The organism is Paraburkholderia sp. (assembly GCF_050742655.1).
Taxonomy (GTDB): Bacteria; Pseudomonadota; Gammaproteobacteria; order Burkholderiales; family Burkholderiaceae; genus Paraburkholderia.
Genome location: NZ_JBOIGG010000002.1, coordinates 113,103 through 228,445 on the forward strand (window position 1 = coordinate 113,103; position 115,343 = coordinate 228,445).

General features: G+C 64.3%; 96 protein-coding genes (1 of these 96 only partly in view). 35 read left to right on the forward strand and 61 right to left on the reverse strand.

The window, feature by feature from the left end; genetic code table 11:
• Nucleotides 1-104 precede the first annotated feature (104 nt).
• The 8 genes from kdgR to ACREXZ_RS03220 all read left to right on the forward strand — a co-directional run bounded on the left by kdgR (nucleotide 105) and on the right by ACREXZ_RS03220 (nucleotide 6,929).
• Entirely contained in the window at nucleotides 105-1,004 is a 900-nt protein-coding gene (kdgR, locus tag ACREXZ_RS03185; protein ID WP_431762581.1) for a DNA-binding transcriptional regulator KdgR, read from the forward strand.
• 149 nt (nucleotides 1,005-1,153) lie between these two features.
• The gene (locus tag ACREXZ_RS03190; protein WP_431762582.1) at nucleotides 1,154-2,029 is read left to right on the forward strand and encodes a helix-turn-helix domain-containing protein; all 876 of its coding nucleotides are present in this window, start codon (nucleotides 1,154-1,156) and stop codon (nucleotides 2,027-2,029) included.
• A gap of 87 nt (nucleotides 2,030-2,116) precedes the next feature.
• Entirely contained in the window at nucleotides 2,117-3,016 is a 900-nt protein-coding gene (locus ACREXZ_RS03195) for a PhzF family phenazine biosynthesis protein (protein WP_431762583.1), read from the forward strand.
• The gene (locus ACREXZ_RS03200; protein WP_431762584.1) at nucleotides 3,013-3,501 is read left to right on the forward strand and encodes a RidA family protein; all 489 of its coding nucleotides are present in this window, start codon (nucleotides 3,013-3,015) and stop codon (nucleotides 3,499-3,501) included. Before ACREXZ_RS03195 ends, ACREXZ_RS03200 begins: the two co-directional genes overlap by 4 nt.
• Before the next feature lie 61 nt (nucleotides 3,502-3,562).
• A complete protein-coding gene (locus ACREXZ_RS03205) occupies nucleotides 3,563-4,315 on the forward strand; it encodes a transporter substrate-binding domain-containing protein (RefSeq protein ID WP_431762585.1) in 753 nt (250 codons plus the stop codon).
• The gene (locus ACREXZ_RS03210) at nucleotides 4,312-4,968 is read left to right on the forward strand and encodes an ABC transporter permease subunit (protein WP_431762586.1); all 657 of its coding nucleotides are present in this window, start codon (nucleotides 4,312-4,314) and stop codon (nucleotides 4,966-4,968) included. The genes ACREXZ_RS03205 and ACREXZ_RS03210 overlap by 4 nt, the downstream gene beginning before the upstream one ends.
• Entirely contained in the window at nucleotides 4,965-5,693 is a 729-nt protein-coding gene (glnQ, locus tag ACREXZ_RS03215; protein ID WP_431762587.1) for a glutamine ABC transporter ATP-binding protein GlnQ, read from the forward strand. The genes ACREXZ_RS03210 and glnQ overlap by 4 nt, the downstream gene beginning before the upstream one ends.
• A gap of 51 nt (nucleotides 5,694-5,744) precedes the next feature.
• Entirely contained in the window at nucleotides 5,745-6,929 is a 1,185-nt protein-coding gene (locus ACREXZ_RS03220) for a serine hydrolase domain-containing protein (protein WP_431762588.1), read from the forward strand.
• A 19-nt stretch (nucleotides 6,930-6,948) separates the two neighbouring features.
• Here the strand turns inward: ACREXZ_RS03220 and ACREXZ_RS03225 are convergent, their stop codons facing one another.
• From ACREXZ_RS03225 to ACREXZ_RS03235, 3 genes are all read right to left on the reverse strand, one after another.
• Entirely contained in the window at nucleotides 6,949-7,287 is a 339-nt protein-coding gene (locus tag ACREXZ_RS03225) for a DMT family transporter (protein ID WP_431762589.1), read from the reverse strand.
• Nucleotides 7,288-7,381: 94 nt separating this feature from the next.
• Nucleotides 7,382-8,737: a reverse transcriptase family protein gene (locus ACREXZ_RS03230; protein WP_431762590.1), complete on the reverse strand. Its 1,356-nt coding sequence runs from the start codon at nucleotides 8,735-8,737 to the stop codon at nucleotides 7,382-7,384.
• A 234-nt stretch (nucleotides 8,738-8,971) separates the two neighbouring features.
• On the reverse strand, nucleotides 8,972-9,826 hold the full coding sequence (locus ACREXZ_RS03235; RefSeq protein WP_431762591.1) for an oxidoreductase: 855 nt from the start codon (nucleotides 9,824-9,826) through the stop codon (nucleotides 8,972-8,974).
• 155 nt (nucleotides 9,827-9,981) lie between these two features.
• On the opposite strand from ACREXZ_RS03235, the gene ACREXZ_RS03240 reads away from it, so the two are divergent.
• Both ACREXZ_RS03240 and ACREXZ_RS03245 read left to right on the forward strand, forming a co-directional pair.
• Nucleotides 9,982-10,887 carry a LysR family transcriptional regulator gene (locus tag ACREXZ_RS03240; protein WP_431762592.1) on the forward strand — a complete coding sequence of 302 codons (906 nt, stop codon included), beginning with the start codon at nucleotides 9,982-9,984 and terminating at the stop codon, nucleotides 10,885-10,887.
• Nucleotides 10,888-10,992: 105 nt separating this feature from the next.
• On the forward strand, nucleotides 10,993-11,676 hold the full coding sequence (locus tag ACREXZ_RS03245) for a GntR family transcriptional regulator (protein WP_431762593.1): 684 nt from the start codon (nucleotides 10,993-10,995) through the stop codon (nucleotides 11,674-11,676).
• 30 nt (nucleotides 11,677-11,706) lie between these two features.
• On the opposite strand, the gene ACREXZ_RS03250 is transcribed toward ACREXZ_RS03245, so the two are convergent.
• Both ACREXZ_RS03250 and ACREXZ_RS03255 read right to left on the reverse strand, forming a co-directional pair.
• Nucleotides 11,707-13,056: an MFS transporter gene (locus tag ACREXZ_RS03250; RefSeq protein ID WP_431762594.1), complete on the reverse strand. Its 1,350-nt coding sequence runs from the start codon at nucleotides 13,054-13,056 to the stop codon at nucleotides 11,707-11,709.
• A gap of 133 nt (nucleotides 13,057-13,189) precedes the next feature.
• Nucleotides 13,190-14,029 (reverse strand): class II aldolase/adducin family protein, encoded by an 840-nt coding sequence (locus ACREXZ_RS03255; protein ID WP_431762958.1) that lies wholly within the window; start codon nucleotides 14,027-14,029, stop codon nucleotides 13,190-13,192.
• 134 nt (nucleotides 14,030-14,163) lie between these two features.
• Between ACREXZ_RS03255 and ACREXZ_RS03260 the strand changes: the two genes are divergently transcribed.
• On the forward strand, nucleotides 14,164-15,072 hold the full coding sequence (locus tag ACREXZ_RS03260) for a LysR substrate-binding domain-containing protein (protein WP_431762595.1): 909 nt from the start codon (nucleotides 14,164-14,166) through the stop codon (nucleotides 15,070-15,072).
• A gap of 15 nt (nucleotides 15,073-15,087) precedes the next feature.
• On the opposite strand, the gene ACREXZ_RS03265 is transcribed toward ACREXZ_RS03260, so the two are convergent.
• Both ACREXZ_RS03265 and ACREXZ_RS03270 read right to left on the reverse strand, forming a co-directional pair.
• On the reverse strand, nucleotides 15,088-16,083 hold the full coding sequence (locus tag ACREXZ_RS03265; RefSeq protein ID WP_431762596.1) for a PDR/VanB family oxidoreductase: 996 nt from the start codon (nucleotides 16,081-16,083) through the stop codon (nucleotides 15,088-15,090).
• A 15-nt stretch (nucleotides 16,084-16,098) separates the two neighbouring features.
• Entirely contained in the window at nucleotides 16,099-17,640 is a 1,542-nt protein-coding gene (locus ACREXZ_RS03270; RefSeq protein ID WP_431762597.1) for a Rieske 2Fe-2S domain-containing protein, read from the reverse strand.
• Between the two features lie 262 nt (nucleotides 17,641-17,902).
• Between ACREXZ_RS03270 and ACREXZ_RS03275 the strand changes: the two genes are divergently transcribed.
• The 3 genes from ACREXZ_RS03275 (at nucleotide 17,903) to ACREXZ_RS03285 (ending at nucleotide 19,623) form a co-directional block, all read left to right on the forward strand.
• Nucleotides 17,903-18,235, forward strand: a complete 333-nt coding sequence (locus tag ACREXZ_RS03275; protein ID WP_431762598.1) for a hypothetical protein — start codon at nucleotides 17,903-17,905, stop codon at nucleotides 18,233-18,235.
• Between the two features lies 1 nt (nucleotide 18,236).
• Nucleotides 18,237-19,115: a 4-hydroxy-tetrahydrodipicolinate synthase family protein gene (locus tag ACREXZ_RS03280; protein ID WP_431762599.1), complete on the forward strand. Its 879-nt coding sequence runs from the start codon at nucleotides 18,237-18,239 to the stop codon at nucleotides 19,113-19,115.
• Nucleotides 19,116-19,293: 178 nt separating this feature from the next.
• Complete coding sequence (locus tag ACREXZ_RS03285; RefSeq protein ID WP_431762600.1) at nucleotides 19,294-19,623, forward strand: hypothetical protein; 330 nt, start codon at nucleotides 19,294-19,296, stop codon at nucleotides 19,621-19,623.
• 18 nt (nucleotides 19,624-19,641) lie between these two features.
• On the opposite strand, the gene ACREXZ_RS03290 is transcribed toward ACREXZ_RS03285, so the two are convergent.
• Both ACREXZ_RS03290 and ACREXZ_RS03295 read right to left on the reverse strand, forming a co-directional pair.
• Nucleotides 19,642-21,348, reverse strand: coding sequence for a SulP family inorganic anion transporter (locus ACREXZ_RS03290; RefSeq protein ID WP_431762601.1), 1,707 nt, complete (start codon nucleotides 21,346-21,348; stop codon nucleotides 19,642-19,644).
• A gap of 55 nt (nucleotides 21,349-21,403) precedes the next feature.
• A complete protein-coding gene (locus tag ACREXZ_RS03295) occupies nucleotides 21,404-22,030 on the reverse strand; it encodes a ParB-like protein (protein WP_431762602.1) in 627 nt (208 codons plus the stop codon).
• 482 nt (nucleotides 22,031-22,512) lie between these two features.
• Here ACREXZ_RS03295 and ACREXZ_RS03300 point away from each other — a divergent pair, with 482 nt between their 5' ends.
• Entirely contained in the window at nucleotides 22,513-22,797 is a 285-nt protein-coding gene (locus tag ACREXZ_RS03300) for a hypothetical protein (protein ID WP_431762603.1), read from the forward strand.
• A 31-nt stretch (nucleotides 22,798-22,828) separates the two neighbouring features.
• Here the strand turns inward: ACREXZ_RS03300 and ACREXZ_RS03305 are convergent, their stop codons facing one another.
• From ACREXZ_RS03305 to ACREXZ_RS03315, 3 genes are all read right to left on the reverse strand, one after another.
• A complete protein-coding gene (locus ACREXZ_RS03305) occupies nucleotides 22,829-24,100 on the reverse strand; it encodes a lactonase family protein (RefSeq protein WP_431762604.1) in 1,272 nt (423 codons plus the stop codon).
• Nucleotides 24,101-24,271: 171 nt separating this feature from the next.
• Nucleotides 24,272-24,904 (reverse strand): GNAT family N-acetyltransferase, encoded by a 633-nt coding sequence (locus ACREXZ_RS03310; RefSeq protein WP_431762605.1) that lies wholly within the window; start codon nucleotides 24,902-24,904, stop codon nucleotides 24,272-24,274.
• Between the two features lie 31 nt (nucleotides 24,905-24,935).
• The gene (locus ACREXZ_RS03315) at nucleotides 24,936-25,157 is read right to left on the reverse strand and encodes a hypothetical protein (RefSeq protein WP_431762606.1); all 222 of its coding nucleotides are present in this window, start codon (nucleotides 25,155-25,157) and stop codon (nucleotides 24,936-24,938) included.
• Nucleotides 25,158-25,473: 316 nt separating this feature from the next.
• On the opposite strand from ACREXZ_RS03315, the gene ACREXZ_RS03320 reads away from it, so the two are divergent.
• On the forward strand, nucleotides 25,474-26,121 hold the full coding sequence (locus ACREXZ_RS03320) for a transglycosylase SLT domain-containing protein (RefSeq protein ID WP_431762607.1): 648 nt from the start codon (nucleotides 25,474-25,476) through the stop codon (nucleotides 26,119-26,121).
• Nucleotides 26,122-26,152: 31 nt separating this feature from the next.
• On the opposite strand, the gene ACREXZ_RS03325 is transcribed toward ACREXZ_RS03320, so the two are convergent.
• The 9 genes from ACREXZ_RS03325 to ACREXZ_RS03365 all read right to left on the reverse strand — a co-directional run bounded on the left by ACREXZ_RS03325 (nucleotide 26,153) and on the right by ACREXZ_RS03365 (nucleotide 34,784).
• A complete protein-coding gene (locus ACREXZ_RS03325) occupies nucleotides 26,153-26,974 on the reverse strand; it encodes a class I SAM-dependent methyltransferase (protein WP_431762608.1) in 822 nt (273 codons plus the stop codon).
• Nucleotides 26,975-27,394: 420 nt separating this feature from the next.
• Nucleotides 27,395-28,141 carry a GntR family transcriptional regulator gene (locus ACREXZ_RS03330; RefSeq protein WP_431762609.1) on the reverse strand — a complete coding sequence of 249 codons (747 nt, stop codon included), beginning with the start codon at nucleotides 28,139-28,141 and terminating at the stop codon, nucleotides 27,395-27,397.
• A 34-nt stretch (nucleotides 28,142-28,175) separates the two neighbouring features.
• Complete coding sequence (gene hpxZ, locus ACREXZ_RS03335; RefSeq protein ID WP_431762610.1) at nucleotides 28,176-28,562, reverse strand: oxalurate catabolism protein HpxZ; 387 nt, start codon at nucleotides 28,560-28,562, stop codon at nucleotides 28,176-28,178.
• Complete coding sequence (locus ACREXZ_RS03340) at nucleotides 28,553-29,236, reverse strand: cysteine hydrolase family protein (RefSeq protein WP_431762611.1); 684 nt, start codon at nucleotides 29,234-29,236, stop codon at nucleotides 28,553-28,555. The genes hpxZ and ACREXZ_RS03340 overlap by 10 nt, the downstream gene beginning before the upstream one ends.
• Nucleotides 29,233-30,852 (reverse strand): ABC transporter ATP-binding protein, encoded by a 1,620-nt coding sequence (locus ACREXZ_RS03345; protein WP_431762612.1) that lies wholly within the window; start codon nucleotides 30,850-30,852, stop codon nucleotides 29,233-29,235. The genes ACREXZ_RS03340 and ACREXZ_RS03345 overlap by 4 nt, the downstream gene beginning before the upstream one ends.
• A gap of 2 nt (nucleotides 30,853-30,854) precedes the next feature.
• Entirely contained in the window at nucleotides 30,855-31,547 is a 693-nt protein-coding gene (gene biuH, locus ACREXZ_RS03350) for a biuret amidohydrolase (protein ID WP_431762613.1), read from the reverse strand.
• Between the two features lie 43 nt (nucleotides 31,548-31,590).
• Nucleotides 31,591-32,517, reverse strand: a complete 927-nt coding sequence (locus ACREXZ_RS03355) for an ABC transporter permease (RefSeq protein WP_431762614.1) — start codon at nucleotides 32,515-32,517, stop codon at nucleotides 31,591-31,593.
• Complete coding sequence (locus ACREXZ_RS03360; RefSeq protein ID WP_431762615.1) at nucleotides 32,510-33,625, reverse strand: ABC transporter permease; 1,116 nt, start codon at nucleotides 33,623-33,625, stop codon at nucleotides 32,510-32,512. Before ACREXZ_RS03360 ends, ACREXZ_RS03355 begins: the two co-directional genes overlap by 8 nt.
• A 61-nt stretch (nucleotides 33,626-33,686) precedes the next feature.
• Nucleotides 33,687-34,784: a BMP family ABC transporter substrate-binding protein gene (locus ACREXZ_RS03365; protein ID WP_431762616.1), complete on the reverse strand. Its 1,098-nt coding sequence runs from the start codon at nucleotides 34,782-34,784 to the stop codon at nucleotides 33,687-33,689.
• A gap of 459 nt (nucleotides 34,785-35,243) precedes the next feature.
• Here ACREXZ_RS03365 and ACREXZ_RS03370 point away from each other — a divergent pair, with 459 nt between their 5' ends.
• Complete coding sequence (locus tag ACREXZ_RS03370) at nucleotides 35,244-36,416, forward strand: alkane 1-monooxygenase (RefSeq protein ID WP_431762617.1); 1,173 nt, start codon at nucleotides 35,244-35,246, stop codon at nucleotides 36,414-36,416.
• A 41-nt stretch (nucleotides 36,417-36,457) separates the two neighbouring features.
• Here ACREXZ_RS03370 and ACREXZ_RS03375 read toward each other — a convergent pair whose 3' ends face one another.
• Nucleotides 36,458-36,754 (reverse strand): putative quinol monooxygenase, encoded by a 297-nt coding sequence (locus tag ACREXZ_RS03375; RefSeq protein WP_431762618.1) that lies wholly within the window; start codon nucleotides 36,752-36,754, stop codon nucleotides 36,458-36,460.
• A gap of 500 nt (nucleotides 36,755-37,254) precedes the next feature.
• Between ACREXZ_RS03375 and ACREXZ_RS03380 the strand changes: the two genes are divergently transcribed.
• Nucleotides 37,255-39,708 (forward strand): phosphocholine-specific phospholipase C, encoded by a 2,454-nt coding sequence (locus ACREXZ_RS03380; RefSeq protein ID WP_431762619.1) that lies wholly within the window; start codon nucleotides 37,255-37,257, stop codon nucleotides 39,706-39,708.
• Between the two features lie 46 nt (nucleotides 39,709-39,754).
• On the opposite strand, the gene ACREXZ_RS03385 is transcribed toward ACREXZ_RS03380, so the two are convergent.
• The 8 genes from ACREXZ_RS03385 to ACREXZ_RS03420 all read right to left on the reverse strand — a co-directional run bounded on the left by ACREXZ_RS03385 (nucleotide 39,755) and on the right by ACREXZ_RS03420 (nucleotide 51,401).
• A complete protein-coding gene (locus tag ACREXZ_RS03385) occupies nucleotides 39,755-41,734 on the reverse strand; it encodes a gamma-glutamyltransferase family protein (protein WP_431762620.1) in 1,980 nt (659 codons plus the stop codon).
• A 253-nt stretch (nucleotides 41,735-41,987) separates the two neighbouring features.
• Complete coding sequence (locus ACREXZ_RS03390) at nucleotides 41,988-42,629, reverse strand: glutathione S-transferase family protein (RefSeq protein ID WP_431762621.1); 642 nt, start codon at nucleotides 42,627-42,629, stop codon at nucleotides 41,988-41,990.
• A gap of 64 nt (nucleotides 42,630-42,693) precedes the next feature.
• Nucleotides 42,694-44,880, reverse strand: a complete 2,187-nt coding sequence (locus tag ACREXZ_RS03395) for a prolyl oligopeptidase family serine peptidase (protein WP_431762622.1) — start codon at nucleotides 44,878-44,880, stop codon at nucleotides 42,694-42,696.
• Between the two features lie 172 nt (nucleotides 44,881-45,052).
• Nucleotides 45,053-45,904 (reverse strand): carbohydrate ABC transporter permease, encoded by an 852-nt coding sequence (locus tag ACREXZ_RS03400; RefSeq protein WP_431762623.1) that lies wholly within the window; start codon nucleotides 45,902-45,904, stop codon nucleotides 45,053-45,055.
• Nucleotides 45,905-45,915: 11 nt separating this feature from the next.
• Complete coding sequence (locus tag ACREXZ_RS03405) at nucleotides 45,916-46,773, reverse strand: carbohydrate ABC transporter permease (protein WP_431762959.1); 858 nt, start codon at nucleotides 46,771-46,773, stop codon at nucleotides 45,916-45,918.
• Between the two features lie 121 nt (nucleotides 46,774-46,894).
• Nucleotides 46,895-48,163, reverse strand: coding sequence for an ABC transporter substrate-binding protein (locus tag ACREXZ_RS03410; RefSeq protein ID WP_431762624.1), 1,269 nt, complete (start codon nucleotides 48,161-48,163; stop codon nucleotides 46,895-46,897).
• Nucleotides 48,164-48,264: 101 nt separating this feature from the next.
• Complete coding sequence (locus ACREXZ_RS03415; protein WP_431762625.1) at nucleotides 48,265-50,217, reverse strand: beta-galactosidase; 1,953 nt, start codon at nucleotides 50,215-50,217, stop codon at nucleotides 48,265-48,267.
• An 11-nt stretch (nucleotides 50,218-50,228) separates the two neighbouring features.
• Complete coding sequence (locus ACREXZ_RS03420) at nucleotides 50,229-51,401, reverse strand: ABC transporter ATP-binding protein (protein WP_431762626.1); 1,173 nt, start codon at nucleotides 51,399-51,401, stop codon at nucleotides 50,229-50,231.
• 289 nt (nucleotides 51,402-51,690) lie between these two features.
• Between ACREXZ_RS03420 and ACREXZ_RS03425 the strand changes: the two genes are divergently transcribed.
• The 6 genes from ACREXZ_RS03425 (at nucleotide 51,691) to ACREXZ_RS03450 (ending at nucleotide 72,406) form a co-directional block, all read left to right on the forward strand.
• Nucleotides 51,691-52,704 (forward strand): LacI family DNA-binding transcriptional regulator, encoded by a 1,014-nt coding sequence (locus tag ACREXZ_RS03425; RefSeq protein ID WP_431762627.1) that lies wholly within the window; start codon nucleotides 51,691-51,693, stop codon nucleotides 52,702-52,704.
• A gap of 206 nt (nucleotides 52,705-52,910) precedes the next feature.
• Nucleotides 52,911-54,125, forward strand: a complete 1,215-nt coding sequence (locus ACREXZ_RS03430) for a FliM/FliN family flagellar motor switch protein (protein ID WP_431762960.1) — start codon at nucleotides 52,911-52,913, stop codon at nucleotides 54,123-54,125.
• Nucleotides 54,118-54,786, forward strand: coding sequence for a type III secretion system export apparatus subunit SctR (gene sctR, locus ACREXZ_RS03435; protein ID WP_431762628.1), 669 nt, complete (start codon nucleotides 54,118-54,120; stop codon nucleotides 54,784-54,786). Before ACREXZ_RS03430 ends, sctR begins: the two co-directional genes overlap by 8 nt.
• Nucleotides 54,787-54,794: 8 nt before the next feature.
• The gene (locus ACREXZ_RS03440) at nucleotides 54,795-55,622 is read left to right on the forward strand and encodes a lytic transglycosylase domain-containing protein (RefSeq protein ID WP_431762961.1); all 828 of its coding nucleotides are present in this window, start codon (nucleotides 54,795-54,797) and stop codon (nucleotides 55,620-55,622) included.
• A 361-nt stretch (nucleotides 55,623-55,983) separates the two neighbouring features.
• Nucleotides 55,984-70,992: an LWXIA domain-containing protein gene (locus ACREXZ_RS03445; RefSeq protein WP_431762629.1), complete on the forward strand. Its 15,009-nt coding sequence runs from the start codon at nucleotides 55,984-55,986 to the stop codon at nucleotides 70,990-70,992.
• A 346-nt stretch (nucleotides 70,993-71,338) separates the two neighbouring features.
• Nucleotides 71,339-72,406, forward strand: a complete 1,068-nt coding sequence (locus ACREXZ_RS03450) for an alpha/beta hydrolase family protein (RefSeq protein WP_431762630.1) — start codon at nucleotides 71,339-71,341, stop codon at nucleotides 72,404-72,406.
• 37 nt (nucleotides 72,407-72,443) lie between these two features.
• Here ACREXZ_RS03450 and ACREXZ_RS03455 read toward each other — a convergent pair whose 3' ends face one another.
• The 14 genes from ACREXZ_RS03455 to ACREXZ_RS03520 all read right to left on the reverse strand — a co-directional run bounded on the left by ACREXZ_RS03455 (nucleotide 72,444) and on the right by ACREXZ_RS03520 (nucleotide 86,689).
• A complete protein-coding gene (locus ACREXZ_RS03455; RefSeq protein WP_431762631.1) occupies nucleotides 72,444-73,475 on the reverse strand; it encodes an EscU/YscU/HrcU family type III secretion system export apparatus switch protein in 1,032 nt (343 codons plus the stop codon).
• Between the two features lie 12 nt (nucleotides 73,476-73,487).
• Nucleotides 73,488-74,291, reverse strand: a complete 804-nt coding sequence (gene sctT, locus ACREXZ_RS03460; protein ID WP_431762632.1) for a type III secretion system export apparatus subunit SctT — start codon at nucleotides 74,289-74,291, stop codon at nucleotides 73,488-73,490.
• Nucleotides 74,285-74,860, reverse strand: coding sequence for a hypothetical protein (locus ACREXZ_RS03465; protein WP_431762633.1), 576 nt, complete (start codon nucleotides 74,858-74,860; stop codon nucleotides 74,285-74,287). The genes sctT and ACREXZ_RS03465 overlap by 7 nt, the downstream gene beginning before the upstream one ends.
• Nucleotides 74,853-76,211 (reverse strand): FliI/YscN family ATPase, encoded by a 1,359-nt coding sequence (locus tag ACREXZ_RS03470; protein ID WP_431762634.1) that lies wholly within the window; start codon nucleotides 76,209-76,211, stop codon nucleotides 74,853-74,855. Before ACREXZ_RS03470 ends, ACREXZ_RS03465 begins: the two co-directional genes overlap by 8 nt.
• Complete coding sequence (gene sctL / locus ACREXZ_RS03475) at nucleotides 76,208-76,837, reverse strand: type III secretion system stator protein SctL (RefSeq protein ID WP_431762635.1); 630 nt, start codon at nucleotides 76,835-76,837, stop codon at nucleotides 76,208-76,210. The genes ACREXZ_RS03470 and sctL overlap by 4 nt, the downstream gene beginning before the upstream one ends.
• Complete coding sequence (locus ACREXZ_RS03480) at nucleotides 76,819-77,535, reverse strand: SctK family type III secretion system sorting platform protein (protein WP_431762636.1); 717 nt, start codon at nucleotides 77,533-77,535, stop codon at nucleotides 76,819-76,821. Before ACREXZ_RS03480 ends, sctL begins: the two co-directional genes overlap by 19 nt.
• A 42-nt stretch (nucleotides 77,536-77,577) precedes the next feature.
• On the reverse strand, nucleotides 77,578-78,450 hold the full coding sequence (gene sctJ / locus ACREXZ_RS03485; protein ID WP_431762637.1) for a type III secretion system inner membrane ring lipoprotein SctJ: 873 nt from the start codon (nucleotides 78,448-78,450) through the stop codon (nucleotides 77,578-77,580).
• Entirely contained in the window at nucleotides 78,447-79,016 is a 570-nt protein-coding gene (locus tag ACREXZ_RS03490) for a hypothetical protein (RefSeq protein ID WP_431762638.1), read from the reverse strand. The genes sctJ and ACREXZ_RS03490 overlap by 4 nt, the downstream gene beginning before the upstream one ends.
• A gap of 142 nt (nucleotides 79,017-79,158) precedes the next feature.
• Nucleotides 79,159-79,359, reverse strand: coding sequence for a hypothetical protein (locus tag ACREXZ_RS03495; protein ID WP_431762639.1), 201 nt, complete (start codon nucleotides 79,357-79,359; stop codon nucleotides 79,159-79,161).
• 155 nt (nucleotides 79,360-79,514) lie between these two features.
• Nucleotides 79,515-80,993, reverse strand: a complete 1,479-nt coding sequence (gene sctD, locus ACREXZ_RS03500; RefSeq protein ID WP_431762640.1) for a type III secretion system inner membrane ring subunit SctD — start codon at nucleotides 80,991-80,993, stop codon at nucleotides 79,515-79,517.
• Entirely contained in the window at nucleotides 80,974-83,034 is a 2,061-nt protein-coding gene (gene sctC, locus ACREXZ_RS03505; RefSeq protein ID WP_431762641.1) for a type III secretion system outer membrane ring subunit SctC, read from the reverse strand. The genes sctD and sctC overlap by 20 nt, the downstream gene beginning before the upstream one ends.
• On the reverse strand, nucleotides 83,034-83,312 hold the full coding sequence (gene sctS / locus ACREXZ_RS03510) for a type III secretion system export apparatus subunit SctS (protein WP_431762642.1): 279 nt from the start codon (nucleotides 83,310-83,312) through the stop codon (nucleotides 83,034-83,036). The genes sctC and sctS overlap by 1 nt, the downstream gene beginning before the upstream one ends.
• Nucleotides 83,309-85,522 (reverse strand): type III secretion system export apparatus subunit SctV, encoded by a 2,214-nt coding sequence (sctV, locus tag ACREXZ_RS03515; protein ID WP_431762643.1) that lies wholly within the window; start codon nucleotides 85,520-85,522, stop codon nucleotides 83,309-83,311. Before sctV ends, sctS begins: the two co-directional genes overlap by 4 nt.
• A 282-nt stretch (nucleotides 85,523-85,804) precedes the next feature.
• Complete coding sequence (locus ACREXZ_RS03520; RefSeq protein ID WP_431762644.1) at nucleotides 85,805-86,689, reverse strand: autoinducer binding domain-containing protein; 885 nt, start codon at nucleotides 86,687-86,689, stop codon at nucleotides 85,805-85,807.
• A 300-nt stretch (nucleotides 86,690-86,989) separates the two neighbouring features.
• Between ACREXZ_RS03520 and ACREXZ_RS03525 the strand changes: the two genes are divergently transcribed.
• From ACREXZ_RS03525 to ACREXZ_RS03550, 6 genes are all read left to right on the forward strand, one after another.
• On the forward strand, nucleotides 86,990-87,898 hold the full coding sequence (locus tag ACREXZ_RS03525) for a helix-turn-helix transcriptional regulator (protein WP_431762645.1): 909 nt from the start codon (nucleotides 86,990-86,992) through the stop codon (nucleotides 87,896-87,898).
• A gap of 130 nt (nucleotides 87,899-88,028) precedes the next feature.
• Entirely contained in the window at nucleotides 88,029-88,742 is a 714-nt protein-coding gene (locus ACREXZ_RS03530) for an alanyl-tRNA editing protein (RefSeq protein ID WP_431762646.1), read from the forward strand.
• 29 nt (nucleotides 88,743-88,771) lie between these two features.
• Complete coding sequence (locus tag ACREXZ_RS03535) at nucleotides 88,772-89,623, forward strand: AraC family transcriptional regulator (protein ID WP_431762647.1); 852 nt, start codon at nucleotides 88,772-88,774, stop codon at nucleotides 89,621-89,623.
• A gap of 326 nt (nucleotides 89,624-89,949) precedes the next feature.
• The gene (locus ACREXZ_RS03540; protein ID WP_431762962.1) at nucleotides 89,950-91,368 is read left to right on the forward strand and encodes a sensor histidine kinase N-terminal domain-containing protein; all 1,419 of its coding nucleotides are present in this window, start codon (nucleotides 89,950-89,952) and stop codon (nucleotides 91,366-91,368) included.
• Nucleotides 91,365-92,078, forward strand: coding sequence for a response regulator (locus tag ACREXZ_RS03545; RefSeq protein ID WP_431762648.1), 714 nt, complete (start codon nucleotides 91,365-91,367; stop codon nucleotides 92,076-92,078). Before ACREXZ_RS03540 ends, ACREXZ_RS03545 begins: the two co-directional genes overlap by 4 nt.
• 119 nt (nucleotides 92,079-92,197) lie before the next feature.
• Entirely contained in the window at nucleotides 92,198-93,322 is a 1,125-nt protein-coding gene (locus tag ACREXZ_RS03550) for a porin (protein ID WP_431762649.1), read from the forward strand.
• 74 nt (nucleotides 93,323-93,396) lie between these two features.
• Here ACREXZ_RS03550 and ACREXZ_RS03555 read toward each other — a convergent pair whose 3' ends face one another.
• The 12 genes from ACREXZ_RS03555 to ansP form a co-directional block, all read right to left on the reverse strand.
• Nucleotides 93,397-94,203, reverse strand: a complete 807-nt coding sequence (locus ACREXZ_RS03555) for a GNAT family N-acetyltransferase (RefSeq protein ID WP_431762650.1) — start codon at nucleotides 94,201-94,203, stop codon at nucleotides 93,397-93,399.
• Nucleotides 94,200-94,847 carry a histidine phosphatase family protein gene (locus ACREXZ_RS03560; protein WP_431762651.1) on the reverse strand — a complete coding sequence of 216 codons (648 nt, stop codon included), beginning with the start codon at nucleotides 94,845-94,847 and terminating at the stop codon, nucleotides 94,200-94,202. Before ACREXZ_RS03560 ends, ACREXZ_RS03555 begins: the two co-directional genes overlap by 4 nt.
• Nucleotides 94,848-94,954: 107 nt before the next feature.
• Entirely contained in the window at nucleotides 94,955-95,779 is an 825-nt protein-coding gene (locus ACREXZ_RS03565; RefSeq protein ID WP_431762652.1) for an SDR family oxidoreductase, read from the reverse strand.
• Nucleotides 95,780-95,782: 3 nt separating this feature from the next.
• Nucleotides 95,783-96,676, reverse strand: a complete 894-nt coding sequence (locus ACREXZ_RS03570) for a class II aldolase/adducin family protein (protein WP_431762653.1) — start codon at nucleotides 96,674-96,676, stop codon at nucleotides 95,783-95,785.
• Nucleotides 96,677-96,859: 183 nt separating this feature from the next.
• Nucleotides 96,860-97,288 (reverse strand): 2-oxoglutarate dehydrogenase, encoded by a 429-nt coding sequence (locus ACREXZ_RS03575; protein ID WP_431762654.1) that lies wholly within the window; start codon nucleotides 97,286-97,288, stop codon nucleotides 96,860-96,862.
• Between the two features lie 60 nt (nucleotides 97,289-97,348).
• Entirely contained in the window at nucleotides 97,349-99,223 is a 1,875-nt protein-coding gene (locus ACREXZ_RS03580) for a S10 family serine carboxypeptidase-like protein (RefSeq protein ID WP_431762655.1), read from the reverse strand.
• A gap of 840 nt (nucleotides 99,224-100,063) precedes the next feature.
• Nucleotides 100,064-100,306 (reverse strand): hypothetical protein, encoded by a 243-nt coding sequence (locus ACREXZ_RS03585; protein ID WP_431762656.1) that lies wholly within the window; start codon nucleotides 100,304-100,306, stop codon nucleotides 100,064-100,066.
• A 150-nt stretch (nucleotides 100,307-100,456) separates the two neighbouring features.
• Nucleotides 100,457-100,753: a DUF883 family protein gene (locus ACREXZ_RS03590; RefSeq protein ID WP_431762657.1), complete on the reverse strand. Its 297-nt coding sequence runs from the start codon at nucleotides 100,751-100,753 to the stop codon at nucleotides 100,457-100,459.
• Nucleotides 100,754-100,826: 73 nt separating this feature from the next.
• On the reverse strand, nucleotides 100,827-101,663 hold the full coding sequence (locus ACREXZ_RS03595) for a transglutaminase family protein (RefSeq protein ID WP_431762658.1): 837 nt from the start codon (nucleotides 101,661-101,663) through the stop codon (nucleotides 100,827-100,829).
• A 7-nt stretch (nucleotides 101,664-101,670) separates the two neighbouring features.
• Complete coding sequence (locus tag ACREXZ_RS03600) at nucleotides 101,671-102,612, reverse strand: alpha-E domain-containing protein (RefSeq protein ID WP_431762659.1); 942 nt, start codon at nucleotides 102,610-102,612, stop codon at nucleotides 101,671-101,673.
• A gap of 67 nt (nucleotides 102,613-102,679) precedes the next feature.
• Complete coding sequence (locus tag ACREXZ_RS03605; protein WP_431762963.1) at nucleotides 102,680-104,077, reverse strand: circularly permuted type 2 ATP-grasp protein; 1,398 nt, start codon at nucleotides 104,075-104,077, stop codon at nucleotides 102,680-102,682.
• A gap of 64 nt (nucleotides 104,078-104,141) precedes the next feature.
• A complete protein-coding gene (ansP, locus tag ACREXZ_RS03610) occupies nucleotides 104,142-105,647 on the reverse strand; it encodes an L-asparagine permease (RefSeq protein WP_431762660.1) in 1,506 nt (501 codons plus the stop codon).
• Nucleotides 105,648-106,077: 430 nt separating this feature from the next.
• Between ansP and ACREXZ_RS03615 the strand changes: the two genes are divergently transcribed.
• The 3 genes from ACREXZ_RS03615 to ACREXZ_RS03625 all read left to right on the forward strand — a co-directional run bounded on the left by ACREXZ_RS03615 (nucleotide 106,078) and on the right by ACREXZ_RS03625 (nucleotide 109,801).
• Nucleotides 106,078-107,037, forward strand: coding sequence for a LysR substrate-binding domain-containing protein (locus ACREXZ_RS03615; RefSeq protein WP_431762661.1), 960 nt, complete (start codon nucleotides 106,078-106,080; stop codon nucleotides 107,035-107,037).
• A gap of 587 nt (nucleotides 107,038-107,624) precedes the next feature.
• A complete protein-coding gene (locus ACREXZ_RS03620; RefSeq protein ID WP_431762662.1) occupies nucleotides 107,625-109,352 on the forward strand; it encodes a S10 family serine carboxypeptidase-like protein in 1,728 nt (575 codons plus the stop codon).
• Nucleotides 109,353-109,429: 77 nt separating this feature from the next.
• A complete protein-coding gene (locus ACREXZ_RS03625; protein WP_431762663.1) occupies nucleotides 109,430-109,801 on the forward strand; it encodes a hypothetical protein in 372 nt (123 codons plus the stop codon).
• Between the two features lie 143 nt (nucleotides 109,802-109,944).
• On the opposite strand, the gene ACREXZ_RS03630 is transcribed toward ACREXZ_RS03625, so the two are convergent.
• The 4 genes from ACREXZ_RS03630 to ACREXZ_RS03645 all read right to left on the reverse strand — a co-directional run bounded on the left by ACREXZ_RS03630 (nucleotide 109,945) and on the right by ACREXZ_RS03645 (nucleotide 113,504).
• The gene (locus ACREXZ_RS03630; protein ID WP_431762664.1) at nucleotides 109,945-110,679 is read right to left on the reverse strand and encodes a ProQ/FinO family protein; all 735 of its coding nucleotides are present in this window, start codon (nucleotides 110,677-110,679) and stop codon (nucleotides 109,945-109,947) included.
• A gap of 72 nt (nucleotides 110,680-110,751) precedes the next feature.
• On the reverse strand, nucleotides 110,752-112,086 hold the full coding sequence (locus tag ACREXZ_RS03635) for a type II toxin-antitoxin system HipA family toxin (protein ID WP_431762665.1): 1,335 nt from the start codon (nucleotides 112,084-112,086) through the stop codon (nucleotides 110,752-110,754).
• Between the two features lie 2 nt (nucleotides 112,087-112,088).
• Nucleotides 112,089-112,343: an XRE family transcriptional regulator gene (locus ACREXZ_RS03640; RefSeq protein ID WP_431762666.1), complete on the reverse strand. Its 255-nt coding sequence runs from the start codon at nucleotides 112,341-112,343 to the stop codon at nucleotides 112,089-112,091.
• 144 nt (nucleotides 112,344-112,487) lie between these two features.
• On the reverse strand, nucleotides 112,488-113,504 hold the full coding sequence (locus ACREXZ_RS03645; RefSeq protein WP_431762667.1) for a 1-aminocyclopropane-1-carboxylate deaminase: 1,017 nt from the start codon (nucleotides 113,502-113,504) through the stop codon (nucleotides 112,488-112,490).
• 173 nt (nucleotides 113,505-113,677) lie between these two features.
• Between ACREXZ_RS03645 and ACREXZ_RS03650 the strand changes: the two genes are divergently transcribed.
• Both ACREXZ_RS03650 and ACREXZ_RS03655 read left to right on the forward strand, forming a co-directional pair.
• Nucleotides 113,678-114,199: an Lrp/AsnC family transcriptional regulator gene (locus ACREXZ_RS03650; RefSeq protein WP_431762668.1), complete on the forward strand. Its 522-nt coding sequence runs from the start codon at nucleotides 113,678-113,680 to the stop codon at nucleotides 114,197-114,199.
• A 104-nt stretch (nucleotides 114,200-114,303) separates the two neighbouring features.
• On the forward strand, nucleotides 114,304-114,471 hold the full coding sequence (locus tag ACREXZ_RS03655) for a hypothetical protein (RefSeq protein WP_431762669.1): 168 nt from the start codon (nucleotides 114,304-114,306) through the stop codon (nucleotides 114,469-114,471).
• 137 nt (nucleotides 114,472-114,608) lie between these two features.
• Here the strand turns inward: ACREXZ_RS03655 and ACREXZ_RS03660 are convergent, their stop codons facing one another.
• Nucleotides 114,609-115,343, reverse strand: partial view of a M1 family metallopeptidase gene (locus tag ACREXZ_RS03660; RefSeq protein WP_431762670.1) — the 3' portion only. Its footprint extends 1,452 nt past the window's final position; only the last 735 of its 2,187 coding nucleotides appear in the window; the start codon falls outside the window, past its right edge — the gene reads right to left on this strand; it ends in the stop codon at nucleotides 114,609-114,611.

Consider the following 115,343-nt stretch of genomic DNA (forward strand, 5'->3'; position numbering starts at 1 on the left):
GCACTGGTTTGGCGGTACAATATTTTCGGATCGATGTTCCAGATTTAGAATCCGCACGACCTGGTGTGCTCCGTACCGCCAGGCCTCGACAGGGAGTAACGACAATGACGACAATCGGCGGAATCAGTGGAATCGGTGGCCGGCGCAGGGGCGGCGCCACGGCACCTGTCGCATCCGCACAGGATGCGGAGCGCGCCGACAGCAATGACAAGAGCGACCCGGCGTCGTCGATCGGCAGGGTCTTCGCGATTCTGGGCGCGGTCGGCGACAGCGGCGAGATCGGCATCAGCGAGTTGTCGCAGCGGCTGGGTGTGTCGAAGACCACCGTGCACCGCGTGCTCCAGACGCTGAAGGTGCTCGGCTATGTCGTGCAGGAAGCCGAAACCGAGCGCTACCGCCTGACCATCCGACTGTTCGAACTCGGCGCGAAGGCGCTCGAAAGCGTCGACCTCGTGCGCGAGGCCGACGTCGAGATGCGCCGGATCGCGCAGGCCACCCGCGAAGCGATCCATCTCGGCGCATTCGACGAAGACGGCATCATCTACATCCACAAGATCGACGCCGATTACGGGCTGCGGATGCAGTCGCGGATCGGCCGGCGCAATCCGCTGCACAGCACGGCGATCGGCAAGGTGCTGCTCGCGTGGATGGACCCCGCCGACGCGCGCGACGTGCTGTCGCGCGTGGAATTGCGCCGGTCGACGCAAAAGACGCTCGTCTCCGCCGAGGCCGTGCTGAGCATCCTGCCGCGTGTGCGCGAACAGGGCTATGGCGAGGACAACGAGGAACAGGAAGAAGGCCTGCAATGTCTCGCGGTGCCGGTGTTCGACCGCTTCGGCCGCGTGATCGCCGGCCTGTCCATTTCGTTTCCGACGATGCGCTGCGGCGCCGACACGAAGTCGCACTACATCGGCTTGCTCAAACAATCGGGTCTCGCCATTTCGGCGCGGCTCGGCTACCGCGAAGCGACAGCGCCGGAACGGGTGCCGGCCGAGCAGAGCTGAAACTGAAAGGCACCCACCGCTTTTTTGCGCTGCTATGCTCGCTGGATCCCGTTCATGCCGGACCGACATCGTCTTGATCGCGCTCCAAGACGCGCATCAAAGCCGTCGAAAGGCATGACACCTACTTCAACTCGCATGGGGGTACCGCCATGCTGCGATCGTTCATTCAACTCTGCCAGCCGGCCAACAAGAACCTGCTGGTCGCCGCCGACGACGGACACGCAACGCTCACTGGCGGCGGCACCTACGCGATGCCGTGGCACTGGCACGATTGCCTGATGTTCATCCTGCCGAGCCACGGCGCTGTCGAGCTTCGGCATGAGGACCGGCGCGCAGGCACCTGGCTGTCGCAGGACCGCTTCGCGGTCGTCCCGTCAGGACGCGCGCATCAGACCCAGGCGGGCTGTGCGACCCACACACACGTCGCCGTCTACGTGACCGCGGACGCGCTGCGCCGGCTCGATGTCGGCGTCGGCTCGCTCGGCGAATTCCGCCGGCGTACGCGCACACCTATCCTCGTGCGCCGGACCGCCGCGATCCGGGCACTGCAGGAACTCTCGCTGCGCAACGACATGGGCACCTACGGCGGCCCGACGATCCGCCACGCACTCTCTTCCGCGTTGCTGATGCAGTGCATCGCCGAAGTGATCGCCGGCAAGACGTTGCCGGGGACCTCGCCGGGCGAGCACGGCATGGCGCTGGTCGCCGACCTCGAAGCCTTCGTAACCAGCCATGCCGATCAGGACATCCCGCTAGACGCACTCGAAGAACGCTTCGGCATCTCGCGCCGCCACATTACGCGTCTGTTTCGCGCGGGCACCGGCCTGTCGATCGGCGAGTTCCAGCAGCGCACGCGTTACGAGAACGCGTGCCGGCTGCTCGCCGAAACGGATCTGCCGGTCGGCGAAGTCGCGTTTCGCGTCGGCTTCGAAAGCGGCGCGGCCCTCGCGCGCGCGATGCGCCGCCTCGGCGGTCATGCCCCTTCCGATCTGCGCACGACGATGGCCCGCCCGGTCAAAAGCTAGGGCCCGCCCGAACGCGCGGCATGCCGCCGATCCCCGTAGTCTGACCGGATAGAAACACGCACTCCGGTCAGCGGGGCTCATTCGGTCATGTCTCAGCGTCACACAGTCGAACTCGTCAGCGTATTCGCCGCAGGCCCCGGCGGCGGCAACCCGGCGCCCATCGTCGTCGACGCCGCCGGCATGTCCGACACAGAGATGCAGGCGGTCGCCCTGCACTACGGCCACGAAAGCGGCTTCGTGCTGCCTGCCCCGCCCGGCTCCGGCTGCGATTACGAGTTTCGCTTCTGGGTGCCGAATCACGAGATGCCGATGTGCGGGCATGCGACCGTGGGCGCGGTCTGGCTGCTCCATCAAACCGGACGATTACAGCGCGACCGGCTGACTGTGCAGACCCGCAGCGGCCAGGTCGCGGTCCGCATCGACTCCAGCGCTACCGACGGCGCCGCGGTCGAAATTTCCCAGCCCGTGGGTCGTCTCGAACCATTACCCGACGAGTCACGCAGCCGCGACGAGATCCTCGACGCGCTCGGCATCATCAGCGCGCAACTTGCGCCCTTACCCATCCAGAACGCCTGCACCAGCCGCGTCAAGACGCTGATTCCGCTTGCCAGCCCCGCCGATCTCGACGCGCTGCAGCCGCGCTTCGAAAAAATCGAGGCACTGTGCGAGCGGATCGGCTCGACCGGCCTCTACCCCTACGCGACCTTCGATGCCTGCGGCCAGATTTTCGATGCCCGCCAGTTCCCGCGCGCGTCGGGTTATCCGGAGGACGCGGCCACCGGAATCGCTGCGTCCGCGCTGTCGTTCGGGCTTCTCGCGAACGGCATGGTCGAGGCGTCGGAGCGGATCATCACGATCCGCCAGGGACGCGCGATGAAACGTCCGTCGCAGATCTCGGTGCGCTTCAGTTTCGACACCGGTCATCCGGGCGGTTGCTGGCTTGGCGGTCCTGTGCGCTTCGAAGCGCATGCCGGGGCCACGTCATGACGACCAACATCGTCGGCCGGCTCGCGCAGTTGGGCCTGACGCTGCCGCCCTCGCCGTCACCGCGGGGGGCTTACGAAGCGGTAGTGATCCACGACGGCATCGCTTACGTCAGCGGCCAGGTCAGTCGCGTCGGCGACGACATCATCGCCGGACCGGTCGATCACGACACGCCACCCGAAGTCATCCGGCACGCGGCACGAACCTGTGTGCTGCGCGCCGTGAGCGTGCTCGTCGCGACGCTGCCGGCCACGTTGGCAATCGAACGCATTCTGTTTCTGCGCGGCTTCGTCAACGCGGTGCCGGACTTCGCGAATCACAGCCAGGTTCTGGACGAAGCCTCCGCGCTGCTCCACGACATCTTCGGCGAAAGCGGCCGGCATGCGCGATCGGCACTTGGAGTCGCGAGCCTGCCGGGCGTCGGCTTGCTCGAGATCGAACTCACCGTCGCGCTGACATCAGCTACACCCACAACACCAACGACATAACAACCCGCCGGGCCGCCGTGACAACGGCCTACCCGCGCGATCACTTACCGTGGAGAGAACCATGAATCGTCGTCAACTGCTGCAACTCGGCCTTGCTGCCGCGCCCGCCCTCGTGCTGTCCCGCGCCGTCCGGGCCGCCGATGCCGAACTGGTCGTTGGCTCGAACGTGGGCGCCCCGCCGTTCGCGTTCAAGCAGGGTGACATTTACACCGGCTTCGACGTCGATGTCTGGAATGAGATCGCGAAGGGTTTGAACCGCAAATGGCGGATGCAGCCGATGGAGTTCGGCGCGCTGATCCCCGCGCTTCAAACCCGCAACCTCGACGTGGTGGTCTCGCAGCTCTTCATCAAGCCGGAGCGTCAGCAGGTCATCGATTTTTCCGACCCGTACTACAGGAGCGGCCTGATCGCAGTCGTCCGCAGCAACAACACGACGATCCACACGCCCGCCGATCTCGCCGGCAAAACCATCGGCACCGAAACAGGCACGATCGCCGTCGATTACATCAAGGATCACATCAAGGACGCCACGCTCGAGCAGTTGCCGAACATCAACAACGCGCTACTGGCGCTGCAGGCCGGCCGCACCGATGCGGTCATCTACGACAAGCCGCTGCTGCTCTACTACGCGAACACGGCCGGCAAGAACAAGGTCCGGGTCGTGCAGCCTCCGCTCGAAGGCCGCGACGTCGGCATCGGCTTTCAGAAGGGCAGCCCGCTGGTTGCCGCGGCGAACCTCCAGCTCGCCGCGATGAAGGCCGACGGGCGGCTCAAGGCGCTGAACCTGAAATGGTTCGGCGAGGCGACGTCGTGAGCTTCGACTGGGCAGCCGTCGTTGCCGCGCTGCCGGATCTGCTGCAAGGTCTTCGGCTGACGATCCTGATCGCGCTGGCCGGACTGGCCGGCAGTGTCGCACTGGGTATCCTCACCGGCGTCGCACTGACCTACGGTGGCCGGATCGCGGTCGTCCCGGCGCAGCTCTACGTCGCGTTGATTCGCGGCACGCCGATCGTGGTTCAGGTCATGTTCGTCTACTTCGCGCTGCCGATCATGATGAACCTGCGCATCAGCGCGACGAGCGCGGCGATCATCACGCTGATCGTCAACGCGGGCGCCTATAACGCGGAGATCATCCGCGGCGCGCTCGACGGCGTGCCGGCTGGACTGCGCGAAGCCGGCCTCGCGATGGGTCTGCCCTTTCGCACGGTGCTGGCTCACGTCATCGCGCCGATCGCCTTCCGCCGCGCGCTGCCGGCGATGGGCAACCAGTTCGTCAGCCTGGTGAAGGACACGTCGATCTTTCTCGTCATCGGCGTCGGCGAACTGACGCGACGCGGCCAGGAAATCATGGCCGAGAATTTCCGCGCGGTGGAGATCTGGAGCGCGGTCGCGGTCATCTATCTGATCGTCATCAGCCTGCTCGCGCTGGGTCTGCGCGTGCTCGAACGGAGAGTGCGTCTGCCATGAGCATGATCGAATTTCAGCAGGCGTCGAAGCGCTTCGGCCCGCACGTCGTGCTACAGCCGCTCGATCTCGCGATCGAGCGTGGGGAAGTCGCGGTGATCGTCGGGCCGTCCGGATCCGGCAAGTCGACGTTGCTCCGCTGCATCAACGGACTCGAAACCATCAGCGGCGGCGATCTGCGCGTCGACGACATCAGCGTGCTCGGTTCCGCGCGCGACGTCAGGCGCATCAGGCTCGAAGCCGGCATGGTGTTCCAGCAGTTCAACCTGTTTCCGAATCTCACCGCGATGCAGAACGTGATGTTCGGACCGATCCGCGCACGCGGTCGCTCGCGGACGGAAGCACGCGAGATCGCAGGCGCGCTGCTGCAGAAAGTCGGCCTGGCCGAGCGGATGCACCACTATCCGTCGCAGCTTTCCGGCGGTCAGCAGCAACGTGTTGCGATCGCGCGAGCGCTTGCCGTGCAGCCGAAGCTGATGCTGTTCGACGAACCGACGTCGGCGCTCGATCCCGAACTGCGTCAGGAAGTGTTAAAGGTCATGCAGACGCTCGCCGCCGAGGGCATGACGATGGTCGTCGTCACGCATGAAATGGGCTTTGCGCAGCGCGTGGGTTCGCGCCTGCTCTTCATGGAAGCGGGGCGCGTGGTGCATGACGGCAAGCCTGTCGAGATGCTGTCGGCACCGCCGGGAGAACGCTTCCGTGAGTTTCTGCAGCACGTCCATTGATGCCCTGCCCGCGCAGTTAACGACGATCCCCCACTGGAGTTTGCAGCCACCATGATTTCTTCACGCTTCGAAAGCGACTACGGGTTTCGTCGGGACAGTGTCCGGCTCGGCAACTGGCGCGAAGCGCCCTGGAGTACGTGGGCGTTTCGCCATGTCCACGAACTGATTCCGACCGCACGCATCGCTGCGACGCCTGGCCTCGTCGAAGAACCGAAGGTCGATGCCGCTACTTTGATCGAACACGAGTTCACGTTCGACGGCGAACGCCGCACGGTCGAGGCGACTCTGCGGCAGACCCACACCGATGCGATCACCGTGATGAAGGCCGGCCGCATCGTCGCCGATTTTCACGCGCCGCACTTCACGCTGCAAAGCCGCCACATCCTGTTCTCGGCGAGCAAGTCGATTGCGGGCCTGCTCGCCGGCATGCTCGTCGGTGACGGTCTGCTGGACCCCGACGCGCCGGTCACGCAGTACGTGCCAGAACTCGCTGGGTCGGCGTTCGGCGACGCGCGCGTCCGGCATGTGCTGGACATGCGCACCAGTCTCACATTCAGCGAAGACTATCTCGATCCGCTTGGCGACTTCGCCCGCTATCGTCGCGCCGGTTTGCTGGATCCGCGGCTCGACGGTGTGCCGGAGGAGACCGTGATCGGTTTCCTCGCTTCGCTGCGCAAAGGCCCCGGAGAACACGGCGGCCCCTTTCATTACTGCTCGCCCAACTCGGACGTGCTCGGCCTCGTGATCGAGGGCGCGTCGGGCGCGCGCTATGCGGACTTCGCGGCCACGCGGCTGTGGCAACCGCTCGGGCTGCGCCAGGACGGCTGCGTGACGGTGGACCTCGCCGGTACCGCACGTTCGGGCGGCGGCCTCTGCATGACCGTGCGCGACCTCGCGCGGATCGGCGAGATGGTGCGGCTTGGCGGGATCGTCGACGGACGCCGGCTGGTGCCGGTGGAGTGGATGAAAGAGATGCTGTCGGGCGGCGATGCCGACGCATGGCGAAACGGGTCGTTCTCTGACTGGCTGCCGAGCGGCAAGTACAGCAACAAGTGGTATCAGGTCTGCAACCCGAGCGGAGCCTGCTTCGCGATCGGCATCCACGGCCAGTGGCTATACGTCGACCCGTTACGCGAAACGGTGATCGCGAAGTTCTCATCGCAGCCGCAACCAACCGACAACGATCTCAAGCATCTGAACTTCGCGTTATTCGAAGCGATCGCGACGATGACGTGATAAGACCTGACACCATCCACTAGGCACCACTTCCACTCAGATTCAACAACACGATCCCCAGGATTGCCGTGCACAGCCCCACAGCCTTAACGACGTTTAACGCCTCACCGAACCAGACGACCCCGATCAACGCGGTCAGCACAGCGCTGCTACCGGCCCAGGCAGCATAAGCCAAACCGATCTCGATTCGTTTAGTGGCGAGCGCCATCAGCCAGACAGCGGTCGCATAGCACGCGACGGTCAACGCGGAAGGAAATGGGCGGGTAAAACCGGAGGAGAGATTGAGTGCCGCTGTACCCAGCGATTCGGCTGCAACGCTTGCAGCCAGAATGAGCCATGCGGCTTGAGTGGTGAACATACGCGTACCTCGCCAGCTCGACGCTTATACCGAGCGTCATGCGAGCAGGGAAAGGTAGCGGTACCCCAACGCCTTCAAAATATCATCGCGTGCGTCATGTCGCAACATCAGGTTCCATCGAGTCCCACGCGATCCTGTCGAAGATCGACTGCAGCTTCATTCCGCGCGCCGTGTTCAGCATCGTCGCGTGCGCGACTCGTCCCGCGAGGTAGCCCCGAAAATCCGCATGCGCATCGCGGTTCTGCGACGCCGATCCCTGGCGAACGCAGTTGGTCAGTATCGCCTTCAGCGTATCGAACTGGTCGCGCGCGAAATTCGGATGCCGGTTGACGACGACGCCCGCGAGCCGCTGCCGCACGCCACGCCGCATCACGCGCGTCTTGCGTAACTGCAGCGCGAAACCCTCCTCGATCGCAATCGAGGCGACCCAGATCGGCAGCCGCTCGGCTGCGCGCGCGAGCATAAGACCGCCGGAGAACGCGAGATCGTCGGCATAGCGCGTGTAGGTCGCATCGAGCGAACGTGCGAGCGCGGCAAGCCGCGTGTCGAGCCGGAACGCACACAGATTCGCGAGTGCGGGCGACGTCGCCGCGCCCTGTGGCAGGTGACGGTCGCGATAGCGCTGACGGCCGGACGAGTCCAGTCTGTCACGCAGGTCGGACGCGAGCAGCCGCGCGGACGGCACGCGATTGGTACACAGCGCTGTCAACGCCCTGACGACTTCGACCGGATAGCCGAGCGTGTCGAACAGCGCATGGACTTTCTTCGCGCCGACCGACACGAAGAAGTCCATCAGATCGAAACGGATCACGACGTCGCGATCCGCGTGCGGCGCGGCGAACGACACGATGCCACGCCCTTTTCGAAACCCGTGCGCGGCATCGTGCGGCGGAACGCGATCGAGCAACCCGCGCAGAATCCTGCGTTGCGCTTCGCGCAGACGGCCCTTCGGAATCTCGATCAGACGGCATCCGCCGTCGCGCTTGTCGAACATGCGGTACGTGTAGTGATGCAATGGCGTTCCGCTGCTGCGGGGCTCGACGCGCCAGTGATCCGTGAGCCATTCGAACTCGGGTATCGCGAGGCCGAGCCAGTCGGCGAGATCGCGTGACGTCGACCATCGTGGAAGCTCGAGTCCAGCGAGCGCAGGCGGCAACGGCCGTTGCACGGGCGGTTGCAGCACGATCCGGGCAATCCTGGGCGGGTCGTCGCTTCGCCACGCCTCTACAAATCGCGGCGCATCGGTGATGAAGAACGACAGGTCGCGGGGACTGACCTCGGTCCAACGCGTACCGAAGATCTTGACAGCACCGACCGCGACGTCGTGTACCCACAACGGCGAATCGCCGAGCACGGCCACCATCCGCGCGGCCACGCCATCGGTTTCCGGTGGTCCGGCCAGCATCGCTTTGGCGATCGCGCGCGTGATGTCGTACAGGGATGAGACCATAAAGAGCTGAAGGCGGGACGATGAGCCAACGTGCCTGGTGCTGCGAGAGCCGTCCTGCGCAACGCGCAGTCCCGCTCTTGCGATGCATCGGTGAGTCGATCTCATCCACGGGGTAGCCCCGTAGTCCAGGAACATCGGCTGCCTGTTCCGGGCGTGTGCTTGACCCACCGCCCCGCGTCGCGACTGTAACGGTCGCTGCGCGGCAGTGTCAATCGGGGCTCCAGGTCGGGTGTCCTACGCCTTTTCGGCCGCCTGCAAGTTTGTGCTCCTCGTCAACGTCTCCCATGTGTCGAGGTCGTGCTGCAGGTCCGCGATCTTGTTGCGGATCAGATCGAGCGCGTCTCCGCCGATGACCAGATGCAGCGGCGGCCGATCCGCTTGCAGCGCCGTAATGATGGCCTTGCTGCCGAGCACCGGATCGCCCTGCTGCTTGCCGTGTGCGGCCAGCACGCCGTCGCGCACTTTGCCGACGGTGTCCGCATAGGCCGGCAAACGCACGTTCGACTGCTTCATCGACCCACCCCGGAAGTCGGTACGAAACGCACCCGGCTCGACCACCGTCACGCCAAGGCCGAAGGCTGCAATCTCTTTGGCCAGCGTTTCGGACAAGCCCTCCACGGCGAACTTCGCCATGTGATAGAAACCGACCGCCGGGAACGTCGTCAGCCCGCCGACCGAGCTGATGTTGACGACATGTCCACGCCCACGCTCGCGCATGCCCGGCAGGACCGCCTTGATCATGTTCCAGCTACCAAACACGTTGGTTTCGAACATCGCCCGGACGTCGGCGTCCTCGCCCTCCTCGATCGCGGCGAGGTATCCGTATCCGGCGTTGTTGACGAGCACGTCGATGGCGCCAAACCGCGCTTCAGCCGCGGCGACCGCCGCCGTCACCTGATCGGGTTGTGTCACGTCGAGTTCGACCGCAACGGCGGCGTCGCCGTACTCCGTCACGAGGTCCTGAACGGTGGATGCATCCCGCGCACTGACGACTACGCGATAACCCGACTCCAGCGCCTGCCGCGCGAGCGCCTGGCCCAAGCCCTTCGAGCATCCGGTGATAAGCCAGACTGCGTTTTTCCTGATCATGTCCGTACCTTTGGTCCTGTGAAGTCAATCACTGCCCGAACGCGGCGCGCCTATGCCGATCGCAGGTCGAAGCAGCACCTTGACCTCATGGTAAAGACGATTATCCTTGCAATCATGTCGAATAATTCGAATGAGCCATGCAATCTGATCGAACGATGCTGAGACGCAACCTCGACGATCTGTCCGCGTTTGCGACGGTTGCGCGAACGCGCAGCTTCACGCGTGCGGCGGCTGACCTGGGCGTGTCGAATTCGATGTTGAGCTACACGATAAAGCGGCTCGAGCAGCGGCTCGGCATTACGTTGCTGCGGCGAACCAGCCGCAGCGTTGCCCCCACCGAAGCGGGACAGAAACTGCTGCTGACGCTGGAGCCCGCACTCGATGCAATCCACGACACGCTGGGTACGCTCGGCGAGGAACACGATCGCGTGTCGGGGACGCTGCGGATCACGGCGACCCGGCAGGCTTATGAAGCGGTGATCCGCCCCGTGCTCGCAGACTTCTGTGCGGCCCATCCGGCTGCCACGGTCGAAGTCATCACCGACTACGGGTTTCGCGACATCGTGTCCGATGGCTTCGACGCCGGCATCCGGTTAGGAGAGAAATTGCAGCAGGACATGGTGGCGTTGCGGGTAGGACCGGAATTGCGGATGGCCGTCGTCGCGTCGCCGGATTATCTATCGCGGCACCCCGCTCCCACGATACCGGAAGACCTCCACGCGCACCGTTGCATCAACTACCGGATGGTCACGGCGCACACGCTGTATGCGTGGGAATTCGAAAAGGACGGCCGTCGTCTGAATTTGAAACTGTCGGGGCCGCTGACGTTCAACGAACCCGATCCGATGCTGCAGGCCGCCGTGGATGGGCTCGGCGTCGCGTACGTGCTGGAGCATGAGGCGGCGGCGTGTGTCGCGTCGGGTCGTCTGGTCCGGCTGCTGGAAGACTGGACGCCGCCGTTTCCTGGGTTCTTTCTATACTACCCGTCGCGCAAGCAGGTCTCGCCTGTGCTGGCGGCGTTGCTGGTGTTGTTGCGGAAGAGACTGGACGACGAACGTTGAACAACGCAATAGAAGAACTGCCTCACATGCAGCGGCCCCCACCCTTGCCCCCTCTCCCACCCATTGTGTAACCTGTCGGTATTCCGTATCCAGAGAGAATCCACAATGGCCGCACCGCTCGCGAGACTCAAGGCGCGAACCGACTATGTCGACGAGGTTTATCGAGTGCTGGTCGATGCGATCAGCGAGGGTTCGCTCGCGCCCGGCACCCGGTTGACGCAGGAGGACATCGCCGAGCAGCTCGCCGTATCGCGTTCGCCGGTATTGCAGGCGCTGCGAATGCTGAAGAAGGATGGTTTGGTGCTCGATGCGCCCGGACGCGGGCTGCTCGTCGCGCCGCTCGACGCCGACTGGATCGCCCACCTCTATCAGATCCGCGGTTCGCTCGATTCGCTCGCGGCTCGCCTCGCGGCAGAGAAGCGCTTCAAGCTCGACAAGACATTGATCGCGAATGGCCGGCGCGCGTCGAAGGGCGACGACGTCAAGGCGATGATCGAGTCCGACGTCGCGTTCCATTCCGCGATCTATGTCGCGTCGGGCAATCCGCTGATCGCGCAGACCGCGCACAACCACTGGGTTCACCTGCGCCGCGTGATGGGCGCGGTGCTGCAAGGCTCCGGCCAGCGCAAATCGATCTGGGACGAACATGCAGCGATCGCCGCTGCGATAGCGGACGGCAACGCGCGTCTCGCGATAGAACTCAGCGAGCGACACACGCAGATCGCAAGCGCGAACCTGGTCAAACGCATCAGCGAAGTGCTCGGTGACGAAAGCGGCGTCGCGCGCTAGGTTGCGCGACGCCGCTTGTGTCGGTACGGCTTAAGCGACCCCGTGCTCGTGACGCGTTCTTTCGGGTTCCGCAAGCGTCCGTCGATTGTTGACCAGGTGCGCCGGCACAGCGAACACCAATGCCCCGCCAATCACGAGACTCACCGCGAGGCCAAGCACGCCCGAGCCCGTCGACCCCGTCGCGGCCTGAATGAAGCCGATCACCGACGGACTGACCACGCCCGAAATGCTGCCCACCGAATTCGCAAGCGCAAGTCCCGCCGCGGCGGCGGAGCCGCCGAGAATCGCGGGCGGCAACACCCAGAACTGCGAAATCGTCGTCATCACACCCATCGTGCCGACAGTCAGCGCAATCATCGCGATCGTCGTCGAGTGCGCGAAGACTACGCTTAGGTACAGCCCTGCCGCACCGACGAGGCCGGGCAGCGCGAGGTGCCAGCGCCGCTCGCCGCTACGGTCGGAACTGTGGCTCACCAGCAGCATCGCGACGACGGCTCCCGCATACGGAATCGCCGTGAGCAGACCGATGTCGAGCGTGTCCTTGACGCCGCTTGCCTTGATCAGCGTCGGCAGCCAGAAGCTCACGCCATACAGGCCCATCGTGTAGAAGAAATAGATCGCGCTCAACAGCAGGATCGTCGGATTGAGCAGACCGTCCTTGATCGAATGCATCATGTGCGCGGGCGTTTCGCTTCTCAGGTTGCGCTCGACCATCTGCTTTTGCGCATCGCTTAGCCAGCGCGCGTCCGCTACCTTGTCGTCGAGCAGCAGGAACGCGGCGACGCCGAGTACCGCCGTTGGAATCCCTTCGAGCAGGAACAACCATTGCCAGCCGGCGAGGCCGTGCACGCCGCCGAGATGCGTCATTAGCCAGCCCGATAGTGGACCGCCTACGACGCCCGACATCGGAATGCCCGTCAGAAACAGCGCCGTGACCTTCGAGCGCCGCGACGCGGGAAACCAGTAGGTCAGATAGAGCAGGATCGCTGGAATGAAACCCGCCTCAGCGACGCCGAGCAGAAACCGCATGATGTAGAAACTCGTCGGCGTGGTGACAAACATCATGCCCGCGGAAATGATGCCCCACGTGACCATGATCCGTGCGATCCAGCGCCGCGCACCGACGCGCAGCAAAATCAGATTGCTCGGTATTTCGAAGATCAGATAACCGACGAAAAACACGCCGGCGCCCGCACCGTACACGGCTTCGCTAAAGCCGAGATCCTTCAGCATCTGCAGCTTCGCGAACGCGACGTTGATCCGGTCGAGATACGCGCACAGATAGCAAAGAAACAGAAAGGGTAGTAGCCGCCACATCAACTTCGCGTAGGTGGACGGCTGGTCACAGTCAGAACGCGCGGCCGCGTTGTGGGAACTCATGGTGATGTCTCCTGGTGTTCTTGCCCGGCCGGCGACCGCGGCGTGTCGTGCGCTCTTTCGGTCGTCGTGCAGTAATGCCCCTGCTAGCCGCGACGCAATCGTGCGATGGCAACGCAAGGGGGATGCGTCGCGCCTAGTCGAACATGTCGGGCTGCGTCGCGATGAGTTCGTTCCAGAGGGTCTGAAAATGCAGCCAGCCGATGTAGTCGCTGCCGACATGCTCGCGGCTATAGCGGGCGCGCTCTGGTGCGACGAGCTTCGGTGTTGCGCCGGTGGCTTCGACCATCAATTGCTGCTGGCAGCAGCGCTCCAGCGCGATGAACCAGAACGCGGCCGAATCGATGCTGTGACGGCTCGCCGTCAACAACCCGTGATTCTGATGAATAGCGGCTTTCACGCCCGCAAACGCAAGGGCCACCTTGTTGCCGCCCTTCACTTCGACCGCTACCTTGCCGGCCTCGTCGCCGATCACCACGTGGTCTTCGTAGAAGGCCGCCGCGTCCTGAGTGATCGGATCGAGCGGCTTGCCGAGCGACGCGAATGCCGTCCCGTACACGGTGTGCGCATGGCACATCGCGACGATGTCCTGATGCATTTCATGCCCGGCGGCGTGCAGCACGAAGCCCGCGCGATTGACCGCGTAATCGCCTTCGACGACATTACCCTGATGGTCGGCACAGATCAGGTTCGACACCTTCACCTGCGAAAAATGAATCGCCATCGGATTGGTCCAGTACAGCGCGGGGTTTTCCGGATCGCGTACCGTCAGATGGCCGGCAAAGCCGTAGTCGAATCCGTGCAGCGCGAATGCGCGGCACGCGCCGACGAGACGTTCCTTCAGATGCCTGCGCTGCTCCGCTGCGTTCCGGAAAACCGGCAGTTCGGGAAAGATCAGGCCTTGCTGATCGGGTTGATAGATCGAAAGTTTGCCGGGCTTGACGATCGATTCCGGCTTTTCTTCGACGAGATCCATGGACATGCATTTCTCCTTGATAGTGCGAGTACGGCGGTGACGGTTGAATGCATCCATGGTCGCGGGAGCGTTACCGATTGACAAACGATGGCTGTTCACAGAAAGATGAATCAGGTTCATACATCGAGCACCCCATGAGACGGATTCCGAATTTTGTGCTGTTGCGCGCCTTCGAATCGGCGGCGCGGCTGCAGAGCTTCACGCTCGCTGCGGAAGAACTGCATCTGACGCAGTCGGCGATCAGCCATCAGGTCAAGGAACTCGAGGAATATTTCGGCCGCCCGCTGTTTATTCGCCGTAATCGACGGGTCGAGATGACGCCTGAAGGTTGGCGGCTGCAGGAAAGCCTGGGACGCGTGTTCGATGTGATCGAAGCCGCGTGTAACGAGGTCGCGCTCGCGCCCGATGCGCAGGTGCTCGTGCTGCACAGCGCGCCGAGTTTCGCCGCGAAGTGGCTGGGGCCGCGGCTACCGCAATTCATTCAGGCGCATCCGGACATCACGATTCGCTTCTCATCGGGCGCGGAGCCGCTCGACATGACGCGCGCGCATGAAGTCGACGTGACCATTTCGTATGGATTCGCGCAGGAACGGCCGGGCGTCGTCACGGTCGCGCTCGGTGACGAACGGATCGTGCCACTCTGTTCGCCGTCGCTGTTGCGCGATGGCGTTGCGCCGGACCGGTTGATCACCGAGCTGACGTTGATCGACTCACAGTTGAGCCGCATCACGTGGTCGGACTGGTTCGCGTACAACGGCATCGCACTGCCGGTGCGGCCGCGGCCGTCGTTCGACCGTGCGGCGCTCGTGCTGTCGGCGGCTGTGGACGGGATGGGCGTCGCGCTCGAAACCACGCGCCTCGCCGAACGCGAGCTGCTGCGCGGCGATCTTGTTGAATTCGGCGCAGGCGTGTTCAAGCCGCTCGCGCGCGAGACGCATTTCCTGTCATACCGGGAGAGTCAACGCAACGTCGACAAGGTCCGACGGTTTCGCGACTGGCTGCTCGCGGCGGTCGGTCTTGAGCCACGCGTCGACGCGCGCTGAACTGCAGCTACAGTGCTATAGATCCAGCACCAACAGCTTGCTCGTCGCGCGGGACACGCAGGCCGTCAGATAGTCGGCGCGCTCGTCCTCGCCGAGAATGAAGTCGCGATGGTCGACTTCGCCTTCCAGATAGCGCACCTTGCAGGTCGCGCACAGCCCCGAACAGCACGACGTTTCGAGTACCACGCCCGCTTCGTTCAACGCATCGACGATGCTTTGCTCGGGCTTCACCGAAATCACCTGCCCGCTGCTGGCGATGCGAACGTCGAAAGCGCCGGATGCATCCGCAGGTTGTTCCGCAGGGGGACGCTCAGGCGCCTTGAAATGCTCGAAGTGCACGGTCTCTTTAGGCCAGTGACCGGTTGCCTGCTCGCACGCTTTCATGAACCGACCCGGACCGCAGTAGTAGACGTGCGTTCCGTGCGACGGTTTCGTCAGCAGACGACCAATGTCCAGTCCAGCACCTGGATTGCCGCCGTCGAAGTGATAGTGCAACCGGCCTCGCGCATGCAGTGCGGCCAGTTCGTCGCCGAATGCGGCGCATGTCGCATCGCGCGCGCAATAGTGCAGTTCGTAATCGACGCCCCGTGCATCGAGCGCATGCGCCATCGCCTTGAGCGGTGTCACGCCGATGCCGCCCGCGAGCAGGATCACTTTTTCCGCATCGGTCACGAGCGAAAAATGATTGCGCGGCCGGCTGATCCGCACGATGCCCTGCACATGCAACCGTTCGTGCACGGCCTTCGAACCGCCGCGTCCCGCATCGTCTCTTAGCACCGCGATCACGTAGCGCTTGCGCTCGTCCGGAGAGTTGCACAGCGAGTACTGGCGAATCAAACCATCGCCGAGATGCACGTCGAGGTGCGCGCCCGCATCGAACGCAGGGAGATCGGCACCCGACGGATCGACGAGTTCATAAGACTGGATGCCCTTCCCTTCGAAGCGGATCTGCCGGACCAGCAGCTGCAACGTGTGCTCATGACCATCCGGCGAGTTGTCTGCAATTTCCATGTTTGCGTAGCGCGCTCAGCGCTTCATCGATTGTTCGAGCGACTCGAACTGGTCGCGCACGAACGTGGCGCGTTCGGCGCCTCTCATTGCTTCGCTTTGCACGAGAATCTCGACGATCTTCTTCGTCACCGCGCGACGGCGCTGCACTTCCTGCTCGACAGTCTCGCCTTCGGGAATCTCGAAGACGTTGCCCGAACAAAAGCTGTTCGGCGCTCCACCGTGCTCCCGGAACCATTGCGCAAACTCCTGTGCCGACGCCGCCGCATTGGTGCCGCGTAGCGCATCACGCAGCAGCTTGCGAAACTGATAAACGCCCGCGTCGAATCTGGTCGGATGCTCGAGCGCATGCACGGCGATAGGCCGCTGACTGATGATCGCTTCATAGTCGCCGGGCGCGTACTGCGTGTCCTTGTAGTTCGCGCGCTCGCGATGGTTCGGCGGAATCGGCGGCAGATCGTCGATCGTGTACTCGCCAAAGCGCTCCGGACGCCGCATCGCAACCTGTCCTTCGAGAAAGTCGATCGACTCGTAGCCGACCAGTTCCTTCTCGCCGACGCCGCGCGTGTCGATGCCTGGCCCCATCACGCGCCAGCCGATCATCTTGCTGTTTTCGTCGTCGACCGGCACCGTCCAGCGGATGATGTGAAAACGGCTAAAGAGCTTTTTCTGAGAGCCGTCTTCCGATGTGTACGCGTGCAGGCTCAGATTCGGCAGCACCTGATGCTGGACCCGTACGAACAGTCTGTCCTTGCTCACCCGTCGCGCACCCGCACACGCGAGACTGCGCCCCTGCTGAACCGGTACGAAGTGCATGTCCGGCGCGACCTCCATCGACGCCGCGCCCACTTCGTCGAATGTCGTGCCCTGGTAGTGACCGTCAACGACGTTCCTGCCCGCATGCAGCGCGGTCGGATGATAGTTGTCGGCCGCGTTGTCCTGCACCTGCAGCCAGTTGCAGTGCTGGAAGTTACTGTACGGCACGAGTTCGTCGCCGGGTAGCACGGTGAAATCGCCTTCCCATTCGGGAAACGGTGGCTCGGCTTCCGGCGGTCCCATATAGGCGAACACGAGCCCGTTGCGTTCGACCGCCTTGTACGCGCCCTGGCGAATCGAGCACGCGTATTTCTCCGCCTCCTTTTCCTCGCCATTCGGGAACGGCACGTGCAGGCATGCACCGTCGACGTCGAACACCATCCCGTGATAACAGCAGCGGATTCCGTGTTCCTGAATTGCGCCGTATTCGAGCGATGCGCCGCGATGCACGCAATGCGCATGCAGCACGCCGATGCGCCCGGAGCCGTCGCGGAACGCGACCAGTTCCTCGCCAAGAATCTTCAGAAAACGCGGCGTATCGGTGAGTTCTATCGACATGCAGACCGGATGCCAGAACGCGCGCATGAACTCGCCCATTGGCGTGCCCGGGCCGGTTTCGGTCAGTTCCGGATCGTGGCCCGGCGCTTTGTTCGTGTAATAACCGCCGTAAGGGATGAGCTTTTTCGCCACCGGCGCGCCGCCCGCGCTCTTTTGTCCTTCCAGCTTGTCCGACTTGATGCTCATGGTGTCCGTCCTCCAGTGATTGCGCCAGATTTGCGTCTCGCAGTTTAGAACTCTGAACTCTGTATACAGAGATTAGAGTGCTGAGTCCGCTTTGTCTCCGAGGGTAAACGCTGATTTAGGGCGAACGGCACCGCCGCTCACGTGAACCCGCCCACCGGCGCGATGTGAATTTCTTACGCACCCACCGCGGCTTTTTACGCAGCCTTTACACCGACACCGCTACGCTACATACATTCGCAATGCACACAGGTGAACCGCGGGTATGGAATCCGTCACGTCTCACGACGCCCTCGAGCGTCGCACCAAAAAATCTCCCGAATCTTCGTCGCATCCGACACGGCTACTGCTGGAAGTGATCCCTGGCGGCGACAACGCCGCCGCATCGAGAGCGCATCTGACCGCCCTGCTCCGCTCCCCGCTCGGCGTGTACGTCACCCGCACGGACGTGTCCGGCGAGAACGTTCGCGCCCAGCTCGACATCGCTCCTGAAGACCTCGATTTCACGCTGCATATGCTGGTGTCGATACTGCCGGACGCATTGATCGGCCCCGCGAAACAAAACGCGCAACGCGAGACCGCTTGGAGGATCCACTGACATGTACAACGGGATCTGGCTGCCGATCGTCACACCGTTCCGTTCCGGGATCGTCGACATCGAGGCACTTCAACTGCTCACCGAGCACTACCTGCGAGCGGACATCAGCGGAATCGTCGCATTGAGCACGACGGGCGAAACCGCGTTACTCAGCGACACCGAGCGGGCAACCGTGCTGCAGGCGATCACCGACGTCGCCCGCAACCGGCTTCCGGTAATCGTCGGCGTCGCGGGATACAACACGCTCAATATCACCGACGAAATCCGCCGGTTCGATCACTGGGACGTGGCGGGCTATCTCGTGTCGGCGCCGTCCTACGTGCGCCCCGACCAGGCCGGCGTGCAATGGCACTTCGAACAGGTCGCGCAGGCGACGGAGCGCCCGATCGTGCTCTATAACGTGCCGCACCGAACCGGCGTGTCGATCGATCCGGAAACGGTCAACAGGTTGACCCGGTTCGACAACATCGTCGCGGTCAAGGAGTGCGATCCGCAGAATTTCAACGCGTTGAGGAGCGCGCCTGTCAGCGTGCTCTGCGGCACCGACGACGCGTTCGGGGAGTGTCTGAAGCGCGGTGGCGCTGGTGGAATTCTCGCGACCGCGCATATCTGCGCCGACCTGCTGATCGAAGCGTACGACCTCTCGCAGCAGAACCGTCAGGCGGAAACCTATGCCCTTCTCGAATCGATTCGCCCGCTGCTAAAGCTGCTTTTCTCGGCACCGAACCCGGCCGCGATCAAGGCGATGCTCGCGATGGAGCTTCCCATCTCCGCCGAAACGCGGATGCCGATCAGTCCCGCGTCCGCCGAACTCGTCGCGCGGCTGCGAGAAGCGCGCGACTCGCTGCAGGAACTGCGAAGTGCAATGAGCAGTTCATAGCGGCAAGCGCGAATCCGGCTCGCGCCGTGCCGTTCGCTCAAGCGCTTGCGGAAACCCGATCATCGCGTTAGACCGGACAGACTCCCGACGACGCGTCTCAAACGCCGATGATTCTTCCAGCGAGCGCTTGCGCGAACGGCATCGATATCGTTCGCCCACTTGAACATCAAGGTTTGTCGTGCAGGTATTCAGAGGAATCGCCAAAGTCGTGTTTATCGTGTTCGCGTGTAATCAGATTCTGATCGTCGCGTTCGGCTGGATGGCACGGCAATTCGATGCGAACGTTTCGGACCGGGCCATCCTGATCTTTGGACTGGTAACCTCCGGCCTGCTGTCGTTCTGGTTGCAGGCGGATGCGCAGCGCGCATTCGCCTTTGCAAGGAAGAACGGCTTCATCAAGAGTGGGCCGCCCCGATCGGGAACGGTGGCTATCGCCGATAACTGTCCGAAGCGCTGGCTGGTCGTGCTGTACATCGATCTGCATCCCGTGGTGCCGCGCGCTGACTGACACAGCGCGAGAAGCACCCTACGTCTTCTGCGCCGCGAGCACCTGTTGCACGCTCTCGTCGACGCTCAGTTCCGACAAAACGCACGCGCGCAGCGTGTCGTCGGCTGCACGCTGCAGTACCTGCAAGACGTCCGGTTTCAGCCGCACCATCGCGAGCCGCCAGTGACGGGCCTCGCATTCGGCCGCGAACGTCTTCAGCGATTCGATCGTCGTGCCGTCGAGATCGGGCGATTCCTCGAGACTCAGCATCACCGTCTGGACCGGCGTGGAAGCTGCATGCGCGAGCTGCCGCACCTTGTTCAGCACGCGTTCCGTGTTCGCGAAAAACAGCTGCGCTTCGGGCCGCACGATCAGCACAGCGGGAATCGCTTTCGCGTCCTCGTGCATCGACACGTCGACGAAATCGTGGCTATCGCGCAGACGGCCAAGTACGCTGACGTTCGGCTCCGACAGCTTGCGCAACGTCAGCAGCAGGCTCACGCCGATCGCCGCAAGCAATCCTTGCAGCACACCCAGCACGATCACCGCGAGCAGCGCGGCGATCACGACGAGACGATCCCTGCGCCAGACCCAGTATGGTTTGAACACCGACGGATGCAGCGAATGACTGACCGCGAAGATCACGATCGCCGCGAGCACCGCTTCGGGTGTGCGCGCAAGCTGTGGCAACAGCAGCCACACGATCAGCGCGATCACCACCGCCGCGCACAGACCGGCCATCCGCGTTTGCGCGCCGGCCGCCTCGTTGGCCGATGTCGCCGAATACCCGGCGCCGACCGGCATCCCGTGAAGGAGTCCCGACACGAGATTCGCGCAACCGAGCGCGACGAGATCGCGATTCTGCGACACCGTGTCGCCATGCTTCAACGCGAAGTTTCGAATCGATCCGTACGACTCCGCATAGAGAATCAGCATCAACGCGAAGCCGAGTTCGACGGTCTGCATCCATGCCGCGCGGCCAAGCGTCGGTACGCCGAACGCAATGTGCTGCAGATCGATCTTGCCCACCACCGCGATGCTGTAGTGCTGCCAGTCGATCCAGTAGCCGGCCGCGATGCCTAGCACGATGACGATCAGGGTCGCGGGCGCGCGCGAACGATGCCCGACGATAAACAGGATGGCCAGGGCCGTCGCGCCGAGCGCAAGGCTGTAGACGTTGCAGTGCGCCAGTCCGCGTAGCAGGTCGAGCGCGACGTGCAGCGTGTCGCTGTGCTGGACGGGCACGACGAGAATCTTCGGCAACTGCTTGATGACGATGGTCAGCGCGAGACCGAACGTGAAGCCGCGCAGCACCGGACGCGCAATAAAATCGGACATACCGCCGAGCCGTGCCGCACCGGCAAGAATGAACAACACACCGGTCACTGCGACGAGCGCGGCAGCAAGCGCAAGCTGCGTAGCGACGTTCGCGCCGGACTCCGACAGCACGGTGGCGGCAAGCACCGCAGCCGATGACGACGTCGACGATACGATCGCGAAGCGACTGCTGCCGGTGAGCGCATAGACGATCAACCCGACCAGCAGTGCGATCAGACCCGCCTGCGGCGGAAGATTCGCAAGGCCCGCATACGCGACGGCCTCCGGAATCAGCAAACCGGCAATCGAAATACCCGCAAGCGCATCGCGCACCGCGCGTTCGCTGCGCGGTGCGGGCGACTCACCCGCTATGGAAAAATGCGCGGCGTGCTGCGGCCCCGCATCGGGACGGCTCGGAGGAATGTCCATGTGGTCGGCGAAAAAGAATGCGATGAACGAACGGCAAGCGGGTATCGGCCCGGCCTTAACCCCTTGGCGCGATCAGACCGGACCATCCCGGCAGATAGCGCGCGTCCTGTCCGTGCGCATGATCCAGCGCCGCGTCGAGTGCTTTCGCGAAGTCCTTTTTAATGTTCGATAGCGTGATTTTCGGGCGCAGGTAATCGGCCCACAGAAACTCGCTGAACGGCGTCGTGTCCTTCGCATAGCCCCCGGCCGTACGCAACTCGCCGGCAAGACTTCGGTAGGGATCGTCCTTCAACTGGGTCAGCACGCCGGGCAGGCGGCTGTAGTCGTGTCGTGTGCCGTCGGCGCCGAACGGATGCACCCACTGGTTATGTTCCATGATTCGCCAGAAGATCGTCTCGTCGAGCCACGACAGATCTTTGAGCAGCATCGCCTTGACGTCGCTCACCCCTTCCTCGATCAACGCGAGCCCCAGATGATGGTGGTCGACGATGAAGTACTCGTTGCCGGGTCCAAGCACCGCGGGAAACCAGTGCGAGTCGATTGCCGCCTTGCGGGCCTGCTTGTTGAGCGCCTTCCAGTGCTTGCGCTTTGCCTTGACCTCCCGATATCCCACAGTCATTTGCGTGGGACGCAATGCTTCGAGCTTTGCAGGAACGAGATGAACATCGGTGCCAAGCGTCATGATCTCCCCTTTTTAAATGTCGTATCGCAATGTCGGCACGATACAGCGGAACCGCCGCGGCGTTAATAGCGCGTTCTACCTTTGAGCGGTCCTTGCCCGGTTGATTAACGATGCTTGACACCCACGCACGCGCCAATCTTTCGCATGGCCTTCATCGGGCTGTCGATTTCATGCTCCGGCGACCCACGCCAAGGAGAGGTCGTTTTGTTCCAGTGGCTTCGACCAACACGCTGTGCTTTCTCGACGATGTCGGCGGAGGCGGCGGTGATAAGGAACCGGCAGGCAGCCTCGCGGACGGTGGGTCCGATCGACGGCTGATCACGTGCCTTACTGAAGCATCAGGCGCACATCTTCGGTAATACAAAGGCAAAGATTCGGCAAATTCACGCGTCCCGCAGGTCGACTAGAATGGACAATGAAGCACGTGGCGTCTCGACAGACGTTCCGGGCTTCACCCGAGTCTTATCCTCAGGAAGGTATTTATGAAAGTCTTTGCTTGCGCCGCTGTACTGATGCTGTCTGCCGCCGCATCCGCGCCTGCGTGGTCCGATACGAACGACGTTCCGGCGGCAACGGTTACGTCACCTGCGTCACATACGTCAGATGCACCCAATGTAAGGCAGGCCCACGTGCCGGTGCTGCGTGTCGGCGTGAGCGACCCCAACACGCAACTGATCCTGCCGTGGTTTCTCGCCGACATCGTCGATGGGATCAACAACCACACGCCGCCTGGCGATCTGCTGCGAAAGGCCGCGCACGACCTTTAAGGTCATCCCGCACTCGCTCCCGGTTCGGACCTCAAACCGACGCGAAAACAATATCCGACGGGCTGCCCACGCCTACGTAAGTATCCGTAAAGCGCAGCTTGCCGGTTGCCGCATCGGCGGCAAAGACCGCGATGTGGTCGCTGCGCTGGTTTAGCGCATACAGAAAGCGGCCCGACGGATCGAAGCGGATCACGCGCGGATAGTCGCCGCCCGTCGGCACCTCGTGCAGACGCTCGACGTGCCCATCGCCTGCAATGCGGAACTGCACGATCGTGTCGTGCAGACGGTTCGCGACATAGACGAAGCGCCCATCGTGCGACAGCACGATCTCCGACGCGAAGCTGGTTCCCTGGTATCCCGGCGGCAAGGTCGACACGGACTGCCGCTGCGTCAACGCGCCGGACGCGGCATCGTATTCGTAGAACACGAGCGTCGACGCTTCCTCGGTCACTTCGTACAGGTAGCGGCCGTTCGGGTGAAACGCGAGATGCCGCGGACCGGCACCCGCCGATGCCGCGACGAACGGCGGATCGTTCGACGACAACGCACCGGTCGTCGCATCGAACTTCCACACGTAGGTACGATCGACGCCAAGATCCGTCGAGATTGCAAAGCGGCCGTCGGGCGAAGGCACGATTGCATGCGCATGCGGACCGTCGTGATCGCTGATCGCGAAGCTGCCGGGCACGCCCTCCGCCGCGTGCTGCGCACCGGCTGGCGCCTGCGGACGCTGCACCGAACACGCGTCGCCGAGTACACCGTCGATAGCGACCGGCAACACCGCGACACTGCCGCTGTTGTAATTCGCCACCAGCAGGAAGCGGCCGTTCGGATGCAGACTCAAGAAGACAGGCCCCGCACCTTGCGAGTCGACCGTGTTGATCAGTTGCAGCGCGCCGGTACCCTGCTCGATCGTATAAGCGCTGACCGAGCCGTTCGTCGTGCCGTTGTAGTTCTTCACCTCGCTGACCGCGAACAGGAAACGCTGCTGCGGGTCGACGAGCAACGCGCTCGGGTTGTCGATACCGCGCTGCGGTTCGAGCGCGTCGAGCTTGCCGGTCGCGCGGTCCACCCGAAAGCGGTGAATGCCGAGACCGTTCGGTGTGTACGTGCCGACATAAGCAAACAGCGGCTTGCCCGACTGCGCGTGCGCGACGGACTTCGATTGCGCGCGTGCAGCAGGTTGAGACGGCGTCGCCGCGATCGAACCCACCGCCGACCACGCGGCCAGTGCGCTTGCGCTCTTTAGCCAGACGCGGCGCGTCTGTTGTGCAGGCACGCCTGCCTCCCGAACCTTGCTCATCGTTTGCCTTTTGGAGAATGACGAACCGACGTTGGCGAAAACGGAACGGGACGCACCATGTGTCGACCTATTCCATAGTTACGGCATACATGGCCCAGCTGCGCATTAGTCTAGCAGGCCGTCACCGTGCGTCAACACAGGAAGAACGAAGAGAAAAGACTCAGGCGGCATTCAGGCTGCACACGCGATCACGTCGCGCGGCAGTTCGATCCGGCGCGACCACGCTGCGAGTGCACGCGATGCAACTGCCGACCTGCTGAGAATCGCGCTGTCGTAGTGCTTGCCTTCGAAACGCATGGTGTCCGCGATCCGGAAGCCCTGGCTGCGGTAAAACGCAATCAGGTGCGCGGCGGGATACGGCGTGTCGAGCGCCAGTTCAGCGTAGCCGCGCGTCGCGGCCCAGTGATCGGCAAGCGCGAGCAGCAGCGTGCCAATGCCCCGGTTCTGCCATGCAGGATCGATGCCGATCTGTCGCACACTCGCGACGTCGTCACGCTGATAGAGTTCGCACGGCGAGTTTCGATCAGGCGCTTCGAGCGTCATCGTGCCGATGATCTGGCCGTCGCATACCGCGACATGACAGTCGCCACGCATCGCACGCGATCGCGTCACCGACACGGGCTGATCGACGCACGTGCAATCGAGTCCCATCGCACCGAGCCGTGCAAACGCGCGATGCAGCATGTCGGTCAGTTCGTCGAACGCATCGCGCGCGGGATCGAACCGGCGTATGTCGACGGGTTGAACCCCGCGACGAACATAAGCAACCTTGATCGACTGAACCCGTTGTACGTGCTTTGACATGGCGGCCTCGCTGCCTCGCGTTCAGAAAAACTCAGGAGAAGAACGTGAACGGCAACGTGGCCACCAGATAAACCGCAATGCCTGCAGCCGGCAAACCGACCGCGATCGCACCCGCCGCAACCACGCCGCTCGCGACCGCGGACGCGACCAGTACGCGTCGGCGGACCTGCCTTGCGGCAATACCCGACCGGTGTCGCGAATCCTGCGGAAGATGATCTGCACCGGCGTAATGCGGAAGGTTGAAATCAGACATGGCACCGCTCGTCTATAGACAGTGGACGATCGAAGTCTGACAGTCGCCGGATATCGATGGGATAAACAGCTCGAATGAAAGCAGAAAAAACGCGTATACGCCGCGGCGTGCGCATCGATCTTGATAAATCCTTTATACGGCACCCGTATTTCTTTGCGGAAATTGCCCTCCTGGATCGCCTACAGTTTCCGCACCCCAACCAGTCGTCGAGCACATGCACGGGAATAGAAACCAGAATGGAATCGGGCAGCCGGGATTGCTTCCGTGGCGTCCCGCATTCGCAGCCGTATTTGCTGCGCTGTTGCTGGCAGGTCCAGTGACAGGCGCCGGTGCGCAGTCACTGGCAGCAGTTCCCTTCGCCGCGAGCGACCTGCACGACGACACGCACAACGATACCGCGGCGCTCGCCTCGAGCGATATCGTGACGATGCTACGTGAGCAGTTTCGCGTGGCCCGCAACGACTCGGTCCGCATCGCTGACGCCGTGCTCAACGAAGCGCAACATCAGGCGATGTCCCCGGTCCTGTTGCTTGCTGTGATGTCCATCGAATCGGGCTTCGACCGTCATGCGGTCAGCAGCGCCGGCGCGCGCGGCCTGATGCAGATTCTGCCGTCCGCGCATCCCCGGTTGATCGCGCACGCGAAGGATCTCTCAGATCCCACCGTCAATGTGCGTATCGGGTCCACGATTCTGCGCGACTACCTCGATGCCGCGGACGGCGATCTGGACGCCGCGCTGTTTCGCTACAGTGGCGGTGGCCGCGGTTACGCACGTAAAGTCATGTCGCAGATGAAGAACTTCAATGCGCGGCTGTATCCCACGAGTAGCGTGCGGGCTCAACCGGACGACGCGCGCGTGCTGCCCGTTCGCTACGGGCAGCCCACTGCGCCGTCGGATTGCAACACCAGTACCCCGACACCGGGCCTGGCGACGGACTGCACGGACACTGGGTCTGACAGCTGAAACGCGAGGTTTTAAATCTCGTTCTCGCGCTTCACGCAGCAGGCGGTTTACGCGCAACAAAGTGCAGCCACCACGCGTCGTCCGTCTGCACGGCATCGCCAATACAGTGGCCATCGCTACAACTGAACGCGACCCCCGGCATGAAACCCAGCGACGCGAGTTGCCGACGCTGTTCGATCAACGTCGTGTAGACGATCAGAATCCCGAAGTAATGCGCCGATGCCGTTTTGATCGAATACCCCTCGTGGTTGCGATGAAAGCGCGAATGACGCACATAGTTGTAGCTGGAGAGCGGGAGCACGCGCATCGTGCGCAGCGTACGCCATCCATAGCGCAGCGGATTGAACGTGAAGCGCGGCATCAGCGTCCAGATGTTTTCGCGGAACCCTGGGCCGTCGCGATTATGCGAGGAGAACAGCACCAGGCCGCCCGGCCGGGTCACCCGGAACATCTCCTTCAGGATCAGCACCCTGTCCTCATAGCTCACGCAGTCGATGCCATTCCAGCTGAACGCGGTCAACGCATAGTGACTGGACGGCAGCGCGGACATATCGCGCGCGTCCATCTGATGTAGCGTGGTGTCCGGGAAACGGGCGCGCGCTTCGTCGAGCAGACTCGCCGTGTAGTCGATGCCGGTGTAGTCGGATGAAATCTGTTTCATCAGCGGTATCGTGCGGCCCGCGCCGATACCGATATCGAGTAGAGGCTGATCGTGACACTCGCTTTCACACCACGCGAATGCCGCCTCCTCGCCGGGATCGGTCCATGTCTTGTCGCGTGTGAATTCGCGCAACGCGTCGCGCGAATTCCACGCTCGCCGGTTTATCTGGTCGAACGAAGGCTGGACGTTCATGGACACGCTCCCCGTATGAGCATTGCCGTTAAACAGGTCTATCGCGGACGACTCTGGATCGCCATTTCATTGGGATCGGGACGCCGGTCGCCGTCGATAAGACGAGGTCTCGCAGTTATTGTTGAAGGGGTTGAGTGCGACATCACACGGAAGATGTACAACGTGTGTTCGCCACACCGTGCGATCGAGACTACGCCTGCGGAGATGCGACGCTGCGTGCGCGCGCATACACTTCGTGCGCGTGACCGGCGAGAGATGAATGGGTTCTATACGATGCGCCGCCGCATAAACAACGGGCAATCCGGATCCATCTGACAAGAGATCGAACAGGAAAAACGCAGAACGTCTCGTGAAGCGTTCCGCTACAGTGCACGTCGAAACCGCACTACGTGTGCCGCATTCCAGCACCAGCCAGCACGTTCACGAAACGAACGGCAGCTTGCTATCGCGTGCTTCGGCAAGCATCGACAGCGTGATCTTGCGCACTTCGAGCTTGCTCTGCGTAATGTGCGCGCGCAGCAGGATCAGCGCTTCGGTGAGCCGGTTGCGGTCGATCAGATTAAGCATCGTCGCGTGCTCGTCGTAGGTCGCGCTCGTGCGATGCGGTTTCAGAAAATCCAGCCGCCGCACGATGCGAATGCGCTCGGTCACCTCGTTGTGCACGCGCAGCATCTCCGCGTTGCCCGTTGCGGCCACCAGCTGCCGATGAAAATTCTCGTCCATGCCGAACATCTTCACCGGATCGTCGATACGCGCGTCCTGCTCGACGCACCAGACACGTCGCAATGCATCGATCGACGCATGCGCGGTGTCGCCGGCACCCGGCAGCCGTTCGATCGACGCCAGTTCGAGGACGATGCGCAGGTCGTACAGCTGATCGAGCTGATCGAAGTTGATCGCCGCGACTTTCCAGCCGCGCCGGAAACCCACTTCCAGATAGCCCTCGCGCTGCAGACGGAACAACCCGTCGCGCATCGGCGTGCGTGACACACCGTAGTGCTGCGCGATGTCGCTTTCGGAAAAGCGGTCGCCGGGAAACAGCCGGAAGCTGAAGATGTCGCTCTTCAGTTTCTGGTAGACCTGCTCGGCCAGCGCGTTGGGGGTCGTGCCCGGTCCGGCGGCTGTCTCCACCCCAGTCTCCGTTGTCACTTCAGAATCGTCGCTCATGGTTCGTGGCCCGTTTTTCGTCATTATCGACATTTCACGGGGCCGCGATAAGACTGACGTGAGCCGCGACGACCTGCCATCCGCCATCGGTGCCGGTACGTGCCCACGTCTGCATCTGCCGTCCGAGCAGCGGCGTCGCATCGCTGGTGAACTCGGTACTGACGGTGGCGAAGTCGGCGCCGAACGTCGTGACCACCGTGCGATGCAGCGTGCGCGACGGCGGCACCGGCGCGCAGACTTCGCGCCATGCGCGAATCGCCGCGCCGCCGTGCTGGATCTCGGCGATGCCGTAGCGGACCGTCTCGTCCGCATCGCGGAACAGCGCGTTCATCGTCGCGACGTCGTTCGCAACGAGCGCTTTTTCATACGCAACAAACGCCGCGGTCACCTCCGCGACGACATCAGGCCGGTTCACTTCCATCGTGGTTCACTCTCCGTGGCTTCGGTCAGTGCGACGAACGGCGCCGTCCATCCGACGATGCCGCCCTGCGAGCGCACCATCTCGAGCGTCGCCTGCCGGAACGCCGGGAAGTAGCTCGCGGTCGCATCCTCGATCAGCAGACAGTCGTAGCCGCGGTCGTTCGCTTCGCGCATCGACGTCTGCACGCAGACCTCGGTCGTCACGCCGGCAAACACCAGGTGCGTGATGCCACGCGCACGCAGATCGCTGTCGAGCGTCGTCGCATAAAAGGCACCCTTGCCCGGCTTGTCGATCACCACCTCGCCGTCGAGCGGCGCGAGCGCATCGACGATCGCGTTGCCCGGCTCGCCTCGAATCAGGATGCGTCCCATCGGACCCGCATCGCCGATCCGCGCGTGCGGTGCGCCGCGCAGGCGTTTCGCGGGCGGACAGTCGGACAGGTCCTGGGCGTGCGATTCACGCGTGTGCACGACGAGCCAGCCGTCGCGGCGCGCGAGTGCGAGCAGCGTGGCGACCGTCGGCACGATGTCGGCGAGCAGCGTCACGTCGTTGCCGAGCGCGGCGCCGAAACCGCCTGGTTCGATGAAGTCGCGCTGCATGTCGATCACGACGAGTGCGGTGCGGGCGGCCTCGAAGATAAATGGCCCGGGTTGGGCCGCCACAGTCGTGCTCATCCGGCGACCTCCTTCAACACGCCCGCATCGAGCGCGGCGTTGTTAGCAGTGTCGCGATGCCCCGCCATATGACCACCGAGCACCGCACGTTCCGCGTGCGCGGCAAGCGTTTCGAACACAAACTCGCCTTCCGCGATCACGACGATGCGATCCGCGAGTTCGAGGAGTTCGTCGAGGTCTTCGCTGACGAGCAGGATCGCGGCACCCGCGGCGCGCGCAACCATCAGGCGTGCGTGAATGTCCGCGACCGACGCGAAGTCGAGACCGAATACCGGGTTCGCGACGATCAGCACGTCGACTGGCTGACCGAGTTCGCGCGCCAGTACCGCGCGCTGCACGTTGCCGCCGGACAGCGTGCCGATCGCGCGTTCCGGCATCGGCGGACGCACGTCGAAATCGTGGATCAGATGCGCTGCGCGCTGCCGCATTGCGCGCCGGTCGAGCCGCCATCCGCCGCGCCGCAGCGGCGCGCGATCGAAGTCACGCAGCGCGAGATTCTGCGCGACGCTCATCGCAGCGACGCATGCATTCTTCAACGGTTCCTCAGGAATCGCGAAGACACGGCGACGCGTCATCTCGTCGCGAGTCGCACGATACGGCGCCCCGGCAACGCGCATGCTGCCGGCCTTCACGCGCCGCTGACCGAGCAGCGCCTCCACGAGTTCTTTCTGTCCGTTGCCGGAGACGCCGGCGAGTCCGAGAATCTCGCCCGAGCGCACCGCGAGCGACGCATCGCGCACGGCCGGATGCCCGCGATCGTCGTCGATCGACACGTCGTTCAGCTCGAGACGCAACTCCGCCGACGTTGCAACCGGCGCGCGCGCCGCACGAGGAGTCTCGACCGCAACCGCATTCGCACCATCGCTCACGTTGCTAACGTTGTTCGTGCCCATCATCCACGCAGCGAGTTCATCCCGATTCGTCCGCGCGACCGCGCACGTGCCGACCTGACGCCCCTTGCGCAACACGGTGACGTCGTCCGCATACGCCATCACTTCGCGAAACTTGTGCGTGATGATCAGCACCGTCAGCTCGCCCCGCGATGCGAGCGCGCGCATGAGCCCCAGCACCTCGTCGGCTTCCTGCGGCGTCAGCACCGACGTCGGTTCGTCGAGAATCAGAAAGCGCTGCCCCAGATACAACTGCTTGAGAATTTCGAGCTTCTGCTTTTCGCCAGCGGCGAGCGTCGACACCGGCGCATCGAGCGGCAAACGGAACGGCATCCGCTGCATGAACGCGGTCAGCGCCGCGCGTTCGCGTTTCCAGTCGATCTTCCACGGCAGGCTGCCGCGCACGAGCAGCAGATTCTCTTCGACCGACAGCCCCGCCGCGAGCGTGAAGTGCTGATACACCATGCCGATGCCGAGCGCCTGCGCGTCGCGCGGCGACGCAATCCGCACCTCGCGACCGTCTACGGCGATCTGCCCTTCGTCCAGCAGGCCGTAACCGACGAGCCCTTTCACGAGCGTGCTCTTGCCCGCGCCGTTCTCGCCGAGCAGCGCGTGGATCGTGCCCGCGCGCACGTCGATCGACACGCCATCGAGCGCGCGAAACGCGCCGAACGACTTGCCAGCGTTCAGCGCTTCGATTCTTGCAGCCTGCGAGGTGACCTGCATGATCACGCGTCCAGCACGGCCAGCAGCGCGCGCGAATCCGACACGGTGCCAAACACGCCGCCCTGCATCGTGATCATGTGCAGCGCCGCGTCGTGATTACCCGGGTCGGTCGCGCCGCAGCAGTCGGCGAGTACCGTGCATTCGAAGCCGCGGTCGTTGGCTTCGCGCATCGTCGTGTGCACGCAGACGTCGGTGGTGATACCGGTCAGCACCAGGTTCTCGATGCCGCGCGTGCGCAGGATCAGCTCGAGATCGGTCGCGCAGAACGAGCCCTTGCCCGGCTTGTCGATGACGATTTCGCCGGGCAGCGGCGCCAGCTCGTCGATGATCTGCCAGCCCGGTTCGCCGCGCACGAGAATCCGGCCGCACGGGCCGTCGTCGCCGATGCCGATCCCTTCGGTGCCCGCGCGCCGGCTGCGCCAGCGCTTGTTCGCGGGCAGATCCGACAGGTCCGGGCGATGCCCTTCGCGCGTATGGATAATCGTGAAACCCTGCGCGCGCATCGGACCAAGCACGCTGCGGATCGGTTCGATCGGCGCGCGCGTGAGCGACAGGTCGTAGCCCATCTTGTCGACGTAGCCGCCGAAGCCGCAGAAATCGGTCTGCATGTCGATCACGATGAGCGCCGTGTTGTCAGGCCGCAGATTGCCGTCGTAGGGCCACGGATAAGGTCGGGCTTCGATGAACCGGTTCATGGTGTCGGAATCCTTCAACAGGCTTCAAGGTGCTTCGATAAGGTCAGCGGGTGAGGCTGAGTTCGCCGGGCGCGCCCGCGAGCGTGCGGTCGGGCCGACAGTTGACGATCATGATCGCGAGCGTCAGCACGTACGGCGCCGCGTTGTACAGGTAGTAGCCGCGGGTCACGCCGATCGACTGCAACGCGGGACCGAGCGCGCCCGCCGCGCCGAACAGCAGCGCCGCCCACAGGCAGCCGACCGGCCGCCAGCGCGCGAAGATCACCAGCGCAACCGCCATCAAACCCTGGCCGCTCGAGAGCCCTTCGTTCCAGCTGCCCGGATAGACGAGCGACAGGTACGCCCCGCCGATGCCGGCCAGCAACCCGCCGGCCGCGGTCGCGACGATGCGGATGCGCGTGAGCGGATAGCCCATCGCGCGCGCGGTCTCCGCATGGTCGCCGACGAGCCGCAGCGTCATCCCCCAGCGCGTGCTGCGCAACCCCCAGTGCAACGCGAATGCAAGCGCGACACCGATCACGAACAGCAGGTTGATACGCAGCGCGTTGTGCAACTGCGGCGAGGCGGTCCATGCGCCGAGATCGATCGACGGCAGCATCGGCGCCTGCGGTTCGATGAACGGCTTGCCGAGGTAGAACGCGAGACCGGTACCGAGCAGCATCAACGCGATGCCGAACGCGATGTCCGACACGCGCGGCAGCGAACATACGAGCCCGTGCAGCGCGCCGAGCAGCAGACCGACCAGCGCCGCGGCGAGCACGCCGAGCCACGGCGAGCCGCTCAGATACGCGCCGGCATAGCCGCTCATCGCGCCGGACACCAGAATGCCTTCGAGCCCGAGGTTCACGCGGCCGCCCTTCTCGGTCAGACACTCGCCGAGACTGACGAACAGATACGGCGTGCTGACGCGGATCGCGCCGGCGAACAGCGACAGGAACAGGATCGCGATCGGCGAATGGATCTCAGGCATGCTGGCTCTCCAGCGGAACCGGCGCGCCGGCGAGCACCGCGGCCTGCAGCTTGATGCGCCACGCGGCGATGCGTCCGCCGAGCGCTTCCCATGCGAGCAGGTTCGCGAACAGCAGCCCCTGCAAGACCAGCGTCGTCGCGTCGGGCAGATCGAGCCGCCGCTGCAGCAGGCTGCCGCTCGCCTCGATGCCGCCGATCATCAGCGCACACACGACGATCGCGAGCGGATTCTGGCGTGCAGCGAACGCGACGAGAATGCCCGCGTAGCCGTAGCCCGCGAGCAGCGACGCGTTCGCGCTGCCCTGCACCGCCGCGACTTCGAACATGCCGCCGAGTCCCGCTGCCGCGCCGCCGAGCACGCACGCGGCCAGCGTCAGCCCGTCGACCGGTAGACCCACGAGCCGCGCCGCGCGCTGACTGCCGCCGACCACCCGCATCGCGAAGCCCTTCGTGCTGAACTGCACGAACACCCACGCCGCGATGCACGCGACAACGCCCCACAGCAGGCCCCAGTGCATTTCCAGACCGGGCATCGAGCCGATCGTCATCGCATCGGGTAGCGGCGCCGTCGACGGTTTGTTGAGACTCGCCGGATCGCGCAACGGCCCTTCGACCAGATGCTTGAACAGCGCGATCGCGATATACGACATCAGCAGACTGCTGATCGTCTCGTTGACGCCGCGCCACTGCCGCAGCGCGCCGACCGCGCCGATCCACGCGCCGCCGGCGAGCATGCCGGCCACGGCCATCAGCGGCGTCGCGACGAACCATGGCGTCGCGGCCGGCAACACCGACGGCACGACCGCCGCCGCGAGTCCGCCGAGCGCGAGCGCCCCCTCGCCGCCGATCACGATCAGCCCCGCCTGCGCGGGCAGCGCGACGCACAGCGCGGTCAGCATCAACGGCGATGCGCGCAGCAGCGTGTTCTGCCACGCGAACGACGAGCCAAACGCGCCTTCAAAAATCAGCCCGATCGCATCGGGCACGGGTTGTCCCTGCACCAGCAGGAACAACGAGAACAGCAGCAGCGTACCGAGCAGCGCCAGCACCGTCGGCAGCGCGGGCAACAGACTCAGCAGCACTCGTGCAGCGGGGGCACCAGCACGCATCGCGGCTCCTTCATTTGCATGGGTTCGCATGGGTTTGCATCGACTCGCACGAACGCCTGCGTCAGATCTGGCCGACGACGCCGGCCACCAGGTAGTTCATGCTTTCGAGCGTGTAGTCGGTCTGCACATGGGACGTGCCCGCCGCGATCGCCGTGCCGCCCTTGTTGTCCTTCAGCGGTCCCTTGAAGATGACGAACTGACCGGCCATCATGCTGGCCTTCACCGCGTCCGCGGCCTGCTTCGCCTGCGGCGTGACCTTCGCGCCGTACGGCGACATCTTCACGAAGCCTTCCTTCAGGCCGCCGCGCAGCAGGTTCGGCTGCGACTTGCCGCTCTGCGCATCGGCGACGAGCGCCTTGTATGGCGTCGCCCAGTCCCATTCGGCGCCGGTCAGATAGCCCTTCGGCGCGAGCGCGGCCTGGCTCGCGTGATACCCGCAGCTCATTGCGCCGCGCTTCTCGGCGGTCTCGACGACGACCTTCGGACCGTCGACGTGACACGTCAGCACGTCGCAGCCCTGATCGACCAGACTGTTGGTGGCTTCCGCCTCCTTCACCGGCATCGACCAGTCGCCGGTGAAAATCACCTGCGTCGTGATCGACGGATCGACCGACTGTGCGCCGAGCGTGAACGCGTTGATGTTGCGCAGCACCTGCGGGATCGGCTTCGCGGCGACGAAACCGAGCTTGCGGCTCTTCGTCATGTGACCCGCGACGACGCCGTTCAGGTACTGGCACTCGTCGATGTAGCCGAAGTAGCTCGCGATGTTCGGCGGATTGCCCGGCTTCCAAAGACCGCCGCAATGCGCGAAGCGGACCTTCGGATATTTCGCGGCGATCTTCAGCACGTGCGGATCGAAATAGCCGAACGACGTCGCGAAGACCAGCGTCGCGCCGTCCTGCTCGATCATCGCTTCCATCGTCTTCTGCACCGCGATGGTCTCGGGCACGTTCTCTTCCTCGACGACCTTCACGTCCGGCAGCTTGCGGATCACTGCCGCCGCCGCAGCCTGCGCCTGGTTGTAGCCGTAGTCGCCGCGCGCGCCGACGTAGATCACGCCCACCGTGGTCTTGCCCGCAGCGAACACGGAGTCGAAAGGCAGCATGCTGCCGAGCGCGAGCGCACCGGCACGCTGGATGAAATGGCGGCGACTGGTCATGTCGTTCTGTCCTGATCGAGGGTTAAGCGGGGGTCTACCGGATATCGCCGGGAGCGCGTGCGTTCATGCGTTCAATCTTGCATACAAATTTGAACGCAACCAAGCAGCAGCCGTGCCAGGCGTATTTCCGCTCCGGTCGATTCCTCGCGAATCCTTGCTGGACAAGGGTTTCGTGGATCTTCTGCGGCCGCCTCTGCTGGCCGGCGCGAACGGACGGCCGCAGGCATCGTGGTGCAGGCGTCCCCAAGCTCGGGCAGCGCTGCCCGTCAATTGCGCGTCCAACGCCCGTTTCATTCGTCCGCTCGACACACGCCCCGCCCGCGCTCGCGCATCGACCTTTGTTTGGAGCGCGCCGCCTGGAGCAAACCCTTGGCGAAGCCCTGTGCAAGGCCATATAAATCAGGGATCAGACGGGGTCCGCCGCGACCGGCAGGAGCCCGAAAAAAATGGAGGGAGACAATGGCATCGGCACGAACGGAATCCGCGGGACCGAAGCGCTGGGTCGACGGCAAGCGCTACCTGTGGCTGCTGGGCGCTCTCACGATCACGCTGCCGCTGCATGGCGCGCAACTCGCGTTGCAGACGGGCATTCACCTGTTCTGGTGGTTCGGACCGATCTTCGTGTTCGGCATCATTCCCGTGCTCGACTATCTGATCGGCGACGACTCGAGCAATCCGCCGGACGACGTTATCCCGACACTCGAAAAAGAGCGCTATTACCGCCGCATCGTCTATCTCGCGACGCTGATCGAATACGTGTCGTTCTTCGGCGCGGTGTGGGTCGTCGGCACGCATACGCTCAGGTGGTACGACTATCTGGGCTTCGCGCTGACGCTCGGCGCGGCCACCGGCGTGTCGATCAACACCGCGCACGAGCTCGGCCACAAGACCGATCCGTTCGAACGCTGGCTCGCGAAAATCACGCTGGCGCCGGTGGCCTACGGACACTTCTTCGTCGAACACAACCGCGGTCATCACGTGCGCGTCGCGACGCCACCCGATCCGGCCAGCGCCCGCTACGGCGAATCGTTCTGGGCGTTCCTGCCGCGGACCGTGCTCGGCAGCATCGCGTCGGCGTGGCGACTCGAGAAGCATCGGCTCGCGCAACTCGGGAAATCGCCATGGACCTGGCGTAACGAGGTGCTGCATTCATGGGCGATGACGGTCGTGCTGTGGGGCGCGGTCATCGCTGTGTTCGGCAAAGGCGTGGTGCCGTTCCTGTTGATCCAGGCGGCGTATGGCGCGTCGCTGCTCGAAGTGGTCAACTATCTCGAGCACTACGGCCTCGGCCGCAAGCAGTTGCCGAACGGCCGCTACGAACGTTGTCAGCCGGAGCATTCGTGGAACAGCAACCGTGTGGTGACGAACCTGTTCCTGTATCAGTTGCAGCGCCACGCCGATCACCACGCGAATCCGACGCGGTCATATCAGGCCTTGCGCCATTTCGAGACCGCGCCGCAACTGCCGTCGGGCTACGCGACGATGATCATGTTCGCGTACGTGCCGCCGCTGTGGTTCCACGTGATGAACCCGCGCGTGGTCGCGCATTATCGCGGCGACATGACGCATTCGAACATCAGGCCGGCGATTCGCCAACGGGTGCTTGCGCAGTTCGCGCATGGAGCGGGTTAGATCGCACCGGCACGCTTCGTCTGCGCTCGCCGGCGCGATCGTCACGCGTCGACGTGCTCGCCGACCAGCAGCAGATGATCTTCGATCAGATCCATTAGCCCGGGTGCAATCTTCTGGTAGATCGGGCCGGCCATATAGCGCTCCGAATGACCGATGGATTGCCACCAGTAATACAGAAACAGCCGGTCAGGATCGCCGGCCACCCGGCTCATCTCGACCCGGGCCAGGCCTTCCGCTGACCGTACCTGTGGCAGGCAATCGATGGTGAATTGAACCAGTTCCTGTCCTTTTCCCGGTTGTGCTTTGAGAATTGCAATGGCGCGTATCGTCTCCGTCATTTTTCCTTCCTCCGGTTAAGCTGGGCAGTCGGCGGCGCGTCGATCATGGCGCCAGCGACTCATTCCTAGAATCGTCACGATTATCCCCATAGAATCCGTCAGGACGTCTCGTATATTTTCAGGATAACCAAACCTTCGAGTCTGGCTTTACAGGATGAAGCATGACAACGAACCATGAACCCGGTACGCCCCTGCCACTGCCCTCACCGATTGCATACCTGATGGCCACCTTGCTATGCATTTCGCTTGGCGCATGCGGCGGGGACAACGGCAATACCGCGTCCCCTGTAGCGTCGCCCACATCGAATAGTGCAACCACCCATCCTGCAACTACGGCCGGCAGCAATGCATCGACGGCTCCCGTCTACCACTGTGCATCGGCTTGCTCGTAACGTCAAAGAAGTCTCACTGCCCGATTTCCCGTCTATGTGCGTTGCGCATACTCAAGCCCGCCGATCGAGATCGCGGGCCCGGATTCCGATCCGCGCTAAAGAGAGATCATGCTAAAAAAAACCGCGTCCCGACGTCAGTTCATGCTCGATGCCCTCAAGCTTGCAGGGGCATCCGCTACGGCTGCAGTACTGCCCGAGAGCATACTCAGAGCCCAGTCGATACCCGCCGCCGGTCCCACCGGCACCATTCAGGATGTCAAACACGTCGTTATCCTGATGCAGGAAAACCGCTCATTCGATCATTACCTCGGTAACGCGCCCGGGGTTCGCGGTTTCGGCGACCCGCGTCCCGTTGTTTTGCCGAGCGGCTATCCCGTCTGGTATCAGGCGTCGTCATTGTCGAATGTGTTGCCGTTCAGACCGGGCTCATCGTCGAATGCGGATGTCTACTATGCCGACCTCGCTCACGACTGGACGTCGACACACAGCGCATGGAACCAGGGGTGGTACGACAGTTGGGTGAGCGCGAAGGGCTCATCCACGATGGCGTATTTCACGAGCCAGGACATCCCGTACTACTATGCGCTCGCGCAAACTTTTACGGTATGCGACAGCTACCATTGCTCGATGCTCGGACCGACCGATCCCAATCGCATCTATCTGTGGACCGGTTGCTGCGGCAATGTCCCGGGGTCATCGCCTCACGTCGATAACAGCACGTCGGGATATAACTGGAAGACGCTGCCGGAGCGCCTCAACCAGGCCGGAATTACCTGGAAGGTCTATCAGGACAAGGGACAGGGTCTCACTGCAAACAGCGGTGTCGGCGAGTATGCGACGGGGACATCGAGCGATCTGTGGTGGAACGGCAATTATGGCGACAACCCTCTGCTGAATTTCACGCAGTATCAGAATCTCGGCACCACCGATCCACTCGCCCCCGCGTTCAACGGTACACAGATCGATCCGACCGGAGGGGGCAAGGAGTACGACGCCGGGCTCTTTACGCAACTTCAGAACGACGTAGCCAGTAACACGTTGCCGCAGGTCTCGTGGATCGTGGCTCCGTATGCCTATTGCGAACACCCGTCGTGGGCGGCAAGCGGCGGCGAGTGGTACGTCAATAACGTGTTGAACGCGTTGACGTCGAATCCTGCCGTCTGGGCGAGTACCGTCTTCCTGATCACCTACGACGAGAACGACGGGTTGTTCGATCACGTTCCGCCGCCGGTGCCCCCGACGTCCGCTAACGGAAAATCCAGTGTCAGCACGGCCGCGGAGTTTTATAGCAGCAGCGGAGCCGCATCGGATGGCTCACTGTCAGGCGATCAGCCCTACGGTCTCGGGCCGCGTGTTCCGATGATCGTCGTGTCGCCCTGGTCGAAGGGAGGGAAGATCAACTCGGAGGTGTTCGACCATACGTCCGTCATCCGTTTCATCGAAGCGCGATTCAGCACCGCAGCGTCGCCGCTGCAAGAGACGAATATCACGTCATGGCGTCGCGCCGTTTGCGGCGACCTGACGTCGGCGTTCGATTTCACTGCGTCGGATTCGTCCGCATGGTCGATTGCGGCCGCTGCCAGCAATATGAATCCGAGTGGGCCCGTGGTCGGCGCCTTCCCACCCAGCACACAGACGTTGCCGGCTCAGCCGGTCAACCAGCGTGTCGCGTGCCGGCTACCTTATGAGTTTTTTGTGGCCGGTCAGGCAAACAGAACAGCGAAAGGGTTGTCGCTGACGTTCACCAACACCGGACTGGCCGGCGTGAGCTTGCAGGTCAGAGCGGGTACCTCAGCTATTCCGCCTCGCCCCTACACGATCGCTCCGTCTTCGAGCGGGTGTGCGAGCCTTCAGGACACGTTGGCGGTAAACACAGACGGCAGCTACGATTTTTCGATCTCCGGACCGAACGGCTTCGTGCAGGAATTCCGCGGCAATATCGGCTCGTCAGGGACCACGGGGTCTCATGCCGAGATCAGCCTGTGCTATGACGTCCAGAATGGAAACGTTCGCCTGACGCTCGACAACACCGCGGGCAGTCAAGCGGCGGCGTTTCAGCTCACCGATAACGCGTACGGAAAAAATTCGTACACGACAGTCACCGTCGCGGCGGGCGCGAGCAGCGACGTCACGTGGCTGGGCAATGCAGGCTGGTACGACGCGAGTATCCGTGTAGCGGACGACGTCAATTTTTTCCGGCGTGTCGCAGGCTGTGTGCAATCGCAGTCCGGGACGCTCTACACGGACCCGGCTATCGGGAACACCAGCCAGTTCGCTCCGAAGCTTGCGATCCAGGGTTCGACCTACGCGACGCTCCGTTTCGATTACGTCGCGCCGCCGTGGCTGCATAGTCCGAAAAACTGGGTCGGCGTCTACAAGCAGGGCGTGACGCCGGGCGCGTCGGCGTCGCTGGCATGGGTCTATACACCCAAGGGCGTTGGATCGGCGATGCTGGCCAGTCGAAGCGGCAATACCGCGTTGCCGTCCGGTCAGTACGACGTGTGGTACCTGTTCGATGACGGATACAAAGCGCTGCTTGGCCCGATAACGCTGAGTATCTAGCTGACCCGTTCGCGCGCCACGAAGGCGCGCGAACGGGTCATACGCATCAACGCGCGAACGTATCGCCGAGCACGACGCCTTCGCGGCGCGGATCGGTCCCGCCCTGCAGTGCAAACGACTGACCGAGCTGCACCCGCAGCACGGTGTTGACGCCGCTCGCCTGCGCAGCCGTCGACACCGTGTGACCAAGCGCCGTCAGTCCGGCGATCAGCGGATCGTGCGCGCCATTGTCCGTAATGTCGACGTCCGGATGCTCGCCGCCGATCGTCGTCGTCGGGCTGTTGCTCGCGCCGAAGTCGACGAGGCCGGCCGACTGCTGCGCATCGAGCCCCCAGTCCAGCGTGCCGACGAGCGTCTTCACCACGTACTGCGGAATCGTGCCGCCGCCCGGCGATCCGGTCGCCATCACGAAGCTGCCCTTCGAGCCGTCAGCGGCCTGCGCGAACACGAGCGTCGGCGCCATCGAGCTGCGCGGGCGCTTGCCCGGCGACAACCGGTTGGCGACGGGGGTGCCGCTACTGTCGGTCGGGTTCGCCGAGAAGTCCGTCAGCTGGTTGTTCAGCAGGAAACCGTTCGTCATGTGGAACGAACCCATGCTCGATTCGACAGTCGTCGTCGCGCTCAGCACGTTGCCATCGCCATCGACGATCGTGAACTGGTTCGTCCCGTGTTCGATCAGCGTGTGGTCGACACCGAGCGGCACTGCGCCGAGATCGCCCGGCTGCGCGGTGCCCATGCTCTTCGCCGGATTGATCAGCGCGGCACGCGTCTTCATGTACGGCTTGTTGAGCAGCGTGTCCCAGGTGCCGCCGGGCAGCGGCACGAAGTCGGTGTCCGCGACGTACTTGTCGCGGTCCGCGTACGCGAGCCGCTCGGCTTCCGTGACGAGATGCACGCCCGCGACGGTCGGCTTGCCGCCCTCGAGATCGATCGCCGTGGGCTTCAGCGACTTGAGATCGAAGTTCTCGAGTATGCCGAGCGCGGACGCGACCGCGATCCCGCCCGACGAAGGCGGCGGCATCCCGCAGACCCAGTAGGTCCGATAGGTCGTGCAGACCGGATCGCGCCGCTTGGCCTGATACGCGGCGAGATCCGCGACGGTGGTCTTGCCCGGTGTGATCGCCGAACCGTCGGCCCCTCGTGTCGTCGCGATCTTCGCGACGATGTCCTCTGCGATCTGCCCCGTGTACAACGCATCCGCACCGTTCTGCGCCATCAGCGAAAGCGTGCGTGCATACGCGGGATTCTTGAGCACGGTGCCGAGCGCTTTCGGCGATCCGTCCGCGTTGAAGAAGTACGCGGTTGCTTCGGGATCGCGCTTCAGGCTCGCCGCGTTCGATGCGATCGCGGCAGCGAGACGCCCGCCGATCGGGAAGCCATTCGTCGCCAGCGTGATCGCATCGCCGAACAGGTCTTTCCATTGCAGCTTGCCGTGATCGTGCTGCAGCGTCTCGATGAGCCGCGGCACACCGATCGTGCCGATCGAGCGACCGCTCGCGCGTGCGCTCGGCACGGGCGTCGAGTGATCGGTCGCGTCGTCGACGTAGCGCAGGTAGTTTTCGGTCGCGGCGGCGGGTGCCGTTTCGCGTCCGTCGTACGCGTCGACGGTCTTCTTGCTCGCGTCGTAATAGAGCAGCACACCGCCGGAGCCAAGGCCCGTCGCCTCGGGCACGGTCAGCCCAAGTACCGCCTGAACGGCGACGGCGGCATCGGCGGCAGTGCCGCCCTTCTTCAGCACCGCGCAACCGGCCGCGCTCGCGTACGCATTCGACGCCGCCACCATGTAGGTTTTCGCGTAGACGGGCTTGAGACCCGTCCGGTAGCCGGACGCCGCTTCAGGCAACGACGGGTCGCCGGGCTGGTTCGAGCCGACCACCACCGTCGCCCCGCTGCTATCGACTGCGAGGCAGCTGACGTCCGGCGTGGCCACAGGGCCGGCATCGTTCTTGATGTCGCCACTGCAGGCGACCATCAGGGTCGCCGCGAGTAGAGCGGACACGTACGGCACGATCTTTGTCTGGTTCATCGACTGTGAGGAATGGATTGTCGGGTTCGTATGACCGGGAAACGCATCGCGTCCGGACGGCGGACGAGGCGGTCGATACTCTCGCGAAACATTTCGATTGGCAATCGGAAAAATTTCGTATTGCCTTCAACGCGCGAAGGTGCGACGCGCGAGAACGCCGCAGGACAGGCGATGATGTCTCAACGGACACGCAACAGGATCAGCGCCGGGCAAGAGGAGAGGTGGAGGCGTCGCCGGGCGCGACGCGCCACGCTCAGGTCAACATCGGCACCATATCCGGGTCACCCTTTTTCATCGCCCGCCGATAGCCATCGCGGGCACCGATGCGCTGAAGATACGCGAGGATATTTGGGTAAGGCGAGAGATCGAAAGGCAGGAAAATTCGCATCGTCGTCAGCGAAAACACCGCGACGATATCCGCTGCGGTGAACGCGTTGCCGGCCAGATACGCGGTCTCGCCCAGGCGGTTTTCGACCAGGTTCAACGCGAGGTCCAACCGCCCGTTCACCCAGTTCAACGTGTGATCGCCGGCCGGCAGCCCGACCCGCCTCAGCAGCATCGTGCGTCCCATGTTGGGCTGCAGCGATCCGTTCGCAAAGTGAAACCAGAACAGATAGTCGGGGAACGTGGCATCGCTAACAGCCGGCACGAGATTGCCGCGGCCGTACTTCGCGAGGATATATTCGATGATCGCGGTCGATTCGGCCAGCACCGTCTCGCCGTCCGAGATGATCGGCGCCGTGCCCAGCGGATGCAGCGCCTTGTACTCGGGCGGACCCAGCCTCGTCACGGGGTCCCGGTTGTAAATCCTGAGTTCGTACGGAATAGCGAGTTCTTCGCAAAGCCATACGATGCGCTCGGACTGCGATGTGCCCAGGTGATGGACGGTCAGCATGCGAGTTCCTCGTTGATGGATGAAGACTTCGCGCGGCAAGCCGCGCGATCCGTCCATCCCTGCGCTACTGTTTCGGCTGAAACGCCGGCTCGCCCATCTGCCACAGCGCGAACGACCATTCGTCCGCGAGCAGGTTCGCGCGTTGCGACACGCTGGAGCCGATGCCGTGACCCGCGTCATAGTCGATGCGCAACAGCACCGGCCGGCCGCTGCTCGTCGCGGCCTGGACCCGCGCCGTCATCTTCAGCATGTGCCACGGCGCGACACGGGGGTCGTTCGCACCGGTCGTGAACATCACGGCGGGGTAAGGCGTGCCGTCGTGCACGTGCGCATAGGCGCTCATCGCGTAGAGACCATGGAAACCCGGTTCGTTCGAACTCGAACCCATTTCAGGCACATTGGGCGGCCCGTTCGGTTCGGTTTCGAAGCGCAGCGCATCGGACAGGCCGACGTCGTCGAGGATCACGCGGAACAACCCCGGGTTGATCTCCATCGCGCCACCCATGACGATGCCACCCGCGCTGGCACTGTTCGCCGCCAGATATTTCGACTGCGTGTAGTGCTCGTCGATCATGTGCTGTGCCGACGCGATGAAATCGAGCATCGTGTTGATCTTCGTGAGCTTCTGCCCTGCACGGTGCCACGCATCGCCATATTCGCCGCCGCCGCGCATGTGCGACACGGCGATGATGCCGCCTTGATCGACCCAGGCTTGCCACTGCGGACGATAGATCGGGTCCATCGAAAGACCGTAGCTGCCGTAACCGAAAACAATCGTCGGATGCGATCCGTCCCGCGTCACGCCCTTCTTCGCAATGATCGATACCGGGATGCGGGTGCCGTCGTAGCTGGTCGCGAACTCGTCGTGTGCGCCGACATCGTCGGATTCCGTTCTGGACGGCGGAACCAGCCGGGTATCGGTCGCCGCACTGGCACCTGGATCCACGGCCAGTTCGCGCGGCGCCTTCACCCAGCCCTGAAGGCTGAACATCACGCCGGGCGAACGCGGATCGGTCGCCAGATCGCGCACCGTGCCGGCAAACGGCAGACCGATGGCCTGACTGCGCTTGCCGTCGAACGACACGCGCCGCAACTGGAAGCTCGCGCCCGCCCGTTCGCCGATATACATGCCGTCGCTCGCGACGTCGAAGGCGTCGATGACGTTCTCGCCTTCGGGTACGACCACGTCCGCATGCGCGAGATCGGGATGCGCAAGCGGCGTCGACAGGATCTGAAAGCGCGACGCGCCCTTCTCCGACAGCGCATACAGACGATCGCCGCGCAGCTGCACGTCGGTCACGCCGTCGACGGGCGCCGCGATCTTCTTCCAAGGCGTTTGCGCGCCGTGAATCTGATCGAGCGGCACGACGTAGAAGCTGTTCGGGGTGTTGTCCATGTTGTGATTCGCAACCGCCACCGCAAAGGGCGAATCGGGCGCGAGCAGCACATAGGTGCCCTGCCCCTCAGGCACATCGAGCGAGGCGGACACACCGCGTCCGAACACCGCTTCGTCGCCTTCGCCGTCGGTATGCTCGCCTAGCACGTGCAGGTAGGTCACCGCGTTGTACTCGCTGAGCGAGGGCGGCGTATCGGGTCCGGTCTTCGGGTAGCGCAGGTAGAAGAACGAGCGGTTGTCGTTGCGCCAGGAGACGATGCAGTCGCTCGTGCGGTCGATGGTTTCCTGAAGCTGGCTGCCGGTCTGCAGATCGATGATGTGCAGCACGCTCTTTTCCGAACCGCCCTCGGACACGCCATACGCGACATAGCGTCCATCCCACGACGGCGAATACCAGTCGAGCGCGAAGTGATGCGCGCTGTCGCTCGCGAGCTTCGCCGGATCCACCAGCACGTGCTCTTCGCCCTTCACGCCATCGCGATAGGCAAGCTTGGGCAGATTGGTCCCCGGCTCCAGCACGCGATAGAAAATCCGCTCGCCGCGCCGGGTGAATTCATCGCGAACCAGATCGCCTCCCATCAGCCCCTGGATACGCTGCGCCATCGCTGCGCGGCCGGGAATACCGTCGAGGACCTTGCGCGTATAGCCGGCCTGCGCCTTCATCCAGCGCTGGACCTCCGGGTCGCCCAGATTTTCCATGTAGCGGTAGTTGTCGACCACGGGCGTGCCGAAGTACGTGGTGGTCACGGGACGCACAGGTGCCACCGGTTGACCGTCGGCGGACCAGGACACACCCGGGACGGCGACGAAAGTCAGCGCGAGTGTCGCAGCGAGTAAACCTTTTGTTGGCTTCATGTGGACTCTTTGAGTAACGAGGCGCCGCAAAGACTAACGCGATCGGCAAGTTCGTCACAATACAGCGCGGATTAATTTAACGCGACGGAACCCGCACGTGGGGGGTACGCGATGAGGATTAGTGAGAATTTGCGCCACGGCACCACGGCGTCACGTCGGCTCAACGACCGCACTACCCCTTCGTCGCCCCAAACGTCAGCCCCGCCACGAAGTGCCGCTGCATCGCGAAGAACATCAGCACCGACGGCAGCGCGGCGAGAATCGAGCCGGCCGACACGAGGTTCCACGCGGTCACCCACTGCCCCTTCAGCGCAGCGACGCCGACCGTGATCGGCGCGGCCTCGTCGCCGGTCGTCAGGCAGAGTGCCCAGAAGTAGTCGTTCCACACGAACGTGAACACGAGAATCGCGAGCGCGGCGAGCGCCGGGCGAATCAGCGGCAGCACGATCCGGTAGAACACGGTCCACTCGCCCGCGCCTTCTATGCGCGCCGCCTCGATCAGCTCATACGGCAGCTGCTTGATGAAATTGCGCAGGAACAGCGCGCAAAAACCCGTCTGGAACGCGATGTGAAACAGGATCAGCGCGCCAACCGTATTGAAGATGCCCATTTGCAGCGACAGGTCGCGCACCGGAATCATCAGGATCTGGATCGGCACGAAGTTGCCCGCGACGAAGGTCGCGAACAGCGTCGTGTTGCCGCGGAACGAATAGATCGCGAGCGCGAAGCCGGCCATCGCCGCGAGCGCGATCGCCCCGATCACCGCGGGTACCGTGATCAGCACGCTGTTCCAGAGGTAATGCAGCATCGGCGACGTCGTGAGCGCATCGCGATAGTTGGCGATCAATGAGAAGTGGCGCGGCCAGCCCCAGTAATTGCCCTCGACGAGTTCGTCGGACGAGCGGATCGACGTGACCATCACCGCGATCAGCGGCAGCAGCCAGATCGCGAGCGCGACCGGCAGCGACAGCTTGTACAGCGCGCGGTTGACGGGTTTCCAGCGGGCGACCGGAGTCGGAAACATAAGGCACTCCCCTATTGCTCGCTGCGCAGCAGTCGGCGCAGGTGATAGACGATGTACACCATCATGATCGCGAACAGCACCACGGCAATCGCGGCCGAGTAGCCGATGCGGTAGTACTTGATCGCCTGGTCGTACATGTAATACGCGAGCACGGTCGAACTTTCGAACGGCCCGCCGCCGCTCATCACGGCGATCAGGTCGAAGCTGCGCAGCGCGCCGATGATCGTCACGACGATCGCCATGAAGGTCGTGGGCCGCAGTTGCGGCAGCACGACGTGCCATAGCATCGACCAGCCTTTCGCCCCCTCCATCCGTGCGGCTTCGATCTGTTCGGCGTTCAGCGACGTGAGGCCGGTCAAGTAGAGAATCATGCAATAGGCGGTCTGCGGCCACAGCGCCGCGAAGATGATGCCGAAGGTCACGTAGCGCGGATCTCCGAGCACCGGCACGCCGTGCCCGAGTATCAGCTTCAGCAGACCGAAGGTCGGATCGTAGAACCAGCTGAACATCAGCCCGACCACCACGCCCGACAGCACGAACGGCGCAAAGAACAGCGACTTCACGACGCGGATGCCCGCGACCGCCTGGTTCAGGTACAGCGCGACCGCGAGACCCATCGGCGGCGCGAGCAGGAACAGCACGAGCCACAGCAGGTTGTTGCGCAGCGCGGTGTAGAACGTCGGCGCATGGAACAGCTCCACGTAGTTCGCGAGGCCGACGAAGGTCTTCTCCGACATCCCGTCCCAGTTGTAGAAACTGAGCGCGATGCTGGAGAGGATCGGCCACACCACGTACACGGCGATCATCGCGCACGCGGGCGCGAGAAACAGGAACGCGGCGAGACGCTGCTGTCGCGCAGCGGCCGACATGTGCCGGCGGCGTTTCGCTTTCACCGCCGGCACGCCGAGGGTTTCGGACATCATGCTCTCCTCGCCGGGCCTGGCGGCACGTGAGTCATGCATGCCACGCACCGCCCGCCCGGGTTACCGATCATTTCTTGTAGATGCGCTTGCGCGTCGCTTCGAGTTGCGCGAGCACGTCGTCGAGCTTCGACGGGTCCGATACGAACTGCTGCATGCCCTTCATCCCCTCGTCGGCCATTTCCTTCGTCATGTCGCGATCGTAGAACTGCGCGATGCCGCCCGTCGTCTTCGACAGGATCTGGAAGCCGGTCTTCGAGATCGCATCGTCTGGTTCCGGTGCCTGGCTGTTGGCCGGCAACGAGCCCATCCCCTTCGCGAGCTCCGCGCTGATCGCGGGTGTTTCCGCGAACGCGAGGAAGGTGCGCGCATCCGCCTTGTTCTTCGCGCGCGACGGAATGTGCAGCGATTCGACCGGGCCGTCTTCAGCAGTCGGCACCTTGTCGTCGATCACCGGAAACTGGAAGAAGCCCATCTGCGGCTTGATGTTCTCCGGGAAGCCCGCCGTGATGAACGTACCCATCAGCATCATCGCAGCCTTGCCCTGGAACAGGAACGGCTGCACCGCATCGAGATCGTACGACAGCGAGTTGTCGATAAACGTCTTGTCGTCGATCAACTGCTTCCACGTCGTGTAGACCTTCTTCACGCGCGGATCGGTGTACGCGATGTCGCCGGCCATCAGCTTCTGATGAAACGCGTTGCCGTTCAGGCGCAGATCGAGGTAGTCGAACCAACCGGCGAGCGTCCACGCGTCGCGGCCCGCGACGGCGACCGGCACGATGCCCGCCGCCTTCAGCTTCTTGCATGCATCGAGGAATTCCGGCCAGGTCTTCGGCTCGGCGGCGATGCCGGCCTTCTGGAACAGATCCTTCCGATAGAACATGCCCCACGCGTAGTAGACGGTCGGCGCGGAATACTGCTTGCCGTTGTAGGTCGACGACTGCTTCGTCGATGCGTACATCGCGTTCCAGTTGTTGCGGTTCCAGTCCGGCGTCAGGTCTTCGAACAGGCCGCGCTTCGCGTAGTACGCCATCCGCTCGCCGTTGTGCCAGTTGACAATATCGGGCGCGACCGTCGTGAGCCAGCCGGGTAGTTGCACCTTGTACGCTTCCTCGTCGACGAACGAGATTTTCACGTCGATATCCGGATGCGCCTTGTGGAACGCATCGAAGACCTGCTGCCACACCGCGCGCTGGCTTGCGCCCTTGAACGCAATGTTCGCGGTGAGCGTGCCGGCCTGCGCGACGCCGGATGCCGCGAACGCTATGGCGCAAGCCGTTGCCAGAACAGCGGGCCGAACCGTGCCGGTTAATCTGGTGCGAATCGAAAGTTTCATGCGTGTCTCCTCTTTAGTGACTACCGTTTGCTTCGCTATGCTTCGATTACTACGCTTCGCAGGTCGACCAGTCGCGACTGTGCCGGCCGGATTCAGGTTCTTCACGCTCGATAGATGGCGACACCTTGTGGCTCGACGTCCTGCTGCCCGACGACGAAGCTTCCCGGTGCATCGATCCGGTACGACGTCGCGCCGTAGTTGAGCACGTAGGTCAGTGGACCACGCCGGCTGATCCGCACGCCTTCCGGCAGCGTCTGCGGTTCGAGGCCCGCGTCGCTCGCGACGTCGCGAAACAGCGAACGCGTCAACGCTTCGTCGAACAGTCCGGCCAGATAACGGATCGCGCCGTGCCGCACGACGGCCGGATGACCGTCCGCGAATGTCGCGTCCACATCCACATACACACCGTCCTGAGCTTCGATGAAATCGCGCCAGCCCCATGCGTCGCCCGTGGCGCTGCCACTGACTTTCTCCACGATGCCCGGACGCATCGACTCGACGCGCCACACGCGGATCGGCAGCAACGCCGCAAGCGCCGGACCCGGCGGCAGCGTGTCGGGGATCGTCAGATGGGTGGTCTTCGAGCCCGTGCGCGGCCCGAGCACCACCTGCGCGCCACTTGCTGCCAGCCGCTCCGCAAAGCCGTCCGGCACGATCGGCAGCGGCGGCACGACGACCATCCGGTAGCCATCGAACGATGCGCTCGACGGCACCACGTCCACGTCGAGTCCGAGGCTGCGCAGCGCGCTGTAGTACTCGAACGCGATCCGCGGGTAATGAAAATCCGCGCCCTGCGGATGGATCTCGAACAGCCACTTCGCTTCGTAGTCCCACACCAGCGCGACCGGCGCACGCACGCTTACGTCGCCGCCGGCGTCGAGCACGCGCGCGATCTCATGCGCAACCGCCGACGCTTCCTCGCCGCCGAGATCGAGCCGGTTGTCCGGTGTGTTCAACCCGGCATGCATCTGCTCCTGCGCGAACGGTGCCTGACGCCAGCGGAAATACGACACGCAGCCCGCGCCGTGCGCGAACGCCTCCCAGCTCCACAGCCGCACCATGCCGGGTAGCGGCGCTGGATTCCATTGCGCCCAGTTCACCGGGCCGGGCTGCTGCTCCATCACCCAGAACGGCTGCTTCGACATCCCGCGATAGACGTCGTGATTGAACGACGCGAAATCCGGATGACCGGTGCGCAGCCACGCCGCCTTGACCGACGGGTCGAACCACTGCTCTTCGAGCGCGCCGAGCGGATAGCTGTCCCATGTCGAAATATCGAGATCGGCCGCGACGTCGTAGTGATCGAACTCGGTGAAAAGCTGCATGAAGTTGTGCGCGACCGGCCGCCCCGGCGAATGCGCGCGAATGATCTCGACCTGCATCCGGTTGAAGCGCACGACCTCGTCGGACGCGAAGCGCCGGTAGTCGAGCCGGTGTGACGGATGCGCTTCCGTGACGGTACCGATCGGCGGATCGATCTCGTCGAAGCTGCGGTACTCCATGCTCCAGAAGACCGTACCCCAGGCGGCATTCAACGCGTCGATGCTGCCGTAGCGCGCCTTCAGCCAGCCCCGAAAACGTTCGGCCGCGGCCGGCGAATAGCTGACGACCGTATGGTGGCAACCGAGTTCGTTATCGGTCTGCCAGAACGCGATTGCGGGATGGCGGCCGTAGCGTTCGGCGACTGCCGTGCAGATGCCGTACGCCGCGTCGAAATACGATGGCGACGAGAAATCGTAGTGCCGGCGCGAACCGAAGCCGCGCGCGCGACCGTCCGCGCCGACGGGCAGGATGTCCGGATGCCGGTCGATCAGCCACTTCGGCGGCGTCGCGGTTGGCGTGCACATCACCACCTGCAGGCCGGCGTCGCCGAGCACGTCGAGCGCGCGGTCGAGCCAGCCCCAGCGATATTCGCCCGGCGACGGCTCGATGCGGCTCCACGCGAATTCGCCGATCCGCACGCGTTCGATGCCGAGCGCCCGCATCCGCGCGGCGTCGTCGCGCCACATCAATTCAGGCCAGTGTTCGGGGTAATAGCAGACTCCAAGATGCATGCGATGCGCTCCTACGCGGAAGGACGTGTGACGGACGACGGCACGGCGAAGCCGTCCTCGGTGAATAGATGGCATGAGGCGGGCGGCACCCGGAACGCTGCGCGTTCGGCGGCGCGCGGCGTGCGATCGCCAGGCGCTTTCGCGATCAGCGTCACCGCAGTGGCATGTGCGTGCGCGTCCGATGCACTACCGGGTTGATCGAGATGCAGATAGCTGTGTTCGCCGAGCCGCTCGACGAGCGACACCGCACGGACAATCTGCTGGACGCCGTCGGTGGAGTCGACCGGTTCGAGATGTTCGGGACGAATGCCGAGCGTGACCGGCTGATCCGGCTGCAACGCGGAGCCATCGAGCAGCGTGTCGATCCGCTCGCCGGTCACGTCGAGCGCGATCTGCACGCCGTTAGCACTACGCGACACGACGCGCGCCGGCAGGAAGTTCATCCGCGGCGAGCCGATGAAGCCCGCGACGAAGCGGCTTTGGGGCCGGTGATACAACTCGAGCGGCACGCCGACCTGCGCAATGCTGCCGTGCTTCGCCGTGTCGGCGCCCGCGTGCAGCAGCACGATCTTGTCGGCGAGCGTCATCGCTTCGATCTGGTCGTGCGTCACGTAGACCATGCTCGCGTCGGCGTACTGCCGGTGCAGCCGCGCGATCTCGACGCGCGTCTGGCCGCGCAGCGTCGCATCGAGATTGGACAGCGGCTCGTCGAACAGATACACGCCGGGGCTGCGCACGATCGCCCGGCCGATCGCGACGCGCTGCCGCTGACCGCCGGACAGCGCCTTCGGCCGCCGGTCGAGCAGCGCCTCGAGCTGCAGCACACGGGCCGCTTCCCTCACCTTTTGATCGATCTGGTTTTTCGGCGTCTTCGCGAGCATCAGGCCGAACGCCATGTTCTCGTAGACCGTCATGTGCGGAAACAGCGCGTAGCTCTGGAACACCATCGCAACGCCGCGCTGCGCGGCGGGCACGTCGTTGACAAGCTTGCCGCCTATGTACAGATCGCCGTCGGTGATGTCCTCGAGGCCCGCGATCATCCGCAGCAGCGTGGATTTGCCGCAGCCCGAAGGACCGAGGAACACGCAGAACTCATGCTCGCCGATCTCCAGATCGACGTCGCGGATCACCGGTGCGTGATCGCCATAGGCCTTCTGAACCGCTTGCAACGAGATGCTCGCCATGCTGGACGTCTCCGTGTTTCACCGGGGAGACAGCGCAAGGTTAAGCGCTTAACCTTATGATCCAGAAAAACGATCCATGCCACTGGATCGCTTGTCCTGGGACTGTCTCCGTCGTGTTTCTTGTCACTGTGTTGGGAGCGAATCTAGCGATGAACGCACAGTTATGCAAATACCGGGAAGTCGTCCCGAAATATGGACAGCCCGTCCGCCGCTTGCGCGTTATACGCCGGCTTGCGACAGTGCGGCCGCATTGGCTTTTGCTTTTGCCGCTCTTCGTCCCCGCTTCCCCATGACCACGCTTGCCGAAGTCGCCCGCCGCGCCGGCGTCACGCCGGCCACTGTTTCGAACGTGCTGCGCGAGCGCGGCAAGGTCGGCGCTGCGACGCGCCAGCGTGTGCTCGATGCCGTGAAAGCGCTCGACTATCGCCCTCACCTCACGGCGCGCGCACTTGCCGAAGGCTGCACACCGACGATCGCACTGATGGTGTCGAGCATCGCGAACCCGTTCTATCCGGAGTTCGCACTCGCGGTCGAACGCGCGGCCCGCCACAGCGGACGATTTCTGATCGTCTGCAACACCAACGAAGATCCAGAAATCCTGCGCACGTATCTGCATCAGATCGCGGGTTCGTTGTCCGAAGGCATCCTCGTGATGAACGCGGACCTCGATTTCGACGAACTGCGCCGGACCCAGACGCGCGGCACACCGGTCGTCCTGTGCATGTGGGAACGACCCGACGAGCCGCCAGGCATTCCGTGCGTCGCGGTGGATTTCGCCGAGGCGGGCGCAATCGCCGCGCGTCATCTACTGGAGCTGGGACATACGCGGATCGGCGTGGTCGTCGGCGGGTCGCGCGACGGTGTGCAGGCCGCGCGCTACGCCGGGTTTCGCGCCGCGTTGAAAACGGCCCGCGTCGCGCACCGGCCGCGCGACGTGCACTTCACCGTCGATTCGATCCGGGGCGGCTACGAGGCCACGTCGCAACTGCTCGACACGCACACCGACCTCACCGCGCTCTTCGCGACCAACGATCTGCCCGCGCTCGGCGCGATGCATGCCGCGATGGACCGCGGCCTGCGCATCCCCGACGACCTCTCCGTGATCGGCATCACCGACATCCAGCTCGCGCGCGAATCGCGTCCCGGCCTGTCGACGGTCGCGATCCCGACCGACGCCGCCGCAACCCTCGCGGTCGAACTGCTCGAAGCGCTGATCGCCGGCAAGCCGGTCACCGATCCGATGCGGCTCGCGCCGGTGCCGGTGCTGGTCGCGCGTGCGTCGACGGGGCGTGTGCGCGGGTAGCCGCGCGGTGCAGAGTCCCGGTTCGTAGCGCCACCGCCGCAACGCCACTCCATCCGCGCGGGAACTACGATTCCTCGCGCGGCGCGTGCCGATGCGCGTTAATACAATCGTCGGATCAGGTCACCCCTGCCGCCCCTGCCGGGCGGCCCTTCAGCGTTCCAGACAAGCGAAATCGCGAACCCAAACTTGATCCCGCCGTGCATGCGCTGCCTCTGTCTCTTATGCAAGCCGACGTCGACGACGCGATGGATCAGGTGAAGCACGACGAAACCTCGACCGCCGCGCCGGCCGCACGTGTTGCACTCGCCGCGCCCGGTCCCGAGGCGACCGCGCTCGATGCCTCTCCGTATCTGCCGCGGCTATCGCCGGCCGCCGCGCGCGGACTCACGCATGCGTACGCAGCACGCGACCCGCTGTCGTTTTCGCTCGGCTCCACTGCGTACCAGGTGACGTGGCGCGCCGATGCCGAGCCCGTCGCCGAAGCGAACGCGTACCGCTTCGTGATCGGCCCCGCGCACGGCACGCTGTGGATCGATCCGTCGGCCGAAGCGGAATGGCTCGGCGACGCAGCGGACCCCGCGGTGCCGGCGGTGCTGCGCGCCGCGTTGCTCGCGGATCTGTGCGCGCCGTTGACCGCGACGCTGCAGACGCTGACGCGACAACGCGTCGAACTGCTCCCGCCGGCCGCTGCAAATATCGATACCCGTGCCGCGTGGCGCCACGCACCCGCCACGCTGTATTTCGAACTGCGACGCCCGGACACGGCGTGGCGCTGTCACGGCGCATTGCAGTTCGATGCACCCGATGCGCTCGGTGTGTTCTTTGCGACGGCGCCGCAGTCACCGCAAAACAACGGCGCTTTTACCACGCTGCCCGTGCCGCTCGCGTTCGAACTCGGTCACACCAGCCTCACCGCGCACGAAGTGGCCGACGTCGCCGCGGGCGACATCATCGCGATCGAGTTCTGGCGCTCGCAAGGCCAGAACCTGCTGTGCGTGGCCCGGATACCGGCCGCACCCGCGTGGGAAATCGTCGCGCGCCCGTCGGGCAACCGGCTTGTCGTCGAACGAATCAGGGAGATGCCGTTGGAACCCATCCAATCGCCGGACGCGCCGCGCGCGCAGTCCACCGACGCTGAGACAGCGTCGTCCACCGCGCTGCGCCAGTTCGACGGGCTCGCAGTCGACCTCACGTTCCAGCTGCCGCCGTGCTCGATGCCGCTCGGCGAACTGGGCGCGTTGCAGCCCGGCGGCGTGATCGAACTGCAGCAAGGCGTTAATCAGAGCGTGATCAATATCGTCGCGAACGGAATGCTGATCGGCACCGGGCATCTGATCGCTGTCGGCCAGAAGCTCGGTGTGCGCGTCACGACGCTCACGCCGCCTGCTCCGCACGCGCCCCGCGAGCGCCAGGATGGGTAATCTGCCGAATCCGGTATCGATGATCGCGGTCATCGTCGCGCTCGGTATTGCGCCGTTTGCGGCGCTGATGGTGACGAGCTATACGAAGCTTGTCGTCGTGCTCGGCCTGCTGCGTTCGGCGCTCGGCATCCAGCAGGTGCCGCCGAACATGGTGTTGAACGGCATCGCGCTGATCCTGTCGCTGTTCATCATGGCACCGGTCGGCATGAACATCCGCGACGCGCTGCTGGCGAGCAACTTCAATCCATCGAGCCAGCTGTCCACCGCCGACATCGGCGCGCTCACCGACGCCGCGCTGCCGCCGATCAAGGACTTTCTCGTCGCGCACACGCGGCTGCGCGATCGCGAATTTTTCGTGAAGACCGCGACGAGCGTGTGGCCGAAAAACCGCGCCGACGGATTAAAGGACGACGACCTGCTCGTGCTCGTGCCGAGCTTCACGCTCGCGGAGCTGACGAAGGCGTTCCAGATCGGCTTCGTGATCTACATCGTGTTCATCGTTGTCGACCTGCTGGTCGCGAACGTCCTGCTCGCGCTCGGCATGCAGATGATCTCGCCGACGACGATCTCCGTGCCGTTCAAGCTGCTGCTGTTCGTCGCGCTCGATGGATGGTCGCTGCTCGTGCATGGGCTCGTGTTGTCGTATCGGGTGGCGGGATGACAGGCGTGGTGCACTGCCGGTCGATGAGGGTCGCCGCGGTGCTCGTGCGGTACGTGTCGTGTTTGCTGCTCGCTGCGTTCGCGCTGACAGGCACGGGGGTCACGCCCGCGTATGCCTATCCGGAAACAGCGGCCTTCGACGGCCTCGCGCGCGCGTGCGCGCCCAACGTCGATCCGTCGACGCTCGCGGCGCTCGTGCGCACCGAATCGGGCTTCAATCCGTTTGCGATCGGCGTGGTCGGCGGGCATCTGGAACGACAGCCGGTCTCGCTTGCGGAAGCGCTCGCGACAGTGCGCGAACTCGACGCGCGCGGCTTCATCTACAGCGTTGGACTCACGCAGGTGAATAACCGGAATTTTGCGAAGTACGGTGAGACAGCAGCGACGCTGTTCGAGCCGTGCCGTAACCTGCATGCAGGCGCGGCGATCCTGACCGAATGCTTCGCGCGTTCGAGCGAAGCGCCTGTCGATCGGCAGATCGCGTTGCGCGCCGCGTTGTCGTGCTACTACAGCGGGAATTTCACGACCGGGTTTCGGGCGGGTTACGTCGGCAAGGTCGTCACGAACGCACGGATCGATGCGCTGCGAGGCGGTGCGCGGTCGATTCCGGTTGTGGTGGATGCGGGGGCCGTGAGGCACGAGCACTCCGCGACGTCGGCCGCATCGACTCAGGCTGCTCGTGCTGCACCCTCTCCTCCGCGCACCCTGCTCCGCCCGGTGCGCGCGACTGTCGGCACGGCTCCGTCATGTCACGCTGCACCGATCATCACCGTATGCCGCGGCCTGAGCGCCGCGCAGATCCGCGCGTTGTGTGTGCGTTGTCTGCCGGCGCATTAGTCCGGTTGCGCTTGATGATTGTCGCGCTCGATCGCTGACCTGCGTCGTCGACGCAGCGAATCACAAGATCGTCAAGACAGAGAGCCAGGCAATGAGCCTCCCGGCCTGGGCGAAGTTTGAGGCGGCGGCGTATCAATTCCAGCACCCGCTTTGTTCCGCTCTCCCTCCACGAATCCAGGTCAGGCCGCCTGCGATGCAGCAAGTCGAATCGTAGAACCACGGTGCGAACCTCGGCACATGTGTGCAACCACTACGAGACGAGAGCCCGACACAGCCATCCCCCGGCGGCAAAATTTTCCATTGCACAGTGCAGACTGGTTGCGCTGCGGCCATGCGGCGCAGGCTCGTGGAGAAAACGGCGATGACATTAATGGCAATTGGCGGCGGCGGTGGCCCGGCATATATCCCGCCGCCCGCGAATCAGAACAAGCCGACCTCGACGGCGGCTCCACCGACCGCGGCCCAGATTGCACAACAGAAGGCGCTCGCCGCAGCCCAGGCCGAGACCGCCGCGCTGCTAAAGCAGGCGCAGCAGGAGATGACGACGCTCCAGCAGATGTACGACCAGGGTGCACGTCAGTCCGATATCGACGCGCAAACCGATAAAGCGAACACCGCCTGGGGCGCGGTGCAGGCGTCGGTCGAGAACCAGATGCGCGTGAGCATCGATGGCGGCGGCGATGCGAAGCAGGCGGTGGCGGCAGCGGCCACCAATATACAGGCGCTGGCACCGAACGATCCGATACTCAGCGATGTCATCACGAGCGCGCAGACGACGGTCTCGTCGGAGACGCCCGAGGTGCACAACACGAACGAAAAGGCCTTCCAGTTCGGGCTCGCTGCGCAGAACGCCCAGACTGCGAAGAACACGCTGGATACGTACAGCGTTCAGGCCGCGACCTTGCGTCTGAAGGACGCGAAAGCCGACTATGCCGCATGGCAAAAAGAACCAAGCCAGATCCGGCGCTCCGATGAAAGCGACGCCATTCAGGAACTATCGCAGGCTCAATATCAGTATGACCAGGTGACGGGCGGCAACGACAGCGCGCTGACCGACGTCACGCCCGACGAGCAGAAGCAGGCGGCTGCGGCGGCCAACACGCAGGAATCCCCGAGCAGCCTCACGCAGGACGCAACGGCAGCGGACCAGAACGCGAGCAACGCTCAAGACAGCCTGAAGGGCGCGCTGCTGCATGAATTCAACGTCCAGGCGGCGACCTTGCGTCTGAAGGACGCAAAGGCCGGCTACGCCGCATGGCAAAAAGAACCAATCCAGATCCGGCGCTCCGATGAAAGCGACGTCATTCAGGAACTATCGCAGGCTCAATATCAGCATGACCAGGTGCTGGCCGGCAACGACAAGGCGCTGACCTCCGTGACGCCAGACGAGCAGACGCAGGCGACTCAGCTCCTCAAGACGCAGCATCAGAACGACTGGTTCTCGTCCCCGACGCCCGATGGCAACGGCGGCACGCAGATCAGCCTGATCGACGCGGTCGCCGCGCAGAGCCGGTTGCAGCGCGACGTCGCCAACGTCGATCCCAACGACCCGACGCTCACGCCGCAGATGAAGCTGCTCGCGCAGACCGATCCGGTCACGTTCGCGCTCTTGCAGGAAACCGGGAAGACGGTCGATCCGAAAGCGACGGACATATCGGACGCCGAGAGGGTGCTCGCGCAGCAGAATCCGCTGGCGGATGCGTTCGTCAAGCTGACCGGCGTCGACGTCAATCCGGCGCACCTGACCAAGCCACAGCTAAGCGAGCTCAACCAAGGCGTGTTCCAGTACGCGATGAAGTACGCGGACCAGAAGAGCCCCGATTTCATTCAGATGCAGACGCTTGTGAGCGTTGCGCCGGCCGTGCGCCTGCAATACACGCAGGACACGGTCAACGCGTTGATGAAAAACCCGGGCAACGCGAACGCCGCGCTCGCGGTGCTGAAAACCAACATGGACGCAGCGTTTTCGCCCGACGAGCGGAAAAATATCTGGGATCAGGCCGGCTCGCCGCACTTCAACGAGGCGTTCGTCAAGACGCAGACCGACCAGTTGATGGTCACGCCGGACAGGACCGCGAACGACCCCGCCAGCGTGCGCGCGCTCAACGACGACACGATGAACGCCGACAAGGTCGGCAAATGGATGCAAGGCATCCTCGCGAATGCGCCGCCCGAGTTCGCGAACGTGGTGATCAACAGCGTCGAGAACAATTTCAGCGACAAGTGGCTGGCGTCGAATACCGGGACACCCGCCTTTCAGCGCGGCGTCGATTTCTACAAGGGCCTCAGCAAAGCGGTGGGACTCGCTGACCTGCAGCCGCCGGCCAAGGACGGCAGTCAGGTACATCGGGAAAACGACGTCGCATCGTGGTTGCTCAATCAGAACGGCCGCGCGAAGTCGATGATCTACATCCTGCGCGGCGACAGTACGTCGTACGGGTTCGACAGCATTCGCGATACGGTCAGCAGCGGCTTCGACCCAACGCTGTCGCAAACCCTGCTCACGCAGATGCAGAGCAGCCCGCGTTTTCAGATCGGCTTTGCGAACGATTTCCAGCTGATGCTCTCGCAAGGCGAGGGCAAAGTGCAGAGCTCGCGGCAAAAGGCGAATGCCGATGCGAGCTACAAGCTGTTCGAGTCGAATCCGGCACAATCGCTGCAACCGTACTTCGACGACTTCAAAACCAACTACGACAACAAGGCGCATCAGTTCACCGCGGGCTCGCCCCAGTTGGACAGCTTCATCGGCGCGGGGATTGGCATCCAGCCGGACAATCCGGCGCTCGTGCCGACCGATGCGAACGACAATCCGTCGATGGCCATGCTCGAACAGCTGATCGTCTCGAACCCATCGTTCAACGGCGGCAAGTCGCTGTATCAGCAGAACCAGGCCGCCACCTCGTTGATCAACACGGTGGCCGATCATATCCGCACGGTGGGTGGCGATCATCCGGTCGTCACACTGGTGCCGATCTACTATGTGTCGAAAGATTCGGGTGCCAGTCCGAGCGCACTGTTCAAGGTACAGAACAAGAACGACCCGAAAACGTTCACCTATGTCGACGACCGCGGCTGGCAATACAACGACCTGAGCGACTTCCAGCACAACAACGCTCTGTCCGATAACGGTCAGTTGTACGTGCCGCAAGATCTGGGCATCGATTCGTCGGCTGCAGGACACGTGCAGTACCAGTCGGTTGCCGCGCACATCACGACCGAGTGGGACCATATCAAACAATGGGGCGAGGGAGCGATCGGCGTTGCGGCGGCAGTCGGCGGCGTAGTGCTGCTCGCGAGCGGTGTCGGTGCCCCTGTCGATGCTCTGCTGGGCGCGGCCTGGGCCGCGGTCGGTACCGGCATGGCCGTGGGTGTGCCGACGGCAATCAGCGATCTGGACAATCTGCGTGCGCACGGACAATCGATCGGCTTCGGCAACGCGGCGGCGCGCTCCGACTGGATAAGTCTGATCGGCAGCGGCACGGGCGCGCTGGGGGGTGGCCTCGGCGTCGCCGCCAAGACGCTCTCCGATGGCGCGTCGCTGCTGCGTTCGGTGGATGCCGTGTCGACGTCGCTTGGCAACGATGCGCGCTTTGCCGACGAAGCAACGGCGTTCGATGGCGCTGCGAAGACGTTCGGAGGCACGGCCCGCCCGTTCAATCTGATTGGTGGCGCGTCGGGTATCGACCTCAGCGGCGAGCAGGGCATTTCGCTGGTGAAGAACTGGGACTCGATGTCGGGTTCCCAGCGCGCCCAGGCGTTGTTCAATTTCGGCCTCGGCGTCGCGCAGTCCGGGCTCGGATCGAAAATGATGGAAGCGCCGATCCGCGCCGCGTTCGGTATCTCCGAGCCCCCGCGCGTGACGCCGCAGACCGTCCAGCCGGCCGAGTCGTCCGACATGAACACGACCAGCATGCCGACGGTGAACCGCAATGCGGCGATGCCCGGCAACGACCCCGTCACGGTGGACCCTGACGGCACGGTGCGCGCAGGTGGCCAGGTGCTGACCTACGACGGTATCCCGGTGCGCGAGCAGCCTGGCGGCAACCCCGACGACCCTACCGGCGAATACATGCCCAAAGGTCCGACCGCGGTGCTCGGCAGCGACGGCAACGTCACGATCCTCAATCCCGCGAAAGACCCGGAGAGCGGCCAGCCCTCCGTCAACCAGATCGAAACCGACGCTCACCTCACCGTCGACGAGTCCGGCAATCTGGAACTGTCGAGCAATCTGTCGCTCAGCGATCCCGCCAACGTGAAGACGCCCGACGAGATCGCGCAGACCGTCTCGCAGCTGGCTGGCAGGAACGCCGGCGCGTCGCCATCGACGCTCGATCAATCCGTCGATCCCACGACCACGCAAGCGCCGCGCCCCGCCAGGTCGGTCTTCGACGAAACCGCCGATCCGCTGATGCAGCAGGCGACGCGCAACGCGATATCGACACTCGCCGAGATCATGACGAATTCGGCGCGCGTCATCTCCGACGAACTGCAAAGCACAGCCGAGGTAAGCCAGCGCCGTCAGGAGGCCGATCAGGACATCGTCCTGTCGGTGCACGCGGTCCGCCACGACAGCGAGCAGAACGCGACCGCACCGCGCCCCATGAACGATCCATTCAGGAACGGCGGCGCGGAAACGCCCGAGCCGGTGACCGTCCAGCAGCGCGTCGCATGGACCGTACGCAATGCAACCGAAGCGCCGCCTGAGCGCAGCAACGTCGACAGCGACATCGGGGCGCCCGTGGGCAGCCCTGCGCAGCGCACGCCGCAGACGATCGAAGCGCAGGATGTCGATGGCCGCACGCTGTACGTCGTGCGCAATAACGAAGCGCAGCCGTCGACGTTGCTCGGGCCAGACGGACGGCCGCTGTCGAACGGCGCAAACGAAGTGAACGAAGCGATCGCACCGGAAGCCGCCGCACCTTCGCTGCTCCCGCCGGGTACGTCGTCAAGGCAGCCGATCGTTTTCATCGAGGGCAGCCCGGAAGCGGGCAGCGCAGCGGAGCTCGCGAACGCCACGGGCACGCCGGTGTTCGTCGCCGCGAGCGGCGCGCTTGCAGCGGACGGCACCGCGCGCGCAGGGACCGCGAACGGCGGCTTCGTGCGCTTCGATCCCGCGCCGCTCACGGCGACGAACGCGCCCAGCGCATTCGTGGTATCGCGCAGCGGCCTGCTGGTTCCCGACGACGGCATGCTACCGGCGAGCGAACGGCCGCTCGCGTCGAGCGAATCGGGCGCCTATACCAACGGCCTTTATGTGCCGAAGGACGCAAGCAGCACGACCGACGGCGACCCGACAAATATCGCCGCCCAACAGCGCGCAACAGACGAGGCATACGAAACGCAGAGTGGCCAGAAGGCCGCCCCGCGCGCAGGCGTCAAGGACGAGGGCATGTCGTTCGCCCATCCGCAGATGGACGAGACGCCCGCGGGCACCCCCGGCACGCCGGGCCTGCTCACGCGCCTGCAGATGCGCTTTGGCGGCGCGCCGCTGCCCAACGAAGTCAGCGCGCTCGCTGAACAGTCCGGCACGCTGTCGCAACAGCTGCGCATGCTCAACGACAACGGCTGGCGCGTGAAGATGGGCCGCGAAGGCGACGGCAGCCGCGTCGACACGAAGCGCAAACGCGTGACCATCGACGGCAACCTGCGCAAACCCGGCTCCATGACCTACGCGCTCGCCCACGAAGCGCAGCACGCGGTCGAAGCAGTCCAGGGCTTGCGCGGTTTCGACTACAGCGAAGGACAGGGTCGCTTCACGCGCAAGGCGCTCGAGGCAGAGGCACGCGCGCAGATCAACGCGTTCGAGGCGCGCTACGAGATCGACATGGCAGGCGGCGGCGACATCGCCAGGTACGTGCAACTGCCGAAAGCGATCCAGCGTGTGGCCGACAAGTGGACACCGGAGAGCGACTACTACGAAACCGTCGGGCACCTGATGGACGCGTTCGCCGACGCACCGGTGTCAGGTGCTGTCGACCAGACCTACACCGGGTTCTACAACGACGCCTATGCACGCCACGCCGCGGGCGGCAATGGTGCGGCAAAAGCGACGGGGAAAAATGCAGGCCGCACGATGCCGGCGCCCGGGACGGAAAGCGGCGGCAACGTGGATGACGGCGGCCACGTGGATGACGGCGGCCACCCTGTGGTGCCTCCCGAGGGGCTCGAATTGTCCGCTGCGACTGAGCACCCGCCCGTTGACTTCGACGCGATGGAACCCGGGCTCGATGCCGCGCTCGCCAGTTCGCCGTTCGGCTATCCAACGTGGCTCGAATACGCGGACGAACTGCCCACGATGGGCGTTCATGCGTTCGTGCTGCAGAACCGTTTTTACCTCGATCGTGAGGGCCTGGTCAGCGAATCCATCGCGCTACCGTTCAGCGAGCCCAGCGATACGACGCTCGCGCACGCGCAGACCCTCGCGAACGTGACCGGCCTGCCCGTGTTCGCGACGCGCGCCGATGCGCCGCTCGAATGGGAGGCGCTGACTCCACAGCCGACGCACGGCAACCTCGAAGGCCCGGTCGAGTTCGATGCGGCAAACGACACGTTCCATGTCGTGGGGGAAGACGGCTCGCGCCGGCTCATCTCGCCCGAAGACCACCTCGGCCAGTTGCGCGGCATGGGCGTCTTCAAGACTGCGATCCAGCTCGGCAACAAGACGCTTATCGTCTATCGCGACATCCCGCCGATGCCGGGCGAGGGCATCCATTTCAAGCGGGACGTCCCAACCGACATGATTGCGACGACGGAGCAGCTCCAGACGCTGGGCGCGCCGCACTTCGCGAAGATCGACGGCATGACGAGCGTCTACGGGCTCGACGCGCTGGTGATGGACACCTATCGCTCGGCGGACCGGGTGCTGCTGAAAGCCTCGATGATCGACGTTGGTGGCACCCACGTACCGGTCTTCGACACGACGCTCTTCAACCAGCGCAGCATCGAGAGCCTCACCGCGACGAAGAACTGGCTCATCGACCAGCAGGTCGACATCAAGGACCTGCAGTTTCTCGTGCGTGGGGACGGTACCTTCGATATCGCGGACGTCGAAAAAATCGTCCCGAACACGCCACCGCAAGAATCGACCCTGCGGGGTATCGACAGCTACATCGCGCTTGCAGAGGCGCGGCTCGCGCGCTCGACGACCGGCCACAGCACCACACCCACGCAGACTTCCGGTGCCCAGTACCGGCTGGCCCCACCCAATGACGGGTCCGTCGACGGGAATACGTTGCCCGCCGACGGCGATACGCCTCCCGACAACGAAGTGCAGGCGGCGCCCACCCCACCCACCCTACCCGCTGCCCAACCGTTGACCGACGCCGCGCTCACCCAACCGCAACGGGCCGCGTGGACGGTGCCCGCGGAGGTCCGCGAGAATCCGCGCGTACTGCTACAGGTGATCGAAGAAGCGACCGCAACCGGCAGCAGGCTCGACGGCGTCGAGTACTACATCTACGCGCTGCACGGCGAAGCGGGCGACAGCGTGCGCGAGCCAGAAAAACACGGTCTGCCGCCGAGCGAACCGGGCAATTACCTCGATGATCTCAACACGGTCGCGCACGACAACGCACTTGCCGCGCAGAACCCCGAAGGCGACTACACACCGACCCTGAAGATAACCCGTTATGCGGGCCTGCTCGACGCATTGGATATGGGCCTTAAAGGAGCGGTCTCGGGCCACTATGGCATCGCGCTGGTCGATCGCAATGCGCTGGAACCTGACGGCTCCGCGAGCCCCGGCGCGATCGTTGGTCGTTACGTGCTCGACGCCGGCAATCCCAACGCGCTGGAACCTGACGGCTCGGCGAGCCCCGGGGCGATCGTTGAGAGTGACATGCCCGACGCCGGCAATTCGAAGCCGAAGTCGAAGCCGGAGCCGAAGCTGAAACTCGTGCTGAACCCGGGGTTCCAGCACGAACTGCGTATTCTGTACCCACGCAATTTCGAGCCTGGCAAGCCGCTGATTCGCGTGGAAAACGATCGGTACATCGACGCGATCAACACATTGCCGCAGCACATCGAGACGCAGTGGGCCGCGTACCCGCGCCGCGAGGCGGATCTCGCGATCTACTCGGACACTCAAAGTCAGCCAGAGAACCAGACTAGCAATGGCGAGCGGCCCCTGCTGCCGGTGCCGCCGGGTCATTTCGCCGTGTATTCGCACGCATGGACCGATGCCTTTGCCGATTCCAACAACATGGCCTTCGATGCGCCCGAGATGGCGACACGCATCCGCGATGCGGGCTGGGACGGCGAATCGCCCGTCATTCTGTATTCATGCGGTGCGGGGATGCGCGCGGTACCCTTGGCGCAACAGCTCGCCAGCATTCTGGGCGTCGACGTTTACGGTGCGACCGGGCTTGTCGAAATACCCATGGCACCCAACCCGGACGGCAACATCGGGAGCGTCAACTTCGAGAGCGGCTACGTAACCGGCATCGCGATCACGCCCGGTGCGTACGCCAGGGGCCGCGTGATCGATACGTCGCTCAACGATGGCAAACCCCCTCGTGTGATTCGCTTCCGGCCGGGACTGAAGCTCGTCCCGTGGGGTGATCGTCCTATCGACTGGAGCAACTTCGAGCCGCGTCCGGCCGATCAGGTCTGGGACGGTTCCGGCCCGCGCCCGCAACAGGAGGCGCGCTCGCCGCAAAGCGTCTATCTGTGGAGCGTGCCGACCGGCAACGGCAAAGTCGTCGACCCGCACAGCGGCACCCCCGCCACCGCGGACGAGATGGCCGCGGCCTTTAACGCGTCGACGCAGCGCAACTACGTGCGTGGTCGTACCATCGCGCTCGACGGTCCAGGCAGCGGCGCCGATCCGGCGTTACTGCAGGAGTTCGCCGATCTGATGCATGCGCCGGTCTACGGACGGCGCGGCGCGACCGACGCCGAGGGCTGGCGCAAGGTCGATCCCGTTTCGCCGCAACGCGTGTCGCCGATGCGGCAGGCGCCCAACGGCGCGGCGCCCCGCGCAACGCATGCGCCCGCGCCTCCCCCCGAGCCCGGCGTGAACCGGCTGGCGCCTGCCCAGCCCGCCGCCGGTCCGCTGGGCGCGCAGGGACCCGTCGCGAATCCGGGCACCGCACTGGAACCCTTCGTCTTCGAACCCGACGGGATCACCACTGCTGCCCAACGGGAACAGCGCGAAGCCGACAACGAAGAGCCCAAAACGCAGAAGACGTATCCGACGAACAGCAAGTCCTATACGCACCGCAAACTGCTGGGCGACCGTAGCGGCATCGTCACGACGCTCGCCGGCGATCGCGGATCGATCGTGCAATACGGCTTTACCGATGTGACCGGCCTCAAGGCCATCGAGTACCCCGATTTTCTGCGGCCAGCCGATACGCTGCTGATGCCGCCCACCGACCCGCTGCATCAAGTCGGCCGCAGCGGCCTGATGTCGCCGCCGGATCACCACGTCGTCTTCGGTCATGGTATCTCGCCCGGTGAGATGCAGGGCCCGGACGGTCAGCGGATCGGCGTCGACGAAGTGGCCGCGCAGATCGCACCGCTGGTTGCGGACGGGAAAGACGTCACGCTGTACTCGTGCTACGCGGGCTCGAACCGGAGCGACCCGCTGCGCGCGGGCGGCTCGTCGCACGTAGCCGCCAGCAATCGGGCCTTTGCGCAGGCGCTCGCGCAGCGCCTCGCGGAGATAAACGGACAGCGCAGCACGGTATGGGCGCCGCCCGACGTCCTGATGGTGTCGCCGGACGGCACGATGACCGTCCGGCAAACGAAGCTGGCCACCGGCGAATTCACCGGCGACAGTCGGCCGATGCAGGCCTTTGACGGCGATCCGGCATGGACGCGCGGTAGCGCGCGCCCGGCAACCGGCAGCGCGGGTCCGCGTACCTCCCACGCAACCGATGCGGCCTCTGGGCAAGCGCCCCAGCAACCGCCGACGCCGCAGGTACGCAACCTGCCCCTCGGCGATCCGCACTTCGATTTTTCGCGCATCCCCGATGCGACGTTCGACTCGGTATCGCTCACACCGGACTTCGCCAGTGCGCTCGCGGACCGGCCGGGCGTGCTCGGCGACGTCGCTCGCGTGACGCGTCCGGGCGGCACGGTGAGTCTCGAGCGGCCGAGCGGCTTTCTCGAAGAAGCGGATCCGCACGCCGTGATCGACGCGACGCTGCAGGCGTTCGTCGATGGCGGCATGACTCAGCCGCGCGCGATGTTCATGACGGGAAAGGACACTGGCATCGATCTCTCCGCCCCTGGCGTCGACATCATGCAGCTCGATCCGGAAGCGGGTTATTTCCGCTTCAGCGCGCAAGTCGGCGATGACGCGCACGCTACCGATCCAGCCGGTCATCACAGCGCTGACGGCGACACCGGGAACATCTCGCAGGACGCGCTCGCCCATGCGTTCGCCAACCACCAACAGAACAGCGCGCCGCCCCGCTACGTGTTCATGAGGACCGACGCATTGCCCGACGAAGCGGCCGTTGTCGCTGCGTTACCAGCCGATGCGACACCGCTGGATCGCTTCAACGCGCGCACGGCGGCCAACCGCGCCGCGGTCGAAGCAGGCACGCCGGTCGCGATGCATCGCCTGTCCGATCTCGGCTACGACATCGCGTCGGAGTTCCACTTCGATACGCCCGACGGCACGATCGTCAAACCCGCCGGCAAGGACATGTTCGCGGCGCAAATGACCGATCCCGAGACCGGCGCGACGTCGCTGCATCTGATCGAAGCCCTGGACTCCGGCCTGCCGAAGGAGCATGAGGTCGTGTTCCCCACCGGCGCGCGCTCGGTTGGCTTCAGCAAGCGTGGACCGATTCCGACGATAGCCGGCGCAGCCGACCCGGCACCCGATCCGCACGCCAGTTCGACACCGGCCCCGACGTCGGGCACCCCTGCGCAAACGTCCGCTCCTGCGCCCGTCGTCATCACGCAGGAACGCGCCGGGACGTGGCTCGACAGCCACGATCTGCGCACGCTGCGCCGCATCGACGGCACGCAGGTACCGAAGCTCCCCGCGCTGGCAGCCAACGCCGGCAGAGGGGCACACATTCTTGTCGCGGAGCACATCCCGGCGCCCGCCCCGGATGCCGAACATCCACAGCCCGTATTCATCACCACGGTCGAAACGGACGAGCACGGCGCGCTCGGCACGCCGCAGTCGTTGATGACCGGCAAGGGCGTGCCATCGAAGCTGACGCAGGCGCTGACGGATCCCAATCCGGCAGGCCGGAAGCTGCGCGCCAGATACGACTTCTACGTATCGCCGGTGCCCGTCGAGGAACTCGCGCACTTCGGCGGCGCGGTAAAGATCGAGTCGATGGACGGCAAGCAATCGTGGACGGCGCAACCCTCCAGCAACCCCATCGATGCGCAGGTCGTCGAGCACATCGGCACGCTCACCGACGCGACCTCGTTCAAGCGTCCGCAACAGGCCGCCAGGGCAGCGCCCACGGGGCAGATCATCTACGCGGTCGAGGAAAAGACCGGCAAGGTGCTTGGCTACGCAGTGCGCAATACCGATCACTCGTGGACGTACACCGAAAAAACCGCGCTCGCCGACACGAAAATCGAGCCTCACGACCTGAATCTCGCGTTCCGCCGCCACAAAGCGGGGATTGCTTATGGGCCCTCGGGAAAGCGTGGCGTCAAATTCCTCGTGACGAGCGTCGAACCCTCGGACGTGTCGCGCGTCGGTGGTTTCGAGCCGGCCGGGAGCAAGGACACGACCAGTGTCGAAGAAAAACCGCGCCTCAAGGCCGGCGATATTGCCCAGACCGAGATAGGCCACGTCGGCGAGATCACACGCAAAGGGCTTTCGCATCTGCCGGGCAAGAGCGGCACCACGGAACCGGACAGCGGCAATCCGCTGATCGAGCCTCACCTGTTGCCTTCGACCGAAAAACCGTTGAGCGCGATCGATTTCAGCGGCCAGAACACGATGCATCTGCTGCGCGCGATCGACCTGAACGCGCTCGACGACGAGCACTACATCTACGTGTACGACACCGAAGGGCCGCTCGCCAAAACCCTGGACAAGCCGGCCGGCATCATCGCGATGCGTGACGGCGAGGCGCGCTGGTTTGCCGACAAAAAACAGGCCAGCAAACCCGACCAGCCCGGCATCGCACTCGATGCAATGCCGGTAGGCAATGGTCCTCACGGCGCGAACGTCCACTTTCTGCTGACGCGACTCGAACCGCGTGACTTCTTCCGGCACACGCAGGCCACTACGCTCAAAGCGACCAGCGCAAGCGTGAAGGCGCTCGACGAGTGGCAACAGACAATGGGCGGCAGTCAGCAGACGACGCCGCTGCAACAGCTGTCGGAAGTGATCGAAAAGCGCAGCAAGGAAGCGAACGCCCTGATCGAAAAACTGACCCAGAGTTTGCAGAAAAAGGGCAGCAAAAGCTCACCCGACCCGCTGCAGATCGAGCCTTATCAACCTGCAATGGCCGCGACCACGGAGATCGAGTCGACGCTGCGTTTCGGTGCAGCGGACCTGCAGCAGTGGTTCCCCGAAATCGGCCGTATCAAGGCGTTCAACGAACGCAGCGGCGGACCGGACGAACGTCAGCTTCAGTTCGACAGCGAGCTGCAGGCGGTCATGGCCGACGTGGTGATGTGGAAGGGTCTCGGCAACAAGCTTTATTTCGCGCGCGATGTCTCGAGCATGCCGTCGCGCAACGCGCCGATTCCGAACCGCGCGCTGTCGCACCGCTTCAGCGCCGCGCAGGTTGCAGACAAGCGCATGACGCAACTTTTCGCGCGCTCGGACGCGGCGTTGCAGGATCGCATCGTGCCGATGGCGCGCTCCTTCACGCTGCGCGACGATCCCGCGCTAATGACCGCGCAGATCGAGCGAAACGGCGGCGTGATGCCGCTGGTCACGCTGGTGGTCGATCCGCATTCGCTCGCAGCCGCGGAGGGCAAGCCGCATGCTCCCGAGTTCCTGCGCGAAGTGAAGGCCCTCGGCGACCAGGGGAAAGCCACGTTCGACGGGCGCAACGGCATCATCAAGGCTGAGCCCGGCTCGGGCAATCCGGATCTTGCGCTCGATGATCTGCAGCATCTGGACAAGTGGCTCGATGAAGCAGTGAAGTCGGGCTTCGCGATCCGCCTCGAAGTCGCGCCCGCGCGCGCGCTCGTGTCGAACAAGGACCACCGCTTCGTCGCCGGTACCAACGACAGTTACGACGACTTCGTGCGTACGTTCGGCGCGCTCGAACGATGGGCGAAGGATCATCCCGACAGTGCGGCGCCATCGGTGATGGTGACCTTCCCCGGCTGGGACGCGGTGCTGGAGTCGGTGCCGGGCCCGGGCCACGCGCAACTGCTGGACGCCGTGCTCAACCGCGATGCACTGCAGTGGGTTCACATGGGTCTGTCGTACGGCACGCACGGCGCCGACTTTATCGGCAATCAGGATCTGACGACAGCGCTTGCGAAACTGATCGTCGAGTATCACGACGACCCGGCGAAGCTTGCGCGGCTGCACGGCTCGGATGCGCTGACACGGGTGTTCAACCGGATCAGTCCACAGCGTCTCGCCGACCAGCATCAACTGCTGCTCAACGAAGTGCAGCGGATCGGCAGCGCCGAAGGTATGACGCCCGCGGAGCTGGATGGGTTGCGCTCGCAGCTTTACGAGGGCAATACGACCGCGTTCCTGAATCGCGCGCGCAAGGCGACGATCGAATATGCGTCGCCGATCTGGCTCGACAGCGAGAATCCACCGGCAAATCGCACGCAACGACTGGCGCGCAATTTTGCGACTCACTGGATGAACGAGATCGGCGCGCATGTCAACGCAACACCGGTACGCACGCAATCGACCGGCGCCGTCGATCCGTACGCGCACTGGGAAACCGTGGTCGCCGATCCGGCACTGCTCAGAGAAGGCAAGCCGATCGGCGCGGTCCGCAAGCTCGCGGCGCAACTCGACCATGAGGCAATCCCGGACGAGGTGCGTGCAGCTGCCGAGCTGAATGCGCTGCGCGTGCAAGAGCTTGCCGGCAGCCCGCAGAGCCGGCGGCGTATCGCTTTGCTGGCCGGGGCCGGTGGCCCGGCGTCGGCAGCGGTCGCGTCCAGTGCGCTCAAGTGGGCGCATGTGCTTAGCGCCGAAGGCCTGCGCCACACCACCACGTCGCTCTTCGTCGGGACCCGCGCGGCGCGCGTGTTCCAGGCGCTGCACCAGGGTGCGGTTGCCAGCCTGAAGAACGGCGACCCGCGCGTATTCAATAGTGTCGTCGACCGGCTGGAGCGCGGGCTGCGCGCGCAACTGGAACCGAACGGCCTCGACAGTGCGCGGGTCTTGCAACTGTCGCAGCTCGCGCAGGAAGGCAAGGCCAAAGCCGCGCAACTGCGCGCGGCGAACGAAGCCGGACTCATTCCGTTCAGCGATGCCGCCGACCACACCAAGGCCATCGCTGCGGAGTTGCTCGCACAGATGCAAGGCGTCGTGGGCGGCAGCTCGCTCAAGCAGTTGCACCATGGCAGTCCGAGTCATTCGATCGGCCTGTTCGGCCGGGGTCTCGCGCTGGTCGGCTACAGCGGCACGATTACGCTGAACCTGGCGTCGTTCGTCGCGCATCCGGCGCTGTCGTCCGCGTTGACGACGGTCGGCGCGTCGTTCACCGCGGCTTACACGGGCCTCATCTATTTCCACAACGCACACGATGTGAACATCGAAACCCGTAGCCGTACTGTGCGCGTCCTCAGCGCGAACGGTGACGTGGTGGGCTCGCTGGCCGGCGTCGCAAGCGGAGTCGCGGAACTCAGCCCGCATCCCGTGCTCGCCGGTTTTGCATTCGCATCGTCGACGCTGCTCGGCGCGGGGCGCATTCACACGCACTTCCCGAACGCGACCCGCTGGATGGACCGCTATCCGACCGTGCTCGCGCTACTGCCGGTCGGTATCTTCCTCGGCACCACGATCTCGAGCTTCTTCTCAGGAAACGGATCCAGCCCGAACAGCAATACGCCGAAACCGCCGCAGACCAATAACAACAATGGTCAGCATCTGCAGCCGGGGACGACAGGCCTGCCGTCGACCCCAGCGGTGCCGTCTACGCCACTGACGCCCGCCACGCCCACTCCAACGCCGACCCGATCGGCAACGACGCCCGCGCCCGGATCGACCTCCACCACCGCGCCGTCGAATCCACCGCAAACCTATACGGTGGTACACGGCGATTCGTTGTGGGCGATCGCCGACAGTCATCGTCAGTCGCTCCTCGATGCCGCGCACGTCTCCGCTGCCGACCAGAAGCAGATGTCGACCGGCAAGCAGGAAGCTGTGGCCTTCGCGGAAATCCTGCAGCTGAATCCGCAGGCCGCGAAAAATCCCGGCCTGATCTACAGCGGGCAGTCGATCATCGTGGGTTAAGGGTATCGGTTTATCCGCTGTCTTTCTGCCTGCTTCAGCAACCGCGCCGCTTACTCGAAGCGGCGCGGCCGATCTTGCCGGTCGGCCGCATCGACGAAGTTCCTCTTTCAAAACGTCGCGCCGTTCCTCCGCTCCGCCAGGAGGCGCATACTTCGCGATGCCGCCGGCGATCAAACCGTTTTTCCGGCCTCTACGTATCCCACGTCATCGGCCAGAATCCGCAAGAACTTCACAAGAGCGCCGTGATACGTTTCAACCCGTCGATCGCCGGTTCGTTCTCAAAGATGTACGGCAGCCGCAGCGAGTTGACGATTGCCGGAGAGAAACCGCAGGTAGTCGATATGTCATGCAGGCTGTCTTGCACAAAAGGCACCGCAAACAAAAACTGAAAGGGGTACGAGGAATGTTTCAGCGCACTCGCTTCTCAAGCTTACGTCGTCATCTCTTCCCGATCGCGCTCGGTCTCTGCGCCAGTCTTGCGCACGCCGCGGGTTTCGATCTGATCCAGGTACCCGCCGACAAGGATGGTCCCGCGCTATACGGCGCCGTATGGACGCCCTGTGACGCCCCCACCGAAAAAATCGCGGTCGACCGGACGGTCATCGACGCGACCCGCGACTGCCCGCTCGCCGGCGCGCAACTGCCGCTGATCGTCATGTCGCATGGCTATGGCGGTTCTTTCCTGAATCAGCACGACACCGCGGAAAAACTCGCGGATGCGGGCTTCGTGGTCGCCGAGGTCAATCACTCGAACGACAACTACCGGATTCGCGGCGGCCCCGACGACACGATTCTCGCCTTCGCGACCCGCCCGATGGACGTCAGCCGGCTGCTCGACTACATGCTCGATAAATGGCCTGGGCACGCGAAACTCGATGCCGACCGCATCGGTTTCTACGGTTTCTCGAGGGGGGGTTATACCGGCCTCGTCCTTGCCGGCGCCGATCCCGATTTCGAACGGCTGGGGCCTCCGCCGTCGTCGCCCTGCGTGACTGCACCCGAGGGCCCGGCGTGCCAGCAGCTCCACCAGCGCTTCAAGGAACTGCTTGCCGCGCCCGTGGTTCACGACGACCGCATAGACGCAGCCGTGATTGCCGACCCGTTCGCCCCGATCTTCACGGCTGAGGGATTGAAGGATGTGACGATCCCGATTCAACTCTGGTCATCGGCCTTCGGTGGCGACGGCGTCACACCGGAAAGCGTGGCCGCCGTCGCGCACAATCTGCCCGACCCGCCCGACTTTCACACGGTACCGAATGCGTCGCACTTCGGCTTTCTTCTGCCGTGCTCATCGGCTCTGCTCAAAGCCAAACCGGAGATTTGCAGCGATCCGCCCGGCTTCGACCGTGTCGCCTTTCACGCCGACTTCAATGCCCAGGTGCTCGCTTTCTTCAAGGAGCAGCTTGCACCGTAGCGCCCTGACGCTGAGGCCAGGTGTCGAGCGGCGCCGCCTAGCCCGCGCCCTTCGCCCACTTCAGCAGCCGCGCGACCTCGTCGAAGTGGCGTTGCCCGATCGTCCCGTTCTCCGGCGTCGCGTCGTATAGCGCCTCGGCGAGCCCGGTATTCGCGAGCGTCGGTCGCAGTCCCGCCTGCGCGAGCTTGACGATCCGCTCGGCTGCTTCGCCCTCGCCCCGCGCGAGCACCCACGGCAGCGTGCCAAGCCCGCCGTAGTACAGCGCGACCGCGACGCGCGACGAATACACGACCGCCGACGCATAGCCGATCCGGTCGTTCAGCGACGCGAGCTGCATTTCGAGCGCGATCTGCCGGCGCCGCGACTGCACGTGCGGATCGCCTTCGCTTTCCTTGTATTCGCGCCGCACTTCCTCGATCGACATCTTCATTTTCTGGCTGAACTCGAAGCGCTGATGCACGATATCGATCAGCGCCATCACGATGAACACCAGCGCAGCCCAGCCGAACAGCATCAGCATCAGATGCGCGATCAGCGCGAGAATCGACAGCGGTCGCGTGAAACCCGACTGCACCGCCGGATCAAGCGACGTGTAGATCACCCAGCCGAGCGTCGAGACGAGCAGCGTGGTCTTCAGCAACATCTTCGCGAGGTTGACGAGGTTGCGCATCGACCACAGGTTTTTCAGGCCCTCGGCCGGATTGATCCGCGCGAGCGACGGCACGAGCCGGCTCCACGCCATCACGCCGCCCACCTGCACGAAGCCCGAGAGCAGTCCGACCGCGAGCCCGATACCGATGAACGCAAGCGACGGCAGCATCCACGTGTGCGCGCCGCCGTCGACGAGCGTCGCGATCCGCGCGCCTGGATCGGGTGCGCCGACCGCGTCGAACACGAGACGGAACAGCGCGTCGATCCGCGCGAACATCTGCGTAATGCCCGCGGCGAGCGCGACGCAGATACCGACAAAAATTGCTGTCGATATCGTGTCCGCGCTCTTCGGTACTTCGCCTTTTTCACGTGCATCGCGCAGGCGCTTCGCAGTGGGCTTCTGACTCTTCTCCGCCATCGCCGGTCGCCCTCAGTGGCCGTGCTGCAGCAGCGCGCGCAGCAGTGCGATCATCCCGCTGTCGGGACTCAGCAGATCGTGCAGCGACGCATACACGAGCGGCAGGAACAGCGCCATCATCAGCATCGCGAGCGCGCTCTTCACCGGCTGCGAAAACGTGAAGATGTTCAGCTGCGGCACCGCGCGGCCAATCAGCCCGATGCCCGCGTCGACCAGCACCAGCACAATCACGACCGGCGCGGCGATCTTCACCATCCACACGAACACGGCATCGGTCTGCCGCAGGATGAAGGTCGACAGCACCTCGGAGAAATTCGGCAGCAGCGAGCCGATCGGCCACCACGTATACGACTGCGCGAACACCTGGACGATCATCTGCAGACCGCCGGCCGTCACGAACAGCGCAATCGCGACGAAGTTCAGGAAGCCGGACGTCGGGCCGCCTTCATGGCCGCCCATCGGGTCGAAGAACGCGGCGCTGCCGCTGCCGGTCTGGAAGTCGATCAGGTAGCCAACGCCCTGGATCGCGAACAGCACCGCGCTCATCGCGCCGGCGAGCAGGATGCCGATCAGCGCCTCCTTTGCAGCAAGCAGGCACCAGACGAGAAACGGCAGGTCGACGATCTGCGCAGGGTCGATCACCGGCGACACGAACGCCGCGATCACGACCGCAAGCCCATTGCGCACGAGGCCGGTCACGATCTCCTCGTTGAAGACCGGCATGATCAGCATCACCGGTAACAATCGCGGCATCACGTAGAGCAGCGGCTTCGCGCCAGCCGCGATGTCGGAGAAGTTCTGCGCCTGATCTAGCATCGGGTGTCGGGGCGGAAGGTGTCGGCGGGGTCTTGATCGTCGTCGGCGTCGGGGTCCGGCGTGGGCGTATGGAATGCATCAGGGTCGGACGGCGTGAAGCGGCGTACGGCGTATGCGTCGGAGATTTCGTCGTCGGCGCGTTCGCTGCGCGCGGTGAGCGCTCGCTGGGTCCGTTCGCCGACTTTCTCCAGCTTGTCCTCGGCCGCCTTCGCGCGCCGCACCGCGCGCTGCCGCTGCGCGAGTTCGGTCTCGTGGCCTTTGTGCGTCGCGCTCGCGCGCACGATCGAGCTGTTCGCGGTACCGATCTGCAGATTCATCGTGCGCGTGTCCGCAGCGGCTTCGTGCAGTGTGCGTGCGGAGCGGTCCGTCGTTTCAGCCGCAGCAGCAAGACGTTGCTGGATCGCAGCCTTCGCCGAGACCTGGCGATCGAGGTGCTGGCGTGCGTTGTCGAGCACGCGTCGGCTCTCCGCAGCGACGCCCTGCTGGCGCGCGGCCGCGACCCGCGCGAGCTGCGAGCGCAGCGCGCGCACGCGGCGTAGCCGGGCGAGCATCTCTTCGATCTCAGACATGATCGTTCGCGAGACGGGTGAGGCGCGCGAGCATCGTGTCGAACGACACGTTCTCGGTCGCGAGCTGCGTGCAGAACGCGCCGAGCGCATCGCGCGCGCGCAACGCGAGATCGCCGAGCCGGTCGCTGCCTTCGCGATACTCGCCGATCTGCACGAGCAGTTCGATCTCCTGGTACTTCGCGAGCAGTTCGCGCAGCCGGGCAGCCGAGCGCTGATGCACGGCGTTCGTGACGAGCGGCATCACGCGCGACAGGCTCGCGAGCACGTCGATCGCCGGATAGCGGTTCGCCAACGCTATCTTGCGCGACAGCACGATGTGACCGTCGAGAATCGAGCGGACTTCCTCGGCGATCGGATCGGATTCCTCGTCGCCTTCGACGAGCACCGTGTACAGCGCGGTGATCGATCCGCGTTCGCCCTGCCCCGCGCGTTCGAGCAGCCGCGGCAGCACCGCGAACGTCGAAGGCGGAAAGCTGCGGCGCGTCGGCGGTTCGCCGCTCGCGAGGCCGACCTCGCGCTGTGCGCGCGCAAAGCGCGTCAGCGAATCGACCAGCAGCAGCACACGCTGCCCCGCGTCGCGGAAATGCTCGGCGATCGCGGTTGCAACAAGCGCCGACTTGACGCGTTCCATCGCGGGCCGATCCGACGTCGACACGACGAAGATCGAGCGCGCACGCACCTCAGGCGACAACGAGTGTTCGATGAACTCGCGCACTTCGCGGCCGCGCTCGCCGACCAGCGCGATCACGTTGACGTCGGCCTTCGCGCCGCGCGCGATCATCCCGAGCAACGTGCTCTTGCCGACCCCCGACGGCGCGAAGATGCCGACCCGCTGTCCTTCGCCGAGCGTCATCAGTCCGTCGATCACGCGCACGCCGGTCGCGAACGGCGTGTCGATCATCCGTCGCGCGAGCGGGTTGGGCGGTGCCTGCTGCGTCGATACCCACGTCGCACCGCTGACCGGACCGCGACCGTCGAGCGGCTGGCCAAGCCCGTCGAGCACGCGGCCGAACAGGTTCGCGCCGACCGGAAACACGTGCTCGCGACCGGACGGCACGACCGTCGTTTCCGGCGACAGCCCGGCGACGTCGCCGAGCGGTGTGAGCAGCGTAGTCTGCCGCGAGAAGCCGACGACTTCCGCGAGCAGCGTCGGCTGGTTCGGCGTGCGCAGTTCGCAGATTTCGCCGAGCCGCGCGCGGATGCCGGTCGCGTTCAGGATCTGCCCGACCGCATGATTGACGCGGCCCTGCACCGACACCGGTGAAAAAAATGCGAGCCCCGCATCGAGATCGCCGACCAGCCGCCCGCTGTCGACGAGTGGTTCGTCGTCACTGTCGGCGTAGGTACTCATCTCGCGACCCCGCCAAACGGTTCGCGACGGATCGCCTGGCGCAGCGCGTCGATCTGCAGGTCAAGGCTCGCGTCGATGCGGCCCGACGGCGTCTCGACCATGCAGGCGCGCGCCGCAAGCTGCGCGTCCTCGACGACACGGATTTTCTGCGACCGCACCTGGCCGGCGAACGCGCTCGTGAGCGCATCGTCCATCTCTTCGCGATGCCCCGGCGCGACGTGCACGATCAGCAACGGCTCGTCGCGTACGAGCGGCATGATGCGCGCGAGCGCCGCTTCGTACAGACGCTGCGTGCCCATCTCGCCGACGATCGCGCGCACCGCCTTGACGACGATCTCCGCCATCGCGTCCTTCATCGACTCCATCGTCTTCGCCGCCGATAGCGCCTGGCTGTAGGTTCGCGCCGCGTATTCCCGCTGCGCGCGGCGGAGTCCCTCCTCGTAGCCGGCCGCCTGACGCGCGTCGAATTCGCGCTGCGCGGCCGCGACGATGCGCTCCGCTTCTTCGCGCGCGGTCGCGATCACCGCGGACGCATCGAGCAGCGCCGCGTATTCGCGTTCCTTGAGCACCTTGCGCTCGGACAGCAACTGCAGGTTGTCGCTCGTGATCAGAAAAGCCAGTCCCATGCCGCGAACCTCTCGGGTATCAGGAACAAAAACAGCAGCTCGCCAAACTGGTCGCGCTGCGCATGATTCAGCAGATAAGGCGCTTCGTCGTCGATTGCGCGGTTGAATTTCAGGCGCGCGCGGCGCTCGACCGGCATGCCGGCCGCCGCGACGAAATCCGCCAGCAACCGACCGCCGCGCGCGCGGATCAACGGAGGCAACACCGCGGGATCGTTGCGCCACGGTTCGAGCGTCTCGCCGAGCACGCCGAATTCCGGCGCGCGTTCGAGCGTCAGTTCGAGCGCGTCGGCACCGAACTTCGCCGCGACCTCGGTGCGCACGCGACGCACGTGCAGCGCGTCGCGCAGCCAGTTCCGGTGCAGCAGCAAACCCGCGAACGACGCAAGCTGTTCGAGCGCCGCGCCCGGCAGCAGCGCGAGACGCGCGGACGGTGTCGCCGCGTCGAAGTCCGCGATCTGTGCGACGCCGTGCGCATCGAGCAGATGCCGCGCGATCAGCCGCCGCCCCGCGTCGCCGAAGCGCGACAGCGAGCGGTACGCGTCAGGCCACGCGGCCGGCACGCGCGTGACGTGCAGATAGGTGTCCGGGCGCAGGTTGAACTCGCACACCATCCGGTAGAACGTCGCGCGACGCGGCGACGCAGGCGGCTCGAGCGGTTGCATCCAGGGCAGCGAGGGCGAACGGTCGGCGGGTGTCATCGCGAAGGGTGCGTCGTCGTCGGGCCGCGGGGTGGGTACGGGCTACGCACCATCGCGTGCACTATCGGCAACCCGCACGCCGCTACGCGCACCACTACCTGCCCCACTCGCCCCACCATTCGCACGACCGCTGCCGAGCAATCCGGCAAGCCCCCGTCCGAACATCCCGCGCCGCGCCGCCGACAGCGCGATCACAATGAACGTCAGCAGCACCAGCGCGCCAACCAGCCAGCCGAGCGGCGAGCGCAGATGCACGATGTCGTTCAGTGCGTTGCCGATGCCGTTCGCGGGCAGCGGTTTTTCCGCGGCTGGCTGCAGGAACAGCGACACGTTGTCGTACTGCAGCCCTTCGATGCTGTGCGCGACGAGGTCCTTCACCATCGGTGCCATCGCGCGAAGATCGACGCCGGGCCGGTAGCGGATGTAGACCGCGGCCGACGACGGCTTGATCTTGTCCGCGAGCGGATCGTTCTCCGGAATCACGACCTGCACGCGCGCGACCACCACGCCTTCGATGTCCTGCAGCGTGCGCGACAGATCCTGCGATACGCCATACAGATAGCGCATGCGCTCTTCGGCAGGCGTCGACACGAGTCCCTGCTTCTGGAACAGCTCGCCGATGCTCGCGTAGTGCGGGTGCGGCAGGCCGTTCGAATGCAGCACGGTCAGCGCGGAATGCATGTCGTCGTCGGAGACTTCGACGAGCCACGACTGACGATCCGACGTGTCGCGCGCGTCGTTGTCCTTCGACGCGGAAATGCCGGCGTCGGCGAGCACGCCGATCATCTGGTTCGCCTCCGCCTCACTCAGGCCCGAGTACAGCTCCTTCTGGCAGCCGGCCAGCAGCACGAGCGCGCCCATGACAACGACGCGCGCCGCGTGGCGGCGCCAGCGGATCGATCGATGAGCGGTCATTCCTGATTCTTCAGAATCGAGTGCGTGAGCCCGTTCGTCGCCTGCGCGACTGCGAGGCTCAACTGGTATTCGGAGATCGTCGTCGTCGCGCTCCACTGGAAGTCCATTGCCTGGGCCATCGACATCAACGGGTCGTTGGCGTTCTGCGTCATCGACGAGAGCATCTCGGTCTGGTGCTTCTGCAGATTCGAGTAGCGCGTGTCGAGGTCGTTCGTGAAACTGCGCAGCCGGTCGACCAGCGAAGAATGGTTCGGGTCCACGGGCGTCATGCGGACGTCAGAAGACGCTGGCGTGACGGGCTGCGTTGCCGGTGTTGCCTGGGTTGCCTGGGTTGCCTGGGTTGCCTGGGTTGCCTGGGTTGCCTGCGCGGTCTGCACAGGCTGCACGGTCTGCGGCGGCAACGCCGCGGGCGTGGCAGAAGCAACGTGGCCGGTCGACTGCATCAGTCCGTCGAACTGCCGGACCTGTGCTGTGTGTTGTGCACCATCCGTCTGCGCGGCCTGCGCGGCGGACTGGGTGCCCGCGAGCGCGGCCGCCGACGGCGGCGCGACACCTGAGACAGTCATGATCTGTCCTCCTTGTCTGAATCACGGTGCTGAATCACTGCGACGTCGGGTAGCCGGCCGCGCTCGCGCGTGCACAATCCCGCCGCCGATGCACGTCATCGGCGTCGCGGTACTGCGACAGGCGGGCGGCCAGCGCCCGGCGTCAGGAGCGGCCAGCCGAACCGATGTGCTCTGCTGCCTGCGACGCGGCCGTCCCGGCTGCCGACGTGACTGCGCCGGTCGTCTGGAACGTACTCGTCGAGCTTTGCACCTGAAACTGGATCTCGGTCAGCTTTTCCTGCGCTTGAATCAGTTGGTTCGCCTGGTCTTGAACGGCGGTGGGATCGGTTGGGACGGTTGCCATCTGTGACTCCTTCGTTGGTTAACGCTTCAACATAGACGGCCCGACGGCCCCGTGCCGCCTGCCGCTCCGCCTGCCACCGCGCTCGACGAGCGCACCGGCGTGCGGTCCTGGTTGCGCACGGCGCCGGAGCGCCGCGCGCGAATGCTGTTGCGCCGCTACGGTTGCGGCTTCTGCTGCGACTGCTGTACGCCGAAGGCCGCAGCGACGTTCGCGCCTGCGGCGCTGGTCATGCTCGCGACGCCCGGTGTCGTACCGGCGGTTGCTGCGGTTGCTGCGGTAGTTGCGGTAGTTGCGCTGCCTGCCGAAACGGTCGGTGGATTCGCCGTCACGGTCGCAGCCGCACCCGACACCGGCAACGCGACGCCGGTCGCCGCGCCGCTTGCGACCACCGTGGCCGACGCCGACGTATCAGACGCAGCAACTGGCGCACCCGCCGAACTACCACCGAGCGGCATCGTCACCTTGCGTCCGTCGTTGTCGAACACCACTTCATCGGGACCGATCGACACGACGGTTGGCCCGTGCTTCATCTTCGAGCCCTCGAAATAGCGGCTGCCGTCCGCGGTCTCGATGTAGCGCTGGTCGCCGTCGCCGGCGAACACCGTGACGATCTCCGGAATCCCCGCGGTGCCGCCGAGCATCCCCGCGCGCGTCGCACCGGCACCCGGCTCCGCGTACTGCACACGATCGACGACCTCGAGCGCGGGCCGCGCGTCCTTCATGTAGTTCTGGATCCGCTGTGCGATCTGCGCATGCGGCGCGTCGCCGGTCAGTTCGATCTTGCCGTGCCCGAGATACGACACGGTGAGCGGCGTGTCGCTGAAATAGGTCTGCGCGGTCGCGAGCAGATCGCCGACGACGTACACGGTACCCAGCGCCGCGTTGTCGACGCCCGCGACGATCTGCGCGACCTTGTCGCGCTCCGCCGAATCCTTCACGTAGCCGCTGACGAGCGCGCCGTCGTCGCGTGGCGCGACGTTCAGTTCCGGATAGATGCGCAGTGCCTGCTGCAGCCGGTGCACGCGCGACAGCGCCGATTCATGCTGCCACGGCAGACTGCCCGACCACGCGACCAGCCCGTAGCCCAACGCACCCAGCAGCACGCCGACCCACAGTGCGGCGAGTACGATCACGAAGCGCCGGCTGCCGACGCGCCGCATCGCATCGGCAAGCCATGCGGGCCACGCGGAATTGCGATCGGTTCGCGGCTTTTCGCTCTCGGCGGGCAACGCGGCAGCCGCCTGTGCGTTGCGCGCGATGCCAAGGCGAATCGAGCCGACGGTGACGACATCGTTCGGCGTCAGCGAGCGGCGCGCGGCGTCGAGCGGTTCGTCGTTGAACAGCACCGGTGCACCGCCGGTCGTATCGTTCGCCGCACCAAAGTTCTGCACCGTCACTGCGAGCGCGCCGACCTGCAGGCACACCTGCTTCGCGCCGATCTCGCGATCCGGCAGGATCACTTCGCAGTCGGCCGCGGTGCCGACCCAGTTCGCGCCACGCGCGAGCGACATCGTGCGGCCATACATCGGGCCGCTCAGGAAGCACAGATTCCACGGCGACACCGCGGCGTCGCGCGGCTGGGCCGACGCGCCGCCGTTCAGCGCCGTGTGCGGATCAAGGGTGCTCGTAGCCATGATCCGTGGTTCCGGTCTGCGTCACTGCGGGTGGCGCAGCGGACGGGGAAGCTGGGCCTTTTGGCGGGGGTGGCAGCGGCGCCGGGCCGAGGCGCGTGCCGGGCAGCGGCGTCGGTGTGAGCGGCATCGCGATGTCGCTGTCGGGCGGCCGGTACATCGTGAGGCCGTTCGAATCCGGCGCGGCGCCTGCCCCCGGATTGATCGGCGAGCCGTCCGGCGCATACATCGACGCCGTTTCGACGACACGCGGCGTCAGCAGATAGAAGCGCTCCATGTGCGAGCCGGTCTTGTCGGTGTACTTGAACAGGTTGCCGATCAGCGGGATGTCGGAGAGCCACGGCACGCCGCTCTTGTTGAGCTGCACCTGGTCGTCGTTGAAACCGGCGATCAGCAGGCTGCGGCCTTCGTCGATCATGGTCTTCGTGACGATGTTGCGCTGCTGGATCACCGGAATGTTCGACACCGCCTGGCCCTGCACGATGTTGCCGTCCTGGATGTCGATCGACATCATCACGCTCTCGGGAGTCGCGTTCACCGCTTGCGTCGCGCTGTCGTCGACGATCATCGGCGTGACCTTGATGCTCGTGCCGGTCGTCACGCTGTACAGCGACGAATCCTGGAAGCCGTTCACCTGTACGTAGAACTGCGTGAGGTTCTCGAGGATCGCCTCGGTGTTGTCGAGCGCGAGCACCTTAGGCTTCGAATGCAGTTCCGCCTTGCCGGTCTGCGCGAGCGCGTTCACGCGCGTCAGCAGATAGTCGCGCAGCGAGCCGCCGATCGATGCGGTGAGCGCGATACCGGTCGGCGCGAACGTGCCCGTCTGGCCCTGCTCGGTCGTGCCGACACCGAACGTGAGCGGAGGGTTGCCGCTGGTGCCGTACTGCGTGTTGCCGTTCAGCGGATTCTGGCCGTTGCCGATCTGGATGTCGCCGTGCGTCGTATGCAGGCGCCAGTCGATGCCGAGGCTGTCGAGCGACGTATCGTCGATGTCGATGATCGTCACGTTGATCTCGACGATGCGCGGCCGCACGTCGAGTTCGCTGATCAACGATTGATAGCGGTACATGTTCTCCGGCAGATCGCGCACGAGCACCGCGTTGATCGCCGGATCGGCCTCGATGTGCGGCAGCACGTCGGCACCGCCCGAACCGGAAGAGAACGGCAGCGCGGCGCCGTCGCTGGACAGGCCCGACGCACCGTAGCCACCGTTACCCGAGGGACCGCCTGCGATGTCGGGGAATTCGATCCGCGGCACGGCAATCGTCACGCCGGAGCCGAGCTTCATCTGCCGCGCGGCCGAACCGAGCGTCGCGTTCACGGGCGCGGCGGTCGTGGGCGTGTTATCCCTGCCGTACAGCCGCTTGAGCATCGTCGCGACGCCCGGGATCACCACTTCCTTGCCCGAGCGGTTCACCGTGAAGTCCGATGCCCAGCCGTACTTCAACCGGAATGCGTGCACGTCCGCGAGCTGACCGTTCGATGCCGGATTGCCGACCGTGCTGACCGCCTGCCGCACGAGCTCGATGTAGCGACGCGGACCCGATACGTAGATGCTGTTCGAACGGTCGTTGATGACGAGCGAGAAGCGCTTGTCGGCGATCTGCATCGTCTGCAGCGCGCGGCTGATTTCGCCGGCCGAATTCGGCGGAATCGGAATGACCTGGCTTTGCGACTGATCGGCCGGATCGATGTACAGGAACGAGCCGTCGTAGTACCACGTGAGGCCGTAGGTCGCGCACACGGTGTCGAGCGTCTGCTGCGGCGTGCCGGAGAAGCGGCCGCTGATCGTCCCGTCCACCTTCGGATCGACGACTGCGGTAATGCCCTGCGACGACGCGAGCTCGCGAATGAAGTCCGCGATCTTGCGGCCGTTCGCGACGATCGTGAACGGCCGGTTGCGCCAGCGCAGTTCGGCCGCGCGCGCGGAATGCATGATCGGCGTGAACAGCGATGCCGACAGCAGCGCCGCAGCGAACAACATCGTCGCGGCGAGCTGGGCTCGCCGTCTGTCGAATCGAAGCGTTACCGCACGTCGGCGCATCAGAGCATACCCGTTGAAGAAACGAACAATCGTGTCAGCGCTTGCTGCGCGAAACGCAGCACCTCGCTCCCCAGCCACCCGGACAACACCACCAGCGCGACCATCACGGCAATCAGCCGCACGGCGATGCCGATGTTCGCGTCCTGCACCTGCGTCACCGCCTGCAGGATCGCCACGACGAGCCCCGTCGCGGTCGCGATCAGCACGATCGGCAGCGACAGCAGCAGTACGAGCATCAGCGCCTGCTGCGTCAGATCGAGAATCGTCGAGCTCGTCATGACGTTGCTGCCGTTCTTGTATTGCGCACTTCGGCGCCGGCGCCGACCGTGCCGTCGTCGGGCGGATTCTTCACCCAGCCGATCGTATGCAACTGCACGTCCTCTTCGATCTCCTGATACGACAGCACCGGCAGATCGGGCAGCACCGGCTGCAGGATCGACTTCGCGTAGCGGCGCGCGCCGAGCGCGATCATCACCGCGAGCCGCGCGTTGCCGTGCGGACCAGGCGCCGCGCCCGCCGCATTCGCAATGGCGCGCACCTGCTCGCAGATGTCCTGCTTGACGCCGCTCGGCAGCGCCAGGAAATTGCCCTGCTTCGTGCGCATCACCGCGTTCTCGATGCGCTCCTGCAGGTTCTGCTCGAACAGCACGACGCGCAGTTGCCGCGTGGCGCCGGCGTAGCGGTCGGTGATCATCCGGCGCAGGTCGATGCGCACCAGTTCGACCAGCGCGATCACGTCGTCCGGTTCGTTCGGCGCCCACGTGATCAGGCTTTCGAAAATCACCCGCAAATTGCGGATCGGCACCTGCTCGGCGAGCAGCCGCCGCAGCACTTCGGTTACGCGTTGCAGCGGCACGAGCCGCGTCAGTTCGCCGACCAGCTCCGGATGCTCGCGTCGCACCAGATGCACGAGCGCCTGCGTCTCCTGGATGCCAAGCAGTTCGTCCGCGTGCTGCCGCACAATCTGCTCGACGTGAGCGGCGAGCGCGGCCTCGCAGGTCAGGTGCTTGCCTTCCGTTTGCGTCGCGGTGTCGGCCTTCATGTCACCCTTCAACCACAGCGCGGTCGCGAACGGACCGAACGCTTCGGCCGGCTGACGCTCCGCCTGCTCCGGCACTGGCGACACGCCGTCCCACAGCAGCCAGCCCGGCTTCAGCGCACCGTGCGCGGCGAGCACGTCCTGCAGATAGACGCGGTACGTGCCGTCGGGCGCATGCTCGTCGTCGTTCAGCGTGATGCGCGGAAACACCGTGCCGATATCGGCGTCGACACGCGCTTTCGCGTTCGACAGCGCCGCCTGCAGTTGCGCGAGATTCAGCGTGCTGCGCAAGTCTTCTGCAAGCGTCACCGCGATCAGCGACGTCACGCCCGCCACGTGCGCGACCCGCGCCGCCTGCCCTTCGCCCTGCACGCCGTCCGCGCGGCCCGCGACGTTGATCAGGTTGAACGACGGCGCGACGGTGCGGCGCTTCATCTGCAGGATCGCGATCGTCGCGAGCCCGGCCGAGATCAGCGCGAACGACCAGACCGGAAAGCCCGGCACGACCAGAAAACCGGCTAGCACCAGCGCCGCGATCAGCAGCGCACGGGGATGCGCGCCGAGCTGTTCGCCTAGTTGCTCGCCGAGCTGGCGTTGCCGCGCATCGCGTGTCGCGACGCGCGTGGTGACGATGCCGGCCGCGATCGACACCAGCAGCGACGGAATCTGCGAGGCCATCCCGTCGCCGACCGTCAGGATCGCGTAACGCTGCAGCGCTTCGGCGATGCTCATGTCGTGCATCAGCGTGCCGACCGCGATGCCCGCGACGATGTTGATGAACGCGATCAGCAGGCCCGCGATCGCGTCGCCCTTGACGAACTTCATCGCGCCGTCCATCGCGCCATGCAGCTGCGATTCCTGCTCGAGCTTTTCGCGCCGCTCGCGCGCTTCGTCCGCGCTGATGATGCCCGCGCGCAGATCCGCGTCGATGCTCATCTGCTTGCCGGGCATCGCGTCGAGCGAAAAACGCGCGCCGACTTCGGCGACCCGCTCCGAACCCTTCGCGATCACGATGAACTGCACGACCGCGATCACCAGAAAAACCACCCCGCCGACGACGACGTTGTTGCCGACCACCAGCCGGCCGAACGCGTCGATCACATGGCCCGCGTTCGCGTGCAGCAGAATCAGCTTGCACGACGCGATGTTCAGCGCGAGACGGAACAGCGTCGTGAACAGCAGCAGCGCCGGAAACGACGAGAAGCTGACCGCGGACGGCACGTAGGTCGACACCGTCAGCAGCACGATGCTGATCGCGAGATTCAGCGAGATCATCCCGTCGAGCGCCGCTTGCGGCAGCGGCAGGATGAACAGTGCAACGACCGAGACGATGAACGCCGCGAGGAACAGGTCGGCACGCGGCGAAGCAGCGCGCCGGGCGCCGGACACGCTCGCACCGGCGAACAGCGTCCGCCGCCAGTCGCGCGGAAACGCCTTCAGATCTGCCATCGTCGAGTACCGGCTCCCTGTTTGCGAAAGCTGTTTGGGACCGGCCGGCAGCCTCGTGCGGTCCACGCGCCGGCCCGGTCTGCGTGCATCGGACCCGCGCTGCGCGCAGTGAAGCCGATGCCTGCTAGTTATCCGAATGCGATCGAGTGTAGCGGGGCCAATCAGCTGATGAAGGGGGCTGCCTCGTAGCGATCCACGTGCTTTGACGGGCTGTGGCGCGAGCGACTACGAAATACGCCGCATGACGCGATGCTGTGAAAAATCCCCTATGCGTTCACGTCTTTAAGCACGCACACGTCGCGCGGCGAGGTACGCGAGTTGCGCCCGGTTGTGCACGTTAAACATCCGTTCGAGTGCGTGAATGTGATAACCGACCTTGTGCAGCGACAGATGCAGCGCGTCGGCGATTTCCTGATCCGACAAACCTTGCACGAGCCTTTCGAGTACCGCTTCCTGTTCCTGCTCGAGCGTGATCGCGCGGCGACTGCGCACACGCTCTTCGAGAAACGGCTGCACGAAGCGATGAACGGCAAGGCTCACAGCAAGCGCGGCGCCGGTCACGCGGTCGTCGATCCAGCTGGAGTCGTGCATCTCCGACGCGAGCCCGACACCGACGCGCAGTTCGAGCTGCGGTGCCGACAGCGAGAAGATCACGCCGCTGTTCATCGCGTGCGCGCGCAACGACGCGGCGAGCGCGCGCGTGCGGCGATCGCCGGTGCGCGCTGCTTCCTCCTCGATGCCATCGAGCTGCCACGCGACCGGAAAGCCGCTCTGCAACACGCTCGCGAAGCGCGGATCGGCTTCGTACCACAGGCCTTCGAAGTAAGGCTGGACGTACGAGGCCGGCGTCAGATCGCGCAGCAGATGGGCGTGCAGCACACGCTGGCCGATCATTTCGAACGCGCCGTAGTTGAGCGTGCTAAAGCCCGCGCGGCGCATTTGTGCCCGGCAGTCGTCGAGGTCGAATTCGAACGGGTCGGATTTGCCGATGTTGTCGCGCGAGGTAGTCGAGGTGGTAATAACCGCGCCATCACTGCGCACGGACGACGCAAGTTCGCGTGGCATGCGAGGTACCGTGGCTGCCGTCGCCGCATTCGCCATGCGCTGCGCGAGGACGTCGGCATAGGAAAACCAGTCGATTACGGGCGTGCCTTCACACGGGGTCATTTGGGGGGTCCTTTGTTCTGCCTGGTGTTTTTCTCTAACCCCGATATACCGCTGGTCTATTGCTATTTTTTCTTTTTCTGGCGAGTCTGCTTGAGTCAGCGCGCGCTTTGATATTACGATATGTTACGCGAGCGATTGACGAGATGTACACCGCTCGCTGCTCTAATGTGGCTTCAAGATTTCTTCCAGTTGCTCCAATTCCTGTTGCCACGTATTCGCGCGTGAACGGTCTTCGACCAACGGCTCGCCGCCGTCTACCGTTCACGTGAAATACCGCAATGCTGCGTCAAGGACCTACTCATGCACGACCTTGCGTTAAGCGAAAGTCCGGCTGAAGGCGATGCGTTCGCGGAGCTCTGCGAGTCGCTCTGCGCGCACGACAACGAACCCCGCATACGTTCGATTCCCGTGGTTCGCTACAACGACGCGAAGCAGATCGCCGTCGACCAGAAAGACGCGCCGCGTCTCGGCGTCGCCGACATACTGGCGAGCGCGCAGAGCGAAGCCGAGCGTGCGCGCATCGTCGCGAGCCTGCTGCATCTGATGGGCTTTTCGACGTTCGCTTACTTCGCGCTCGAGTTCACGCACGAGAGCGTGCAGCGCCTCTTCCTGCACGACGCGTTCACGCCGGCGACCTATCGCGGCGATTACGTGGACCGTTGCCACTTCGACGTCGACCCGCGCACCTTCGGCGCGCGGATGTGCAACGTGCCGATGGTGTGGGACCTGCGCAAGCTGCGTCAGCAGTATGGCGGCCGCGAGAGTGGGCTGCCGGCCAGGCGTGAAACACTCGACGATTTCCTGCAGACGATGCGCGACGACGGCATGTGCAGCGGCATCATGTATTCGATGGCGATTCCCGGCACACGGCTGCATGCGTTCATGAGCTTCACCGCGCCGCGCCTGAACCGCGACTGGATCACGTCGACCACGATCGAGCAGGTGCTGTCGATCGGCTTGTCGGTGCATAAGTTCAGTTCCCCGAAACTGATTGCGGCCGCGCGCGAACATTCGGTGAACGGTCTGACTGCATTCGAACAGAAGCTGTTGACCGGCATCGCCGAGGGCGCGTCCGACAAGGAGATCGGCAAGCGGCTCGACACCAGCGCGCACAACGTCGACTATCACCTGCGCAAACTGCGCAAGCGCTTCGGCGTGTCGAACCGGATCGAGCTGACGTACCTCACGTCGAAAATGGAATTGATCTGACCGATCTGACCGATCTGACGATTCCGACAATTCCGACGTTCAGGCGCGGCAGCACTTTTCGCCAAGACGGCCGCGCCGGCCCAGCCCTACAGTGGCGCGGATATTCACCGCCACGCGAACAGGGCCCGACATGCCACACTATCTCTGCCACGAACAGCCTGATCTGCTGGCGTTCGACGCGACCGTCACCGATGCGCGACCCGGCGCCGTGCGGCTCGACCGCTCCGCGCTGCATCCCGGCGGCGGCGGTCAGGTCTGCGATACCGCGACGTTGACCCACGCGCACGGAATCGCCAGAATCGTCGGCATCAGCGTTGAAAACGGCCTCTACTGGCATCTGCTCGATGCGCCGCTCGAACTGTCGGGCAGCGTTCATGTGTCGATCGACGCCGAACGCCGTTCGACCGTCGCGCAGTTGCATACGGCAACCCACATCCTGAACGCACTCGTCTATCAGCAGTTCGAGGGCGCGCTCGTGACCGGTGCGCAGATCGGCGCGGACGGCATCGCGCGCATGGACTTCGATCTGCCCGATGCGACCAACGATGCGCTGCGCGCGCTCGAAGCGCCGCTCAACGACGTGATCCGTCAGGGCATGGAAGTGCGTGCGTCGTATCTCCGCTTGAGCGATGCGAAAGCGACGCCGGGGCTGATTCGCAGTCTGTCGGTCGCGCCGCCGCCGACGCCGGACGGCACGATCCGCATCGTCGAGATCGGCACGCTCGACCGGCAGGCGTGCGGCGGAACGCATCTGACGAACACCGCGCAGTCTCGACCGGTGCGCGTGACGAAGATCGAGAACAAGGGACGCCGCAACCGGCGCATGAGAATCGAGCTGGTCTGACGCGTGTGACACGACGAGGTAAAACGCGCATGAGGAACGGGAATCGGCAACACGAAGTGCTGTACGCACGCGACGCCGCGCTCGAAGGTGCGTGCCTCGCTACCGCACGCTACGGCGCGTACGAGTTCTCGCGGCACGTGCACGACGAACTCGTCATCGTGATGACGGAGCGCGGCGCCGGCGAATGCCGCACGCGCGCCGGCAGCGACGTGTCCGGACCAGGCACGGTGCGGGTCTTCGGTCCCGGCGAATACCACAGCGGCGAGGTATGGGAAGACAACGCGTGGCACTACCGCGCGATCTATCTCGACATGCAGGGGCTCGCCGCGTTGAGTGCGGTCTTCAGCGGCGAGTCGCGCGACGACCGTTCGCTCGTCATCCCGCCCGGCCTCTATCGCGACGAAGCGCTATCCGCTCTGCTGATCAAGGCACACGCAAGCCTCGACCGCGACGGCGCGACACCGATGATGGAGCGTCAGGCGAACTGGTGGGCAGCGATGGGAATGCTGTTCGGCCGCTACGGCCAGCCGAAGCCCATCGTCGATACCGTGGGCCACGAGACGCGAAAGATGGCGATCGTGCGCGACTACATCGCGGCACACAGCGAACGCGATATCCCGGTCGACGAGCTGGCCGCACTCGTCAATCTCAGCCGCTACTATCTGATGCGCTGCTTCTGCGCCGAGTACGGTCTGCCGCCGCACGCGTACGCGAACCAGGTCCGTCTGATCCACGCGAAGCAGCTACTCGCGGCCGGTCACAGTCCCGCCGATGCCGCGGTGGCCGCGGGTTTCTACGATCAGAGCCAACTGAACCGGCTGTTCAAACGCACTTACGGGATCACGCCCGGCACGTATGCGCGGCTCAAGCCGGAGCTTTGACCTGGCTTGACGGGGCTTGACGGGGTTTGACCGGGTTTGACCTGGCATAACGCCGCGGTTTGCATGAAGTCCTGAATTCACGTCTGCACCCGCCCGCCTCGATGCCTCGCATGGCCAGGACAAACCCTTGCCGTGCGCAAAAGCACGTCGACTGAAAGCCCATGGAAGGGTCGCGCTTTCTAAAATGCCCGTGGCATCCCCTATGCCTGCCCGTCCGTCGGTTCGCCGAAGAGGCGACGCTTCGGCGATCGACCGGACGGCATGAACGGCTACAAACAACAAAGAGAGCGCCGATGCGACACCGATCCAGTCCCGTGAAGTCCGCCATGCCGGTGAGCTTGCGCCACCGGCTGCTCTGGTGGCTCCTGCTGCCGCTTGCCGCCGTCGTCTGCGCGTCGGGAATGATGTCGTACCGCACCGCGCAGACCACCGCCGACCTCATGCAGGACAATGCGCTCGTGTCGTCGGCGCGGATCATCGGCGAGGACATCGACTGGGAAGATGGCGACGTCAGCGTGCAGATTCCACCGGCCGCGCTCGAGCTGTTCGAATCGGAGGAGCGCGACAACGTCTTCTATCGCGTCGAGACGGGCGGGCACCGGCTGCTGTCGGGTACGCCGGATCTGCCGTTTCCGCGGAAGCCCAGCCATGTTCCAACGCCGTACGACACAACGCTCGCCGATGGTCGCAGCGTGCGCGCGGTTGCCTACGTGCGCGACCTGTACGACTCCGGGCGCACCGAGCAGGTCACGGTGATCGTCGCGAAGACCGAGGCATCGCGCGACGCGCTGATCGGTCAATTGCTGCGTCCGCACCTGTTTGGCGAAGTGCTGACGCTGCTGCTCGCGATGCTGTTCGTCTACCTCGGTCTGACGTTCGAGCTGCGTCCGCTGATGCAGCTGAAGGACGACGTCGCGGGCCGCAATCCGTCGCAGCTCGAACCGATCCGGGCGGACCGTCTGCACTTCGAATTGCGGCCGATCGTCGATGCGATCAATCAGTGCGTCGCGCGAATGCGCGAGCAGGCCACCGTGCAGCGTCAGTTCATTTCGGACGCCGCGCACCAGCTGCGCACGCCGCTTACGCTGATCGACGCGCAGATCCAGTTCGCGCGTCAGCGCAACACCGCCGACGCGCCGCTCGTCGAGGCGCTCGCGGGCATGCAGCGCAGCAGCCGGCGGATGAGCCGGCTCACCGACAAACTGCTGCTGCTCGCGCAGGCCGAATCCGCCACGCCTTCGGCGGTGCGTGGGTGTGTCGATCTGGTCGCGGTGATCGCGAGCGTGCTCGAAGAACTGATCGTGTTCGCGCAGTCGCGTCACATCGACCTCGGTGCCGAACTCGACGACGCGCTGTACGTCAGCGGCGACGAAACGCTGACAACCGCACTCGTCACGAATCTGGTCGACAACGCCCTGCGCTATACGCAACCCGGCGGATGCGTAACCGTTGTCGCGCGGCGCAGCGAGACCGCCGTACGGCTGCAGGTGATCGACAACGGACCCGGCATTCCCGCGCATGCGCGCGCTCGGGTCTTCGAACGTTTTTACCGCGTATCGAATGGAACCGAAGGAACGGGCCTCGGCCTTGCGATCGTGCGCGAAATCGCGCATCGGCAAGGCGGCTCGATCTCGCTCGACGCGGGCGAAGGCGGCGTCGGCCTCATCGCGAGTGTCGACTTGCGGCTAGGACGGGCTGGGCCAGCCAGCGGACCATTCGACGTGGACTCGAGGAGAGCGGCATGAAACTGTTGCTGGTGGAAGACGACGCCGATCTCGCGCGCTGGGTGATGAACCTGATGGAGATCGAGAATTTCGTACTGGACTGGGCCGAGGACGCGCAACGCGCCGAAACCCTGCTCAGGCTGCAGCACTACGACGCCGTATTGCTGGATCTGCGGCTGCCCGACACGAGCGGCAAGGAGCTGCTCGCGCGGCTGCGCCGCCGGCGCGACGACGTGCCCGTGCTGATGCTGACCGCGCATGGTTCGACCGAAGACAAGGTGGCCTGCTTCTCGGCCGGTGCCGACGACTATGTCGTCAAGCCGTTCGACGCCCGCGAACTGGTCGCGCGCATCAAGGCGCTGATCCGCCGCCAGGCGCCCTGCGACAAGGGACGCCATCTGGTATGCGGCGACCTCTTCTACTCGTTCGACACACGCGAATTCGTGCTGCACGACACGCCGCTACCGCTGCGCCGTCGGGAACATGCCGTACTCGAAGCGCTGATCCTGCGACAGGGCAAGACCGTGTCGAAAGCGGCGCTAATGGCGACCGTCTACGGCATCGACGACGAACCGAGCGCGGACGCGATCGACATCTACATCCACCGGCTGCGCAAGCAGCTCACGGGTTCGACCGCCAGGATCATGACCTTGCGCGGGCTCGGCTACATCGTCCGTGAAGACGCCGCCGGTAGCGCCGCCGCGGCCGGTGAAGGAGGTGCGCCGGTCTAGTGTTTGTACCGAGGTTTCCCCGCCCGCCGCGAAAGAAGCGCGAAGGGTTGGCCTGACTATGCTTTGGGCTCCTGCTCGAAACGAAGTCGGATCAATTCAACAAAGCGGAGGAGACGATGATGAAAAAGACCCACCTGTGGCTGCTGGCAGGCACAGGCGCGCTGGCTGCGGGCCATGCGCAGGCGCAGTCGAGCGTGCAGCTCTACGGCCTGATCGACCTGAGCGCGGTGTCCTACCAGACCCATTCGAGCGCGACAGGCGGCCATACGATTTCGATGGGGATCAACGGCGAGCCGTGGTTCAGCGGCAGCCGCTTCGGCATGAAGGGCGCGGAGGACCTGGGCGGCGGCATCAAGGCGATCTTCAAGCTCGAAGCAGAATACCGCGTGAGCGACGGCGCGATGGAAGACCCCGGCCAGATCTTCGACCGCGACGCGTGGGTGGGCATCGAAAGCCCCGTGCTCGGCAAGATCACGGCCGGCTTTCAGGACACCGTCGCACGGGACGCCGCGGCGATCTACGGCGACCCGTACACCAGTGCGTCGTTGACCACCGAAGAAGGCGGCTGGACCAACACGAACAACTTCAAGCAGTTGATCTTTTACGCGGGCAGCGCGACCGGTACCCGTTATCAGAACAGCATCGTATGGAAGAAGCTGTTCCAGAACGGCATCTTCGCCGCCGCGGGCTATGCGTTCGGCAACCGCACCAGCTTCGGCAACAACGCGACCTACACAGCGGCGCTCGGCTACAACGGCGGGCCGTTCAACCTGTCGTCGTTCTACAACCACGTCAACAACAACGGCTTCACCAACAAGACGTACTCGATCGGCGGCAACTACACCTACGACATCGCGCGCCTGAACGCCGGCTTCTTCCACTACACCGGCGACCAGGGCGCGCTCGGCAAGCGTACGGACAACGCGTGGACCGTGTCGTTCAAGCTCTCGCCGAAGGGACCGCTCGATTACGAAATCGGCTACCAGCAGATGCACGCGACGAACGCCGCTTTCGACGACAACGGCGGCACGGCCAACGCGAACCTCGTCTTCGATCCGGACACAGGCACCGGCAGCGGCTACAAGGAGACGCTGTACGCATCGGTGTTCTATCACCTGTCGAGGCGCACCGAGCTATACGTGGCGGGCGACTACATGCGGCTGCATGGAGGCTATGTCGTCTCGACGACGTACGGCGCGAAGAATCAGCTGGAGTTGACGACGGGGGTAAGGACGCGGTTCTAGGATGAGTGGACAGGTCGCACCGGTTTCCGGAAAGGTGGTGCGGCCTGTATCGCTGTATCGCGAACGCACTGCCCTCACTGCGGCTCGCGGCAGGCACGCCCCATCCGGTCCCGGCGCCGGAACCCCAGCGTCTCGTAGATCGTGCCCGCATGATGCGACTCGTCGGCGACCATCACGAGGCGATTCGCACGGCCTGCGGTGCGCGCGATCGCTTCGCTGACGAGCGTCTTGCACACACCGCGATTCCGATACGGCTCGCCGGTCAGCACCGACTGGAAACGCCCTATGCCGCCGATGAAAAAGAGTCCGAGACTGCCGGCCAGTTCGCCGTCGATAAAAGCGCCCCATTCGTCGCCGAGCCCTCGCGAGACGAGCGTCCGGTAAGCCGCCTGCTGCCATGCGACGTAACGGATCGACGTAACGTCGGAGGGGTCGTCCATGTCGGCGAGCAGCATCGTCGCCCACGCATCCCAGTCCTCGTTCGAATTCAGCGGCCGTACTGCCACGGCTGCATTCGTCGACACCCGGCGCAGATCCTCCGGTTGCGCGACCAGCACGCGACACACCGTCGCGTCGTAACCGTGCTGCACGAACGCAGTGAGATCCACCGGATCATCGCCCTGTTCCGCCCACACGAACGTGCGATGCAGGATGCGCGGCGGCGCGCCGACGAGTCGCGCGAAATCTTCTTCAAGTTGGGCGACATCGCTATTCGCAGGTCGTGCCGGCAGCACGAGCATGTTGCCGAAAAAGTATTCGGGTGCATCGGGCGTGCGCGCGACGATATAAGGCTCGCTCTGTTCGACCACACCGATTTCGGCGTGCAGCAGCAGATCGGTCGCGAGGCCGAGGTTCTCGGGTAACTTGAATGCGCCCGTCACCCCGCGTTCACCGGATAGCGCACGTTCCACTGCCGGATCGCGCGCGTATCGCGCTCAAAACCGAGCACGCTCGCCGACGCCGTGTCGAGAAAGAGATGCGCGCCGAACGCCGCCGTTTCCGTGACCCAGCAACCACCGAGCACGCGCAGAAAGTGGCCATGCGAAAACAGCGCGATGCGTCCACCGAGCGGAAGCAGCCGCTCGATCAGCCCAAGCGCGCGCGCCTGGATCTGATCGCGGCTCTCGCCTTGCGGAATCGCCGATTGCCAGATCGCCCAGTCGGGCTCGGTCGAGCGGATGTCGTGCGTCGTGCGGCCCTCGTAGATGCCGTAGTCCCATTCGCTGAGATCGGGCTCTACCTGCGCATGGTCGCCGAGCCCTGCTTCGCGACACGTCTCGCGCGCCCGCACGCGGGGGCTCGTGAACACATGGTCGAACGGTTGCGCGGCGAGCGCCGAGCGCAGCGAACGCGCCTGTTCGCGGCCGTGTTCGGTCAACGGGATGTCGGTGCGGCCTGTGTGTTGTCCGGACAGGCTCCATTCGGTTTCGCCGTGCCGGATCAACCAGATTTCGGTGTGTTCGGAAGGATGGGCAAGCTCGTGGGTACCGGTGCGGGTATCGGTGTTGGAATCGGTCGTGGCCATGATCGAAGTACGCGGGGGTCGTTGAGAATGACGAAAGTGACGTGGGGCAGCGGACCGTGCAGTCCGCATCGATAGCCGACAGTATGCCTCGCGAACGTGCTATACGCTCAATGCCCCGTCTGCTTCAGTGCCTTCAGCGCCATCCGGTCCACCAGCGACGGCGCGATCAGTTTGAGCCACTGTGCGACCTTGCCTTTCGCGGTCATCACCACTTCGCGCCTGCGCCGCATCATGCCGTCCAGCATCAACTGCACGCAGGTATCGACCGACATCGCGTCGTCCTCGCGTAGCCGGCTCTCGCCGAGCGGCTGGCCGTCGGGACCGAAGCCGTTCACGCGCGTCGCGGTCGCTACCACGCCGGGGTACACGACGCACACGTCGACGCCGCTGCCACTCAGTTCGGTGCGCAGCGCCTCGCAGAAACCGGCCAGCGCGAACTTGCTCGCCGAATACGCGGTGCGGCCCGGCACGCCGACCTTGCCGGCAAGGCTCGACACCGCGACCACCAGCCCGCGGCTTTGGCGCAGCCACGGCAGCGCGGCGTGCGTACACCACATCGCGCCGAAGTAGTTCACGCGCATCACCTGCTCGTAGTAGCCGATGTCGGTGACCTGCTCGAAATAGCCGTGCGCCGACACGCCCGCATTGTTCACGAGCACGTCGAGTCCGCCGAACCGCTCCGTGACCGCGGCCACCATCGCCTCGCATTCGGCACGCACTGCGACGTCGACCTTGAGCACCATCACGTCGGCGCCTGGCGTTTCGCTCGCGATGCGTTGCGCGAGTGCGTGCAGCAGTTCGATGCGGCGCGCCGCCAGCGCGATGCGCGCGCCCTGCTGCGCGAGCCGTCGCGCGAGTTCGGCACCGATGCCATCGGACGCACCGGTAATCAGCACGATCCTGCCCGCGAACGGGGACGAAGAAGAGGCCATCGTTCAGTCCAGCAGGTCTGGCTGTTCCTTGACGATGCGTGCATACAGCGGCTGGAACTGAAACCAGCCCGCCTGCGACGATCCGATGATCGCGTACGACTGCCGCGCGGCGGCATCGGAGATCGTTTTGGGCGCGCTACCGATGCGAGCGGCGGCGGCCTCCGCGAGCAACTGCACCTGGCACGAACGCTCCATCGTGATGAACCACCATGCAGCTTCGTCGACGGTCTGGCCGACTGTTAGCAGACCGTGGTTCTGCAGGATCGCCGCCTTGTGCGCGCCGAGCGCGTTCGCAATGCGCTGCCCTTCGTCCAGCTCGACCGCGACGCCGCCGAAATCGTCGTACAGCGCGTGGTCCTGATAGAACGCGCAGACGTCCTGCGTCAGCGGATCGAGCGTTCGGCCGAGCGTCGACCACGCGCGGCCGTAGGTGCTGTGTGAATGTGCAGCGGCGTTCACGTCGCTGCGCGTCTGATGCACACGCGAATGGATCGCGAACGCGGCCGCGTTGACGGGGTAATCGCCCTCCACCACGTCGCCGTGATGATCGCAGCGAATCAGGTTCGACACGTTGACCTGGCTAAAATGCACGCCGAACGGATTGACCCAGAACGTATCGGTGAACTCGGGATCGCGCGCGGTGATGTGACCGGCGACGCCCTCGTCGAAACCGAATTTCGAGAACAGCCGGAAGGCCGCCGCGAGCCGCTGCCTGCGATGCAGCCGCTCTTCGGCGAGGGTCGCGAACTGCGGCGGGCGCGGGACGTTGCGGTACTTGTCCTGCGCGGAAAGCAACGTACTCATCTCTGTCTCCTTTGAATGGCGCCGCGCGGACGTCGTTGTGGGTCGTGCCGATCGCGCCGCCCGCTCCGCACGCTGCAGGTGCCGACCCAGCATACACAAATAGCACGCTCGTTTCGTCGATTTCGCTCGACCGTTGCCTCCAATCGCCGCGAATAAACGCAGATAAATGCGGATAAAAAAGGGGCGTCTCGCGACGCCCCTGCTGCGTTTCCGTACACGGTCACGGCACGGCAGCGACGACCCGAAGGCCGTCACCGCGCACCGTGCACCGTCACGCTACTGTTGCTGCTGTTGCTGCATCTGCTGCAGCGCCTGCTGCTGACGCAGCTGGATGTACTTCTGCACGTCGGTCATCGTCACGCGCCCGCTGTGGGCGGTGTCGATTTCGTCGAAGTGCTTCGAGACGTAGCCTAGGCCGTTGCTCTGCGCCTGCGCCTTCGTCACGGCTGCGCCGTTGCTCAGTGCCGAGTTGGTGTTCAACCTGGCTTCGAGCCGCTGCTGCGCCTGCTGCTGCAGCGTGGTGCCGGTGGCTGCCGCCACCGGTGCGACACGGTTATGAGGGAAAAAAGGACCGTCCACGCCCTTGCTGCCCTGCGGCAGCGTGACGGGTGCCACCGCCTGCGGAGGCAGGGCATGCGCGCTGCTGGCAAGGACGCCAAGGACGATCAACGGAGAAATGCGCCGCAAGATATCGATGAGAGACATGATCGCTCGCAATGAATGATTGAACTGTAGGTTCCCTGAAAATCGCTGTGCGAATCAGGATCAGGGTGCCGTTGCCGTCTGGACCACTGGCAGCGTCGCCGCCGAGGCGCCCGATGCCGGTGTCGAACCCGTCGGCGTACCGGCGGGGCCTTCATCCTGCCACGGCGGCGGCAGGGTCCACAGCGTCAGCGCATCCGGCAGCCGCCTGTTCTGGTAGAACCGCGCCAGGTCTGCTTTCATCTTAGGCCGTGCGACGTCGTCCAGATAGATCATGTGCCCGCCCGGGAAGAAATTGACCTGCAGATCCGCGTTCAGCCCCGGCACCGTCTGCAACCGCGCGAGTTGCTTCTCGGTGGTGAAGAACGGGGTCGCCAGATCGTGGAAGCCGTTTTCCGACAGCACCTTCAACTGCGGATTCAGCGTCAGCGCACCGAGCAGATCGGGGATCGTGTCCGGCAACGGCTGTCCGGCATGCGAGAAGTCCCATACGTTGATGATGGCGTCGTTCAACGGCACGTAGGTCGCATTCGGCGCGGTGTAGCCGAGGTAATCGGGCATCTGCGTCGCGAGCGCGTTCGTGAACGGCTGCGAAATCAGGATGTCCGACGGATCGCCATCGCTCTGCAGCCGCGGGTCCGAATTCGGCAACGACACACGTCCGTCGTAGCGACCGATCGTAAAGCCCGGCTTGAGCGTCGTGCCGTACGGAACCTGCGTGGTGCTCTGGCCGAAGTAGTCCTGCAGCGCCTGTATCGACAGGCTCGACGGGATCTGCCACTGCACGAGCGTCGCGTTGCTGGGGTAGACAGGCGTGCCCAGCGCAGTGGGTATGCCGAGCTGGGTCAGCACCCAGGTTTGCGAATACTTCTGGAACTGGTTGTAGAAGACACTCGCAAACACTTCCTCCTGAAGCGCGAGCAACCCCTGACTGAGCGGCGCCGGCGACACCTGGTCGTAGTACGCCGCCACCTCCGCGTAACCGGGGTAATAACCCGCCAGCGTATCGGTCTGAAGCAGCAGTCCCAGCGTATTTTGCGTGATCGCCACGGCCTCGACCGCATCGTCGAAGTAGTTGAGGATCGACGACTGCAGCGTGATGCCCGTCAGATGCACGCCGGCGGACTCGAGCGCGAGCGCGAGCATGTCGGTGCGCGGCGTGCCGTACGATTCGCCGTACAGATAGATCGGCGAGCTGTTGCGGTTGTTGACGTTCAGATAGCGCTCCACGAAGTCGCGCATGATGTTGACGTCAGCATCGCTGCCCCAGTACTTCTGGTTCGTATTCGGCAGGATCGCTTCGGAAAGACCGGTGCCCGGCGGGTCGATGAAGACCAGGTCGGTCGTATCGATCAGGCTTTCCTTGTTGTCGATCAGCGGATAGTTCGGCCAGTTGTTGCCGAACAGGGGATCGGGCGTCGCGACGCGGGTCGGCGCGAACGAGCCGAGACGCAGCCAGATCGACGACGAGCCGGGGCCGCCGTTATAGACGAACGTCACAGGACGCGGCTTGCCGTTGCTGCTGGGCGCCGTGTACGCGACATAGGACATCGACGCTTCCGGGTTGCCGTTCAGGTCCTGCGCGGTCAGGTGACCCGTGGTGGTCGTGTAGTTGACTTTCGTCTTGCCGGACCACGTGTAGTGCATGACCGCAGCCTTTTCCGAGACCTGCGACACCGCGAGGCCATCTCCCGCATTCGGTGAATACGCGACGGGGTCGACGTACGGCTGGTTCTTGGCCGATGCCTGATTCTGGTTCGGGCTCTGCTGCTGCGCGTCGTTCGCGACCTGCTTCAGACTCGACGCGCTCGCGGACGGCGAGCCGTTGTCTCCGCCGCAGCCCGCCAGCGCGAGTATCCCGACTGTCATTGCACTCAATACGGCTAGCCGGCCGTGACGCACACGGCGATAGCCCGCACAGCTCCTGTCTGGTTTCATCTCTGTCCCTGGTGATAGGTTGGATACGCTTCACAAAGGCCGCTTCCGCCGGGCCGGCACACGACAAACCGGACGACTGGCGCCGTACTGGCGGGAACGCAGTGGTCGTTGCGACCCGGGCGGATCGCAACGTCGTCGTTCAATAGCGGGAATTCACCTGCTTGTCTATTTCGCCTGAATGGCCTATTGAACTGGTAAAGGCACGCTTATTCCTCCGCCTCGTTGACTGAAGGGATTTTCTAATTTCTGCCGCATAGAAAAAATAGTTTGTAAGGAGATAGCTTGTCAAGGCTGGTTATTTTGCAGCGCAAGAGCGTGTTATGCCAACGTCTTGAATCTGTATTAATCTAGAAAGGGAGCGATACGGGGTTCCGGTGCTCGCGAAGTCGTCGCAACTTCGTACGGGAGTGGCCTGCAGGGCCGGTGTGCGCCACGGCGACTGGTTGAATGAACGTTCGGGTACATTTTCCGTTTCCGCCCGATTCTTTCAGATTCATTAAATCGCTATGTTTCTTCAAGCTGGTAAAACCAATATACGAAAATCTGCCTTCATCCTCTTGTCGAGAATTTGATATTTATTGAGCATCGATCCGGTTAACCCTCTCTCCATTTCGTTCCGAAATGCGACGCACATAAATCGCTTATATCGCCGCCAATCGAAAAGACAATGAAAATCCGTGGCAGCGACTATAAAGCCAATGAGCGGAATTTACCGAAAATGGAATGACGCACGCTCGCTCAGGCAAAAATTGCAGATTGCGGGCGGGCCGGATGCGCGGCACGGGCGACCTCATAACGAGGTCGTTGTTGTACGGGTTGTACTGAAGCGAAACGGCCCGATCAGACCGAAGGATGATCGCCGAGCCACGTGTTGATGGCGTCGAGCGCGAGCGTCGCGTTGTCCTCACGGCCCTGGGCGACGGCGTCGTTCATATCGGGAGCGCCGTTGATGTCGCGAAAGATCGACCACTTCCATTCGAGGCCGCTCACCGTCTGCGTGCGGCTCGGCCCCGGCTGCAGCATGCAGAACCAGGAACCGTGTTTGGCGTATAGCGTATCGAACCGGCCAATCGTGAATTGCATGAAGCGCTCCTCGGGTGGGGTGGCCGCCGTGTGAGCGGCGGCGTTCTGCCGAGGATTGTAGCGGCGCAGCCGCGGTGCGGCTACGGCACGAATCGCACTACGCGAACGCACGCATGCAATACGCACGCAACGTGCCGCGCCCGCGCCGCGCTACCTGCGCGAAATCAGCATGCCGATCAGCACCCCGACGCCGAGCGCGACGCCCGCGGTCGTCCACGGCTTGTCGTGCACATAGCCGTCTGCCGCACGCGCGGTCTTGCGGCCTTTCTCGACGACGATCACCTGCGCGTCCGCGGCCTTCTCCCTGACGCTGTCTTTCGCGCGCTTCAGACGGGTCCGTATCTTCCCGACCGTCTTTTCGGCATCGAGCGCATCGAGGCCGGATGCGTGCGCGGCGTCCGCCAATGCCGTACCGGGATCGCCTGCTGCATTGCTGGATATGGACATGCTGGCTCCTTGCCGTGTGATTAAACCGGTCGATGCGTGGCGCATGCCACGCGCTGCGTGCGACATCGCGCGTTCAGATCTTGCCCTGACTCTGACTCTGGCTTTGCGTCTGGGTCTGCTGCACGGTGATCTCGACGTCGAGCGTCTCGGCACTCTGCCCGATCCGGATGCCGGAGACCGGCATCGCATCGCGGTAGTCGAAGCCGGTGGCAATCCGCACATAGCGGTCGTCCGGACAGCGATTGTTCGCCGCATCGAAGCCGACCCAGCCGAGACCGTCCAGATACGCCTCCGCCCATGCGTGGCTCGCCGCCTGATCGTCGACGCCTTCTATCAGCAGATAGCCCGACACGTAGCGCGCCGGCACCCGCAGGACGCGCGCGACCGCGATCAGCACGTGTGCGTGGTCCTGGCACACGCCGTGGCCCTCGCTTAGCGCGGTCTCCGCATCGGTGCCGACACCGGTCGAGCCGGGCTCGAACGCGACGCGTTCGTGGATGGTCTGCATCAGCTCGTGCAGCATCTGGAGCTGCGCGGCCGACGCACTTACCTGCGCGGCGAGCGCCTTCACCGCGTCGCCGGCCTGCGTGAGCGGCGTTTCGCGCTCGAAGATCCACGGCGGCGCGATGCCGTCGGTCATCCCGTAGACGCCGGCGCGGTCGACGGTCTCGACGGTGCCCGCCGCAACGATGACGATCTCGCGCGTGTTGCGCTGGTGGCGCACGAAATCGATACGGTTGCCGTGGCCGTCGGTATAGGACAACGCGGGTTCGACGTCGTCGACGGTCACCCGCCAGTCGATGACCGTCTGTCCGGGCCCGCTCTGCGGACGCAGCCGCAGCCGCTGCAGCGCGTACGGCACGGGTTGATCGTACTGGTAACGCGAGAGATGGCGAATGGCAATACGCATGACCGGCTCAATCGAAGTTGTAGGTCTCGGCGATTTCAAAGCCGAGACGGTGGTTCTGCGCGATGAACGCGGTCAGGAATTCGTGCAGCCCGCCCGCGAAGATTCTCTTCACGGAGTTGTCGGTGAGCGTGGCGAGCGTCGTCGCGGCCGTCTGCTGGCACGGATGCGTGACGCCGTAGTCTTCCGCGAGAAAGCCGAGGTTCTGCACGATGTTCACGTAGCAGAAGTTCAGCGAGCGCGGCATCCGCCCGTTGAGGATCAGGTAGTCGGCGATGTTGGTGGGCTTGTACTGCACGTCGTAGACCCAGCGATACGAGCGGTGCGCGTCGACCGAGCGCAGGATCGATTCCCACTGGTAGTTGTCGAGCGTCGTGCCGACGTATGAAATGGCCGGCAGCAGCAGGTGATACTTGACGTCGAGAATCCGCGCGGTGTTGTCCGCGCGCTCGATGAACGTGCCGATGCGCGAGAAATTGAAGATCTCGTTACGCAGCATCGTGCCGTGGAACGTGCCGCGAATCAGTGCGGCCTCGCGCTTGATGCGGTCGAGCACCGCCGGCAATTCGGCTGAGCGCACTGGCGCGGCGAGTTCGCGACGGATCACCATCCACGCTTCGTTGACGCTTTCCCACGCTTCGCGCGTAAGCGCGGTGCGCACCATCCGCGCGTCCGAACGCGCGGCCTCGATGCTCGACAGTACGCTCGACGGATTGTCCGTGTCGCGCAGCAGATAGTCGGACACCGTGTCGGCCGTGTAGGTATCGTGCTTCGCGCGAAAGCCCTCTTCCGCGCCCGAGGTCACCACCACCGACGACCACGTCGCGGCCGCGTCGGACGTTCTGGTCAACGCCATGCGCAAACCGGCGTCGACCACACGGGCGATGTTTTCCGCCCGCTCGATATAGCGGTGCATCCAGTAGAGCCCGCTTGCTGTGCGACCAAGAAGCATGTGCCGCTCCAGTTCTGTTTCTGTTTGATCGTTGTATGCGTTGCTGCGGCCGGCTGGATCAACCGGATCAGTCGGCGAGCACCCAGGTGTCCTTGGTGCCACCGCCCTGACTCGAATTGACGACCAGCGACCCTTCCTTCAGCGCGACGCGCGTCAGGCCACCCGGCGTGATGCGGATTCGGTCCGACATCAGCACGAATGGCCGCAGGTCGACGTGTCGCGGCGCGAGGCCTTTCTCGGTGAGGATCGGGGTGGTCGACAGCGCGAGCGTGGGCTGCGCGATGTAGTTGTTCGGACGCGTCTTCAGCTTCGCGGCGAATTCCTCCTGCTCCTGCTTCGACGACGCGGGCCCGACCAGCATCCCGTAGCCGCCCGAACCGTGTACTTCCTTCACGACCAGTTCGTCGAGATGCTCGAGCACGTACTTGAGGCTCTGCGGTTCGGAGCAGCGCCACGTGGGGACGTTTTCGAGGATCGACTGGCGGCCCGTGTAGAACTCGACGATCTCCGGCATGTACGAGTAGATGGCCTTGTCGTCGGCGATGCCGGTACCGGGCGCATTCGCGATCGTGATGTTGCCCGCGCGATAGACGTCCATGATGCCGGGCACGCCCAGAACGGAGTCAGGACGGAACGTGAGCGGATCGAGAAACGCGTCGTCGAGGCGGCGGTACAGCACGTCGATCGCGCGGAAGCCTTCGGTCGTGCGCATCGCGACGTGGCCGTCGACCACCTGCAGGTCGCTGCCCTCGACGAGATGCACGCCCATCTGGTCCGCGAGAAACGCGTGCTCGTAGTACGCGGAATTGTGAATGCCGGGCGTCAGCACCGCGATGGTCGGATTCTCCGCGTTGCCGCCCGGCGGACACACGGCCGCGAGCGATTGCCGCAGCAACTGCGGATAGACTTCGACCGGCCGCACCTTCACGCGCTGGAACAGCTCGGGGAACAGCTGCATCATCGTCTCGCGGTTCTCCAGCATGTACGAGACGCCCGACGGCGTGCGTGCGTTGTCCTCGAGTACGTAGAACTGGTTCTCGGCGGTGCGCACGATATCGACGCCGATGATGTGCGTATAGACGTTACCCGGCGGACGAAAGCCGATCATCTCCGGCAGGAACGCCTCGTTCTGCGTGATCAGTTCCCTGGGCACGCGCCCCGCCCGGACGATCTCCTGACGATGATAGATGTCGTCGAGAAACGCATTCAGCGCCATCACGCGCTGTTCGATGCCCTGCGACAGCCGCGTCCATTCCGCACTGGAAATAATCCGCGGGATGATGTCGAACGGGATCAGCCGTTCGGCCGCTTCCTGCTGGCCGTACACCGCGAACGTAATGCCGGTCTTGCGGAACACGCTTTCCGCGTCCGTCGCTTTCTGCGCGAGATTCGCGGGATCCTGCGTATCGAGCCATTGCTTGAGCAGCTCATAGGGCGCGCGAACGCCGTCTCCGGACGTCAGCATCTCATCGAATGGCTTCACTGCTGTCCTCCGTGGATCCTGTCTATACGTGTGGCTTTTTGTCGTGCTAGTGCGGATCGTTGTCGTACACGCTCTGTGTCAGCGTAACCGACGGAATTGTCGGCTTCAATAGCGTTCGTGCGCGACCCCGTACACCATACCATCCAGCGACCAGCAGCAGCGCCACTATCGGAGTCGATGCGACGGTCCATGTGCCGTTCGGATAGTCGAAGGCCATCAGCACCAGCACCCCCACCAGGAACGCGAGCGTGAGCCACGACGTGACGGGCGCACCGGGCATCCGGAACGTGACAGGCTCCGCTTCGCCGCGTGCCACCGCGCGCCGGAACTGCATCTGGCAGACGATGATGAAACCCCACGTGCTGAGAATACCCAACGACGCGATGTTCAGCACAATCTCGAAAACACTCGACGGCACGAGGTAGTTCAGCAAGACGCCGAAGACGTAGATCGCGACGGTCACGAGAATGCCCGCGTAGGGAACCGATTGTGCGCTCATCCGGCCGAGGAACGCCGGCGCCGAGCCGCCCATCGACAGCGCGCGCAGCACGCGGCCGGTCGAATAGAGACCGGAGTTCAGACTGGAGAGTGCCGCCGACAGCACGACGATGTTCATCACCGAGCCGACGCCCGGCACGCCGAGTGCGCCGAAGAACGTGACGAACGGGCTTTGTCCCGCGCGGTACGCGCTCCACGGCAGCAGGCAGACCAGCAGCACGACCGCGCCCACATAGAACAGCGCGATCCGCCAGATCACGCTGTTGATCGCGCGCGGCAGCACCTTGCGCGCGTCCTTGCATTCGCCGGCCGCCGTACCGACCAGTTCGACGCCCGCGAACGCGAACACCACGCCCTGCACCAGCACGAGCGCGGGCAGCAACCCGTGTGGGAACAGCCCGCCGTTCTCGCTGATCAGATGCACGCCCGTCGTATTGCCCGCCACATGCATGCCGGTGCCGAGAATGACCGTGCCGATCACGAGGAACAGCGAGATCGCCGCGACCTTGATCAGCGCGAACCAGAACTCCATCTCGGCGAACCACTTCACGCCGATCAGGTTCATCGCCGCGACGATGCACAGCGCGATCAGCGCGAACACCCACTGCGGCACCGCGAGGAAAGCGCCCCAGTAGTGCATGTAGAGCGCGACCGCGGTGATGTCGACGATGCCGGTCATCGCCCAGTTCAGGAAGTACATCCAGCCCGCGACGAACGACGCCTTCTCGCCGAGAAACTCGCGCGCGTACGACACAAAGCTGCCGCTGCTCGGCCGGTGCATCACGAGTTCGCCGAGCGCGCGCAGGATCAGGAACGAGAACACGCCGCACGCGAGATAGACGAGCGCGAGCGACGGCCCCGCGATCTGCAGCCGCGCACCGGCACCGAGAAAGAGCCCGGTGCCGATCGCGCCGCCGATCGCGATCATCTGAACCTGACGGTTGCCCAACGTCTTGTGATAGCCGGATTCGTGCGACTCGAGCCAGCTCTTTTTGTCGATCTCACCACTGGGAACGGCGGACGCAGGGGATTGCGGGATATCGGGAGTAGCCATGTCAGTTCATCCTTGCACTTGAGCGCTTGACTTCAAAAACTGAGCGGAGATACCGTAAGGACGCGTACGCGCGTGCAGGTCATCGCGGATATGCGGATACGCGGACACATCATTTCACTCGACCGGTCAGGAGAGACACGCCCCGACACGATGGCATTCACCCTCCATGCGAGGCAACCACACCAGCAACGAGAAAGCGAGCACCAGGAACGATCGGCAGGATCGCCAGGAATCTGGCGCGGTGGCCGCTTCAACGTGACGAGGGCATTCAGGCATACGGTATGTAGCCCAATTTATCGGGGCAATGCCCATGCGTTTTTCGACTAACGGCTAGCCAAAAACGCATCTGTCCTGAAAACGCATCACGGCGGCCGACGCCACCGGCATCGCACCGGTGGCCGATGTGGACGACCCAATACGAGTGACAGCTATGGAAGCGAAGTGGTTGGAAGACTTTCTCAGTCTCTCGGATACGAAGAGTTTTTCGCGTGCGGCGCGCAGCCGCCATCTCACGCAGTCCGCATTCAGTAGACGAATCGTCGCGCTCGAAACGTGGATGGGCACCCGGCTCATCGACCGCAGCGTGAATCCGGTCGCCTTGACGCCCGCGGGACGCATGTTCCGCAGCCTCGCGGCCGACATCCTGCGCAGCATGCATGCGGCGCGCAGCCTCGTCGGCGGCTACGAGCAGTTCGCCGAGAACGATCACGTCGTGCACTTCGCGGTCGCGCACACGCTGGTCTTCACGCTGTTTCCCGACTGGCTGAAACGCCTCACCGACCACCTCGGCAACGTGATGGCACGGGTGCAGGCGGTCAACGTGCCCGAGGGCGTACAGCAGCTGGTCGCGGGCGACTGCGATCTGCTGATCGGCTATCACCATCCGCAGTTGCCGGTCGCGCTCGACCCCAATCACTTTCCGTTCATGACGCTCGGCGTCGAGCGCATCCTGCCGGTGTCCGCGGCGGGCAGCGACGGACGTCCGCTCTTCGAACTACCCGGCAGAAGCGGTCGACCGCTGCCGCTGCTCGCGTATTCGTCGGGTGCGTTTCTCGGCAACGTGGTGGAGATGCTGCTGATGAACGCAGCCGAACCGTACGCGCTGTACCGCTGCTTCGAGACACACATGTCGGAGGCGCTGAAGGGAATGGTACTGGCCGGCCATGGGATCGGCTGGTTGCCCGAGAGCTGTATCGCGAAGGAACTGGCCGACGGGCATCTGGTGCGCGCGGGCTCGGACGTATGGTCGACCGATCTCGAAATACGGTTGTATCGTCCGGTCAAGCAGCGCGGTCAGGCGGCCGAGCGGCTGTGGGCTTATGTGAGTAATCAGTCGGTGGAGGCTACAGTTGCCGCTGAGCCTGTGCCGGAACTCGTGGTGCCGCGGTAGAAGCGCCAGGTGTGCCAGGCTCGCGCGCTATCCGATGCGCGAAGCCGGAAATCGGTGAATCGGTGAATCGGTGACCGCGATAAAACGATTTCGTCTTTTTCATCGCGGCATCTTGACCAACGACCTCGCCAATATGAAAAAGCTGACGGCGCCGCATCATAGGTTCCCCTTGACGTTCCAGATCGTCATCCTAATATTTCGCATGTAATTATTAGAAAGCAGAGGCGCACCAAAGCGCCAGGGGAAGTGATGTGCTCCGTGCTCTCCGCCGGTGGCCGCATCGATCATCCACCATTCTTAAAAGAAGGTAGCCCTCCCCAGCACCGGAGCGTATTTCACGCAACGCACGCTCCGTGAAGCGGTCTCATCGACGAATTCCTTTCCCATTGCTTCCTGGCAAGGCGTTGCCGCGTCACAAGATGGGGAAGCGTCATGCAATTCCGTATGCGTCGCAGAAGTCTGTTCTGAAACCTGGCCTGAAACCTGGCATATGTCGCGGCACTAGCTCGCCTGATTATGAGTGTGCTTGCCGATGCCCTGCTGCAATGCAAATGCGGCGATATGCCATTGACAAAAAAGGACAAAAGATGAAAACAGATCGTTACGCAAATGTAATAAATGCTCGTCAAATACTTCGAAGGCTTATATGCACTGCGGTGCCAACGCTGACGCTGGCCGTTGGCGTTGGCGGGATTTTTCTTGCCTCGGCTTCGGCCGCGACCGTTCCGCCCGACCAGCCCTACGTGGATAACACCGCTTATGCATTCGGCGCTACCGATGGCCTGGCAGCACAGGCCGTGAACGAGAATACCGCGGTGGCTCATCACGAGTTGACTTACACCGCAAACCACCGGAAGGTCGAGTACACGACCACGACCGGACATCTGACCGCCATGGACGCCAATGGCAACCCTGAAGCGTCGATGTTCTACGTTGCCTATATCGCGAAGAACCGAGGACCGTTCCCGCGTCCGGTTACTTTTTTCTACAACGGCGGTCCTGGATCTTCGTCGATCTGGCTGCGGCTCGGTTCGTTTGCACCGAGCCGGGTAGCCACGCCCGATCCGTACACCACCGGCTGGCCTAATTTTCCGCTGGTGGATAACCAGGAAAGCCTGATCGATACCACCGACATGGTATTCATCGATCCTCCGGGCACAGGATTTTCTGAAGCTGTATTGCCCAACACCAATAAGAGTTTCTGGGGCGTCGATCAGGATGCCGGCGTAATGCGGGATTTCATCCTGCGTTATCTGGCAGTCAATCCGCGGCCTGATTCTCCGATATATCTGTACGGAGAATCGTATGGCACACCGCGTACCGATGTGCTGGCACCCTTGCTGCAACAAGCGGGGGTGAAGCTAACCGGGATTGTCTTGCAGTCATGCATTCTGGACTATAACGACCAGTACCCGAGCGCCTCGGATTTGCAGCGCGCCACCGACTACACGGTATCGCTGTTGCCGGGCTACGCGGAAGTGGCTGCATTCTTCGGACTGGTGACGCCGCCTCCGCCGTTTGGCTTGCAGGTGACGCCGCCACTGCCGTGGTTACGCAGCTTCGCCAAGATGATGCGCGAGTTCTCGACCCGGGACTATTCGCAATTCCTGCCGTACGGCCCGACCTTCCTTGGCCTGGCTAATCCGCCGGTATTTCCGACGCCGGCTGTGTATACGCAACTGTCGGCGGAGAGCACGGTCAACGTCAGCGCATTGAGCGCTTATCTGGGACCGAATCCACTCAATACCGCGCTGATTCCCGGCTACACCATCGGCGGTTACGACGGCCGCGTTTCCGCGGCGAACAACAGCCCGATCATAGCCAGCGATTCCGATCCATCCGATGCGTTGTTGTCCACGCCGTTCCCGCTGATTCTGAACCAGCAGTTGCCCGACTATCTGAAATACACCGCGCCGAATGCCACCTATGTGACGTTGAGCGATACCGCCAACGGGAACTGGGATTTCAGCCATGGCGGTCTGTCGGAGCCGGACACGATTCCCGACCTGCTGGCCGCGCTGACGCTCAACCCGCATCTCAAGGTGCTGGTTGAAAACGGCTACCACGATCTGGTCACGCCATTCTTCATGACCGAAAAGGATCTGGGACGGCTCAAGAGCGTGAAGGGTATCCGGCCGGATATCCAGGTCACGCACTATGCCGGCGGTCATATGATCTATCTGGAAGACACCTCGCGGCCGCACATGAAAGCCGATCTGGTGAGTTACTACTACGGCTTCCCGATCGAGGGTGCGATGAAATTCAGGCAATTACCGCAACCGTGGTCCGATCAGCCACCGGCCGGTACGCCTTAGGCGTTTGTTGCTATTCGCAGAACCAGCGTCAATGGCGCTGGATCGACCATGATCAAGAAAGGCGTTAAGGAAATACCATGAAAAGTACACTTTATGCGATGGCATTTGCCCTGTGTGCAATGGCCGGCGTGGCGCAAGCCAGCGATATCGGCGCGGCTCCCGCGGGCCGCGTCGTGAGGCACGTGGATGGGCCGTTCTTTCCTGCCACGAGGCCGACCACAGCGGCGCCGGTAGCATCGACTGGCGATGCGCTGCAGGCGCAGGCTATGACGCGTCTAAAAACCAGCTTCGATGCGGCCGATGTGACAAAGAGTGGTTCGTTGACGCAGCAACAGGCGCAGAAGAACAGATTGGGTTATATCGCCAACAACTTTAGCCAGATCGACGTCAACAAGACCGGTAAGGTGACCTTCGACGATGTGAAGCGTTATCTGCAATCGCAGCCGTAGTCGATTGACTCCCTGCACGGGAGTCAATCATGGAAAAGCGCAGCCGATGCATCGGGCTGCGCTTTTTTAGTTGTCGCTGGCTGCGACCGACACTGCCGCCTACGGGATATCGAGTGCCGGTCGAGCGTGCGCTTTCGCAAATATCAGGCGTCGCGTTGCGAACCGGCGGTGTCGGCAGGAGCGTCGACTTCGCTGTGTGCGATCGACGTTGCGGTGGGTACTTCACCTGCTGCATCAGCGGTCGCGGTCGTCTCAGTGGCGACAACCTCAACGGCGGCAACCTCGGTGGCAGCAACCGGAGCGGCAACTTCCGCCTTCTTCGCCGCCGGCTTCGCGCTACGCCCTTTCTTCAACGCCAGCGCGCGCACCGCGTCGGAGCGCGTCACTTCCCCTGCCTCGTTGCCTTCCAGATCGACCCGCTTCGCGCCTTCGACCATGCACGCCCAGTAGCGGCTGCCGCGGCACCACGTACGCAGCGCGTCGCGTAGCCCCGCCTCGTCGACGCCCAGCACTTTCGCGTGCGTCAGCAGATCCTCAAAGACGCCGACCTTCAGCGGCACCTTCGGCGCCGGGTTCTTCGGGAACGCGAGCGGGAAACGCTTCTGCAGCCGTGCGAAAGTCTGCACCACCGGATCGACCGGTTTCGCTTTTGCGGCATGCGCGGCGGCAGACGCGGCCGCGTTCGCAGGCGCGTTTCTGGCCGCTGCATCAGCAGCCCCGTTCGTAGCCCCCTTCGCAGCCCCCGGCGCGGCCGGAGACGCCGACGCCGGGCGCGCGGGACGCGCCGGCCGGGACTTTTTCGGCGCCTGCTGCGCCCGCTGTTGCTCCGCCTGTTTCTTGAGTTGCGCTTTCAGCGCGGCCAGTTGTTCGAAGCCCATGACGCCTGCCAAATCGATAAAAGCCTCGATTGTACCTGCGGCGCCGGTCGATTCGCTCGCGGCGAACACCGCTCAGCCAGCTGGCATTGCCTCAAGCCGGTTTGCCGAATCCTGCAGCCCGCCGAGAATACGGTCAGCCACCTTCTGCGGAAACCCGCGCGGCAACGTCGCCGCGACCTGCGCGACCACACCTGGCGTCGCGCCGATCAGTCGCTGGATCACCGGCTCGGCGGTCGGGCCGTAGTGGCAGAGCGGCGCCATTGCGTTGAAGTGGCGGCGCGTGACGTTGCGCATCAGGTAGTGCCGGTTCTTGCCCGTGACGGCCATCGCGAGCTTCGCCTTGTGCCACGACCACTGGTTCGCAGCGGCGCCTTCGACCGGCCAGATCGACATCACGTCGTAAAGCGGCGTCATCCGGAAGCGGCCGCCCGGCCGCAGGTGGATGCTGAAATTTTTCGCGTGGCCGTCCGGCGCCGCGAGCATCCAGAAGAGCAGTTGCGCGGCCAGCAGCCTCTCGAGATCGTCGGCCGCATGCGTGGATTGGCGCAGGATCGCCGCGATTTCGCGCACGCCCGGGCCGCCATCCGCTTCGTACTTGCGATGCGGCGCGATGCCGAGCGCCTGGCAGAAATCCTCCTGCGGCAGCCGCAGCAGACGCTGCGCACGCGGATGCTTCACCCGGTCGAAGCGCGTCACCGACAGCACCTTCTGCGAGCCGAACGTGAGAATTTCGCTGTCGGGCACCGGCAAGCCGTACGCGCGCAGGATCGCGAGACACAGCCATTCGTTCTCGACCGACGTGCTGAGATCGGCCCGCTTGTTGCCGACAAGGCCGAGCGGCAGCTTCAGGATGTGCGTCGTCGGCGTGGCGCCGTGCGGACGCATCCAGCGGCCGCGATGGCGCAGCAGCGCGGTCTTCTCCTGCGCGCCGGCGATCGAAATGCGAAAGTCGTCGTCGTCCGCGGCGCCGATCGACGGGCCCGTGGTGTCGAGCAGCAGCCGCTCGATGTCGTCGTCGGAAAGCCGCGTGCCGTCGATCCGGTCGACGCCCACCGGCGCCTCGTCTTCTTCGAGCAGTTGCACCGCGCCCACGCAATCGCGGCCGATGGCGCGCAGCAGATCGAACGCCTCGATGGTATCGGTCCGGAAACGCGCGGCGAGCCGGCGACGGATCGCCTGGCTGTCGGGCAGCAGATTGTCGAAGTAATTGCGCACGCGGTCGCCCTTCAGTGGCGTGTCGCCGATCCCGAACGGCAGCGACAGCGACAGCGGCCGCCCTTCGGGCGAGCGCTTCCACGTAGGCTCGTAGTGCAGTTCCATGTCGCCGCGCGTCGGCATGTGCCACGTGCCGACGCGCTGGCCGTTGGCCCAGATCGACAGTGCGCGGGAGCGGGAGGCGCGGCCCATCGTCACCACTCCGCCTGTGCGTGGTCCGCCACTGCATCGCCCTTCGACTGCACGCACAGTTCGAGGCCGTACAGCGCGGTCAGCGCGAGCATCTGGTTCAGCGTGATCGTCTCGGTAGCCGTGGTCTCGAGCAGCGACAGCCGCGGCTGCCCGATGCCGACCCGCGACGCGGCTTCCGCCTGCGTCATGCCCTTCGCCTTCCTGGCCGACGACAGGATTTCTGCCAGTTGGGCCGGCGTACTCATGACAAGTTTCATGGCGAATATTCCCATGGAGAATATCCACACTATATTCCTGTCAGGAATAATATTCAAATATTCCTATAGAGAATATTTTACGTTTATGCTCTACACGAATAATACCGGACGCAGACACACCGCATAGCGACGCCCCGTCCACACTCAACCGTCGCGGAAAATAAAGCTATACGCGCTGAGCGCCGGCACGCCACCGAGATGCGCATACAGTACGCGCGAGCCCGGCGGGAATTCGCCGCGCCGCACCTTGTCGATCATCCCGTGCATCGACTTGCCTTCGTAAACCGGGTCGGTCAGCATGCCTTCGTGCCGCGCACACAGCCGGATCGCTTCGAGCGTCCCTTCGTTCGGCAGGCCGTATTCGGGTCCGCCATAACGCACGTCGAGCACGACGTCTTCAGCCGCGATGTCGCGACCGAGATCGACCTGCTCCGCGGTATTGCGTGCAATTCGCAGAATCTGCGCATGCGTCTGCTCCGGTTTCGCCGATGCGTCGATACCGATCACGCGATCGGCGCGTCCATCAGCGGCGAATCCCACGACCATCCCCGCCTGCGTGCTGCCCGTCACCGAGCACACGACGATGTAATCGAAGCGAAACCCCAGTTCCGCCTCCTGCTGCCGCACCTCTTCCGCGAAGCCGACGAAACCCAGGCCGCCGAGCGGATGATCCGAGCAGCCGGCCGGAATCGCATACGGCTTGCCACCCGCATCGCGCACACTTTGCAGCGCGTCCTCCCAGCTGCGGCGAAACCCGATGTCGAAACCGTCGGGCACGAGACGCACGTCGGCGCCCATCATCCGCGACATCTGGATGTTGCCGACCCGGTCGTACACCGCATCGTAGTAGTTGACCCAGTTCTCCTGCACCAGCACGCACTTCATCCCGAGGTGCGCGGCGACCGCGGCAACCTGGCGCGTCTGGTTCGACTGGATGCCGCCGATCGACACCAGCGTGTCGCAACCCTGCGCCAGCGCCTCGGGAATCAGATATTCGAGCTTGCGGGTCTTGTTGCCGCCAAACGCGAGACCGCTATTGCAGTCTTCGCGCTTCGCGTAGAGCTCCACTTTGCCGCCAAGGTGTTCGGACAGCCGGCGCAGCGGCTGGATCGGCGTCGGGCCGAAAGTCAGCGGATAGCGGGGAAAGCGTTTCAGGTTCATGGAGGACCTCGGTTCGTCGATGGACGCGGGACGGGACATGGAACGGGGCCGTCGTTGCGGTTGATACATGGTAGGAAATTACAGGCAAAATGAGCTTGCGAATTCGGCATTCAGTACCGAATATCCACTTTCACATCGGCTTTTTGACTTTCCTAAATTTTTCAGGACCGTTCATGAACGCAACAAAATTTCGCCGCGTGCCTGACCGTACCGCGCATACCGAACGGGCCCCGACGCCGCTCGACCGGATCGACCGCGCGATCCTGAAGCAGCTGCAGCAGGACGCATCGATCTCGAACGTGAGCCTCGCCGCGCGCGTGAAGCTGAGCGCTCCGGCCTGCCTGCGGCGCGTCGAACGATTGAAGGAAGCCGGACTGATCCGCCGCGTCGTCGCGCTGCTCGATCCCGAGGGACTGGGCGCGGGGATGGCGGTCGTGATCGGTTTCGTGCTCGACCGGTCGACGCCGGAGTCGTTTGCCGCGTTCGAAAAAGCGGCGCGCAAGGTCGTCGGGTGCATGGAGTGCCATGTCGTGACCGGCGAATTCGATTACTTCATGCTGATCCGCACGCGCGACAGCGACAGCTTCAATCGGCTGCACGCGGAGCAACTGCTGTATCTGCCCGGCGTGCGGCAGATCCGCAGCTTCATGGTGCTCAAGGAAATTATGTCGACGACGGAGATCCCGCTGTCGTGAGTGGCACCGAGCCGGCGTACCTCATGGCTCCTGCGGTACGATGCGAGACAGGATCACGTGCGCGGAAACGCGGAGAGTCCGCTGGCAATGGTCAGCGTGACAGCGTGTCCGATGCCAAACGTAAGGCTACTGCAGAAAATATGATCATCGTCAGGCTCACGCTCGCTGTCCTCCTGCTGTTCGCGATACTTGCCATCGAGGTCGGCGCAGCCCAGGTGCTGAACATCATTGGCACGCGTGCGTCACAACGCAGACGAAGACGAAAAACCTGACACGCGTCGACGGAACATGAAAGCAGGCGTCAGCAACGGTGAAGTCCGGCGCATCGCACCGGACCTCGCCACGCGAACCGCACGTCACATCATGCGGCCCGCGCGCACTTCACCCGAACGTCACCCGAGCGTCACCATTACTCGGTCTTCTGGCGCAGCTTGAACTGCCCCTGGAACCGGATCGTCGGACGTTGCGGCTGCACCTGGTCGGCGGACTGCACCTGCGGCGTAGCCTTGAACTGCTGACGCATCACGGCGAGCGCAGCCGGGTTGATCGAACCGATGCTCGTCGCCCGCGACGGCGCGGCGAGACCCGACTTCACGAGCAGCGCGGCTTCCATCTGCAGGCTGGTCAGCAGCACCGGGTCCTGCAATGCGCTGCCCTGGGCCAGCAACTGGCTCCACGCGTTGTCGCCGTAGTTCGTCACGTAGTAGTCGAGCCCGGTCGGGTCGGCCAGCACCGCGGAACAGCCGTCGAGCCGCACCTGCATCTGCGTGTCCTTCATCGCGATCGTCTTGCGGTTCGTGAGACCGTTGCCGTATGCGAGCGTCAGCGGAATGGTCCACTGTGTACCCGGATACTGGTTCTGGTTCGGATACGGCGACTGCTTCAGCGTCACGACGGTCTGGTTCTTCGTCAGGTCGCATTGGGTATCGAGCGACACCAGCGGTACGCCGGTCTGACGCACGAAGCTGTCGCCGATCGGACCGATCGACTGGCCGCTCGCCGTCGACAGTTCGTCCCACAGACGCTTCGGCGTACCGTTGCCCAACTGGTAGTCGGCCAGATACTGTTGCAGCCCCTTACGCAGCACATCTTCGCCGAGATAGTTCTCGAGCATCTTCAGCACGTGACCGCCCTTGTCGTACGT

Excerpts from the sequence above, each read along its gene's own strand:
- kdgR (WP_431762581.1), top strand. The coding sequence starts at position 105 with ATGACGACAATCGGCGGAATCAGTGGAATCGGTGGCCGGCGCAGGGGC.
- ACREXZ_RS03190 (WP_431762582.1), top strand. The coding sequence starts at position 1,154 with ATGCTGCGATCGTTCATTCAACTCTGCCAGCCGGCCAACAAGAACCTG.
- ACREXZ_RS03195 (WP_431762583.1), top strand. The coding sequence starts at position 2,117 with ATGTCTCAGCGTCACACAGTCGAACTCGTCAGCGTATTCGCCGCAGGC.
- ACREXZ_RS03200 (WP_431762584.1), top strand. The coding sequence starts at position 3,013 with ATGACGACCAACATCGTCGGCCGGCTCGCGCAGTTGGGCCTGACGCTG.
- ACREXZ_RS03205 (WP_431762585.1), top strand. The coding sequence starts at position 3,563 with ATGAATCGTCGTCAACTGCTGCAACTCGGCCTTGCTGCCGCGCCCGCC.
- glnQ (WP_431762587.1), top strand. The coding sequence starts at position 4,965 with ATGAGCATGATCGAATTTCAGCAGGCGTCGAAGCGCTTCGGCCCGCAC.
- ACREXZ_RS03220 (WP_431762588.1), top strand. The coding sequence starts at position 5,745 with ATGATTTCTTCACGCTTCGAAAGCGACTACGGGTTTCGTCGGGACAGT.
- ACREXZ_RS03225 (WP_431762589.1), bottom strand. The coding sequence starts at position 7,287 with ATGTTCACCACTCAAGCCGCATGGCTCATTCTGGCTGCAAGCGTTGCA.
- ACREXZ_RS03230 (WP_431762590.1), bottom strand. The coding sequence starts at position 8,737 with ATGGTCTCATCCCTGTACGACATCACGCGCGCGATCGCCAAAGCGATG.
- ACREXZ_RS03235 (WP_431762591.1), bottom strand. The coding sequence starts at position 9,826 with ATGATCAGGAAAAACGCAGTCTGGCTTATCACCGGATGCTCGAAGGGC.
- ACREXZ_RS03240 (WP_431762592.1), top strand. The coding sequence starts at position 9,982 with ATGCTGAGACGCAACCTCGACGATCTGTCCGCGTTTGCGACGGTTGCG.
- ACREXZ_RS03245 (WP_431762593.1), top strand. The coding sequence starts at position 10,993 with ATGGCCGCACCGCTCGCGAGACTCAAGGCGCGAACCGACTATGTCGAC.
- ACREXZ_RS03250 (WP_431762594.1), bottom strand. The coding sequence starts at position 13,056 with ATGAGTTCCCACAACGCGGCCGCGCGTTCTGACTGTGACCAGCCGTCC.
- ACREXZ_RS03255 (WP_431762958.1), bottom strand. The coding sequence starts at position 14,029 with ATGGATCTCGTCGAAGAAAAGCCGGAATCGATCGTCAAGCCCGGCAAA.
- ACREXZ_RS03260 (WP_431762595.1), top strand. The coding sequence starts at position 14,164 with ATGAGACGGATTCCGAATTTTGTGCTGTTGCGCGCCTTCGAATCGGCG.
- ACREXZ_RS03265 (WP_431762596.1), bottom strand. The coding sequence starts at position 16,083 with ATGGAAATTGCAGACAACTCGCCGGATGGTCATGAGCACACGTTGCAG.
- ACREXZ_RS03270 (WP_431762597.1), bottom strand. The coding sequence starts at position 17,640 with ATGAGCATCAAGTCGGACAAGCTGGAAGGACAAAAGAGCGCGGGCGGC.
- ACREXZ_RS03275 (WP_431762598.1), top strand. The coding sequence starts at position 17,903 with ATGGAATCCGTCACGTCTCACGACGCCCTCGAGCGTCGCACCAAAAAA.
- ACREXZ_RS03280 (WP_431762599.1), top strand. The coding sequence starts at position 18,237 with ATGTACAACGGGATCTGGCTGCCGATCGTCACACCGTTCCGTTCCGGG.
- ACREXZ_RS03290 (WP_431762601.1), bottom strand. The coding sequence starts at position 21,348 with ATGGACATTCCTCCGAGCCGTCCCGATGCGGGGCCGCAGCACGCCGCG.
- ACREXZ_RS03295 (WP_431762602.1), bottom strand. The coding sequence starts at position 22,030 with ATGACGCTTGGCACCGATGTTCATCTCGTTCCTGCAAAGCTCGAAGCA.
- ACREXZ_RS03300 (WP_431762603.1), top strand. The coding sequence starts at position 22,513 with ATGAAAGTCTTTGCTTGCGCCGCTGTACTGATGCTGTCTGCCGCCGCA.
- ACREXZ_RS03305 (WP_431762604.1), bottom strand. The coding sequence starts at position 24,100 with ATGAGCAAGGTTCGGGAGGCAGGCGTGCCTGCACAACAGACGCGCCGC.
- ACREXZ_RS03310 (WP_431762605.1), bottom strand. The coding sequence starts at position 24,904 with ATGTCAAAGCACGTACAACGGGTTCAGTCGATCAAGGTTGCTTATGTT.
- ACREXZ_RS03315 (WP_431762606.1), bottom strand. The coding sequence starts at position 25,157 with ATGTCTGATTTCAACCTTCCGCATTACGCCGGTGCAGATCATCTTCCG.
- ACREXZ_RS03325 (WP_431762608.1), bottom strand. The coding sequence starts at position 26,974 with ATGAACGTCCAGCCTTCGTTCGACCAGATAAACCGGCGAGCGTGGAAT.
- ACREXZ_RS03330 (WP_431762609.1), bottom strand. The coding sequence starts at position 28,141 with ATGAGCGACGATTCTGAAGTGACAACGGAGACTGGGGTGGAGACAGCC.
- hpxZ (WP_431762610.1), bottom strand. The coding sequence starts at position 28,562 with ATGGAAGTGAACCGGCCTGATGTCGTCGCGGAGGTGACCGCGGCGTTT.
- ACREXZ_RS03340 (WP_431762611.1), bottom strand. The coding sequence starts at position 29,236 with ATGAGCACGACTGTGGCGGCCCAACCCGGGCCATTTATCTTCGAGGCC.
- ACREXZ_RS03345 (WP_431762612.1), bottom strand. The coding sequence starts at position 30,852 with ATGCAGGTCACCTCGCAGGCTGCAAGAATCGAAGCGCTGAACGCTGGC.
- biuH (WP_431762613.1), bottom strand. The coding sequence starts at position 31,547 with ATGAACCGGTTCATCGAAGCCCGACCTTATCCGTGGCCCTACGACGGC.
- ACREXZ_RS03355 (WP_431762614.1), bottom strand. The coding sequence starts at position 32,517 with ATGCCTGAGATCCATTCGCCGATCGCGATCCTGTTCCTGTCGCTGTTC.
- ACREXZ_RS03360 (WP_431762615.1), bottom strand. The coding sequence starts at position 33,625 with ATGCGTGCTGGTGCCCCCGCTGCACGAGTGCTGCTGAGTCTGTTGCCC.
- ACREXZ_RS03365 (WP_431762616.1), bottom strand. The coding sequence starts at position 34,784 with ATGACCAGTCGCCGCCATTTCATCCAGCGTGCCGGTGCGCTCGCGCTC.
- ACREXZ_RS03370 (WP_431762617.1), top strand. The coding sequence starts at position 35,244 with ATGGCATCGGCACGAACGGAATCCGCGGGACCGAAGCGCTGGGTCGAC.
- ACREXZ_RS03375 (WP_431762618.1), bottom strand. The coding sequence starts at position 36,754 with ATGACGGAGACGATACGCGCCATTGCAATTCTCAAAGCACAACCGGGA.
- ACREXZ_RS03380 (WP_431762619.1), top strand. The coding sequence starts at position 37,255 with ATGCTAAAAAAAACCGCGTCCCGACGTCAGTTCATGCTCGATGCCCTC.
- ACREXZ_RS03385 (WP_431762620.1), bottom strand. The coding sequence starts at position 41,734 with ATGAACCAGACAAAGATCGTGCCGTACGTGTCCGCTCTACTCGCGGCG.
- ACREXZ_RS03390 (WP_431762621.1), bottom strand. The coding sequence starts at position 42,629 with ATGCTGACCGTCCATCACCTGGGCACATCGCAGTCCGAGCGCATCGTA.
- ACREXZ_RS03395 (WP_431762622.1), bottom strand. The coding sequence starts at position 44,880 with ATGAAGCCAACAAAAGGTTTACTCGCTGCGACACTCGCGCTGACTTTC.
- ACREXZ_RS03400 (WP_431762623.1), bottom strand. The coding sequence starts at position 45,904 with ATGTTTCCGACTCCGGTCGCCCGCTGGAAACCCGTCAACCGCGCGCTG.
- ACREXZ_RS03405 (WP_431762959.1), bottom strand. The coding sequence starts at position 46,773 with ATGTCGGCCGCTGCGCGACAGCAGCGTCTCGCCGCGTTCCTGTTTCTC.
- ACREXZ_RS03410 (WP_431762624.1), bottom strand. The coding sequence starts at position 48,163 with ATGAAACTTTCGATTCGCACCAGATTAACCGGCACGGTTCGGCCCGCT.
- ACREXZ_RS03415 (WP_431762625.1), bottom strand. The coding sequence starts at position 50,217 with ATGCATCTTGGAGTCTGCTATTACCCCGAACACTGGCCTGAATTGATG.
- ACREXZ_RS03420 (WP_431762626.1), bottom strand. The coding sequence starts at position 51,401 with ATGGCGAGCATCTCGTTGCAAGCGGTTCAGAAGGCCTATGGCGATCAC.
- ACREXZ_RS03425 (WP_431762627.1), top strand. The coding sequence starts at position 51,691 with ATGACCACGCTTGCCGAAGTCGCCCGCCGCGCCGGCGTCACGCCGGCC.
- sctR (WP_431762628.1), top strand. The coding sequence starts at position 54,118 with ATGGGTAATCTGCCGAATCCGGTATCGATGATCGCGGTCATCGTCGCG.
- ACREXZ_RS03445 (WP_431762629.1), top strand. The coding sequence starts at position 55,984 with ATGACATTAATGGCAATTGGCGGCGGCGGTGGCCCGGCATATATCCCG.
- ACREXZ_RS03450 (WP_431762630.1), top strand. The coding sequence starts at position 71,339 with ATGCAGGCTGTCTTGCACAAAAGGCACCGCAAACAAAAACTGAAAGGG.
- ACREXZ_RS03455 (WP_431762631.1), bottom strand. The coding sequence starts at position 73,475 with ATGGCGGAGAAGAGTCAGAAGCCCACTGCGAAGCGCCTGCGCGATGCA.
- sctT (WP_431762632.1), bottom strand. The coding sequence starts at position 74,291 with ATGCTAGATCAGGCGCAGAACTTCTCCGACATCGCGGCTGGCGCGAAG.
- ACREXZ_RS03465 (WP_431762633.1), bottom strand. The coding sequence starts at position 74,860 with ATGTCTGAGATCGAAGAGATGCTCGCCCGGCTACGCCGCGTGCGCGCG.
- ACREXZ_RS03470 (WP_431762634.1), bottom strand. The coding sequence starts at position 76,211 with ATGAGTACCTACGCCGACAGTGACGACGAACCACTCGTCGACAGCGGG.
- sctL (WP_431762635.1), bottom strand. The coding sequence starts at position 76,837 with ATGGGACTGGCTTTTCTGATCACGAGCGACAACCTGCAGTTGCTGTCC.
- ACREXZ_RS03480 (WP_431762636.1), bottom strand. The coding sequence starts at position 77,535 with ATGACACCCGCCGACCGTTCGCCCTCGCTGCCCTGGATGCAACCGCTC.
- sctJ (WP_431762637.1), bottom strand. The coding sequence starts at position 78,450 with ATGACCGCTCATCGATCGATCCGCTGGCGCCGCCACGCGGCGCGCGTC.
- ACREXZ_RS03490 (WP_431762638.1), bottom strand. The coding sequence starts at position 79,016 with ATGACTGTCTCAGGTGTCGCGCCGCCGTCGGCGGCCGCGCTCGCGGGC.
- ACREXZ_RS03495 (WP_431762639.1), bottom strand. The coding sequence starts at position 79,359 with ATGGCAACCGTCCCAACCGATCCCACCGCCGTTCAAGACCAGGCGAAC.
- sctD (WP_431762640.1), bottom strand. The coding sequence starts at position 80,993 with ATGGCTACGAGCACCCTTGATCCGCACACGGCGCTGAACGGCGGCGCG.
- sctC (WP_431762641.1), bottom strand. The coding sequence starts at position 83,034 with ATGCGCCGACGTGCGGTAACGCTTCGATTCGACAGACGGCGAGCCCAG.
- sctS (WP_431762642.1), bottom strand. The coding sequence starts at position 83,312 with ATGACGAGCTCGACGATTCTCGATCTGACGCAGCAGGCGCTGATGCTC.
- sctV (WP_431762643.1), bottom strand. The coding sequence starts at position 85,522 with ATGGCAGATCTGAAGGCGTTTCCGCGCGACTGGCGGCGGACGCTGTTC.
- ACREXZ_RS03520 (WP_431762644.1), bottom strand. The coding sequence starts at position 86,689 with ATGACCCCGTGTGAAGGCACGCCCGTAATCGACTGGTTTTCCTATGCC.
- ACREXZ_RS03525 (WP_431762645.1), top strand. The coding sequence starts at position 86,990 with ATGCACGACCTTGCGTTAAGCGAAAGTCCGGCTGAAGGCGATGCGTTC.
- ACREXZ_RS03530 (WP_431762646.1), top strand. The coding sequence starts at position 88,029 with ATGCCACACTATCTCTGCCACGAACAGCCTGATCTGCTGGCGTTCGAC.
- ACREXZ_RS03535 (WP_431762647.1), top strand. The coding sequence starts at position 88,772 with ATGAGGAACGGGAATCGGCAACACGAAGTGCTGTACGCACGCGACGCC.
- ACREXZ_RS03540 (WP_431762962.1), top strand. The coding sequence starts at position 89,950 with ATGCCGGTGAGCTTGCGCCACCGGCTGCTCTGGTGGCTCCTGCTGCCG.
- ACREXZ_RS03545 (WP_431762648.1), top strand. The coding sequence starts at position 91,365 with ATGAAACTGTTGCTGGTGGAAGACGACGCCGATCTCGCGCGCTGGGTG.
- ACREXZ_RS03550 (WP_431762649.1), top strand. The coding sequence starts at position 92,198 with ATGAAAAAGACCCACCTGTGGCTGCTGGCAGGCACAGGCGCGCTGGCT.
- ACREXZ_RS03560 (WP_431762651.1), bottom strand. The coding sequence starts at position 94,847 with ATGGCCACGACCGATTCCAACACCGATACCCGCACCGGTACCCACGAG.
- ACREXZ_RS03565 (WP_431762652.1), bottom strand. The coding sequence starts at position 95,779 with ATGGCCTCTTCTTCGTCCCCGTTCGCGGGCAGGATCGTGCTGATTACC.
- ACREXZ_RS03570 (WP_431762653.1), bottom strand. The coding sequence starts at position 96,676 with ATGCTGGGTCGGCACCTGCAGCGTGCGGAGCGGGCGGCGCGATCGGCA.
- ACREXZ_RS03575 (WP_431762654.1), bottom strand. The coding sequence starts at position 97,288 with ATGTCTCTCATCGATATCTTGCGGCGCATTTCTCCGTTGATCGTCCTT.
- ACREXZ_RS03580 (WP_431762655.1), bottom strand. The coding sequence starts at position 99,223 with ATGAAACCAGACAGGAGCTGTGCGGGCTATCGCCGTGTGCGTCACGGC.
- ACREXZ_RS03585 (WP_431762656.1), bottom strand. The coding sequence starts at position 100,306 with ATGCAATTCACGATTGGCCGGTTCGATACGCTATACGCCAAACACGGT.
- ACREXZ_RS03590 (WP_431762657.1), bottom strand. The coding sequence starts at position 100,753 with ATGTCCATATCCAGCAATGCAGCAGGCGATCCCGGTACGGCATTGGCG.
- ACREXZ_RS03595 (WP_431762658.1), bottom strand. The coding sequence starts at position 101,663 with ATGCGTATTGCCATTCGCCATCTCTCGCGTTACCAGTACGATCAACCC.
- ACREXZ_RS03600 (WP_431762659.1), bottom strand. The coding sequence starts at position 102,612 with ATGCTTCTTGGTCGCACAGCAAGCGGGCTCTACTGGATGCACCGCTAT.
- ACREXZ_RS03605 (WP_431762963.1), bottom strand. The coding sequence starts at position 104,077 with ATGCTGACGTCCGGAGACGGCGTTCGCGCGCCCTATGAGCTGCTCAAG.
- ansP (WP_431762660.1), bottom strand. The coding sequence starts at position 105,647 with ATGGCTACTCCCGATATCCCGCAATCCCCTGCGTCCGCCGTTCCCAGT.
- ACREXZ_RS03615 (WP_431762661.1), top strand. The coding sequence starts at position 106,078 with ATGGAAGCGAAGTGGTTGGAAGACTTTCTCAGTCTCTCGGATACGAAG.
- ACREXZ_RS03620 (WP_431762662.1), top strand. The coding sequence starts at position 107,625 with ATGAAAACAGATCGTTACGCAAATGTAATAAATGCTCGTCAAATACTT.
- ACREXZ_RS03625 (WP_431762663.1), top strand. The coding sequence starts at position 109,430 with ATGAAAAGTACACTTTATGCGATGGCATTTGCCCTGTGTGCAATGGCC.
- ACREXZ_RS03630 (WP_431762664.1), bottom strand. The coding sequence starts at position 110,679 with ATGGGCTTCGAACAACTGGCCGCGCTGAAAGCGCAACTCAAGAAACAG.
- ACREXZ_RS03635 (WP_431762665.1), bottom strand. The coding sequence starts at position 112,086 with ATGGGCCGCGCCTCCCGCTCCCGCGCACTGTCGATCTGGGCCAACGGC.
- ACREXZ_RS03640 (WP_431762666.1), bottom strand. The coding sequence starts at position 112,343 with ATGAAACTTGTCATGAGTACGCCGGCCCAACTGGCAGAAATCCTGTCG.
- ACREXZ_RS03645 (WP_431762667.1), bottom strand. The coding sequence starts at position 113,504 with ATGAACCTGAAACGCTTTCCCCGCTATCCGCTGACTTTCGGCCCGACG.
- ACREXZ_RS03650 (WP_431762668.1), top strand. The coding sequence starts at position 113,678 with ATGAACGCAACAAAATTTCGCCGCGTGCCTGACCGTACCGCGCATACC.